Source organism: Saccharopolyspora antibiotica, from assembly GCF_047200635.1.
Lineage (GTDB): Bacteria > Actinomycetota > Actinomycetes > Mycobacteriales > Pseudonocardiaceae > Saccharopolyspora_C.
In genome coordinates, this window is record NZ_JBJZOI010000003.1 from 172,340 (window position 1) to 287,682 (window position 115,343).

At 73.2% G+C, this 115,343-nt stretch carries 95 protein-coding genes (2 of these 95 running past the window's edge); 54 read left to right on the forward strand and 41 right to left on the reverse strand.

What is annotated here, in order from left to right; translation table 11 throughout:
* From ACL03H_RS02960 to ACL03H_RS02975, 4 genes are all read left to right on the forward strand, one after another.
* Positions 1-492, forward strand: partial view of a flavin-containing monooxygenase gene (locus ACL03H_RS02960; RefSeq protein ID WP_412809477.1) — the final stretch only. 984 nt of this gene lie to the left of the window's left edge; only the last 492 of its 1,476 coding nucleotides appear in the window; its start codon lies off the left edge, out of view; its stop codon occupies positions 490-492.
* A 65-nt stretch (positions 493-557) separates the two neighbouring features.
* A complete protein-coding gene (locus tag ACL03H_RS02965) occupies positions 558-2,246 on the forward strand; it encodes a GMC family oxidoreductase N-terminal domain-containing protein (protein WP_412809478.1) in 1,689 nt (562 codons plus the stop codon).
* A gap of 59 nt (positions 2,247-2,305) precedes the next feature.
* Entirely contained in the window at positions 2,306-2,926 is a 621-nt protein-coding gene (locus ACL03H_RS02970; RefSeq protein WP_412809479.1) for an acetoacetate decarboxylase family protein, read from the forward strand.
* Between the two features lie 111 nt (positions 2,927-3,037).
* Positions 3,038-3,697, forward strand: coding sequence for a thiaminase II/PqqC family protein (locus ACL03H_RS02975; protein ID WP_412809480.1), 660 nt, complete (start codon positions 3,038-3,040; stop codon positions 3,695-3,697).
* Between the two features lie 2 nt (positions 3,698-3,699).
* Here ACL03H_RS02975 and ACL03H_RS02980 read toward each other — a convergent pair whose 3' ends face one another.
* From ACL03H_RS02980 to ACL03H_RS03005, 6 genes are all read right to left on the reverse strand, one after another.
* On the reverse strand, positions 3,700-5,793 hold the full coding sequence (locus ACL03H_RS02980) for a bifunctional diguanylate cyclase/phosphohydrolase (RefSeq protein WP_412809481.1): 2,094 nt from the start codon (positions 5,791-5,793) through the stop codon (positions 3,700-3,702).
* A gap of 274 nt (positions 5,794-6,067) precedes the next feature.
* Positions 6,068-6,670: a TetR/AcrR family transcriptional regulator gene (locus ACL03H_RS02985; protein WP_412809482.1), complete on the reverse strand. Its 603-nt coding sequence runs from the start codon at positions 6,668-6,670 to the stop codon at positions 6,068-6,070.
* A gap of 83 nt (positions 6,671-6,753) precedes the next feature.
* A complete protein-coding gene (locus ACL03H_RS02990; protein WP_412809483.1) occupies positions 6,754-7,146 on the reverse strand; it encodes a DUF2237 family protein in 393 nt (130 codons plus the stop codon).
* Between the two features lie 114 nt (positions 7,147-7,260).
* Positions 7,261-8,004 (reverse strand): SDR family NAD(P)-dependent oxidoreductase, encoded by a 744-nt coding sequence (locus ACL03H_RS02995; RefSeq protein WP_412809484.1) that lies wholly within the window; start codon positions 8,002-8,004, stop codon positions 7,261-7,263.
* 24 nt (positions 8,005-8,028) lie between these two features.
* On the reverse strand, positions 8,029-9,753 hold the full coding sequence (locus tag ACL03H_RS03000) for an alpha/beta hydrolase family protein (protein WP_412809485.1): 1,725 nt from the start codon (positions 9,751-9,753) through the stop codon (positions 8,029-8,031).
* Between the two features lie 111 nt (positions 9,754-9,864).
* The gene (locus tag ACL03H_RS03005; protein ID WP_412809486.1) at positions 9,865-13,014 is read right to left on the reverse strand and encodes a tetratricopeptide repeat protein; all 3,150 of its coding nucleotides are present in this window, start codon (positions 13,012-13,014) and stop codon (positions 9,865-9,867) included.
* A gap of 841 nt (positions 13,015-13,855) precedes the next feature.
* On the opposite strand from ACL03H_RS03005, the gene ACL03H_RS03010 reads away from it, so the two are divergent.
* Positions 13,856-15,040: a 4-hydroxybenzoate 3-monooxygenase gene (locus tag ACL03H_RS03010; protein ID WP_412809487.1), complete on the forward strand. Its 1,185-nt coding sequence runs from the start codon at positions 13,856-13,858 to the stop codon at positions 15,038-15,040.
* Between the two features lie 634 nt (positions 15,041-15,674).
* Here the strand turns inward: ACL03H_RS03010 and metX are convergent.
* The 5 genes from metX to ACL03H_RS03035 all read right to left on the reverse strand — a co-directional run bounded on the left by metX (position 15,675) and on the right by ACL03H_RS03035 (position 19,621).
* Positions 15,675-16,802: a homoserine O-acetyltransferase MetX gene (gene metX / locus ACL03H_RS03015; RefSeq protein ID WP_412809488.1), complete on the reverse strand. Its 1,128-nt coding sequence runs from the start codon at positions 16,800-16,802 to the stop codon at positions 15,675-15,677.
* Positions 16,803-16,805: 3 nt separating this feature from the next.
* A complete protein-coding gene (locus tag ACL03H_RS03020; RefSeq protein ID WP_412809489.1) occupies positions 16,806-18,131 on the reverse strand; it encodes a bifunctional o-acetylhomoserine/o-acetylserine sulfhydrylase in 1,326 nt (441 codons plus the stop codon).
* Between the two features lie 165 nt (positions 18,132-18,296).
* A complete protein-coding gene (locus ACL03H_RS03025) occupies positions 18,297-18,368 on the reverse strand; it encodes a putative leader peptide (RefSeq protein WP_412809585.1) in 72 nt (23 codons plus the stop codon).
* Between the two features lie 58 nt (positions 18,369-18,426).
* The gene (locus ACL03H_RS03030; protein WP_412809490.1) at positions 18,427-19,386 is read right to left on the reverse strand and encodes a formylglycine-generating enzyme family protein; all 960 of its coding nucleotides are present in this window, start codon (positions 19,384-19,386) and stop codon (positions 18,427-18,429) included.
* A gap of 97 nt (positions 19,387-19,483) precedes the next feature.
* Complete coding sequence (locus ACL03H_RS03035; protein ID WP_412809491.1) at positions 19,484-19,621, reverse strand: hypothetical protein; 138 nt, start codon at positions 19,619-19,621, stop codon at positions 19,484-19,486.
* 104 nt (positions 19,622-19,725) lie between these two features.
* On the opposite strand from ACL03H_RS03035, the gene ACL03H_RS03040 reads away from it, so the two are divergent.
* The 7 genes from ACL03H_RS03040 to ACL03H_RS03070 all read left to right on the forward strand — a co-directional run bounded on the left by ACL03H_RS03040 (position 19,726) and on the right by ACL03H_RS03070 (position 27,776).
* Positions 19,726-20,139, forward strand: coding sequence for a DUF5313 family protein (locus ACL03H_RS03040; RefSeq protein ID WP_412809492.1), 414 nt, complete (start codon positions 19,726-19,728; stop codon positions 20,137-20,139).
* Complete coding sequence (locus tag ACL03H_RS03045) at positions 20,127-21,530, forward strand: NAD(P)/FAD-dependent oxidoreductase (protein ID WP_412809493.1); 1,404 nt, start codon at positions 20,127-20,129, stop codon at positions 21,528-21,530. The genes ACL03H_RS03040 and ACL03H_RS03045 overlap by 13 nt, the downstream gene beginning before the upstream one ends.
* A gap of 239 nt (positions 21,531-21,769) precedes the next feature.
* Positions 21,770-22,612, forward strand: a complete 843-nt coding sequence (locus ACL03H_RS03050) for a nitrilase-related carbon-nitrogen hydrolase (protein WP_412809494.1) — start codon at positions 21,770-21,772, stop codon at positions 22,610-22,612.
* A gap of 38 nt (positions 22,613-22,650) precedes the next feature.
* Entirely contained in the window at positions 22,651-23,961 is a 1,311-nt protein-coding gene (locus tag ACL03H_RS03055; protein ID WP_412809495.1) for an aspartate aminotransferase family protein, read from the forward strand.
* Positions 23,958-25,358 carry a dihydropyrimidinase gene (gene hydA / locus ACL03H_RS03060; RefSeq protein WP_412809496.1) on the forward strand — a complete coding sequence of 467 codons (1,401 nt, stop codon included), beginning with the start codon at positions 23,958-23,960 and terminating at the stop codon, positions 25,356-25,358. The genes ACL03H_RS03055 and hydA overlap by 4 nt, the downstream gene beginning before the upstream one ends.
* A gap of 23 nt (positions 25,359-25,381) precedes the next feature.
* Positions 25,382-26,377, forward strand: coding sequence for a TIGR03842 family LLM class F420-dependent oxidoreductase (locus ACL03H_RS03065; RefSeq protein ID WP_412809497.1), 996 nt, complete (start codon positions 25,382-25,384; stop codon positions 26,375-26,377).
* Between the two features lie 55 nt (positions 26,378-26,432).
* Complete coding sequence (locus ACL03H_RS03070; RefSeq protein WP_412809498.1) at positions 26,433-27,776, forward strand: uracil-xanthine permease family protein; 1,344 nt, start codon at positions 26,433-26,435, stop codon at positions 27,774-27,776.
* On the opposite strand, the gene ACL03H_RS03075 is transcribed toward ACL03H_RS03070, so the two are convergent.
* Positions 27,763-28,830 (reverse strand): NAD(P)-binding domain-containing protein, encoded by a 1,068-nt coding sequence (locus ACL03H_RS03075; protein WP_412809499.1) that lies wholly within the window; start codon positions 28,828-28,830, stop codon positions 27,763-27,765. The two genes, ACL03H_RS03070 and ACL03H_RS03075, sit on opposite strands and share 14 nt — an antisense overlap.
* A 270-nt stretch (positions 28,831-29,100) precedes the next feature.
* Between ACL03H_RS03075 and ACL03H_RS03080 the strand changes: the two genes are divergently transcribed.
* From ACL03H_RS03080 to ACL03H_RS03090, 3 genes are all read left to right on the forward strand, one after another.
* Complete coding sequence (locus ACL03H_RS03080) at positions 29,101-29,241, forward strand: hypothetical protein (RefSeq protein WP_412809500.1); 141 nt, start codon at positions 29,101-29,103, stop codon at positions 29,239-29,241.
* Between the two features lie 321 nt (positions 29,242-29,562).
* A complete protein-coding gene (locus ACL03H_RS03085) occupies positions 29,563-30,165 on the forward strand; it encodes a class I SAM-dependent methyltransferase (RefSeq protein ID WP_412809586.1) in 603 nt (200 codons plus the stop codon).
* Positions 30,166-30,233: 68 nt separating this feature from the next.
* Positions 30,234-30,764: a GNAT family N-acetyltransferase gene (locus tag ACL03H_RS03090; RefSeq protein ID WP_412809501.1), complete on the forward strand. Its 531-nt coding sequence runs from the start codon at positions 30,234-30,236 to the stop codon at positions 30,762-30,764.
* On the opposite strand, the gene ACL03H_RS03095 is transcribed toward ACL03H_RS03090, so the two are convergent.
* The 4 genes from ACL03H_RS03095 to ACL03H_RS03110 are packed head-to-tail and all read right to left on the reverse strand — an operon-like array spanning position 30,765 to position 34,256.
* Positions 30,765-32,108, reverse strand: a complete 1,344-nt coding sequence (locus tag ACL03H_RS03095; protein ID WP_412809502.1) for an acetyl-CoA carboxylase biotin carboxylase subunit — start codon at positions 32,106-32,108, stop codon at positions 30,765-30,767.
* Positions 32,105-32,344 carry an acetyl-CoA carboxylase gene (locus ACL03H_RS03100; RefSeq protein WP_412809503.1) on the reverse strand — a complete coding sequence of 80 codons (240 nt, stop codon included), beginning with the start codon at positions 32,342-32,344 and terminating at the stop codon, positions 32,105-32,107. The genes ACL03H_RS03095 and ACL03H_RS03100 overlap by 4 nt, the downstream gene beginning before the upstream one ends.
* 47 nt (positions 32,345-32,391) lie before the next feature.
* A complete protein-coding gene (locus ACL03H_RS03105; RefSeq protein WP_412809504.1) occupies positions 32,392-33,369 on the reverse strand; it encodes a 5-oxoprolinase subunit C family protein in 978 nt (325 codons plus the stop codon).
* Positions 33,366-34,256: a 5-oxoprolinase subunit B family protein gene (locus tag ACL03H_RS03110; RefSeq protein WP_412809505.1), complete on the reverse strand. Its 891-nt coding sequence runs from the start codon at positions 34,254-34,256 to the stop codon at positions 33,366-33,368. The genes ACL03H_RS03105 and ACL03H_RS03110 overlap by 4 nt, the downstream gene beginning before the upstream one ends.
* A 352-nt stretch (positions 34,257-34,608) precedes the next feature.
* On the opposite strand from ACL03H_RS03110, the gene ACL03H_RS03115 reads away from it, so the two are divergent.
* On the forward strand, positions 34,609-35,472 hold the full coding sequence (locus ACL03H_RS03115; protein WP_412809506.1) for a LamB/YcsF family protein: 864 nt from the start codon (positions 34,609-34,611) through the stop codon (positions 35,470-35,472).
* A 50-nt stretch (positions 35,473-35,522) separates the two neighbouring features.
* Here the strand turns inward: ACL03H_RS03115 and ACL03H_RS03120 are convergent, their stop codons facing one another.
* Positions 35,523-36,458, reverse strand: a complete 936-nt coding sequence (locus ACL03H_RS03120; RefSeq protein ID WP_412809507.1) for a nitrilase-related carbon-nitrogen hydrolase — start codon at positions 36,456-36,458, stop codon at positions 35,523-35,525.
* 29 nt (positions 36,459-36,487) lie between these two features.
* Entirely contained in the window at positions 36,488-37,729 is a 1,242-nt protein-coding gene (locus ACL03H_RS03125; RefSeq protein WP_412809508.1) for a glutamate decarboxylase, read from the reverse strand.
* Between the two features lie 562 nt (positions 37,730-38,291).
* Here ACL03H_RS03125 and ACL03H_RS03130 point away from each other — a divergent pair.
* Both ACL03H_RS03130 and ACL03H_RS03135 read left to right on the forward strand, forming a co-directional pair.
* Complete coding sequence (locus tag ACL03H_RS03130; RefSeq protein ID WP_412809509.1) at positions 38,292-38,783, forward strand: helix-turn-helix transcriptional regulator; 492 nt, start codon at positions 38,292-38,294, stop codon at positions 38,781-38,783.
* Between the two features lie 71 nt (positions 38,784-38,854).
* Positions 38,855-40,309 carry a PrsW family intramembrane metalloprotease gene (locus ACL03H_RS03135; protein WP_412809510.1) on the forward strand — a complete coding sequence of 485 codons (1,455 nt, stop codon included), beginning with the start codon at positions 38,855-38,857 and terminating at the stop codon, positions 40,307-40,309.
* Between the two features lie 4 nt (positions 40,310-40,313).
* On the opposite strand, the gene ACL03H_RS03140 is transcribed toward ACL03H_RS03135, so the two are convergent.
* From ACL03H_RS03140 to ACL03H_RS03150, 3 genes are all read right to left on the reverse strand, one after another.
* Complete coding sequence (locus ACL03H_RS03140; RefSeq protein ID WP_412809511.1) at positions 40,314-41,798, reverse strand: glycosyltransferase family 39 protein; 1,485 nt, start codon at positions 41,796-41,798, stop codon at positions 40,314-40,316.
* A gap of 98 nt (positions 41,799-41,896) precedes the next feature.
* Positions 41,897-42,433 (reverse strand): flavoprotein, encoded by a 537-nt coding sequence (locus ACL03H_RS03145; protein WP_412809512.1) that lies wholly within the window; start codon positions 42,431-42,433, stop codon positions 41,897-41,899.
* 26 nt (positions 42,434-42,459) lie between these two features.
* Entirely contained in the window at positions 42,460-43,710 is a 1,251-nt protein-coding gene (locus ACL03H_RS03150; protein WP_412809513.1) for a helix-turn-helix domain-containing protein, read from the reverse strand.
* 220 nt (positions 43,711-43,930) lie between these two features.
* Between ACL03H_RS03150 and ACL03H_RS03155 the strand changes: the two genes are divergently transcribed.
* The 3 genes from ACL03H_RS03155 (at position 43,931) to ACL03H_RS03165 (ending at position 48,130) form a co-directional block, all read left to right on the forward strand.
* Positions 43,931-44,206 (forward strand): hypothetical protein, encoded by a 276-nt coding sequence (locus tag ACL03H_RS03155; RefSeq protein ID WP_412809514.1) that lies wholly within the window; start codon positions 43,931-43,933, stop codon positions 44,204-44,206.
* Between the two features lie 925 nt (positions 44,207-45,131).
* Positions 45,132-47,069, forward strand: coding sequence for a 2-oxoacid:acceptor oxidoreductase subunit alpha (locus tag ACL03H_RS03160; protein ID WP_412809515.1), 1,938 nt, complete (start codon positions 45,132-45,134; stop codon positions 47,067-47,069).
* Positions 47,066-48,130 (forward strand): 2-oxoacid:ferredoxin oxidoreductase subunit beta, encoded by a 1,065-nt coding sequence (locus tag ACL03H_RS03165; protein ID WP_412809516.1) that lies wholly within the window; start codon positions 47,066-47,068, stop codon positions 48,128-48,130. The genes ACL03H_RS03160 and ACL03H_RS03165 overlap by 4 nt, the downstream gene beginning before the upstream one ends.
* A gap of 55 nt (positions 48,131-48,185) precedes the next feature.
* Here the strand turns inward: ACL03H_RS03165 and ACL03H_RS03170 are convergent, their stop codons facing one another.
* Positions 48,186-48,962 (reverse strand): phosphatase PAP2 family protein, encoded by a 777-nt coding sequence (locus ACL03H_RS03170; RefSeq protein ID WP_412809517.1) that lies wholly within the window; start codon positions 48,960-48,962, stop codon positions 48,186-48,188.
* 188 nt (positions 48,963-49,150) lie between these two features.
* On the opposite strand from ACL03H_RS03170, the gene ACL03H_RS03175 reads away from it, so the two are divergent.
* The 13 genes from ACL03H_RS03175 to ACL03H_RS03235 all read left to right on the forward strand — a co-directional run bounded on the left by ACL03H_RS03175 (position 49,151) and on the right by ACL03H_RS03235 (position 63,543).
* Positions 49,151-49,930, forward strand: a complete 780-nt coding sequence (locus ACL03H_RS03175; protein ID WP_412809518.1) for a polysaccharide deacetylase family protein — start codon at positions 49,151-49,153, stop codon at positions 49,928-49,930.
* A gap of 123 nt (positions 49,931-50,053) precedes the next feature.
* The gene (locus ACL03H_RS03180) at positions 50,054-51,448 is read left to right on the forward strand and encodes a nucleotide sugar dehydrogenase (protein WP_412809519.1); all 1,395 of its coding nucleotides are present in this window, start codon (positions 50,054-50,056) and stop codon (positions 51,446-51,448) included.
* Positions 51,449-51,455: 7 nt separating this feature from the next.
* Positions 51,456-52,790 (forward strand): carboxylate--amine ligase, encoded by a 1,335-nt coding sequence (locus tag ACL03H_RS03185; protein ID WP_412809520.1) that lies wholly within the window; start codon positions 51,456-51,458, stop codon positions 52,788-52,790.
* On the forward strand, positions 52,790-54,013 hold the full coding sequence (locus ACL03H_RS03190) for an NAD(P)-binding domain-containing protein (RefSeq protein ID WP_412809521.1): 1,224 nt from the start codon (positions 52,790-52,792) through the stop codon (positions 54,011-54,013). The genes ACL03H_RS03185 and ACL03H_RS03190 overlap by 1 nt, the downstream gene beginning before the upstream one ends.
* Positions 54,010-55,368, forward strand: coding sequence for a sugar transferase (locus tag ACL03H_RS03195; RefSeq protein ID WP_412809522.1), 1,359 nt, complete (start codon positions 54,010-54,012; stop codon positions 55,366-55,368). The genes ACL03H_RS03190 and ACL03H_RS03195 overlap by 4 nt, the downstream gene beginning before the upstream one ends.
* Positions 55,365-56,498 (forward strand): glycosyltransferase, encoded by a 1,134-nt coding sequence (locus ACL03H_RS03200; protein WP_412809523.1) that lies wholly within the window; start codon positions 55,365-55,367, stop codon positions 56,496-56,498. The genes ACL03H_RS03195 and ACL03H_RS03200 overlap by 4 nt, the downstream gene beginning before the upstream one ends.
* Positions 56,495-57,469 (forward strand): NAD-dependent epimerase/dehydratase family protein, encoded by a 975-nt coding sequence (locus ACL03H_RS03205; protein ID WP_412809524.1) that lies wholly within the window; start codon positions 56,495-56,497, stop codon positions 57,467-57,469. The genes ACL03H_RS03200 and ACL03H_RS03205 overlap by 4 nt, the downstream gene beginning before the upstream one ends.
* Positions 57,470-57,481: 12 nt before the next feature.
* Positions 57,482-58,759 carry a glycosyl hydrolase family 18 protein gene (locus ACL03H_RS03210; RefSeq protein ID WP_412809525.1) on the forward strand — a complete coding sequence of 426 codons (1,278 nt, stop codon included), beginning with the start codon at positions 57,482-57,484 and terminating at the stop codon, positions 58,757-58,759.
* A 13-nt stretch (positions 58,760-58,772) separates the two neighbouring features.
* Entirely contained in the window at positions 58,773-60,155 is a 1,383-nt protein-coding gene (locus ACL03H_RS03215) for a glycosyltransferase family 2 protein (RefSeq protein ID WP_412809526.1), read from the forward strand.
* On the forward strand, positions 60,152-60,934 hold the full coding sequence (locus ACL03H_RS03220; protein ID WP_412809527.1) for a LuxR C-terminal-related transcriptional regulator: 783 nt from the start codon (positions 60,152-60,154) through the stop codon (positions 60,932-60,934). Before ACL03H_RS03215 ends, ACL03H_RS03220 begins: the two co-directional genes overlap by 4 nt.
* A complete protein-coding gene (locus ACL03H_RS03225; RefSeq protein ID WP_412809528.1) occupies positions 60,931-62,124 on the forward strand; it encodes a glycosyltransferase in 1,194 nt (397 codons plus the stop codon). The genes ACL03H_RS03220 and ACL03H_RS03225 overlap by 4 nt, the downstream gene beginning before the upstream one ends.
* A gap of 93 nt (positions 62,125-62,217) precedes the next feature.
* The gene (locus ACL03H_RS03230) at positions 62,218-62,844 is read left to right on the forward strand and encodes a sensor histidine kinase (protein WP_412809529.1); all 627 of its coding nucleotides are present in this window, start codon (positions 62,218-62,220) and stop codon (positions 62,842-62,844) included.
* A 39-nt stretch (positions 62,845-62,883) separates the two neighbouring features.
* Positions 62,884-63,543 carry a LuxR C-terminal-related transcriptional regulator gene (locus tag ACL03H_RS03235; protein WP_412809530.1) on the forward strand — a complete coding sequence of 220 codons (660 nt, stop codon included), beginning with the start codon at positions 62,884-62,886 and terminating at the stop codon, positions 63,541-63,543.
* Positions 63,544-63,599: 56 nt separating this feature from the next.
* On the opposite strand, the gene ACL03H_RS03240 is transcribed toward ACL03H_RS03235, so the two are convergent.
* Complete coding sequence (locus ACL03H_RS03240; protein WP_412809531.1) at positions 63,600-65,141, reverse strand: acetolactate synthase large subunit; 1,542 nt, start codon at positions 65,139-65,141, stop codon at positions 63,600-63,602.
* 116 nt (positions 65,142-65,257) lie between these two features.
* Between ACL03H_RS03240 and ACL03H_RS03245 the strand changes: the two genes are divergently transcribed.
* Positions 65,258-66,157, forward strand: a complete 900-nt coding sequence (locus tag ACL03H_RS03245) for an alpha/beta hydrolase-fold protein (RefSeq protein WP_412809532.1) — start codon at positions 65,258-65,260, stop codon at positions 66,155-66,157.
* Between the two features lie 39 nt (positions 66,158-66,196).
* On the opposite strand, the gene ACL03H_RS03250 is transcribed toward ACL03H_RS03245, so the two are convergent.
* The 3 genes from ACL03H_RS03250 to ACL03H_RS03260 all read right to left on the reverse strand — a co-directional run bounded on the left by ACL03H_RS03250 (position 66,197) and on the right by ACL03H_RS03260 (position 69,995).
* Complete coding sequence (locus ACL03H_RS03250) at positions 66,197-67,036, reverse strand: alpha/beta fold hydrolase (protein ID WP_412809533.1); 840 nt, start codon at positions 67,034-67,036, stop codon at positions 66,197-66,199.
* A 91-nt stretch (positions 67,037-67,127) separates the two neighbouring features.
* Positions 67,128-68,180 carry an aldose 1-epimerase family protein gene (locus ACL03H_RS03255; protein ID WP_412809534.1) on the reverse strand — a complete coding sequence of 351 codons (1,053 nt, stop codon included), beginning with the start codon at positions 68,178-68,180 and terminating at the stop codon, positions 67,128-67,130.
* 75 nt (positions 68,181-68,255) lie between these two features.
* Positions 68,256-69,995 (reverse strand): glycoside hydrolase family 2 protein, encoded by a 1,740-nt coding sequence (locus tag ACL03H_RS03260; RefSeq protein ID WP_412809535.1) that lies wholly within the window; start codon positions 69,993-69,995, stop codon positions 68,256-68,258.
* A gap of 400 nt (positions 69,996-70,395) precedes the next feature.
* On the opposite strand from ACL03H_RS03260, the gene ACL03H_RS03265 reads away from it, so the two are divergent.
* The 7 genes from ACL03H_RS03265 (at position 70,396) to ACL03H_RS03295 (ending at position 83,924) form a co-directional block, all read left to right on the forward strand.
* Positions 70,396-72,108 carry an AMP-binding protein gene (locus ACL03H_RS03265; protein WP_412809536.1) on the forward strand — a complete coding sequence of 571 codons (1,713 nt, stop codon included), beginning with the start codon at positions 70,396-70,398 and terminating at the stop codon, positions 72,106-72,108.
* A 1,324-nt stretch (positions 72,109-73,432) separates the two neighbouring features.
* The gene (locus ACL03H_RS03270; RefSeq protein WP_412809537.1) at positions 73,433-75,142 is read left to right on the forward strand and encodes a glycine/sarcosine N-methyltransferase; all 1,710 of its coding nucleotides are present in this window, start codon (positions 73,433-73,435) and stop codon (positions 75,140-75,142) included.
* Between the two features lie 132 nt (positions 75,143-75,274).
* A complete protein-coding gene (gene metK / locus ACL03H_RS03275) occupies positions 75,275-76,477 on the forward strand; it encodes a methionine adenosyltransferase (RefSeq protein WP_412809538.1) in 1,203 nt (400 codons plus the stop codon).
* 142 nt (positions 76,478-76,619) lie between these two features.
* Entirely contained in the window at positions 76,620-77,594 is a 975-nt protein-coding gene (locus ACL03H_RS03280) for a carbohydrate kinase family protein (protein WP_412809539.1), read from the forward strand.
* Between the two features lie 96 nt (positions 77,595-77,690).
* Complete coding sequence (metH, locus tag ACL03H_RS03285; RefSeq protein ID WP_412809540.1) at positions 77,691-81,284, forward strand: methionine synthase; 3,594 nt, start codon at positions 77,691-77,693, stop codon at positions 81,282-81,284.
* Between the two features lie 122 nt (positions 81,285-81,406).
* Positions 81,407-82,867 carry an adenosylhomocysteinase gene (gene ahcY / locus ACL03H_RS03290; RefSeq protein ID WP_412809541.1) on the forward strand — a complete coding sequence of 487 codons (1,461 nt, stop codon included), beginning with the start codon at positions 81,407-81,409 and terminating at the stop codon, positions 82,865-82,867.
* 172 nt (positions 82,868-83,039) lie between these two features.
* Positions 83,040-83,924, forward strand: a complete 885-nt coding sequence (locus ACL03H_RS03295; RefSeq protein ID WP_412809542.1) for a mycobacterial-type methylenetetrahydrofolate reductase — start codon at positions 83,040-83,042, stop codon at positions 83,922-83,924.
* Between the two features lie 217 nt (positions 83,925-84,141).
* Here ACL03H_RS03295 and mmuM read toward each other — a convergent pair whose 3' ends face one another.
* Positions 84,142-85,074 carry a homocysteine S-methyltransferase gene (mmuM, locus tag ACL03H_RS03300; protein WP_412809543.1) on the reverse strand — a complete coding sequence of 311 codons (933 nt, stop codon included), beginning with the start codon at positions 85,072-85,074 and terminating at the stop codon, positions 84,142-84,144.
* 366 nt (positions 85,075-85,440) lie between these two features.
* Between mmuM and ACL03H_RS03305 the strand changes: the two genes are divergently transcribed.
* From ACL03H_RS03305 to ACL03H_RS03320, 4 genes are all read left to right on the forward strand, one after another.
* Complete coding sequence (locus tag ACL03H_RS03305; RefSeq protein ID WP_412809544.1) at positions 85,441-86,430, forward strand: phosphatidylinositol-specific phospholipase C; 990 nt, start codon at positions 85,441-85,443, stop codon at positions 86,428-86,430.
* 229 nt (positions 86,431-86,659) lie between these two features.
* Entirely contained in the window at positions 86,660-87,097 is a 438-nt protein-coding gene (locus tag ACL03H_RS03310; RefSeq protein ID WP_412809545.1) for a PPOX class F420-dependent oxidoreductase, read from the forward strand.
* A gap of 131 nt (positions 87,098-87,228) precedes the next feature.
* The gene (locus ACL03H_RS03315; protein WP_412809546.1) at positions 87,229-87,417 is read left to right on the forward strand and encodes a DUF397 domain-containing protein; all 189 of its coding nucleotides are present in this window, start codon (positions 87,229-87,231) and stop codon (positions 87,415-87,417) included.
* A gap of 85 nt (positions 87,418-87,502) precedes the next feature.
* A complete protein-coding gene (locus ACL03H_RS03320; RefSeq protein ID WP_412809547.1) occupies positions 87,503-88,897 on the forward strand; it encodes an FAD-binding oxidoreductase in 1,395 nt (464 codons plus the stop codon).
* A 129-nt stretch (positions 88,898-89,026) separates the two neighbouring features.
* On the opposite strand, the gene ACL03H_RS03325 is transcribed toward ACL03H_RS03320, so the two are convergent.
* The 5 genes from ACL03H_RS03325 to ACL03H_RS03345 all read right to left on the reverse strand — a co-directional run bounded on the left by ACL03H_RS03325 (position 89,027) and on the right by ACL03H_RS03345 (position 96,308).
* Positions 89,027-91,234, reverse strand: a complete 2,208-nt coding sequence (locus ACL03H_RS03325; protein ID WP_412809548.1) for a thiamine pyrophosphate-dependent enzyme — start codon at positions 91,232-91,234, stop codon at positions 89,027-89,029.
* Complete coding sequence (locus ACL03H_RS03330; protein WP_412809549.1) at positions 91,231-92,235, reverse strand: LysR family transcriptional regulator; 1,005 nt, start codon at positions 92,233-92,235, stop codon at positions 91,231-91,233. The genes ACL03H_RS03325 and ACL03H_RS03330 overlap by 4 nt, the downstream gene beginning before the upstream one ends.
* A 6-nt stretch (positions 92,236-92,241) precedes the next feature.
* Positions 92,242-93,417 (reverse strand): Glu/Leu/Phe/Val family dehydrogenase, encoded by a 1,176-nt coding sequence (locus tag ACL03H_RS03335; RefSeq protein WP_412809550.1) that lies wholly within the window; start codon positions 93,415-93,417, stop codon positions 92,242-92,244.
* 168 nt (positions 93,418-93,585) lie between these two features.
* Positions 93,586-94,728, reverse strand: a complete 1,143-nt coding sequence (locus tag ACL03H_RS03340) for an NAD(P)/FAD-dependent oxidoreductase (protein ID WP_412809551.1) — start codon at positions 94,726-94,728, stop codon at positions 93,586-93,588.
* Entirely contained in the window at positions 94,725-96,308 is a 1,584-nt protein-coding gene (locus ACL03H_RS03345; protein WP_412809552.1) for an aldehyde dehydrogenase family protein, read from the reverse strand. The genes ACL03H_RS03340 and ACL03H_RS03345 overlap by 4 nt, the downstream gene beginning before the upstream one ends.
* A gap of 343 nt (positions 96,309-96,651) precedes the next feature.
* Between ACL03H_RS03345 and ACL03H_RS03350 the strand changes: the two genes are divergently transcribed.
* Both ACL03H_RS03350 and ACL03H_RS03355 read left to right on the forward strand, forming a co-directional pair.
* Positions 96,652-97,587 carry an ornithine cyclodeaminase family protein gene (locus ACL03H_RS03350; protein WP_412809553.1) on the forward strand — a complete coding sequence of 312 codons (936 nt, stop codon included), beginning with the start codon at positions 96,652-96,654 and terminating at the stop codon, positions 97,585-97,587.
* 17 nt (positions 97,588-97,604) lie between these two features.
* Positions 97,605-98,378 carry a serine hydrolase gene (locus tag ACL03H_RS03355; RefSeq protein WP_412809554.1) on the forward strand — a complete coding sequence of 258 codons (774 nt, stop codon included), beginning with the start codon at positions 97,605-97,607 and terminating at the stop codon, positions 98,376-98,378.
* A gap of 1 nt (position 98,379) precedes the next feature.
* Here the strand turns inward: ACL03H_RS03355 and ACL03H_RS03360 are convergent, their stop codons facing one another.
* Together ACL03H_RS03360 and ACL03H_RS03365 are read right to left on the reverse strand one after the other, a co-directional pair.
* A complete protein-coding gene (locus tag ACL03H_RS03360) occupies positions 98,380-99,924 on the reverse strand; it encodes an amidohydrolase (protein ID WP_412809555.1) in 1,545 nt (514 codons plus the stop codon).
* 32 nt (positions 99,925-99,956) lie between these two features.
* Entirely contained in the window at positions 99,957-100,814 is an 858-nt protein-coding gene (locus ACL03H_RS03365; RefSeq protein ID WP_412809556.1) for a hypothetical protein, read from the reverse strand.
* A gap of 563 nt (positions 100,815-101,377) precedes the next feature.
* Here ACL03H_RS03365 and ACL03H_RS03370 point away from each other — a divergent pair.
* The 3 genes from ACL03H_RS03370 to ACL03H_RS03380 all read left to right on the forward strand — a co-directional run bounded on the left by ACL03H_RS03370 (position 101,378) and on the right by ACL03H_RS03380 (position 104,211).
* Entirely contained in the window at positions 101,378-102,601 is a 1,224-nt protein-coding gene (locus ACL03H_RS03370; RefSeq protein WP_412809557.1) for a Glu/Leu/Phe/Val dehydrogenase dimerization domain-containing protein, read from the forward strand.
* Positions 102,602-102,935: 334 nt separating this feature from the next.
* Positions 102,936-103,142 (forward strand): cold-shock protein, encoded by a 207-nt coding sequence (locus tag ACL03H_RS03375; RefSeq protein WP_412809558.1) that lies wholly within the window; start codon positions 102,936-102,938, stop codon positions 103,140-103,142.
* A gap of 139 nt (positions 103,143-103,281) precedes the next feature.
* Complete coding sequence (locus tag ACL03H_RS03380; protein WP_412809587.1) at positions 103,282-104,211, forward strand: NAD-dependent epimerase/dehydratase family protein; 930 nt, start codon at positions 103,282-103,284, stop codon at positions 104,209-104,211.
* Between the two features lie 306 nt (positions 104,212-104,517).
* Here the strand turns inward: ACL03H_RS03380 and ACL03H_RS03385 are convergent, their stop codons facing one another.
* The 3 genes from ACL03H_RS03385 to ACL03H_RS03395 form a co-directional block, all read right to left on the reverse strand.
* Positions 104,518-104,685, reverse strand: coding sequence for a hypothetical protein (locus ACL03H_RS03385; RefSeq protein ID WP_412809559.1), 168 nt, complete (start codon positions 104,683-104,685; stop codon positions 104,518-104,520).
* 56 nt (positions 104,686-104,741) lie between these two features.
* Entirely contained in the window at positions 104,742-105,515 is a 774-nt protein-coding gene (locus tag ACL03H_RS03390; protein ID WP_412809560.1) for an enoyl-CoA hydratase-related protein, read from the reverse strand.
* Positions 105,516-105,608: 93 nt separating this feature from the next.
* Positions 105,609-106,523 (reverse strand): TetR family transcriptional regulator C-terminal domain-containing protein, encoded by a 915-nt coding sequence (locus tag ACL03H_RS03395; protein ID WP_412809561.1) that lies wholly within the window; start codon positions 106,521-106,523, stop codon positions 105,609-105,611.
* Positions 106,524-106,688: 165 nt separating this feature from the next.
* Here ACL03H_RS03395 and ACL03H_RS03400 point away from each other — a divergent pair, with 165 nt between their 5' ends.
* On the forward strand, positions 106,689-108,110 hold the full coding sequence (locus tag ACL03H_RS03400) for an MFS transporter (RefSeq protein WP_412809562.1): 1,422 nt from the start codon (positions 106,689-106,691) through the stop codon (positions 108,108-108,110).
* Between the two features lie 10 nt (positions 108,111-108,120).
* On the opposite strand, the gene ACL03H_RS03405 is transcribed toward ACL03H_RS03400, so the two are convergent.
* The 4 genes from ACL03H_RS03405 to ACL03H_RS03420 all read right to left on the reverse strand — a co-directional run bounded on the left by ACL03H_RS03405 (position 108,121) and on the right by ACL03H_RS03420 (position 113,211).
* Positions 108,121-109,563 (reverse strand): amino acid permease, encoded by a 1,443-nt coding sequence (locus ACL03H_RS03405; protein ID WP_412809563.1) that lies wholly within the window; start codon positions 109,561-109,563, stop codon positions 108,121-108,123.
* A 109-nt stretch (positions 109,564-109,672) separates the two neighbouring features.
* Positions 109,673-111,787 (reverse strand): catalase, encoded by a 2,115-nt coding sequence (locus ACL03H_RS03410; protein ID WP_412809564.1) that lies wholly within the window; start codon positions 111,785-111,787, stop codon positions 109,673-109,675.
* A gap of 64 nt (positions 111,788-111,851) precedes the next feature.
* Positions 111,852-112,340: a hypothetical protein gene (locus ACL03H_RS03415; protein WP_412809565.1), complete on the reverse strand. Its 489-nt coding sequence runs from the start codon at positions 112,338-112,340 to the stop codon at positions 111,852-111,854.
* Positions 112,341-112,509: 169 nt separating this feature from the next.
* Entirely contained in the window at positions 112,510-113,211 is a 702-nt protein-coding gene (locus tag ACL03H_RS03420; protein WP_412809566.1) for a FadR/GntR family transcriptional regulator, read from the reverse strand.
* Positions 113,212-113,400: 189 nt separating this feature from the next.
* On the opposite strand from ACL03H_RS03420, the gene ACL03H_RS03425 reads away from it, so the two are divergent.
* Positions 113,401-114,651 carry an SLC13 family permease gene (locus tag ACL03H_RS03425; protein WP_412809567.1) on the forward strand — a complete coding sequence of 417 codons (1,251 nt, stop codon included), beginning with the start codon at positions 113,401-113,403 and terminating at the stop codon, positions 114,649-114,651.
* A gap of 25 nt (positions 114,652-114,676) precedes the next feature.
* A protein-coding gene (locus ACL03H_RS03430) for an acyl-CoA synthetase (RefSeq protein WP_412809568.1) crosses the window boundary here: on the forward strand, positions 114,677-115,343 show its beginning. 785 nt of this gene lie beyond the right edge of the window; the window shows 667 of its 1,452 coding nt (coding positions 1-667); it begins with the start codon at positions 114,677-114,679; its stop codon lies beyond the right edge, outside the window.

Sequence of the window (115,343 nt, forward strand, 5' to 3'; positions counted from 1 at the left end):
CCCGCCGACGTGCTGATCTTCGGCACCGGGTTCGACGCGGGCAACTTCCTGTCCTCGCTGCGGGTGCGCGGCGTCGGCGGGCTGCGGCTCGACGAGGTGTGGTCGCGCGGCGCCCGCGCCTACCTCGGGATGGCGGTGCCGGGCTTCCCGAACATGTTCGTGATGTACGGCCCGAACACCAACCTCGGTTCCGGCTCCGTGGTGCACGTGCTGGAGAGCCAGGCCCGGTACGTGGTGGGACTGGTGCGACGGCTCGCCCAGCGGCCCGGGGTGGCGCTGGACGTGCTGCCGGAGGCCGCGGAGCGCTTCGACCGCGAGATCCAGCAGCGGCTGCGCACGAGCGTGTGGACCGCCTGCCGCAGCTGGTACCGGGACGACGACGGGCGGATCAGCACGAACTGGCCCGGCTCGATGACCGAGTACCGCAGGCGCACCCGCTGCCCGGACCTGCGCGACTTCCGGCTGCTGTCCCCGGCCGCGGCACCCGGCTGAACCCGTCGCGCGAGAACCCCGTCCGCTCCCGGGTCGACGGCGACCCGAACTCCTGCGAGGTGCGCATGACCGACCACGACTACGACGTGCTCGTCATCGGGTCCGGGTTCGGCGGCGGGGTCTCCGCGCTGCGGCTCACCGAGCGCGGTTACCGGGTCGGCGTGCTGGAGGCGGGCAGGCGGTTCGCCGACGCGGACTTCCCGAAGACCTCCTGGCGGCTGCGCGACTACCTGTGGATGCCCGCGCTGGGCTGCTACGGGATCTTCCGGATGAACCTGCTCAGGGACGTGCTGATCCTCAGCGGCGCCGGTGTCGGCGGCGGTTCCCTGGTGTACGCGAACACCCTGTACGAGCCGCCCGCCGAGTTCTACGCGCACCCGCAGTGGGCCGGGATCACCGACTGGCGCGGAGAGCTCGCCCCCTACTACGACCAGGCGAAGCGGATGCTCGGCGTCGCGGAGAACCCGCGGGACACCCCCTCGGACCGGGCGATGCGCGCCGCCGCGGAGGAGCTGGGGATCGGCGGGACCTACCACCGCGCGCAGGTCGGGGTGTTCTTCGGCGAGCCGGGGCGTTCCGAGCCCGACCCGTACTTCGGCGGCGCGGGGCCGCGGCGGCGGGGCTGCCTGCACTGCGGTGAGTGCATGACGGGATGCCGGCACGGCGCGAAGAACACGGTGGCGAAGAACTACCTGCACCTGGCGGAGAGCGCGGGCGCCGAGGTGCACCCGCTGACCACGGTGACGGCGGTACGACCGCTGCCCGGCGGCGGCTACGCCGTGGACACCGCGCGGACCGGTCGCGCGTGGCGCCGGGACCGCCGGGTGCTCACCGCCGGGCAGGTGGTGTTCGCGGCCTCGGCGCTCGGGACGCAGAAGCTGCTGCACCGGATGCGCGACGACGGGGTGCTGCCGCGGATCTCCTCCCGGCTGGGCCTGCTGAGCCGCACCAACTCCGAGCAGATCCTCGCCGCCCGCGCCCGCGGCACCGAGCAGGACTTCAGCGAGGGCGTCACGATCACCTCCTCGGTGCACCCGGACGCGAACACCCACATCGAACCGGTGCGCTACGGCAAGGGCAGCAACCTGCTGGCGCTGCTGCAGTCCGCGCTGGTCGACCCGCAACCGGGCCGCAACCGCCTGCTGCTCGGGCTGCGGCACATGCTGCGCCGCTGGCGGGACCTGCCGGTGCTGCACCGGCCGCGCCACTGGTCGGAGCAGACGATCGTGCTGCTGGTGATGCAGGCGGTGGACAACTCGCTGACCCTGCGCACCCGGCGCGGGCCGTTCGGCCGCCGGCTGCGCAGCGAGCAGGGGGAAGGGGAACCGAACCCGACCTGGATCCCGGCCGGGCACGCGGCGGCCCGCGCGCTCGCCGCGCAGATCGGCGGGGTGCCCGCGGGAAGCTGGGCCGACCTGATGAACGTGCCGATCACCGGGCACTTCATCGGCGGCTGCGCGATCGGGCCGGACGCCGAGCGCGGCGTGGTCGACGCCTACCACCGCCTCTACGGGCACCCCGGGCTGCACGTGGTGGACGGCTCCACGATCTCGGCGAACCTCGGGGTGAACCCATCGCTGACCATCACCGCGCAGGCCGAGCGGGCGATGGCGATGTGGCCGAACAAGGGCGAGGCGGACCGCCGTCCCGAGCTCGGCGAACCGTACCGGCCGGTCGAGCCGAGCCCCCCGGCTCGACCGGTCGTCCCCGCGGCCGCCCCCGGCGCGCTGCGCCTGCCCATCACCCCGGTCTGATGGGCTGCACCTGGCCGCCACCGCGCTCGCGGCCGAGCCGACTACTCCGAGGAGGAGCGATGTCCTACCCGCCGGAACCGTGGCGGTTGCGGGGAAGCCTGCACCTGACGCTGTGGCGGATCCCCGAAGGGGACCTGCCCGCCACCCCGGTGCGCACGCCGCCGCTGCTGGTCGGCGGCTCCGGGTTCGTCGGCACCGCGTGGGTCGTCTACGGGCCCGGCAGCGTGCTGGAGTACGAGGAGCTGCTCGCGGCCGTGCTCGTCCGGGACCGCCGCTCGCCCCGGGCGCACATCAGCCACATCTGGGTCAACAGCGCCCCCTCCCAGCGCGGCGGCCGCGAGCTGTGGGGGATCCCCAAGGAACGCGCGGAGTTCCAGGTGCGCTCGGACACCGGCGACACCAGGACCGCCCGCGCCGCGGGTTTCGGGGCCGCGGGCATCGCCGCCGCCGGGTTCGCCAGGACCGCCCGGTTGCCCGGGTCGGCTCCGTTCGCCTTCCGCATCGCCCAAGACCTCAACGGGTTCCAGCAGACCGGGGTGCGCGGGGCCTCGCCGGTGTCCTGGTGCGCCTCGGACTGGCGGTTCGACCCGGACGGCCCGCTGGGCTGGCTGGGCGGGCGGCGCCCGGTGGCGAGCCTGGCGATGGCGGGCTTCGACATGAACTTCGGCACCGCCCGCTGAGCGAGTTCTGCCGGGAAGGTCCGGATTCCCGCGGCACGGCCGGAAGTTGGCGAGCGTGATGTTTCTCGATCATGACCGTCCCCGCCGCCCGGATCGTGCGACCATCGGGACATGACCGATTCCGCGCGCGCCCTGCTGGACTCCGTACACCGGGAACTCGCTCCCCGCGAGGACGAGAACCGGCTGCTCCCGCTGCTGCGGGAGGGGTCGGCACCGGCCTGGGTGCTCGGGGCGCTGGCAGCCGAGGAATCCCGCATCGTGCCGTGCGACTGGCGCAGCTTCCTCACCCTCTCGGCGCGCGCCGCCGACCGGCCGACCCGGGAGTTCTTCGCCGGGCTCGCCGAGGGCGAGGGCGCCGCGCTGGGGGCGCTGCCGAAGCTCTCCGCGGCGCTGGGCTGGAGCGAGCAGGACGTGGCCGACTACCGCCCGAAGGCGGGTTGCCAGGCCTACCCGGCCTACATGTCCTGGCTGGCCCTGCACGCCGATCCGGGCGACGCGGCCGTCGCCATCGTGTCCAACTTCGCCGCCTTCGGCTCCTACTGCGCGGAGGTGGCGAGCGCCCTGCGCGCCCACTACGGGCTCACCGACGAGGACTGCGAGTTCTTCGACCTGTTCGGGACGCCGCAGCCCGGCGCTGCCGAGCGGGCCGAGGCCGCCGTGCAGGCCGGCCTCGACGCGGGCACCCTCACCGAGGGCCTGGCCCGGCGGTACGCCCACCTCTTCCAGGACTACGAGCTGATGTTCTGGAACACCCTGCCCGACAGCCTCTGAGCTCAGTCCGCGGCGGGCATCGTCGCGGACAGCGGGGGGAGGCGGTGGACGCGGCCCTCGGCGTGCAGCCGGAGGAAGGCGTCCACCACCTCGGGATCGAACTGGGTGCCCCGGCAGTCGCGCAGCTCCCGCAGCGCCTCCTCGACGGTGCGGGGGCGGCGGTAGGGGCGGTCGGCGAGCATGGTCGCCCAGGCATCGCAGACCGCGATGATCCGCGCCTCCCACCGGATCTGGTCGCCGCGCAACCCCAGCGGGTAGCCCTCGCCGTCCCAGCGCTCGTGGTGCTGGCGGACCACCTCGGCGATCTCGGCCAGTCCGCGCACCGGGCGCAGCAGCCGGTAGCCGTGATCCGGGTGGCTGCGCAGCAGCGCCCACTCGGACTCGTCGAGGGGAGCCGGCTTGGCCAGCACCTCCGGCGGGATCACGATCTTGCCCACGTCGTGCAGGCGGCCCGCGAGCTCGGCGCGGTGCACCGCCGCGGCGTCCCCGCCCATCGCCAGGCACACCACCCTCGCGTAGGCGCCGACCGCGCGCCCGTGCGAGTGCGAGGACAGCTCGCGGTCCACCTGGTCGCTCAGCGAGTGCAGGTAGTTCAGGGCCGCCGCGTCGTCCGTCGCGGGCACCGCCACGGGCCGCTCGCCGACCGAGACGCGGTCCCGGCCCTCGGCCTTCGCCGCGTACAGCGCCCGGTCGGCGGCGGCCACCGTCTCCTCGGGATCGTCCTGCTGCCCGATCGCCGGCGCCGCGCCGACCGAGGTGGTGACCGGCAGCCACGAGTCGTCGTCGATCCGCACCGGTTCGCGGGACACCGCCGTCCGCAACCGCTCGGCGATGACCGGCAGGTCGTCGAGGGCGACGTCGGCGGCCAGCAGCGCGAACTCCTCGCCGCCGTAACGGGCCAGCACGTCGCCCTCCCGCACGACCTCGCGCAACCGCGCGGCGATCTCCACCAGGACCCGGTCACCTGCCGGGTGGCCGTAGCGGTCGTTGATGGACTTGAAGTGGTCGATGTCCACGATGAACACCGCGACCCGCGTCCGCGCCCTGCTGGCGCGGGCCAGCGCCTTCGGCAGTTCGAGCTCGAAGTACCGGCGGGTGTGCAGCCCCGTGAGCGAGTCGGTCACCGCGAGCCTGCGCTGCTCGCGGACCATCACGACCAGCCTGCCGAGGGTGAGCAGGAACAGCACCGCGCAGGCCACCGCGATCGCCTTCACGTGACCGGTGGACCCCCGCACGTTCTCCAGCAGCAGGATCCCGGGCGCGATCAGCGAGGCCGCCGCGAGGACGGCCACTCGCGACGGGCTCAGGTTCAGCTCCCGCTCGGGTCCGGGCTGGGTGAGCGCGGCCATCGTCGGGTGCAGCCCGGCGGTGCCCAGCGCGATGTTGCCCGCCAACCACAGCGCGTCCAGGAAGTTGCCCGCGAAGTAGCTGTTGTCGATCCGCTGCAGCACGTAGATCGAGTCCGCGCCGAGGAACGCCAGCAGGTTCGCCACCAGCAGGAAGAACGACGGTGGCCGGGGCCCGGGATCCAGCAGCAGCCGCAGGCCCACCGCCAGCAGCGCCAGGTCCAGCACCGGGTAGGCGACGTAGGCGGCGGTCGCCAGCGCGGACTCCTCGGCGCTGATCAGCGGTTGCAGCAGGTAGAGCCAGGACAGCAGCGCCGCGGCCACCCCCAGCACCGTCGCGTCGATGAGGCTCAGCAGGTCGCGGCGCGGGGTGCGGGCCCGGATCAGCAGCAGGATCCCGGTGACGATGAGCGGGTAGTGCGCGAGGTACAGCACGTCGGCGACGAAGGGGAAGCGCGTGATGCCCAGCAGGTAGTGCGCGGTGTAGAAGCTCACGTCGGCGAGCGCGTACACGGCCTGACTGCCCGCGATGAGCAGCCACGGCAGCCGCTGCCGGGGCCGGTGCCTGCGCAGGCCGTACAGCAGCGCGGGCACGGCGGAGGCGCTGATCGCGCAGTAGAGCGCGATCCGCAGCGGGTTCGTCGCGCCGTTCTCCGGGATGGCGAAGTAGGCGGTGCCCACCACCGCGCAGATGACCAGGTAGACCGGCCACACGGGATCACCGAACGTCCGCCGCACCGTACTGGTCATCGGAGCCTTTCCGCCGGGGACACGACCGTAACGGCCGAGCGGCGGCCGCTGCCACGCCGTCGCGACCGGGCGCGGCGCGGATCCGCCGAAGATCGCCACCACCCTAGTGCGCTAGTACCGGGATGTCCGGCTGGTTGATCAGCTCGCACGCGGATCCGGAGCGCGGATCGGCCGGGGAGCCAGCGCCGCCCGACATTGATCCACAGTGGACCGTTGGGCGCAGCGGTGGGGAAACTCCTCACGAGGCCGCGGCGCCGGGTCCGCCGGGCCCGGATCACCCGGCCAGCGCGGTCACCAGCTCGTCCAGGCCGGCACTGATCCGATCGAGGGACAGGCCGGCCACCTCCCGCTGGTAGCTCACCGCCACCGCGCTCAGCGGGGCCAGCAGCGCGTCCGCGAGCACCTGCGGATCACCGTGCGGCCGCACCTGGCGCAGCAGCTCCACCAGGTGCGCGCGGTGGGTCAGGTACGCGCCGCTCGCGTAACGGGCGTGCGGACCGCTGGTCTCGGCGACCAGCAGCAGCCCCGACTGCTCGTCGACCCGCTCCAGCAGGGCCCGCAGGAACGCCCGGATCCGGGCCGCGGGTTCGGCGCCGGGCCCCAGCGGGGGAGGACCGGACAGGAACGCCTCCTGGAACTCCCGCTCCCGCTCGTCCAGCAGGGCGTAGGCGAGCCCGGCGCGATCGCCGAACCGCCGGTAGACGGTGCCGACGCCGACGCCCGCGGACTGGGCGACGTCCTCCATCGACAGCGACTCCACCCCGCGGGCCCGCACCATGCCCCGGGCCGCGTCCACGATCCGCCTGCGGTTGCGCGCGGCGTCGGAACGCTCGGCCTGCGCCCGCGGCACCGCGCACTCGGGTCGCCCCTCGCGCATCGCCAGTCCCTCCCTCGATCGGCTCCGGCCAGTCTTGCCGATGAGCGCGGGCCGGCCCAACCGCCCCGAGCGGAGCGGAGTGATCAGGCGAGGGCGCTGGGGTCGGCGGGCACGTCCACCGCGTGCTCCCGCAGCGCGCTGAGCGGGACGACCTCGATCGCCTTCGCGTGGGTGGCGGCCAGCAGCACCGGGGGCGCCGCGCCGGCCGAGTAGGCCTCCAGCCAGCGCGACGCGCACACGCACCAGCGGTCGCCGGGTTGCAACCCCGCGAAGTCGTGCTCGGGGCGGGGCGTCACCAGGTCGTTGCCCGTCTCCTGCTGGTGCACGAGGAACTCCGTGGAGACCACGGCGCACACCGTGTGCCCGCCCACGTCCTCCGGGCCGGTCGTGCAGCAGCCGTCGCGGTGGAAACCGGTGAGCGGGTCGGTGCCGCAGGGCTCCAGCTCGCCACCGAGAACGTTGCGATCGGTCGTCATGAGGGCACCTTCACTCGCACCTGTACGCGTGTGCGGTCCGGCGGCCCGAGGTCTCAGGCCCCGGATCCGGCGCGGCTCCAGTGTGGCGAGAACGGCCCGCGCCGTCCAGTGCGCTCACCGGGGCATCCGCCGCCAGACCGAGCGCGGCGCGTAGCGCAGCACCCCGAACAGCACGCGCAGCGCGAACGGGACCCAGACCTCGACCCGGCCGCGCCGCAGCGCTCGCGCCGCCGCGTCCGCGACCTGACCGGGGGTGCTGGAGAACGGGGCGGGCGACATGCCCTCGGTCATCCGGCCGATCACGAAGCCCGGCCGCACGATCAGCAGCCGCACCCCGGTGCCCGCGAGGGAGTCGGCGAGACCGGAGGCGAACCCGTCCAGCCCGGCCTTGGCCGAGCCGTACACGTAGTTGGCCCGCCGCACCCGCACCCCCGCCACCGAGGAGAAGACCACCAGCCGGCCGTGCCCTTGCGCGCGCAGCGACCGCGCGAGGTGGGTGAGCACCGCGACGTGCGCGACGTAGTCGGTGTGCACGATTGCCACCGCGTGCTCCGCGTCGCGCTCGGCGAGCTCCTGGTCGCCGAGCATCCCGAAGGACACGATCACGTCGTCCAGCGCGCCGTGGCGCGCGATCACCTCGTCGAGCACCGCGCGGTGCGAACCGAGGTCGTCGGCGTCGAACTCGACCCGGTCCACGTCCGCCGCGCCGGCTTCCCGCAGCCGCTGCTCCTGCTCGTCGAGGTCGTGGCAGCGCCGGGCGGCCAGCACCACCGTGCGGCGGCCCGCACCCACCAGGCGGGCGGCCAGTTCGACACCGATCTCGCTGCGGCCGCCGAGGACCAGCACCGTTGAGCTCATGGGCGACCAGTCTGCCCGAGGCGGTCAGCGAACCCCCGGCGAGGGGGCCAGCCTGCCGAGGCAGAACGCCACGACCTTCTCCCGCAGCGCGCGGCGGCCCACCGAGGCCACCGGCTCGTGCTCCGCGTCGAACTCGACGTAGTGCAACCAGGGGTTCGCGGCCTCCGGCCCGTCCAGCGCGCGGCGCAGCGCCCGCGCCCGCTCGACGGGAACGACCTCGTCCCGAGTTCCGTGCGCCAGCAGCACCGGGGCGGTGTTGGCCGGTGCGGTCAGGCCGAGTTCGTCGGCGTCGCCCAGCAGCGGGGCCAGCGCCGCGCAGCCCGACCACAACCCCGGTGTGCTGCCCGCGGCCTGCAGGCCGAGCAGGCCACCGTGCCCACCGCCGAGCAGCACCGGCCCCGGCAGGCTCGGCCGCTGCGACCGGAGGTGGTGGCCCAGGGAGATCACCCCGGCCAGGTCGGGCCCGCCCCAGCGCCCGTCCTCCCCGCGCCGGTTCGGCGCGATGACCGCGACGCCCACCGCTGCGAGGTCCTGGAACAACGGGTGGAACTCCCAGCGCCACAGCTCGCCCGCGACGTGGTGCAGGGCGAGCACCACGTGCTCGCAGGACCGCCACTGCGCGCCGCCGTAGACGATGGCTTCGACGCCACCGCCGAGGCGCAGCAGATCGGCCGAGGCCCACGGCGGCAGCTCCGGGCGGGTGTCCTCGGGCAGCGGGGAGCAGGACCCGTTCGGCGCGACCGTCACCAGCGTCGACGGCCGCGCGGGCGAGGAGAACGGCACCCGCGCGGTGCGGCCGTGCAGGTGCGCCCGGTCTCCGATTCGCCCCGGGGGCAGCGTCAGCGCGGCGAGCCGGTCCTCGCGCGGCGAGTACAGGTCCAGCGCCGACAGGGCGCCCGACTCCCGCCGCAGCAGCACCCGCTGCCCGCTCTCGTCCACGGTCAGCGGCACGTGGGTGGAGCACAGCCGCTCCGGGAACCGCACGCTGCCCGCGCCGTCGAGCAGCACCCAGCCCACCCGGTCGGCCCCGGGCGAGGTGGAGCGCACCAGCAGCAGCTTGGACCGCTGGTGGTGCAGCAGGATCCGGTCGTCGCTGGCGGGCGACATGGAGAACAGCGGCTGCCAGGAACCGCGCCGCAGATCGGCCAGCACCCCTTCCACGGCGTGTCCCGGCCGGGAGAGGTTGAGCGCCAGCAGATCCGCGTCGGTGTCGAGCCACACACCCCCCGTGGCGGCGCCGGGCAGCCGCACGAGTGGCTCGACACCGGGCGGGCCGTCGGTGAGACGCCAGACGGCCGTCCGCTCCTGGTCCTCGCGGGCGACCAGGAAGCCCAGTTGCGCCACCGAGGGGCTCGGCAGCAGGTACCCGTCCGCGGCGCGCACCTGTCCGACGAGGTGGCCGCGCGGCGCGGACGGGTCGATCAGTTCCAGTTCGGCGAGACCGCCCCGGTCGGTGAGCACCAGCACCCGGCCGTCACCGAGCGGCAGCAGCCGCGCGCCCGGGTCGACCACCGCGTTCTGGTGGATGAGCTCCGGCCCGGAGGCGCGGACCTTGCCCGGCAGCTGGCCGAAGCGTCGGGCGCGCAGCGCGTGCGGCCGCGTCCCGCGCGGCGCGAAGGACCACAGCTCCAAGGTGGAGACCTCGGCGCTGGTGCGGATGCAGGCGACCTCCCGGCCATCCGGGCAGAAGCCGAAGTTCGACCGGGTCACGGCCGAGGTGGCCGGCCTGATCGGTGCGGGCGCGCTCATGGGCGCCCCGGAAGGGCGGGATGCACCCCACGAGCCTAGGAATGCGCAGTTCAGGGTGCTTTAGCGTTGCCTTAGAGACAGGCCCAGACTCCCCCGTACCGGGGAAATTCCTCACTCGGCGGTGTCGTCGCAGCGGCGCAGCGCGGGGACCTCGGGAAACGGGCGGGGGCTGACCGAGATCTCCCGCATCCGCTCGCGGTAGAGCTCGTAACGGCGGCGGGCCTCGCCGAACCGCTCGGCTCGCAGCAGGGTGCCCACCAGGTCCAGGTGGGCCTCCTCGTCGTAGCGGTCGTCGCGCAGCAGGCGGAGCGCGAACCGGGCGACCCGGTCCACGTCGCCCGCTGCCCGCAGCCGCCGCAGCAGGGCCCGCAGCACCGCGGCGTGCGTGGTGCGCAGCTCGTCGGCCAGCGCGTCCGCCCACCCGTGGTACGGGTCGTCCTCCAGGAGGTCTCCGGTGTAGGCGGCCGCGGCGTCCAGCAGCCCGTCGAGAGCGCCGGGCAGCTCCCCGCGGTCGGCCGCCAGCGCCCGGTCCGCCTGGGCCAGGAAGGACTCGACGTCCACCCGCACGTGCCTCGGGTCGAGACCGATGGTGCCCGCCTCGCTGGTGAGCAGCACCGAGCCCGGTACCGGGCCGGGGAGGGCGAGCACGTCGCGCACCGTGGACAGCAGCACCGAGAGCCGGTTGCCCGCGCGCGTCGGATCGGTCTCGGGCCACAGCAGTTCCATCAGCTCCTCGCGGCGCACCGGGCGGCGCTTGACCACGAGGATCTTGAGCAGCTCGCGGGCCTTGCGGGACTGCCAGGCCGCGCGCGGCACCGGTACTCCGGCGTGCTCGATGCGGAACACGCCCAGCGCCCGCAGGGTGACCGGGGGCGCCAGCCGCGCCACGGCGGCCAGCGGTCCGGCCGCGGCGCGCGCGTCGGGGGAGGTGCCGTGTTCGCGCAGGGTGCGTTCGGCGAGCTCGGCGCTCGCCGAGGAACCGCGCACCGGACCGAGGCGGTGCCGCAGCAGCACGGCCTGGGCCTCCTCGATGGCGAAGCCGCCGTCCCGCCAGATCTGCACCGCCTCGTCGAGCGCCGGGCCGTGGTCCAGCGGATCCGGGGAGGTGACCGCCCCGAGCGCGAGCGCCTCCGCCAAGCCGGGCTCGTCGCCCCGGGAACGAGCCTGCCCGGCAGCCAGCGCCGCGTCGGCCGCGGCGCCTTCCCGGTCGCCGGACTCCCAGGCGATCCAGCCCCGGGTGAGCAGCGCCCGCACCTCGTGCAGGCGTTCGCCGAGGTCCACCGCGCGCTGCGCGAGCGACCGTGCCTGCTCCGGGTCGTCCACGGCGCGCACCCGGGCGAGACCGATCAGCGCGGCCCCGGTGCCCAGCACCTCGCAGCCCGACTCGGACAGCGCCAGCGCCTCCTCGTAGGCCGATCGGGCGCGTTCGAGCCGACCGCGCCGCCGGTGCACGTCGCCGCGCACGCACAGCGGCCAGGCCAGGAAGCCGGTGCCGAAGCGGCCGAAGGTCTCGCAGGCGCCGTCGACCGCGACCGAGGCCTCGTCGAAGCGTCCGAGCCGGGTCAGGGCGTCGCCGCGCTGGGTGAGGGCGTGCGCGCGCAGCAGCGAATCGCCGTGCTGCTCCGCGATCCGCAGCGCCGCGTCGGCCTGCCCCAGCGCCGAGGCCGGATCGCCCGCCGCCGTGCGGTGCAGGGCGCGCAGCGCGTGCGACCTGCCGAGTTGCCCGGCAGGGGCGTCCTCGACGGCGGCGAACCAGGCGGACCGGGCCTCCCGCTGATCACCCAGCGCCTCGGCGAGCACCGCGCGGGCGAGACGGGCCGCGGCCGTGGCGGCCGACCCGGGCGGGCAGTCCGCGGCGCACTCCTCGGAGCGCCGTGCCGCCGACCGGCCCGCCGCGAGGTCGCCGAGCAGCCGGTGCGCGAGCGCGGCGGCGGCGAACAACCGGGCCCGCTCGGCCGCGTCGCCGGGGCCGTCCTCGGCGGTGGCGCAGGCGGCGAGCGCCGCCTCGAGCTCGGCCCTGGCCAGCGCGTCCTCGGCGATCCTCCAGCCGAGGCCGGGATCGGACCGCGAGCCGGCCCGCCGCCAGCACGCGGCGGCTTCCGGCCAGCGCCCCCGCAGCCGGTGCGCCCGGCCGAGCACGCGGGCGACGCGCTCCCCGCCGGCGGAGCCGAGCACGGTGGCCGCGTCGAGCACCACGTCCACGTGCCCCTCGTCGAGCAGCCGGTCGCCCGCCTCGGCGAGCAGGTCCGCGCAGCGGCCGGCTTCGCGGGCCGCGACCAGGTGCCGCAGCGCCCGCTCCGGCCTGCCCGCTCGCCGCTGCTCCTCGGCGGCCTGCCGGTGCAGCCCGGTGCGGAGCTCCGGGGTGACGGCCCGGGGCGCCGCGAAGAACTCGGCCAGCGGCGGCACCAGCGCCCACCGGCCGGTGTCCCCGGGCCGCAGCAGACCGCGGCGGGCGAGGTCGAGGAAGGTGCTCCCGGTGTCCTCCTCCGGGGCGGTCTCCCCGAGCACCGCCAGCCGGTGCAGCGCGTGCCGGGAGGGCTCCGGTTCCCGGTCGAGGACCTCTTCGGCCAGGTAGGGGTGGAAGCGGGCCGCGGGCGGGATCCCGCTGCGGCGCTGCTCGGGCACCGAGCGCAGCGAGTCGATCGCCCGGCAGACCGCCGCGGGCCAGCCGCCGGTGTGCGCGCTGAGCTCCTGGGCGAGGGTGCGGTCGGCCTCGCCGAGCAGCAGCCCGGCCAGCTCGGCGATCTCCTCGGCGCTGAACGCCAGCATCCCGGCGTCGATCTCGCTGACCTTGCCCTGCCCGCGCAGCCGCTCCAGGGAGAACGGGGGTTCCTGCCGGGACAGCAGGACCAGCCGCAGCCGGGGTGGCGCGGTGCGGCAGAGGTCGGCCAGCAGCGCGGTCGCGTGCTCCCCGCACTCGTGCAGATCGTCGACGACGAGGTGCAGGTCCAGCGGCAGCCCCCGCAACCAGGAGCAGAGCGCGTCGCGATCCGCTGCTGGCGCGGGATCGGACAGGTGGGGAGCGGCGGCCTCGCGCAAGGCCGTCAGCAGGCGGCCCGCGTCATCCCCGGAGCCCTCCGGGGCCCACCAGGTCGTGACGGTGCCGGCACCGGCCGCCCACTCGCGGACCGCGGTCGTCTTGCCCCAACCGGCCGCCGCGATCACCAGGCACACCCGGTTCCGGGCGGCCGCGTGCAGCGCGTCGTCCAGCACCGGGCGTGCGACGACGGTGCCCGTGCCGCGCTGGTCCCGACCTGTCATCACGTCTCCCACCTGCGTTGATCCGTCCCATGGTGAGATCGCGCGGAACGCGGCGCTGGGTGCGGGCCGGGGACGGCGAGGACGTCGGGGACGCTGGGTGCCGGAGCGTGCCGCAGGTTCGCCACAACGAGCGGGCGCGTCGGCGAGCCGGTGGTCTCCCGGACCTGGACTTCGATCGGTGCGTGGTCGTTCCGGAGGCGGAGTCCCGCGCATCGGGTGAAGTCAGAACTGCGCGGTCACCTGGCCGGGTGGGAACCGGCACGAGGTCTTGACCGATCGCGGCGGGCAGGGCCGCCCGGGGACTCGGGCCTCCGATCCGCCGGGATCGCGGCTCGGCTCCCCGTCCCCGCGCGAGCCGGTCGAGCGGGCCGAGCAGCTGTTCGCGCTCCGCGCCGTCCAGCGGCGTCAACAGGATCTCGATCGACAGCTCGGTGCGCCGGAGGTGCGCGCGTCGAGTCCGCGCTCGGTCAGCAGCGGCGCGTTGGGCCTGCGGTCGGTGCGGTACCGGGGCCGTTCGGCGAGCCCGCGGACGTCGGCCGCGCGGCGGTCCAGCGCGGTCCGCGCGGCGACCGCGCGCTGGTCGAGCCCGCCCCGTCGGCGAGGCGTCGAGCGCCGCGAACCGCGGCGGCGAGATCTACCCCGAGACCGCGTCCGCGCACGGCACCCGCTGCGCCCGGCGGGCCGTCGCGCTCGCCGCGCTGCCCGCCCGAATCGCTCCGCGCGCGCAGCGGTGGTGGTTCGAGCGAGCGGCGCCCAGTCCGTTGACAACGCCGCTCGCGTGGCGGACCTTGAACGAGTTTGATCCGCACACGGAGCGAGCAGGCATCCGGAGGGGGCGCCGATGCGCACCAGCGTGGCGATCATCGGAGCGGGCCCGGCGGGGCTGCTGCTGGCGCGGCTGCTGCAGCGGAGCGGGATCGAGTCGGTCGTGCTCGAATCCCGTTCGCGCGAGCACGTCGAGCACCGCCAGCGGGCCGGGATCCTGGAGCACGGCACCGTCGAGGTGCTGCGCGCCTGCGGGGCGGGGGACCGGCTGGACCGCGAGGGGCTGGTGCACGAGGGGATCGAGCTGCGCTTCGGCGGGACCGGGCACCGCATCGATCTCGCCGCGCTCACCGGCGGGCGCCGCGTCGTGGTCTACGCGCAGACCGAGGTGGTGCGCGACCTGGTGGCGCTGCGGGTGGAATCCGGGGCGCCGCTGCTGTTCGAAGCGGAGGCGCTGGCGGTCGAGGACGTCGACTCCGAACGACCCCGGGTCCGCTACCGGCACGACGGTGCCGAACGCCTGCTGGAAGCCGACTACGTCGTCGGGGCCGACGGCTTCCACGGCATCGCCCGCCGCTGCGTCCCCGCGGGCCGGATCCGCACCCGCGAGCGGACCTACCCGTTCGCGTGGCTCGGCGTCCTCGCCGACGTGGCCCCCTCCACCGACGAACTGATCTACGCCCAGCACGAGCGCGGATTCGCGCTGCACAGCATGCGCGGCCCGGAGGTGAGCAGGCTCTACCTGCAGGTCCCGCCGGAGACCGACCTGGCCGACTGGCCCGACGCGCGGATCTGGGAGGAACTGGACCTGCGGCTCGCCGTGGACGGGGGCTGGCGGTTGCGGCGCGGGCCGATCACCGACCGGTCGGTCACGCCGATGCGCAGCTTCGTGGCCGAACCGCTGCGCTGCGGCAGGCTGCTGCTGGCCGGGGACGCCGCGCACATCGTGCCGCCCACCGGGGCCAAGGGGCTCAACCTCGCCGTCGCCGACGTGGCGCTGCTGGCCCGGGCGCTGGACGCGGCGCTGCTGCGCGGGGACCCCGGTGCGCTGGAGTCCTATTCGGACACCGCGTTGCGCCGGGTGTGGCGAGCCGAGGACTTCTCCTGCGCCATGACCGCGATGCTGCACGCCGACCCGGACGGCGACGAGTTCTCCCGCCGGTTGCAGCGCTCGCGGCTGGACTACGCGGTGAGCTCGACCGCGGCGGCCACGGCCCTGGCGGAGAACTACGCGGGGCTGCCCTCGGACGCGGTGCCCTGATCCCGGTCGCCCTGGTCCCGCCGCTCGCGTTCTGGTCCCGGCCGCGGAGTTCGCGGCGCAGCGATGCGCTCGGTGCTGGTCCTGGGCGGTTTCGGCAGCACCTCGATCCGGCGCGGTGCTGGTAGGCCGCCAGCCGTTCGCGGCAGAAGGCCGCCAGGCCCGCCGGGTCGGCCGCCCGCCCGGGGTGCGGGATCGAGCGGGCGAGCACCGTCTCGCCCCGGTAGGCGTCGGGCGCCCCGACCACGGCCGCCTCGCGGGCGGTCGGGTCGTGGAGCACGGGATCCACCCCGCCCGGCCACACCTGGTGGCCCGGCGTTGGTGTTGTCCTCATCAGGGCCCGCCGGGTGGGACCAACCCGCGTGGGCGCGGCGGAGGTCTCCTCCGGCCCAGCAGCCCGGGCGCCGCCCGCGGACCGGAGATGACCAGTTCGCCGATCTCTGCCGGCGGGAGTTCCCGCCCGTCCTCGCCCGGGATCCCCGGGCGCCGGGACGCCCGTCGACAGCGCCCCGCCGGACTGCCGCAACGGTGCCGCCGGGCCACGGCGCCGGGCGAACGCCGCCGAGGTCGTCTCGGTGAGCTCGCGGACGAGGTGGCTCCGGCGCCCGAGCCCCCGCCTCGGCCGCCGAGGCGGCGGTCACGGCGTCGCGAGCACGGCGCGCACCGCCGCCGAGACCTGATCGATCTCGACCAGGAACCCGTCGTGCCCGTGCGGGGAGCGCAGGACCCGAGCGGTGGTGCCGAGCCCCGCGGCCAGCGCGCGCTGTTCGGCGGGCGGGAACAGCCGGTCGCTGTCCACCCCGGCCACCAGCACCCGCCCCCGCACCCGCCGCAGCGCCGCGGCCACCCCGCCGCGCCCGCGGCCGACGTCGTGACCCGACATGGCCTGGGTGAGGCGCACGTAGCTGGCCGCGTCGAAGCGGCGCACCAGCTTCGCCGCGTGGTGGTCGAGGTAGGACTCCACCGCGTAGCGCCCGCCCGCGGCCGGGTCCTCCCCGTCCTGCGCGGCCGCGCCGAACCGGTCCTGCAGCTCCTGCGGGCTGCGGTAGGTCAGGTGCGCGATGCGCCGCGCCAGGCCGAGTCCGGCGTGCGGGCCACGTCCCGGAGGCAGGTGGTGGTAGTCCCCGCCGAGCCAGTCCGGGTCGGCGCGGATCGCGTGCAGCTGCGTGGAGGACCAGGCGATCTGCTCAGCGGTCGCGGCAGCACCGCAGCACAGCAGCAGCGCCGAGGCGACCCGCTCCGGCTGGTCCACCGCCCACTCCAGGGCGCGCATCCCGCCGAGCGAGCCGCCGATCACCGCGGCCCACCGGTCCACGCCCAGCTCGGCGGCCAGCGCGAGCTCCGCGCGCACCAGGTCCCGCACGCCCAGCGCGGGGAACCGCCCGCCCCAGGCCCGGCCGTCCGGTGCCGGATCCGCCGGGCCGGTGCTGCCCTGGCAGCCGCCGAGCGCGTTCGGGGCCACCACGAACCAGCGGTCGGTGTCCAGCGCCAGCCCCGGGCCGACCACGCCCTCCCACCAGCCCGCGCTGGGATGCCCCGGCCCGGCTGGACCGCGCACGTGCGCGTCCCCGGTGAGCGCGTGCAGCACCAGCACCGCGTTCGAGCCGTCCGGCGCGGGCTCGCCCCAGGTCTCGTAGGCCAGCCGCGCCCCGGTGAGCCGCGCCCCCGACTCCAGGTCGAGCGGGGGCAGCGCGACCCACCGGCGGCGGCCGGGCGGATGCCCCGCCCGCCAGGCGCCGGTGGCGGGCGAGGGCGGCGCGGTCATCGCTCAGACCTCCAGCTCCGCCTTCGCCGCGCGGAACGCCTGCTCCAGGTCCGCCTTGAGGTCGTCGAGGTGCTCGATGCCCACCGACAGCCGCACCAGGCCCGGGGTGACGCCCGCCGCGAGCTGCTCCTGCTCGCCGAGCTGGCTGTGCGTGGTGCTCGCCGGGTGCGCGATGAGGCTGCGCACGTCGCCGATGTTGACCAGGTGGCTGAACAGCGAGACGCCCTCGACGAACCGGCGGCCCGCCGCCACGCCGCCGCGCAGCTCGAAGGAGACGATCGCGCCGAACCCGCCGGTGAGGTAGCGCCTGCCGAGCTCGTGCCAGGGGCTCGACGGAAGGCCCGCGAAGTGCACCGCCGCCACCTCGTCGCGCTCCTCCAGCCACCGGGCCAGTCCGAGGGCGTTGGCGTTGTGCCGCTCGATGCGCAGCGACAACGTCTCCAGGCCCTGCAGCAGCAGGAAGGCGTTGAACGGCGAGATCGCCGGGCCCAGGTCGCGCAGCCCCTGCACCCGCAGCTTCGCGGCGAAGGCGCCGTGGCCGAGCGCCGGCCAGTAGCGCAGCCCGTGGTAGCTCGGGTCGGGCTCGTTGAAACCGGGGAACCGCTCCGGCTCGGCTCCGAAGTCGAAACCGCCACCGTCCACGACGATCCCGCCGACGGCGGTGCCGTGACCCCCGAGGTACTTGGTGGCCGAGTGCACGACGATGTCGGCGCCGTGCTCCAGCGGGCGCAGCACGTACGGGGTGGTGACGGTGTTGTCCACGACCAGTGGCACCCCGGCCTCGTGCGCGAGGTCGGCCACCAGGCGCACGTCGAGCACGTTGCTGCGCGGGTTGCCCAGCGACTCCGCGAACAGCAGCTTGGTGTTCGGGCGGATCGCGGCGCGCCAGGCCTCGGGGTCGTCGAACTCCTCGACGAAGGTCACCTCGATGCCCAGCTTCGGCAACGTGTGGTGGAACAGGTTGTAGGTCCCGCCGTAGAGCGAGGAGCTGGCGACCAGGTGGTCCCCCGCCTGGGCGAGGGTGAGCACGGTGAGCGTTTCGGCGGCCTGCCCGGAGGCCACCGCGACCGCCGCGACCCCGCCCTCCAGGGCGGCGACCCGCTGCTCCAGCACGTCCTGGGTGGGGTTGTTGATGCGGGTGTAGATGTTGCCGGGCTCGGCGAGGCTGAACAGGTCCTGGGCGTGCTGGGTGTCGCGGAAGACGTAGGAGGTGGTCTGGTAGATCGGCGTGGCGCGGGCGCCGGTCGCCGGGTCGGGTTGCGCCCCGGCGTGCACCTGCAGGGTGTCGAAGGACCAGTTGGCCTCGGGGGCGGAAGCGTCAGCGGACATGGCGACTCCACGGTCAGCGGTGGCGCGCGGTGGCGCCACGGAGGGGGAAGCCCGGCGCGGGAGCGGCGCCGGGTGTGGTGCGGGGGAGCGGCGCGGCCGCGAGCGGCACCGGAGGTGCCGGGTGCGCTCGTCGGTCAGCGCCGGGGCGGTCGCCCCGGGAGTGGATCAGCGGGCGCGACAGGCGGCCGTGGTCACGCGCACGAGGTCGACGTGCCTGCGCTCCACCAAGCGGATCATGTCGCGGAGCCTAGCGCCGCGACGGCCGGAGCGACACCGCGTTCACCATTCGGGAGGATCAGCGCGCCCGGACGCAGCGGAAACCGAGGTTGCCGACCGAGCTGTCGGGGGTGTTCGAGGTGCGCGCCGCGACCCGGTAGCGATTGCAGTACGACTCGTGGCACAGGTACGAGCCGCCCCGCATCACCCGGTTCTCGCCCTCCGCCGGGCCCCGCGGGTCGAGCGTCCCGGCCGGGGCGTGCTCGGTCCCCCAGCGGTCGGCGCACCACTCCCAGACGTTGCCCGCGGTGTTGTGCAGGCCGAAACCGTTGGGCGGGAAGGCGTCCGCGGGCGCGGTGCCCCGATAGCCGTCCTCGGCGAGGTTCTTGGTGGGGAACGCGCCCTGCCAGATGTTGCAGCGGTGCTCGCCGCCGGGGGTGAGCTCGTCGCCCCACGGGTAGCGGCGCTGCTCCAGGCCACCGCGCGCGGCGTACTCCCACTCCGCCTCGGTCGGCAGCCGCCCGCCCGCCCAGCGGCAGTAGGCGGCGGCGTCGTGCCAGGACACGTGCACCACGGGGTGATCGGCGCGGTCCTCGGCGCTGGAACCCGGGCCCTCCGGGGCCCGCCACGTCGCGCCTCGCACCCCGCACCACCACGGGGTCTGCTCCGGGCGCGGAGCGGCGCGACGCAGCGAGCCCGGCAGGAAGGCGGCGAAGACGTAGGACCAGCCGAAGCGCTCGGCGTCGGTGACGAAGCCCGTGTCGTCGACGAACTCGGCGAACTCGGCGTTGGTGACGGCCAGCGGGCCGATCTCGAACGGGCTCACCCGCACCTCGCGCACCGGGCCCTCCCCGTCCTGGGGGAAGCCGTCCGCGTCGGCGGTGCCCATCAGGAACGCGCCGCCGTCGAGGGCGATCCAGCTCCGCTCGGGCGCGGTCGAGGCGGGTGCGGCGGACGGGGCGGAAGTGCCCTCGGGCCGGGTGCGCCCGGGGGCGCAGCAGCCGTGTTCCTCCTGGACTTCCCGTTCCGCGTCGCTCACGGCGTCCACTCTAGGAGCGCGGCCGACGGGTGCGCTCAGGCGGGGGCCGGACCGATCCGGCGGCACCCGCCTGCCGGACCAGTCCACATCGGACGGCTCAGGGCCGGTCGCGGGACTCCCGCACCAGCTGGGCCATCGCGGCACCGGCTCCCCGGAACCCGTCGTCCAGGAGATCCGTGAACATCACCGCGCCCACCACGAGCACGAACAGCATCACCACAACGAGAATGAACATCAGCGCTACCCCTTTCACCTTGATCATCGGCCTGCTGGGGAGATCGTTACCTCGCGTCCGAGTGATCCGCGCGACTCCGCGGGGGCGGCCACTAACCTGGAGGGGTGCGCGCTCCCGATCCCGATCGACCCCGGCCGGTTCCCGGCCGCCCCGGGCCGCTGCGGTGGGTCTGGTACGCCTTCGGCGGGCGGCTGCCCGACCGCTGCGCGGAGTGGGTGCTGCACGACGTGACCTGCCGGACCTGGGTGCTGCGCCACCTGGCGCGGGCGCTGACGCAGCTCGCGCCGTGCTTCCTGCTGTTGCTGCTGCCGGGGCCGTGGTCGATCAGGTTGACCGCGGTCGGGATGGGGTTGTTCGTGGGTCTGTTCTACTCGGTGTGCCTGATGGGTGAGGCCTGCGAGCACCGCGTGATCAAGCACGGGTATCCGCCGGGGCTCGGCCGCGAGACCCGGCGGATCCGCCAGGACGCGGAACGGGCGGGCGGGCGCGGCGCGGGTTTCCGGCCGTGGCGGGGCTGACCCGCGCGCTGGCCGACGCCGAGCCCGCCGCGTTCTGGCCGCAGCGCAGCCCGATCCCCCCGCGCGGGGAGCTGCCGGGCGCGGACTCGGCGGACCTGGTCGTGATCGGCGCGGGATTCACCGGGTTGTGGACGGCGGTGCTGGCCAAGCAGCGCGAGCCCGGGCTCGACGTGCTCGTGCTGGAGGCGGCGCGGGTCGGTTCGGGCGCCAGCGCGCGCAGCGGTGGTTTCGTCTCCGAATCACTCACCCACGGTCTCGCCCACGGGGCGCGGCTGTGGCCGGGAGAGCTGGCCGGCTCCGACGGCCTGGTGGCGCTGGGCAGGAGCAACCTGCGCGAGCTGGACGAGTTCGTGCGCGCCGAGGGGATCGAAGCCGACCTCAGCTGGTGCGGCAAGACCGCCGTGGCCACCGAACCGCACCAGGTGGGGGAGCTGCGCGACGAGGCCGACCTCTACCGCGAGCACGGCATCCGGGCGGTCTTCCAGGGCGCGGGCGGGGTGCGGGCCGACCTGCGCTCGGAGTCCTTCCGGGCGGGCCTGCGACTGCCCGACGCGGGAGGTCTGGTGGACCCGGCGCGGTTGCTGGGCGGCCTGCTCACCGCCGCCGCGCGGCTCGGGGTGCGGGTGCACGAGCGCAGCCCGGTGCGCGGGCTGCGCCGCGAGCGCGGCGGACTCCGCCTCCGGTGTCCACAAGGGACGGTTCGGGCGGGGCGGGCGGTGCTCGCCACCAACGCGTTCCCCGCCCCGCTGCGCCGGGTGCGCCACCGGGTGCTGCCGGTCTGGGACCACGTGCTGGTGACCGAGCCGCTGTCGTCGGCCGCCTGGGAATCGCTCGGCTGGCGCGAGCGGCAGGGAGTCACCGACTCGCACCACCTGTTCCACTACTTCCGGCCGACTCCCGACGGCCGGGTGCTGTGGGGCGGTGGTGCCGTCGGATACCGCTTCGGCGGGGGCACCGACGACCGGTTCGCCGCCCGGGCCGAGCCGCACCGCGCGCTCGCCGCGCGGTTCTTCGCGACCTTCCCGCAGCTGGAGGGCGTCCGGTTCAGCCATCGCTGGGGCGGGCCGATCGACGCCACGACCCGCGCCACACCCGTGTTCGGCACCGCCTGCGGCGGGCGGATCGCCTGCGCCGTCGGGTTCACCGGGCTCGGCATCGCCGCCGCCCGGTTCGGCGGACAGGTGGCGCTGGACCTGCTCGACGGCCTGGTCACCGAGCGCACCCGCAGCGCGCTGGTGCGCACCCGGCCGCTGCCGTACCCGCCGGAACCGCTGCGCTGGCCGCTCGTGCGGTTCACCCACCGGGCGCTGGAGCGCGCCGACGCCTCCGGCGGCCGGCTCGGCCCCTGGCTGCGACTGCTCGACCGCCACGGCCTCGGCCTCGGCAGCTGACCACCGCAGGAGGTCGCGGACGCACTCGGACCGGCCAGGCCCGACACACCAGCGCTTCCTCCGTTCGAGCGAACCGCGGCGGGTTGGCCGCGCGCGTTCCCGCTGCGCGCGGCCGGGTACGGGGGCGCGGCGGTGCTCAGCGGAACGGATCCTGGGCGCAGCGGTGATTGGCAGGCGCCGGGGGAGCCCCATATGTTCGAGGGCGTCTCCCACCCGCCACGCGCTCCAGGGGGTCTCCGATGACGAACCTCGTTCGCGCCGCACTGGTCCAGGCGAAGTGGACCGGCGACGCCGCCTCCATGGTCGACGCGCACGAACGGCACGCCCGCACGGCCGCGGCCCGGGGCGCGCAGGTGATCGGTTTCCAGGAGGTGTTCAACGCGCCCTACTTCTGCCAGGTGCAGGACAACGAGCACCTCCGCTGGGCCGAGTCCGTCCCGGACGGGCCCACCACCGAGCGGATGCGGGCGCTGGCCCGCGAGCTCGGCATGGTGCTGGTGCTGCCCGTGTTCGAGCGGGACGGCCCGGGATTCTGCTACAACACCGCCGCCGTGATCGACGCGGACGGCTCCTACCTCGGCAAGTACCGCAAGCACCACCTGCCGCACCTGCCCGGTTTCTGGGAGAAGTTCTACTTCCGGCCCGGCAACCTCGGCTGGCCGGTGTTCCGCACCGCGGTGGGCCGCATCGGCGTCTACATCTGCTACGACCGGCACTTCCCGGAGGGGTGGCGGGCGCTCGGGCTCGGCGGAGCCCAGCTCGTCTACAACCCCTCCGCCACCAGCCGCGGTCTGAGCTCGCACCTGTGGAAGCTGGAACAGCCCGCCGCCGCGGTCGCCAACCAGTACTTCGTCGCCGCGATCAACCGGGTCGGCGTGGAGGAGTACGGCGACGACGACTTCTACGGCAGCAGCTACTTCGTCGACCCGCGCGGGCGGTTCGTCGGGGAGGTCGCCGACGACCAGGAGGAGCAGTTGCTGGTGCGGGACCTGGACTTCGACCTCGTCGACGAGGTCCGAGCCGAGTGGGCGTTCTACCGGGACCGCCGACCGGACGCCTACGACCCGTTGACCAGCCCGTGACGGGCTCAGCGGGCACCACCACCAAGGGGAGGACGGGGATGGCCGACGTGAGCGGGCACGCCGAGCTGGCCGAGCGGCGCGCGGCGGTGCTGCCGGACTGGCTGACGACCTACTACCAGGATCCGATCGACCTGGAGCGCGGCGCGGGCCGCCACGTCTGGGACGCCGAGGGGAACCGCTACCTGGACTTCTTCGGCGGCATCCTCACCACGATGACCGCGCACGCGCTGCCCGAGGTCACCGCCGCCGTCAGCGAGCAGGCCGGGCGCATCCTGCACTCCTCGACGTTGTACCTGAACCGCCCGATGATCGAACTCGCCGAGCGGGTCGCGGAGCTCTCCGGCGTGCCCGACCCCCGGGTGTTCTTCACCGCCAGCGGGACCGAGGCCAACGACACCGCGTTGCTGCTGGCCACCGGGTACCGGGGATCGAACCAGGTGCTCGCCCTGCGCAACAGCTACCACGGCCGGTCCTTCTCCGCGCTGTCCATCACCGGCAACCGCGCCTGGTCGCCGACCAGCCTCTCCCCGGTGCAGACCCACTACGTGCACGGCAGCAGGCGGCGCGGGACTCCCTTCGCCGACCTGCCCGACGAGGAGTTCCGCGCGGCCTGCACGAGCGATCTGGAGGACGTGCTCGGCCAGCTGCACGGAACCGTGGCCTGCTTGATCGCCGAACCGATCCAGGGCGTCGGGGGCTTCGCCGTGCCGCCGGACGGGCTGTTCGCCCGGTTCAAGGAGGTGCTCGACCAGCACGGCATCCTCTGGATCAGCGATGAGGTGCAGACGGGTTGGGGGCGCACCGGCGAGCACTTCTGGGGCTGGCAGGCCCACGCCGACTCCGGGCCGCCCGATCTCGTCACCTTCGCGAAGGGCCTCGGCAACGGGCTGTCCATCGGCGGAGTGGTCGCCAGGGCCGAGGTGATGAACAGCCTCCGCGCGAGCTCGCTGTCCACCTTCGGCGGCAGCCCGGTCACCACCGCCGGGGCGTTGGCGAACCTCGAACACCTGCTGGCGCACGACCTGCAGGGCAACGCGCGGAAGGTCGGCGCTGTGCTGCGGGCCGAGCTGGAGCAGGTGCGGGAGCGCTCCCCGCACGTCGCCGACGTGCGCGGCAAGGGGCTCATGATCGGCGTGGAGCTGGTGCGCCCGGACAGCGGCGAACCCGACCCGGCCGCGGCCACCGAGGTTCTGGAGCGCACCAGGCGCGACGGGCTGCTCATCGGCAAGGGCGGGCTGGACGGCAACGTGCTGCGCATCGCGCCCCCGCTGAGCCTCACCGAGCGGGAAGCGCGCGAGGGCGCGGCGATCGTGGCGGACGCCCTGGCCGCGACGGGGCCGCGGTCATGACCCGCACGGTGATCCGGGGCGGGCTCGTGATCACGGCGACCGAGGAGGTGGCGGCGGACGTGCTCGTGCTCGACGAGCGGATCGCCGCGCTGGGCACCCCCGAGGTCGCCGAGGGCTGGCTGCCGGACGCCGACGTCGTGCTCGACGCCACCGGCCGCTACGTGATCCCCGGCGGCGTGGACGGGCACACCCACATGGAGATGCCGTTCGGCGGCACCTTCTCCTCCGACACCTTCGAGACCGGTACCCGCGCCGCGGCCTGGGGCGGCACCACGACGATCATCGACTTCGCCATCCAGAGCATCGGACGCTCCGCGCGGGAGGGCCTGGACACCTGGCACGCCAAGGCCGAGGGGCGGTGCGCGGTGGACTACGGCTTCCACCTCATCCTCTCCGACGTCCGCACCGACTCGCTGGCGGAGCTCGACGGGCTGGTGGACGAGGGCGTCACCAGCTTCAAGCTGTTCATGGCCTACCCCGGGGTGTTCTACAGCGACGACGGACAGGTCCTGCGCGCGATGCAGTCCGCCGCGGGCAACGGGGCGTTGACCATGCTGCACGCGGAGAACGGCATCGCCATCGACGTGCTCGTGCGGCAGGCGCTGGCCGAGGGGCGCACCGATCCACGTCACCACGGGGCCGTGCGGCACCCGCTGCTGGAAGCCGAGGCGACGCACCGGGCGATCCAGCTGGCCCGCGTCGCGGGCGCCCCGCTCTACGTCGTGCACGTCTCGGCGGCCGAGGCGCTCGACGAGATCACGGCCGCCCGCGACTCCGGGCTCGACGTGTTCGGCGAGACCTGCCCGCAGTACCTGTTCCTCACCGTCGACGAGCTGGCCCGCCCAGGGTTCGAGGGCGCGAAGTTCGTCTGCTCCACCCCGCTGCGGCCCGAGCAGCACCGCGAGCGGCTGTGGCGCGGCCTGCGCACCGGTGACCTGTCGGTGGTCGCCACCGACCACTGCCCGTTCTGCTTCGCCTCGCAGAAGGAGCTCGGCCGGGGCGACTTCTCCAAGATCCCGAACGGGATGCCCGGCGTCGAGCACCGGTTGGACCTGCTGCACCAGGGCGTCGTCGAGGGCCGGATCAGCCGCCGCCGCTGGGTCGAGCTGGCCAGCACCACCCCGGCGCGGATGTTCGGGCTGCACCCGCGCAAGGGCGCCCTCACCCCGGGATCCGACGCGGACGTCGTGCTCTACGACCCGGTCGCCACCCAGGTGATCTCGGCGGCGACGCACCACATGAACGTCGACTACAGCGCCTACGAGGGACGCGAGATCACCGGCCGGGTGCGCACCGTGCTCTCCCGCGGCGAGGTGATCCTCGACGAGGACCGGTACCTGGGGCGCCCCGGGCGCGGCCGGTTCCTGCCCCGCGACACCTGCCAGTACCTGACCTAGCGACCTAGCAGCGAGGGGGCGCGATGCGCTTCGGGATCGTGTTGCAGACCGATCCGCCGGCCTGGGAGGTGGTGGACCGGATGCGGCGTGCCGAGGAGCTCGGCTTCGACCACGGCTGGACCTTCGACTCCTGCGTGCTCTGGCAGGAACCATTCGTGATCCACAGCCAGATCCTCGCCGCCACCGAGCGGATGGTGGTCGGCCCGATGGTCACCAACCCGCGCACCCGGGACTGGACGGTGACCGCCTCCACCTTCGCCACCCTCAACGAGATGTTCGGGGACCGCACGGTCTGCGGCATCGGGCGCGGCGACTCGGCGCTGCGCGTCACCGGTGGCGAGCCGACCACCCTCGCCTCGCTCGGTCGGGCCGTCGCGGTGATCCGCGACCTCGCCGAGGGCAGGGAGGTCGACCTCGACGGCACCGCCGTCCGTCTCCCGTGGGTGCGCGGCGGCAGGCTGCCGGTGTGGATGGGCGCCTACGGGCCCAAGGCGCTGGAGCTCGCGGGCCGGGTCGCCGACGGCGTCATCCTGCAGCTCGCCGACCCGCTGCTGGTGCGCTGGATGGTCGAGCACGTCCGCGACGCCGCCCGGGCCGCCGGGCGCGATCCCGCTTCGATCACGGTCTGCGCCGCCGCCCCCGCCTACGTCGGCACCGACCTCGCGCACGCGCGCGAGCAGTGTCGCTGGTTCGGCGGTATGGTCGGCAACCACGTCGCCGATCTGGTCCGCCGCTACGGGGACCGCTCCGAGGCCGTGCCTGCCGCGCTCACCGACTACATCCGGGGCCGGGAGGGCTACGACTACTCCCACCACGGTCGGGCGGGCAACCCCAGCACTGAGTTCGTGCCCGACGACGTCGTGGACCGCTTCTGCCTGCTGGGCCCGCCCGGAGCGCACCGCGACCGGCTGGCCGAGCTCGCCGACGCGGGGGTGGACCAGTTCGCCGCGTACGCGATGCACGACGCCGTCGAGCACGCGATGCGCGAGTACGGGAGCTCGATCATCCCCCGGTCCTGAGCGGACGCCGACCTGCCTGCGGAGCCCAGCGGGCCGCCGGGGCAGACTGAGCGCCATGCGAGGGCTGACGGGTTTCGGTTGGACGCTGCACGGCGACGGCACCACGCCGCGCCCAGGGGAATCGGTGGCCCCGCACGAGCGGCTCACCTGGGGCCGCACGGTCGGGATCGGCGCCCAGCACGTGGTGGCGATGTTCGGTGCGACCTTCGTCTTCCCGGTCCTGATGGGGCTGGACCCGAACCTCGCGATCATGGTCTCGGGCGGGGCGACGATCCTGTTCCTGCTCGTGGTGCAGGGACGGATCCCCAGCTACCTGGGCAGCAGCGCCTCCTTCGTCGGAGCGGTCGCCGCGATTCGCGCGGGAGGCGGGGACAGCGCCACGGTCACCGGCGCGATCCTGGTGTCCGGGGTGGTGCTCGCGGTCATCGGCGCGGTGGTGCACTACGCGGGTCCGGCGGTGGTGCAGCGGCTGCTGCCCCCGGTGCTGTCCGGAGCCGTGGTGCTGCTGATCGGGTTCAACCTGGCACCCGTGGTCGCCGAGACGTACTGGCCGCAGGACCAGTGGACCGCGCTGCTCACGATGATCATCGTGCTGGCCGGCAGCGTGCTGCTGCCCGGGTTCTGGGGGCGCATCGCGGTGTTCCTCGGGCTCGTCGGCGGGTACCTGCTGTCCTGGTTGTTCGACGTGCTGCTGGGGCCGATCACCGCACCGGACGCGAACGGCGTGGTCAGCACCCACCCGAGGGTGGATCTCGGCGGGGTCGCCGACGCGGCCTGGTTCGGCCTGCCCGAGGTGCACGCTCCGTCCTTCTCGGCCTCGGCCATCATCGTGGTGCTGCCAGCGGTGATCGCCCTGCTCGCCGAGAACACCGGGCACGTCAAGGCGGTGGAGGAGATGACCGGCTCGGACCTGCAGGGCAGCCTGGGCCGGGCGGTGTTCGCGGACGGTCTCGCCACCACGGTCTCCAGCGCCCTCGGCGGTCCGCCCACCACGACCTACGCGGAGAACATCGGCGTCATGGCCGCGACCCGGGTGTACTCCACCGCCGCCTACTGGGTCGCCGCTGTCGTCGCGGTCTGCTTCGGGCTGTGCCCCAAGTTCGGCGCGGTGGTGGCAGCCGTGCCCGGCGGTGTGCTGGGCGGGATCACCGTGGTGCTCTACGGCATGGTGGGGTTGCTCGGCGTGAAGATCTGGGTGCAGCACCGGGTGGACTTCGCCGATCCGGTGAACCTGCTGCCGGTGGCGGCCGGGGTCATCGCGGGCATCGGCGGGGTGTCGCTCACCTTCACCCCGAGCCTCAGCCTGAGCGGCATCGCACTGGGCACCTTGATCACGGTCCTGGGATATCACCTGCTGCGCGCCTTCGCGCCCGGTCGCGACCGGATCACGCCTCCGTGACCGGCGCGAGCAGCTCGCGGACCTCGCGGGCCGCCGCGCGCCCCGCCCTGCTCGCCCCGACGGTGCTGGCCGAGGGGCCGTAGCCGACCAGGTGCAGCCTCGGTTCCGCGAGCACCCGGGTGCCCTCCACCCGGATCCCGCCGCCGCGCTCGCGCAGCTTCAGCGGGGCGAGGTGGTCCAGGGCGGCGCGGAACCCCGTCGCCCAGAGGATCACGTCCACCTCCACCTCGCGGCCGTCCGCCCAGCGCAGCCCGGCCGGGGTGATGCGCTCGAACATGGGGAGCCGGTCGAGCACGCCGCGCTCGCGCGCCCGCAGCACCGCCGGTGTCGGGGGCAGCCCCGTCGCGCTCACCACGCTGCCCGGCGGCAGCCCGTCCCGCACGCGGCGCTCCACTTCGGCCACCGCGCGTCGTCCGAGCTCGGGCGTGAACTCGCGATCCCCGAACACCGGCGGCCGCCGGGTCACCCAGGTGGTCGCACCGACCTCCGCGATCTCGGTGAGCAGTTCGACGGCCGAGATGCCGCCGCCGACCACGGCGACCCGCGACCCCCGGAACTCCGCGGCGCCCCGGTAGCCGGCCACGTGCAACTGCCTGCCCGCGAACTCCTCCTGGCCCGGGTAGCGCGGCACGAACGGCTTGCTCCAGGTCCCGGTCGCGTTGATCACGGCGCGGGCCGACCAGGTCTCGTCCCCGGACTCCACCAGGAGTCGTCCCCCGGGCCCGCGCCGCACCGCGCGGACCCGCACCGGCCGCCGCACGTCGAGGCCGAACTCCCGCTCGTAGCGGTCGAAGTACTCGGACAGCACCGCGGAGGCGGGACGCGAGCCGTCCCGCTCGGTCAGCGCGAACCCCGGCAGGTCGTGGATGCCGTGCACCTCGCCCAGCCGCAGCGACGGCCAGCGGTGCCGCCAGGCACCGCCCGGCCCGGCGTCCGCGTCCAGCACCGCGAAACCCGGTCCTGGCTCGAAGCCCGCGCGTCGCAGGTGGTGGGCGCTGCTGAGCCCGGCCTGCCCGGCCCCGACCACCACGATCTCCACCTCGTGCACCGACACGTCCGGGTAACGTCGGGGGAGCCCTCGGTCGTCCCTCACCCGCTGTGGTGCCCGACACCGCGCAATTCATCCGGAGGGGTGCGACGCACGCCACTGCCACCCCTCTTTTACGCGCCCGAAACAACGCCCTAGTATCGAGGTGCAAGTGGGTTTTCAACCCCGAACCTCTTCCGAACGGAACACAGCGCGGGCACCAGTGCGCGCCCGTTAGCGCGCTCGGGAGACGGGGAGGTCGGCAGAAAGGAGGCAGGGAAAGTGGCAACGGTGTGGGTGGCTCTGGTGATTGAGGCGAGCGTGCTGCTGACGGCGGCGGGCGCGGCGGTCAGGTGGGTCAACAAGCCCGCCCAGCGCACCGCTGAGCAGGTCCCGGCCGCGGAGCCGACCGGTCCGCTCCTCGAGCAACCTGCCTGAGCGAGCCGCCGAGGGCTTGTCCGGATCGGACGAGCCCCTGGCGCGATCCCAGAACATCGCAGAACATTCTTTCGGCGTTACACGCTATTCGAGTGAATTGCGGCGCGATTTCCGCGCCGCTTCCTCGGTGCAGCGCTCTCCGGCCCGCGCTCGGCGGGCGAGAATCCGAATTCCTTTCGCGTGATGGTGGTGCGCCGCCGACTCGGGCGCCGTCGACGGCGCCCCCGCGACCGATAGGGTGACCCGGACCTCGCCCGACGACCGCGGAAGGCCACCGTGACCACATCCCAGCAACGGCCCGAGTCCGGCAAGTCCGGATCGATGTTCGCGGACTACCGGCGGTTCGCCGCGCGCGCGGCGCGCAGACCGGGCCTCGTCGGAGCGGTGGCGCCGAGCTCGCCCTACCTGGCCAGGGAGATGGCCGCGATCGTCCCGCGCTCCCGCCCCGAGGGGGACGGGCCGGTGGTCGTGGAACTCGGCCCCGGTACCGGTGCGCTCAGCCGCGCGGTGCGCGAGCGGCTGCCCGAGGGCGGACGGCACCTCGCGATCGAGATCGACGACGGCATGGTCGAGCACCTGCGCGCCGAGCTGCCCTGGCTCGAGGTGGTGCAGGGCGACGCCGCGAAGCTCCGCTCCCTGCTGGAGGAGGTGGGCATCGACTCGGTGGACGCGGTGATCAGCGGGCTGCCGTGGTCGATCTTCCCCGGCGAGCTGCAGCGGAACATCCTCGGCGAGGTCGGCCGGGTGCTCGCTCCCGGTGGCGCGTTCACGACCTTCGCCTACGTGCACGCGCTCGGCATGTCGGGTGCGCGGGCGTTCCGCCGCCGCCTCGACGGCGCCTTCGACGAGGTGCTCACCAGCCGCACGGTGTGGCGCAACGTGCCGCCCGCGCGGATCTACACCTGCCGCCGCCCGCTCTCCTGACCGATCCGGTGCCGCGACCACCGGAACAGAGCATGTCCAGCGGAGCGTGAGCGGTCTACGGTCGCGATGTGGGGACCACAGTGCTGCTGAGGCCGGTGCTCGAAGGCGATCTGAGCGAGCTCGACCGGATGCTCAACACACCCGGGGCAGCCCAGCCCTACAACTGGTTCGGCTACCAGGGCGCCGGGCACTTCCAGCGCCGCTGGGGCGAATCCGGGCTGCTCTCCGCCGAGGAGGGCGTGCTGCTGGTCGTCGCGGAGCAGGACCCGCAGCACCGGCTGGGCTTCGTCTCCTGGGCGAAGAACCCCACCGGGCAGACCTCGTACTGCTGGAACATCGGGATCACCCTGTTGCCGGAGGCGCGCGGGCGCGGTCACGGCACCGACGCCCAGCGCCAGCTCGCCGCCTACCTGTTCGCCCACACCCAGGTGAACCGGGTGGAAGCGGGCACCGAGATCGACAACCTCGCCGAGCAGCGCGCCCTCCACAAGGCCGGGTTCACCCGGGAGGGCGTGCTGCGCGGCTGGCTGTTCCGGGACGGGCGGTGGCGCGACTGCGTGCGCTACAGCGTGCTGCGCGAGGAGGTCGTGCCGCGCTGATCAGTCCAGCTGCTCCTCGAGCCAGGTGGTGTGCACCGGCCCGCTGCGCAGCTTGTCGCTGCCCACCAGCTGCACGTGCAGCGGGATCGTGCTGGCGACCCCCTCGATCCGGAACTCCCTCAGCGCCTGCTCGGCCCGGGAGAAGGCCTGTTCGCGGTCCGCTCCCCAGCAGATCAGCTTCGCGATCATGGAGTCGTAGAACGGGCTGATCCGGTCGCCCCGGACCAGTCCGGTGTCCACCCGCACCCCCGGGCCGCCCGGCAGGTCGAAGGCGGTCACCTCGCCGGGGCAGGGCGCGAAGCCCCGGGCGGGATCCTCGGCGTTGATCCGCAGCTCCAGCGCGGCCCCGGTGCGGACCAGGTCCTCCTGGGCGAACGACAGCGGCTTGCCCGCCGCGATCCGCAGTTGCTCGGCGACCAGGTCCACCCCGCTGATCGCCTCGCTGATGGGGTGTTCGACCTGGATGCGGGTGTTCATCTCCATGAAGTAGAAGTTCTGGTCCTCGTCGACCAAGAACTCCACCGTGCCCGCGTTGCGGTAACCGACGTGCCGGGCGAGCCGGACCGCCGCTTCGCAGAGCCGGCGCCGGGTCTCCTCGTGCAACCCCGGTGCCGGTGCCTCCTCCAGCAACTTCTGCCTGCGGCGCTGCACCGAGCAGTCCCGCTCGAACAGGTGCACCGCGCCGCCGTGGTCGTCGGCGAGCAGCTGCACCTCGACGTGCCGCGGCCGGGGCAGCGCCCGTTCCAGGTACGACGTGCCGTCGCCGAAGGCCGACCGCGCCTCGGCCTGGGCCGCGGGCAGCACGTCGGCGAGCTCGGCGGCCGAGGACACCGGCCGGATCCCGCGCCCGCCGCCGCCGGCGGCCGCCTTCACCAGCACCGGGTAGCCGAGCTCGTCGGCCGCGGCCTGGGCGGCGGCGAGGTCGGTGATCGGCGCGCTGCCCGGCACCACCGGCACGCCCGCCGCCTGGGCGGTGGCCCGCGCGGTCGCCTTGTCACCCATCAGCTCGATCGCGGACGCGGGCGGGCCGACCAGCACCAGGCCCGCGTCGTGCACGGCGCGGGCGAAGCGCGCGTTCTCGGACAGGAAGCCGTAACCGGGGTGCACGGCGTCCGCGTGCGCGCTGCGCGCCGCCGCCAGCACCGCCTCGGCGTTCAGGTAGGACTTCGCCGCGGGGGAGCCGCCGAGGTGCACCGCGTGGTCGGCTTGGCGCACCCACTGGGAGTGCGCGTCGGCGTCGGAGTACACCGCCACCGCCTCGACCCCCGCCGCGTGGCACGCGCGGATGACGCGCACGGCGATCTCGCCCCGGTTGGCCACGAGAACTCGTCCCGGGCCGGTCATGGTCCCACGACCTCGACGACGCCCTGACCCGCCTCGACCTCGTCCCCCTCGTCGAGGAGGAAGCGACCGATGGTCCCGGCGTGGTCCGCCTTCACCTCGCTGAAGGTCTTCATCACCTCGATGAGCGCGATGGTCTGGCCCTCGTGGACCGCGGCGCCGACTTCGACGAACGGGTCCTGCTCGGGAGAGGGGCGGCGGTAGAACACGCCGGGAAGCGCGGCGTTGACGGTCGACATGGTGGCCTCCTCGGTGGCTGTCGGCTGCGGGTGCTGGGGGTGGGGGACTAGCTCACTGCGGCGCGGATCTTCTCCAACCGGATGCCGCGGTCTCGGCGGGCGGCGATCGCGGCGTCCACGTCGACCGGGACGAACGAGATCGTGTCGCCGGTGCGGGCCTGCGCGATGCGGTCCCGGTCGACGGAGATGACGGTGCCGATGGTGGCGTAGCCGCCGCCGGTCACGGCATCCCCGAGCAGCACGATCGGCTCGTTCCCGCCGGGTACCTGCACCGAGCCGATGGGGTAGCCGAGGTCGACGACGTTGGCCGGATCGCTCCCCGCGCCGAAGGGCGGCTCGCGATCGACGAAGTCGAGGGTGCCGCCGCGCAGCCGGTAGCCGACGCGATCCGCGTCCTTGGTGACCCGCCACTGGGTGTCCACGAAGGACTCCAGCGCCGTCGCGGTCAGCCGGTAGGAGCACAGGCCGACCACCAGCCGCAGCTCGGCGACCCCGCCCAGGGCGGCCCGCAGCCCGGTCGGCACCGCGGTCCCCGCCGACGGCCGGACGGCTGGCGGGGGGCCCAGCGGCAGCCGGTCCTCGGCGCGCAGCGACCGGCCGTGGAAGCCGCCGATGCCGGTCAGCGTGTAGGTGGAGCGCGAGCCCAGGTACTCCGGGACGGCGATGCCGCCGCTGATCGCCACGTACGGGCGGGCCCCAGCGCTGATCATCTCGAAGGAGAGCACGTCCCCGGACCGCACGGCCAGCGCCTCCCACGGGGCGACCGGCTCGCCGTTGATCCGGGCCGGGGCCTCGGCCCCGGTGATCGCGATCAGCCGCTCGTCGGTGAACTCCAGCTCCGGTCCGATGTAGGTGGCCTCCAGCGCGGCGGCGCCCTCCGGATTGCCCACGAGCAGGTTCGCCGCGCGGAAGGAGTACTGGTCCAGCGCTCCGGAGGGTGGCATCCCGATGGCGTACTGCCCGTCCCGGCCCGCGTCCTGCACCGTCGTGTGAAGACCGCCGTTGCGCACGATGACCTCGCTCATGGCAGCACCTCCAGCAGCGTCCGGTTGAAGCCGTCGGGCTCGGCGAGGAAGGTCGCCGGGCAGAACTCCACCTCGGCGGTGCGATAGCGGAAGGTGCCCGCGTCGACCTCGGCGCGGATCCGGTCGTACTCGGCGCGGTCGATCGCGCGGTAGCGCAGCAGATCGCTCGGTCTCGGAAAGGCGATGTGCTCGGTGAAGTCAGGCAGCGACTGGGCGAGGTCGAACACGGGAGCGGGGGCGATCCCGAACAGCTGATAACCGCCGGCTCCGCGCACGGGGTAGATCACCGAGAACGCACCGCCGTACCCGAAAGCGCGTTCGGGGGTGTCGGTGCGCGGCCGCACGTACTTCGGGACCTCGATCTGCCGCTCGCGGGGAACCATCTGGTAGCAGAACGGCAATCCGGGCACGAATCCGAGCATGGTCACGATGTAGGGCGCGCTCGTGATCGCCTCGATCAGTTCGGGAACTCCGCGAAAGCCGTTGATGCGGGCGGCGTATTCGAGGTCCGTGCCGGAGGGGTCCTGGTGGTTTTCCCGGAACCGCAGCAGGGTCTCCCGGGTCCACGGGTCGTCGAACAGGATCGGGACGTCGACCAGGCGGGTCGGCACGACCAGGTCCTCCGCTCGCCGTCCCGCCGCGGCCTCCAGCCTGCGCAGCTCCGCGGCGAGCTCGGCCGGGTGCAGCCGGTCGGGGTCGAGCCGGACCATGTAGGAGGCGTTCGACGGACAGATGTCCACGACACCGTCGATGGCCAGATCCCGGAGCGCACTCGTGATCGCCATCGCCTTGAAATTCGCTTCCAGGCTCATCTCCTGATCGAGCTCGACGAAGATGAATTCATCGCCGCCGTGCTCGTAGCGAGCGGGTGGCAGAGTCGCTGTCATGTCGACCTCCTCGACCCGTTGCGGAGGTGATCTGCCGTGCACAGAGCATGCGCCGAAGTGATTCCCGGCGCAGAACTGGAGAAGGCGAAGTGCTTGGCCCGCCCGGGAAAAATCGCACGTTCGGGTCACCATAGCCCGCGATCCCGATGATCGGTACGCGGTGCCGGAGGACGGGGAATGGGCGGAATGGACGCTGCGAGATCGGCTGCTCCGCACGTGGGACGACTGAAAGGAGCACTGCGCGAGGCGGTGGGGTGCGGGAACATGGCGCCTACCATCGGCGCGCGGCCGGGGATCCCCGCAGGACACCACCCATCGGGTCGCGGCCAGCAGCTGCGGGAGGTGGTTTCCGGTGCAGGAACTCGTGGATCTGAACGCCGACGCGGGGGAGAGCTTCGGCCGTTGGCGGCTCGGTGACGACGAACGGGTGATCCCGTTGGTCACATCGGTGAACATCGCCTGCGGCTGGCACGCGGGCGATCCCGCGACGATGCGCGCTGCCCTGGGCATCGCCCGGGACGCGGGGGTGGCGGCGGGTGCTCACCCCGGGTTCCCGGACCTGGCGGGCTTCGGCAGGAGGGCGCTGGCGCTGAGCCCGCGCGAGGCCGCAGACGCCTGCCTCTACCAGTTCGGCGCCCTGCGGGCGCTGGGCGACGAGCTGGGCGTCCCGATCACCCACGTGAAACCGCACGGCGCGCTCTACGGGCTCGCCGCGCGGGAACCGGACGTGGCCGCGGCCATCGGCTCGGCCATCGCCGCCGCCGCGCCCGGGGTCCCGGTGGTGCTGCTGGCCGGCCCGACCGCGGACCGGGTCGCGGCGCTCGGCGTGCCGGTCGTGCGGGAGGCCTTCGCGGACCTCGACTACGACGACTCCGGCCGGATCATCATCGAGCCCGACCCGGTCGCCAAGGACCCGGCGGCCTGCGCCGCGCAGGCGATCGCCGTCCTGCGCGGGACGGTGACCTCGGTCAGCGGGGCCGAAGTGCCCGTGCGGGCCGACTCGATCTGCCTGCACGGCGACCGTCCGAACGCGGTGGAGATCGCCCGAGCGGTGCGGGACGCCTTCGCCGCCGCGGGGGTGGAGCTCGCGGCGATGCGCGAGGTGCTGCGGCACCGCGATACCGGGCAGCGCGGCACCGGGGACGGGGACGGCGCCCCGCGCGGGGGCACCGGCGCGGCCGCCGCGGCGGGGGAGGCGGCGACCGCACCGGCGTGACCCGGCGGGCGGGACCGGCCCCGTGGCACGGCCCGGCCCCGCCGTCCGGATCAGGTCGTCGGCAGCAGCTCCTCCCGCAGCGCCACCCGGTTGTCGGAGAAGTGGTCGCCCTCCGGGCTGAACGGCGCCACGTCGTCGGGCACGCAGTCGGCGATGAGCAGCGTGTCGTCGCTGCGCTCGTCGGGCCCGGCCGCGATCATCGGCCGGCCGTCCGGCGCCCAGACGCCGGAATTGCCGCGGTACTGCCACTGCCCGCGTTCCGAGGTCTCCCAGCCGCGCCGGTTCACGTACGCCACGAACACCCGCCACACCGAGGCCATCGCCGGGATGATGTGCTCGGTGGCGTCCGGGTAGGGAACCTGGGTGGGGTTGCCGTCGTGCAGCGTGAAGTGGTGGTCGGCGGCGGTCGGACCGACCACGAGCCGCGCGCCCCGGCCGACCAGGCTCTGGTAGAGCGGCGGGAACTCGCACTCGTAGCAGTTGAGCAGGCCGACCGGGAACTGGTTGACCTTCACCACCGGCGGCAGCTCGGAGCCCGCGGTGAAGTTGATCCGCTCCGCCGCTCCGTACAGGTGCGTCTTGCGGTAGTTCGCCGCCAGTTCGCCGTCGACCACCAGCGCGATGGAGTCGTGGACGGTGCCCGCCGCCTCGTCGAGCTCGACGTAGGGCACCACGATGCCGAGCCCGTGCGTCGCCGAGACCGCCTCGGCGGCCCGGATGGCGGGTCCGTCCTGCGGCTGGGCCAGCGCCCGCGCCTCCTGGGCGCCCAGCGAGTAGCCCGTCGTGTAGCACTCGGGGAAGGCGCACAGCTGGACCTGGTAGCGGGCGGCGACTTCGACGACCTCCCGCATCCGGTTCAGGTTCGTCGTCACCGCCTCCGGGGTGCCGACCGGGTTCTCGCCCTGGAACAGCGCGAGCCGGACGCCGGCGCCGGGCTGCGGGGGTTCGGTCCGGGTGAGCCTGCTTGCGATGCGGATGGGGCGCAAGGGTTCGTCCTCTCTGCTGGATCTGCGCGTCATGCCGGGGTGGCCATGGCGCCGGACAGGTAGCCGCGGACGGCGTCGAGCAGCTGCTTGGCGTGCGGGGCGGTGAGCTCGTTGCGCACGACGATGCGCAGCACCTCGGTCTGCTGCCGGTCCGGTGGCAGCGCGTAGACCGGGACCGACCAGTTGTGCGTGCCCAGGTGCGCCGAGAGCTCGCGCAGGGACCACCGCCGCTCGCCCTCGCGCAGCGCGACCACCACCACCGGCAGGTCCCGGCCGTCGCCGAGGACGTCGAACGGCCCCAAGCCCGCCAGTGCGTCGGCCAGTGCGATGGCGGTGACGCGGCTGCGCTCGTGCATGGCCCGGAACCCCTCGAAGCCGAGCCGGAGGAAGTTGTAGTACTGCAGCACCACCGGTGCGGCGGAGCGGGAGAAGCTCAGCTCGTGGTTGGCCCGGGTGCTGCCGAGGTAGTTGGTGTCGAAGCTGAGCCAGTTGGTGCGCGCTTCCGGGTCCCGCCACACGATCCAGCCGAGACCGGCCGGGACCATGCCGTACTTGTGCCCCGAGGCGTTGATCGAGCGCACCCTCGGCAACCGGAAGTCCCACACGCGCTCCGGGTCCAGGAACGGCGCGACGAACCCCCCGGAGGCCGCGTCGACGTGGATCGGAACGTCCAGCCCGGACTCGGCGGCGAGCGCGTCGAGCTCCGCGGCGATCTCGGCGACCGGCTCGTAGCTGCCGTCGATGGTCGAGCCGAACACGCTGACCACTCCGATGGTGTCCGCGTCGCAGCGCTCCCGGGCCTGCTGGGCGGTGAGGTGCAGCCGGTCCTGCTGGGCGGGGGCGATGCGCGGCTCGACGTCCCAGTAGCGGCAGAACTTGTGCCAGCAGACGTGCGCGTTCGCCCCGATCACCAGGTTCGGCTTGTGCCCGGCGGTGTCGCCGCGGTGTCGCCACCGGCGCAGCAGCGAGGTGCCCGCCAGCAGCGCGGCCTCGCTGGAGCCGGTGGTGGCCGCTCCGACCGCGGCGGAGAGGTCGGCGTTCCACAACCCCGCGAGGGTCTGCACGCAGTGGCGCTCCAGCTCCGTCGCGCCGGGGTACTGGTCGCGGTCGATGATGTTGTAAGGCAGGTAGTCGCTGAAGAGGCGCTCGGCCTCCGGTTCGATCGAGCTGGTCAGGAAGGTGGCCAGGTTCGTCTCCGGGGCGATGTCGTCGCGGAGTTTGATCCGGACCGCGTTCGCCGCGGCCGAGGCCGTCCAGCCCTTGCTGGGCATCGCTCCCGGTGCTCGCGCGGTCGTCGTGGGTGGTGCGCTCGCCCGGCTTTCCGCCTGCGGACACGACATGGCGAAGACCTCCTAGAAGAAGACTGCGACGTGATTGCACGGATGGCTGCGGGCCCAGGTGGCTTCGCGGCCGGGTGCAGCGGGAGGGATCGGGACGTGCGACGTCTCGAAACCTAGGCGGCGATCGGCGGGGGCCGACATGGTCACAAAGGCCTGCTGCGCCCGGCCTGGTCCTCCGCGCGACCCCGGAGAACTGACCCGTTCGTGTCCTTGATTGCGGCATCCGGGCGAAATCGGTGGCCGGTCGGTCACTTCGGGCGGGGCTGCTGACGACATAGCCAGTGGAGGCAGCGACCGGTCCGGTGCGGGTGGGAAGGCCTAGCCCGGTGGTGAAGCGTCGGCCTGCGAACGGTGCTCGAAGCGACCTGGACACGGCGGGAGGTGCGTCGTGGTGCCCAGGTCCGGCGCCGGACACAACATGCGCCGCACCGGGCATCCCCGTGCCCGGGGACCCGGCGCGGCCGATCGTCATCGAACCTCTGGGAGTCACCTCATGGCCAGTTCGTACCGGCGCGCTCTGGACACCGCGATCACCGCGATGATGCGCGAAGCGATCGAGCACTCCGCGGCGCTGGAGCAGGTCCTCGGCCAGGTCAACCAGCTGGTGACCCTGCGGGTGCGGCTGGGCAGCACCGGGCTGGTGGCCGGCGAGGTCTACCGGGATGCGCTGCACCGGGCGGCGGTGGCCGGCGGTGCCGCCCCCGGCGCGCAGGCGGCGCCGCTGCTGCAGCGGCTCACCCCGCGCGAGCGCGAGGTGCTGGGGCACCTGGTGCGCGGCAACTCGAACCGGCAGATCGCGCGCTCGCTGGGCATCTCCGAGCGAACGGTGAAGAACCACCTGCGCGCGGTGTTCACCAAGCTGGAGGTGGCCGACCGCACCTCCGCCGCGGTCAAGGCGCTCACGGCGGGCGGGGGTCCGGGGGAGGCTGTCGGGGTCGCCGTCCCGGCGCAGGTCGACGTGCGCGGTGCGGCGCGGCGGAACTGAGGCCCTGGTGGTCTCGCTCGGCTTCGGTGGTCCCGGCCCGCCGCGTGGTCCCGGTCGCCTAGTCTCGCCGGATGCCCGCGCTCAGCCCCAAGTCGGTCCTCGAAGGCCGAAGCACCGACCGGATCCCGCTCCCGTTCATCCTCGGGTTGATCGTGTGCGGTGTGTGCAGCTTGCTCGCCCTGACCTACTACGTGCTCGTCGGCGGGGTGCACACCACGGTGGTCAGCGGGTTGCTGGCGCTGCCCACCGTGGTGGTGCTGGTCGCGCTCGTGCTGCTGATCGACCGGCTGGAGCCGGAACCCCGCGTGCTGCTGGTGCTGGCCTTCGCCTGGGGCGCCGGAGTGGCGATCGTGGGTTCGTTCATCGTGAACACGCTCAGCGGGTCGATGCTGCTGCCGCTCTACGGCGAGCGGCTCGCGGGAGTGCTCACCGCGTCGGTGGTGGCGCCGGTCGTGGAGGAGAGCTTCAAGGGCTTCTTCCTGCTGCTGATGCTGTGGTTCCGGCGGTTCGAGATCGACGGGCCGACCGACGGGCTGGTGTACGCGGCGCTGTGCGCGCTGGGCTTCGCGTTCGTGGAGAACGTCCTGTACTACCAGAACGGCCTGCTCGACGACGGTGGCGGCGTCGCGGCCATCGTGCTGGTGCGGGGGGTGATCGCGCCGCTCGGTCATCCGATCTACACGGCGATGACGGGCCTGGCGGTCGCGCACGCGGCGCGCAGCCGGGGTGCGGGGCGCGGGCTGGTGGTGGTGCTGGGCTGGTTCGCGGCGGTGCTGCTGCACGCGCTGTGGAACTTCGCCTCCGTCTTCGGCTACGGCGGGCTGGCGATCGCCTACCTGATCCAGCTCGGGGTGTTGGCGGGGCTGATCGCGATCGTGCTGCGGGACCGCAGGCGGTTGGTCGGGCTGATCGCGACGCACCTGCCGCCCTACATCCCCAGCGGACTGGTGCACGCCGACGACGTCCGGATGCTCGCCACGATGGCCGGTCGCAAGCAGGCGAGGCAGTGGGCGGTGGCGCAGGCCGGGCTGCCCGGGATGCGGGCGATGTCGGACTACCAGCTGGCCGCCACCGAGCTGGCGCTGCTGCACGACCACGCGATGCGGGCGACGATCCCGGTGCCGATGTTCCACGCGCGGCGGGACGCGATCCTCTGGTTGATGCGGGTGGCGCGGGACGCGTTCTTCCGCCGCCGGCCGCAGCCCCAGGTGGCGCCGCCGCCGTGGGCGGGGGCGGAGCAGTCCGGGTTCTTCCGGACCGCCGAGCTCCGGACCACGCGGATGCCGGTGTACCGGCCGGTGCCACCCGCGCCGGGCGCGGGCCCGCCGGGGCGCGGGGTGCCGCGGCCGGCCGGGATGCCCCCGACCCCGCCGCCCGGGACGCCGCGGCCCGGCCAGCAGCCGCAGGACCAGATGACGCGGCGGTTGCGGCGGCCTCCGGAGGGAAGCCGGGGGCAGCCCGGGCCGCAGCAGCAGGGCTTCCCGCCCGGCCAGCAACCCCCGCCCAACCAGCAACCCCCGCGCTGACCGGCTAGCCGGTGCGCAGCAGCGGCCACAACCGGGACCACGGCAGCCGCGGGGTCTCGTAGCGGCGGACCGACACGCCCTGGGCCAGGTTCACCAGGTCCAGTTCGGTGCGCACGGTCGCCACCCGCCGCCCGCTCGCGAAGTGTGGCCGCAGCGGTTCCGCCGCCCCCACGTACAGCGCGCCCGTGGCGTCATCCGGGGGAGCGCCGAAGAACCAGTACCCGCGGTCCGGGCTGTGCACCTCGGGCAGGCCGAGCTCCGGCCCGAGCACGTCCAGCGCCGCCGCGAGGTGGTAGCTCTCGGCCACGATCGCCGTGCGCGCCCGCTGCGGGGGCGGCACCGCCCGGTAGGCGTCGGCTACGGTCCGGGCGAGCTCCGGCCAGCCCGTCTCGTACAGCCTGCTGTAGGAGGCGAGCTGCGGGTGCCGGGCCACCAGCGGCAGGGGAGCGATCGGCAGCAGCACCAGCGGCAGCACCGCCGACAGCGCGCAGGCGGGCCACACCACCCACGCGCGGTTCCAGCGGCGGTGCTGGAGGCCGACCGCTCCGGCGGCGAACAGCACCCCGCCGAGACCGGCCAGGTAGTTCGGCCGGCCGCCGGTGATCAGGTAGGTCAGCACGACGAGCGCGGCGGTCCAGCCGAGGAACCGCACCGGCCGCAGCCGCTCGTCGCGCAGCAGGCACCAGAGCCCGAAGCAGCACAGCAGCCCGCCCACGGGCCCGGCGTAGAGCAGCGCGCCCGGCAGCAGCAGGAGCCTGCTGGTCTCGGAACCCACCACGGCGGCCATGTCGCGGGCGGGCCAGCCGTGCGCCACCTGCCAGCCCGCAGCCGGGATCGAGGCCATCGCCGGGAGGGCGAGGCCCGCCCACTGCCGCGGTCCGCGCGGCACCTCGCGCGGACCGGCGATGAGCAGGCCGGCCAGCAGCGCGGCGCACAACACCCCGATCTGCAGCTTCGTCTGCACTCCGGCGGCGGCCACCAGCCCGGCGAGCAGCAGCAGCCGGTCCCGGCGCACGCCCTCACCGCGCAACCGGTTCCAGCGCGCCACCAGTCCGAGCACGCCGAGCCACTGCACCGGTTCCAGCGTCGCCGCCGCGAACCAGTGCCCGCTCAGCAACAGCCACGGCGAGAGGGCCCAGGCCGCGGCGGCGAGGACCTGGGCCCGCCGGTCCCCGCCGAGTTCGCGGGCCACGAGCGCGGTGCCGAGGATCCCGGTGGCGGTGATCAGCGCGGCGGGCAGCCGCAGCGCGAACAGCGAGCCGGGCGCGGCGGTGTCGATCGCGGCGGCCAGCAGCGGGACCAGCGGCTGCTGGTCCATGTAGCCCCAGTCCGGGTGCCGCCCGGCGGCGATGAAGTACAGCTCGTCGGACAGCGGCCCGTACCGGTGGCTGAGCAGCACCAGCAGCAGGGCGGTGAGCCCGGCGATCAGCAGCACCGGCCGCAGGGCGAGCTCCCGCCCGGCGGTGCGCTGCGCGCTCGGTGCTGCCATGCCCACCCCCTGAACAGCTCCTCCGCGGCGGCGAGTCTAGGCCCGCGGTCGCGCGGGGTGGGCGAATTCGACCGACGACGGCCGGGTCGGCGCGGCGGTCAGCTCGGTTGCCGGGGGTGGGTCAGGAAGGTCCGCCAGGCGAGCTCCCAGGGGAAGCGGTGCAGGTGCCGGTCTCCGGTGCCGGGTTCGTGCTGTTCGTAGACCTCGGGGCCGGACAGCACCGCCACGCCCCACTCGGAGAGCCGTCGCATCGCTTCGCGCACGGCCGGGAACGCGATCTGCGCGCGGTTGGAGAACGGCATCGCCACCACGGGCTGCCCCTTGCCGACCGCCTCGACCAGCAGGCCCAGCGGCAGCGTGTCGGAGATGCCCGCCGCCCACTTCGCGAGGCTGTTGCAGGTGATCGGCGCGGCGATCATGCCGTCGGCCGGGGGCAGGGCGTCGGGAGCGGCCGGTGCCTTGTAGGTGCTGCGGACCGGGTGCCCGGTCTTCTCCGCGAGCGCCTCGACGTCCAGGAACCGCGCGCCGTCGGGAGAGGCGACCACGCACACCTCCCAGCCGTCGGCGTGGGCGAGTTCCACGAGCTTGCCGATGTCCCGGGCGGCGGGGGATCCCATCGCGAGCGCGTAGAGCACACGCCCTCCGCGCGCGCCGCGCCCCGTCAACGTCGCATGCCGCACCAGGCGGCGAAGTGGGACAGGCTGTTGGTCGAGCGCGCGTCGGAGGCGGCCAGCGACTGCACGGTCTCGTGCACCTGCGGGTGGAAGCGGGTGAGCTGCGGCGCGATCCGGCGCGCGGTCTGCAAGCACTCCAGCGAGCGGCGCCGGTCGCCGTGCAGCAGCCAGCCCCGGGAGAGGTCGATCCAGTAGTGCCCGCTGCGGCTGGGCGCGGTGTGCTCCGGCAGCGCGACGGTCGCCGCGCGGGTGACGGCGGTGGTGCCATCGGCGAGCTCCACCGGTACCGCGACGCCGTGGATGTCCACGTTGGTGGCGCCGAACTTGGTGCCGTAGTGGTTGGCCTCGTCCTGCCCGTCCCGCACCATCGCGCGGGCCTCCCGCAGGTGCGTTTCGGCGAGATCGGCGTCGGTGGTGCGGGCGGCGAGGATCGCCGCGCGCAGGTGCACCGCACCGCGCACGGCCGCGGTCGCGGAGGTGTCGGACCCGGATCGCAGCAGGTCCAGGGAGCGGTCCAGGGAGCGCAGCCCGGCGGTGTAGGAGCCGTCGAACAGCAGCACCAGCGCGTGATTCCACTCGGTGACCGAGCCGCGCACCGGATCGGCGCCGCGCGCGGCGGCGGCGCGGGCCCGCTCGTCGGCGAGGTGGCACAGGTCGAGGTGGCCGAGCCGGTAGAGCGCGATCACGGTGTAGGAGTAGGCGGTCGCGAGCAGTTCGTGCACCGAGGCGTCATCCGGGTGCTCGCTGGCCGCGCGGTGCAGGTGCCGGAGCAGGTCGGGCAGCGCCTGGACGGATTCGGCATGTCGGGTGCGGCGGTCCTGCTCCTTGAGCCGGGCCACCTCCGCGCGCAGGTCCTCGACGTCGCGGGGTTCGGTGTCGAGCTGCGGGTCGTCGCCCTCGACCAGCGCCTGCCGCAGCGCGGGCACCCCGGCCTGCTCGGAGGACGGAGCGGCCATCCGGGTGTGCAGCGGCTGGTCGGTGAGATCGGTGATGTTGATCGACAGCGCCCGGGCGACGGCGGCGACGAAGGAGTGGCTGGCCGCTCGCTCCCCGCGTTCGACCTTGCGCAGCAGGGAATAGGAAACGGCGGCCCGCACGGACAGCGCGCGCTGCGTGACCCCGTGGATCTTGCGCAGTTCGGCGATGCGGGATCCGATCCGAGTCGGATCGCCCGCCTCGGTGCCGTCCCCGGGACCCTCCGGGGCGATGTCGGTTTCCGCGTCGTCGTCGTGCGTCATGCTGCATTCCCCCTCGTGCGCTCGGACCACGAAACCGCACGGGTCCACCTCCGGGCAATCAGAAGCCCTCGGCTGTGGCGATTGTGTGGCACTCCGCTATCCGATTCCGGGCCACTGTCAGCGTATGCGATCAGCAGCTGAGAATCGGCGCGCATTCCTCCATTCCCGCCCGGGCGGAGCGGCGGAGGAGACGGGAGGAGGAGGTGTCGCGGACTCCGCCGTGCGGGCCTACCCGGAACTGGCGGGGCTGCACGACCTGCGCGCGGCCGGGTGGAGCTTCCGGGCGTTCGCGGACGACGACGGGGAGATCGGCGGCCTGGTCGGCTGGCGCGAGACCGCGGCGTGCCTGGACGTGCTCTGGATCTTCGACCAGCACGATTGCCGCGCGGCGCGATTCCTGCGCGCGGCCGCGGCGGACCCCGGCGACGTGTTGTGGGACCGCGCCGGGGACCTGACGACCTGCGTCGCGGCCCTGCTCGGCCTGCCCGGCGCCTGACCGGACGGCCAGGACCAGCGACGCGCGCGGGACGACCCGGCCGAGGGGGTGGGCCGGGTCGTCCGCGTTTTCCGGGCGGGATGGCCGCCCGGTCTCGCTCGTTCGGCCCAGCGCGAGCGACTCCCGAATGCGCGCGCGAACTAATATGATGGAAATCACATGATCGAATTTGATGAATTCGCGGCGCCCTCCTCGCTGGATTGATCGGCCGGGTTCGGATGTTGCCCCGGTGGTCCTGGTGGTGTTGTTCGGAAAGTGCTTTCCGGGTTGGGTGATCTGATTCCCGGGCCGCCCGGAATTGTCGTTCCGCGGCTCCGCGGCGGATCCCGGATGGACCCGGAGGGCGAATTCCGGTGAGCCGGTGGGGGTGTCGGGAATCGCGGCCGCGGAAGTGCCGGTGGGTCTGGCGCCGGGATGCGACCGCGCATTCCGGTCGGGGTCTTCCCGGCGTCCGGACCGGACGGTCGTGCGCGAGGTCCGAGCAGGTCGGACGCGCTCCGGTGCGGTCGTTCGGGCGAATGCCGCCTGCTCCGCCGGGCGGGCGCCCGCGAGGCCGCTGCGGGGTAGGCTCGAACTGGCTCCCGCGATCACTCCTGGTGTCGGTCCGGTGACTCCGCGGCGATCGGGCCGGGCGATTCGCCCGCGACGGGGAAACGGAGCCGGGAAAGCGAGGCCGCTGCCCGTCGGCCCGCCCGCGTCCCGTTCTCGGTCCCGGGGGCCGTTGCTTTACGCGGCAGTAGGCGAACGCCGGGCCGGAACGCTCCGGGAATGTCGCGAAAATGGGTGTTGCCCGAGCCCCGGTGTCCGTCCGCCCCTTGAGACGTGTTGGCGCTCGGCGTAGGAACGCCGCAGCGAGCTGTATCGTGCGTCACAGGGCTGAGCACGGGCTCGCGGACGCCCGCGAGCTGAAAGGGGAACGGGTCCATTGGCGACTACGAACGGGCACCAGCCGCCGGAGACCGGGACGGCCACCTCGCGCGGGGGCGGCCCGGGCCACGGCGTCGGCTCGGGCGGCGAACCGCGCAAGCTCAACCGCGTGGTGATCCGCTTCGCCGGTGACTCCGGCGACGGGATGCAGCTCACCGGGGACCGCTTCACCTCGGAGGCCGCGGCCTTCGGCAACGACCTCGCGACGCTGCCGAACTTCCCGGCCGAGATCCGCGCCCCCGCCGGCACCCTGCCGGGAGTGTCGAGCTTCCAGCTGCACTTCGCCGACTACGACATCCTCACTCCCGGCGACCGGCCGGACGTGCTGGTCGTGATGAACCCGGCGGCGTTGAAGGCGAACCTCGCGGACCTTCCGCACGGCGGAACGCTCATCGTCAACACCGACGAGTTCACCAAGCGCAACCTGACCAAGGTCGGCTACGCGGCCGATCCGCTGCACACCGGCGAACTCGACCCGTACGCGGTGCACCGCGTCCCGATGGCCGAGCTGACCAGGGCCGCGGCCGAACCCGCGGGCGTCGGGCGCAAGGACGCCGAGCGCGCGAAGAACATGTTCGCGCTCGGCCTGCTGTCCTGGATGTACCACCGCCCCACCGAGGGCACCGAGCGGTTCCTGCGCGAGAAGTTCGCCAAGAAGCCCGAGATCGCCGAGGCCAACGTGCTGGCCTTCCGCGCGGGCTGGAACTACGGCGAGACCACCGAGGCGTTCGCGGTGACCTACGAGGTCGCCCCCGCCACGCTGCCGAAGGGCACCTACCGCCAGATCACCGGCAACGTCGCGCTGGCCTACGGCCTGGTCGCCGCGGCCCGCCGCAGCGGGCTGCCGATGTTCCTGGGCACCTACCCGATCACCCCGGCCTCCGACGTGCTGCACGAGCTGGCCAAGCACAAGAACTTCGGCGTCACCACCTTCCAGGCGGAGGACGAGATCGCCGGGGTCGGCGCGGCCCTCGGCGCCGCGTTCGGCGGCTCGCTGGGCGTCACCACGACCTCCGGTCCGGGGCTGGCGCTGAAGTCGGAGACGATCGGGCTGGCGGTGACCCTGGAGCTGCCGCTGCTGATCTGCGACATCCAGCGCGGCGGCCCGTCCACCGGCCTGCCCACCAAGACCGAGCAGGCCGACCTGCTGCAGGCCCTGCACGGGCGCAACGGCGAGTCCCCGGTCCCGGTGCTCGCGCCGCGCTCCCCGGCGGACTGCTTCGACGTGGCGCTGGAGGCGGCGCGGATCGCGCTGCGCTACCGCACCCCGGTGCTGCTGCTCTCGGACGGCGCCATCGCCAACGGTTCCGAGCCGTGGCTGATCCCGGACGTCACGCGGCTGCCGGACCTGCGGACCACCTTCGCCACCGAACCCAACGCGCCCGACGGCTCCGGCGAGTTCTGGCCGTACGTGCGGGATCCGGAGACCCTCGCCCGGGACTGGGCGGTGCCGGGGACCCCGGGCACCGAGCACCGGATCGGCGGGTTGGAGAAGGCGGACGGCTCCGGCGGCATCTCCTACGACCCGGCCAACCACGACGCGATGGTTCGGCTGCGCCAGGCCAAGGTCGACGGCGTCGAGGTCCCCGACCTGGAGGTCGACGACCCGTCCGGGAACGCGCGGGTGCTGGCACTGGGCTGGGGTTCGTCCTACGGCCCGATCGGCGCCGCCTGCCGCCGGGTGCGCGGGCAGGGCCTCCCGATCGCGCAGGCGCACCTGCGCAACCTCAACCCGATGCCGGGGAACCTCGGCGAGGTGCTGCGGCGGTACGACGAGGTGATCGTGCCGGAGATGAACCTGGGGCAGCTGGCGATGCTGCTGCGGGCGCGCTACCTCGTGGACGTGCGCAGCCACACGAAGGTGGCGGGGCTGCCCTTCCAGGCGGAAGAACTCCAGAACGTGCTCACCGATGTGGTGCAAGGAGTGTCGGCGTGACGACCACGGACCTCGGACTGCCGGAGGTGGGCGGCCTGCACGGCGTGCCCACCAGCGACCAGAAGCAGACCGCGAAGGACTACAAGTCCGACCAGGAGGTGCGCTGGTGCCCCGGGTGCGGGGACTACATCGTGCTCAACGCGGTCCAGAGCTTCCTGCCGACGCTCGGGCTGCGCCGGGAGAACATCGTGTTCATCTCCGGCATCGGCTGCTCCAGCCGGTTCCCGTACTACATGAACACCTACGGGATGCACTCCATCCACGGCCGAGCCCCGGCCATCGCCACCGGCCTGGCCACCCAGCGGTCGGACCTGTCGGTGTGGGTGGTCACCGGGGACGGGGACGCGCTGTCGATCGGCGGCAACCACCTGATCCACGCGCTGCGGCGCAACGTGAACTTGAAGATCCTGCTGTTCAACAACCGGATCTACGGTCTCACCAAGGGCCAGTACTCGCCGACCTCCGAGGTCGGCAAGGTCACCAAGTCGACCCCGGCCGGCTCGCTGGACACCCCGTTCAACCCGGTGTCGCTCGCGCTGGGCGCGGAGGCGAGCTTCGTGGCCCGCACCCTCGACTCCGACCGGGCGCACGTGACCGAGACCCTGCGGGCCGCCGCCGAGCACCGGGGCAGCGCGCTGGTGGAGATCTACCAGAACTGCCCGATCTTCAACGACGGCGCGTTCGACGTGCTCAAGGACGCCGAGGAGAAGCAGCGCCGGATCATCCCGCTGCGGCACGGCAAGCCGATCGTGTTCGGGCCGGAGGACGCGCAGCAGGCGGTCGTGCGCGGGGCGGAGGGCGAGCTGGAGATCGCCGAGCTCGGCTCGGTGGACTCCTCGCGGATCGTGGTGCACGACGCCGAGCGGGTGGACAGCTCCTTCGCCTACGCGCTCTCGCGGCTCGGCGGGGTGAGCCTGGATCCCACGGTGACCGGGGTGTTCCGCTCGGTGTCCCGCCCGACCTACGACGACGCGGCCCGCGCGCAGACCACCCGGGCCGCCGAGGTCAACCCGCCCGACCTGCAAGCCCTGCTGGCCGGTCACGACACCTGGACGATCTGACCGTTCCCGCCGCGGCTCGGCACCGGCGACCGGACGTGAGCGGCGCTCGCGCCGATCAGCCGGGCCGCTTGCGGGCGACCAGGGTGTTGATCACGCGCGGGAGGTGCTCGCCGGAGAGCCAGAGGCTCAGCAGCAGCACCGACCAGGAGGCGCCGAGCGTCCAGCCCGCGAGCACGTCGGTGGGGGAGTGCACCCCCAGCATCACCCGGCTGAACCCGGTGAGGACCACGGCCAGCACCGCCGCCGTCACGGCGGCGGTGCGCGCCCACCGGGTGCTCAGCAGCCGGAGCCCGAACGCGCCGAGCATCAGGTACAGCGCGGCGGCGTGCGCGGAATGCCCCGAGGGGAAGCCGAAGCCGTCCTCGAGCACGAGCGCGTCCACCACCCGCGGACGCGGCCGAGCGATCATGATCTTGAACAGGTACACCGCGAGACCGGTGCCCGCCGAGGACAGCGCGAGCAGCAGCAGCGGCCCCCAGCGATGCCGCAGCACGCCGATGAGCACGCCCAGCACCAGGCTCACCGGCAGCACCACCAGCACATCTCCCAGCCAGGTCAGCACCGACAGCGCCCCCACCAGCGCCCCGGACCGCAGCTCCAGCGAGACGCGCAGCAGGTGCTCGTCGACCCGGATCACCGGACCGCCCCGGTAGACCTCCTCGGCCAGCTCGGCGAAGGCCCAGACGCCGAGCGCGCTCAGCAGCAACCCGAACGCCACCGGCAGCCAGGGATAGGCGGCCACGAGCTCGCGCAATCCCGCCGGTTCCGGTTCTCCGCCGTCCGTCGGCCGTCCGTCCTGCTCCGGTGGTTCCTGGTGGGAGACCGCGGCCACTGCTCAACTCCTAGGTGGGGGCGTGGATCCGACCGATCCTACCGATCCGCGCGAAACGGGCGGGCCGCTCACCCGGCGCGCGGCCTCCCGCATCGGGGGTAGCGGTGCTCACCCGCGCGCACGGTCCGGGGGGGCGACCCGGCGTGCGACGGTCCGCCGGAGGGCGTGACCAGGAGGGCGGGACGGCGATGACCCGGACAGAGCAGCGGCCGACCCGGCAGCGGGTGCCGCAGTCGCATCCGTACGTGCTGATGTACCACTCGGTGTCCGAGTACACCGACGACCCGTACCTGGTGACGGTGGACCCGTCCCGCTTCGAGCGGCAGCTGCGGTGGTTGCGGTCGCGCGGCCAGGTCGGGGTGTCGATGCGGGACCTGATCGCCGCCCGCCGCGCCGGGCGCGGCCGAGGCCTGGTGGGGTTGACGTTCGACGACGGCTACGCCGACTTCGCCGACACGGTGTTCCCGCTGCTGCGCCGGTTCGGCTGGACGGCGACGGTGTTCGTCATCGCCGGGATGCTCGGCGGGCAGAACGACTGGGATCCGGCCGGGCCGCGCAAACCGCTCATGACCGAGCACGAGGTCGCCCGGGTCGCCGCCGGCGGCATGGAGATCGGCTCGCACAGCGTCCGGCACCGCAGGCTCACCGAGCTCGGAACGGCGGAGCTGGCGGCCGAGGTGGGCAAGAGCCGCCCGCTGCTGCAATCGCTGTCCGGGCAACCGGTCGACGGGTTCTGCTACCCCTACGGAGCCGTCGATCCGGCGGTCGTGGCCGCGGTCCGCGAGGCCGGGTACGGCTACGGCTGCGCGATCTGGCGCTCCCCGCTGTCCGGCCCGCACGCGCTGCCGCGCACCTACGTCGGCGACCGCGACGGCACGCTGCGGCTGGACGCCAAGCGCGTCCGGCACGGCCTGACCGCGACCCGCGCGGCCGAGATCCCCGGACCGCGATTCCTGCGGTTTCGGTAGGGGCGCTACCGCCGTTGGAGGAGCAGTCCACCCCCGCTGCGCTGCGACTCTGGTTCCCGCGACGACACGGCCCGCGCGGCGGAGCGCGGCCACCGCAGGGAAGGCGCTACCGGGGGAGGAAACGTGACCCAGCACCACCTCGCGCTGGCGGTCAACGGCCGGGAACGGCTGCTGTCCGACCGGCTCGTGGCCTACCAGGACCGCACGGAGGAGGACGCGGTGCGGCAGGCGGCCGGGCTCAGCGCTCCCGTCCCGAGGGCCCGCCAGGAGGCGGTGGTGATCCTCGGTCTCGGCTACGTGGGCCTTCCGACCGCCTGCGAGCTCGCGGCCCGGCGCTCCAGCGTCGTCGGCGTGGACGTCAGCGCGCCCCGGCTGCGCGCGGTCGCCGACGGCGACGTGGACCTGCCCCCGGCCGAGCGCGGGGTGCTTCGGGAGGCGCTGGCCGACGGATCGCTGCGGCTCACGGCCGACCCCGGTGCGCTGGAGGAGGCCGACACCGTGGTGGTGTGCGTGCCCACTCCGGTCGACGAGGACCGGGTGCCGGACCTGGCGGCGATGCGCGACGCCTGCGCGACCGTGGTCGCGCGCGCCAGGGCGGGACAGACGATCATCCTCACCTCCACGACCTTCGTCGGCACCACCCGCGAGCTGCTGGTCGAACCGCTGAACCGGCGCGGCCTCGTGGTCGGCAGCCAGGTGCACGTGGCGTTCAGCCCGGAGCGCATCGACCCCGGCAACCACGACCACGTGCAGCGCGACACCCCGCGCATCGTCGGCGGCGTCACCCCGGAGTGCTCCGCCCGGGCGGCGCGGGTGATCGGCGACCTGACCGACTCCGTGTTCCTGGTCGGCTCCCCGGAGGCCGCGGAGCTCACGAAGCTCTACGAGAACATCTTCCGCGCGGTGAACCTGGCGCTGGCCAACGAGATGGCCGACGTCTGCGGCGTGCTGGCCCTGGATCCGATCGAGGTCACCCTCGCGGCGGGCACCAAGCCCTACGGCTTCCTCGGCAGCTTCCCCGGGCCGGGCGTGGGCGGGCACTGCATCCCCTGCGACCCGTACTACCTGCTGTGGCAGCTGCGGGAGCGGGGAGTGGCCGCGCCCATGATCGACCAGGCGATGCGCTGCATCGAGCGGCGCCCGGAGCAGGTCGTGCACCGCGCCGGTCAGCTGCTGGAGGCCGCGGGCGTCGCGGCGGCCGGGGCGCGAGTGCTGGTGGCCGGGGTGAGCTACAAGGCCGGGGTGCGGGACCTGCGGGAGTCCCCGGCGCTGCCGATCATCGCGGGGCTGGCCGCGCGCGGGGTGGACGTGCGCTACCACGATCCGCTCATCGACGAGCTCGTGCTGCCGGACGGGACCCGGCTGGCCGCGGAACCGGAGCCGCGCGGTGCCGACTGGGACCTCGTCGTGGTGCACACGGTGCACCCGGGTTTCGACTACTCCTGGGCCGGGGACTGCCCGCAGGTGCTGGACGCGACGTTCCAGTTCGACCTGGCCCCGCACCGGCAGGTCGTGTGAGGCGGGGATGCGCGCTCCGGAACAGGACGGGATGGACACCGCGACGCCCGCGGTGGTGTTCAAGCTGGATCCGAACGTCTTGCACCACGGCGGGCTCGGGCTGATCCGCAGCCTCGGGCGCGCGGGCGTGCCGGTGTACGCGGTGCACGAGGACCCGCTGGCTCCGGCCGCGCACTCCCGCCACCTGCGCGGGCGCTGGTGGTGGCGGCCCGATCCCGGGGACGCGGAGCGGATCAACCTGGGCCTGGCGACGCTGGCGGAGCGGCTGGGCAGACCGGCCGTGCTGTTCCCCACCGACGACGCCGCCGCGATCCACCTCGCCGAGCACGGCGCGGAGTTGCGGCACTGGTTCCGGTTCCCGGACCCGCCGCCGGAGCTGCCGCGCGAGGTCGCCGGGAAGTTCACGCTGCAGGACATCTGCCGCGAGCTCGGCGTTCCGACGCCGCGGGCCGAGCTGGTGCGCACCAGGGCCGAGGCCGCGGAGTTCGCCGCCGAGACCGGTTTCCCGCTGGTGGCCAAGCTCGCGACGCCGTGGACCTCGGGCGGCCGCGCGAAGGTGCGCAGCACCTCGATCCTGCGCGATCGCGCGGACCTGCGAGCGCTCGGGCAGGCGTGGGAGGAGCAGCGGTCGGGGCTGCTGATGCTGCAGGAGTACGTGCCCGGAGGCAGCGGCAACGACTGGTTCGTGCACGCCTACCGGGGTTCCGGCGGCTGCCGGCCCGCGTTCACCGGGGTGAAGCTGCGCTCCTACCCGGCGCACGCCGGGTTGACCACGCTGGGCCGGTGCGCCTCGAACACGGTGTTGCGCACCCAGGCGGTCGAGTTGTTGCGGCGCTTGGACTTCCGGGGCATCGCGGACCTCGACTTCCGCTTCGACCGGCGGGACGGCAGCTACCGGCTGCTGGACTTCAACCCCCGGCTCGGCGCGCAGTTCCGGTTGTTCCGGGATTCCGCGGGCGTGGACGTGGTGCTGGCCGCGTACCTGGACCTCACCGGGCAGCCGGTGCCGGAGGGACTGCCACCGGTGGGCCGCCGGTTCCTGGTCGAGAACTACGACCCGATCGGCGCGCTCGGTTACCGGCGGCGCGGGGAACTCGGGCTGCGCCAGTGGATCCGGTCGGTGTGGCGGGTGGAGGAGACGGCCTGGTTCGCCCGCGACGACCTCGCGCCGTTCGCGCTGATGTGCGGGTGGATGGGCGCGCGCGCCCTCACGCGGCGGATCGCCCCCCGGCCCGCCCGGGTCGTGGAACCCCCGCGCTACCGAGCCCGCGCGGAGCGGGTCGCGGGGTCCGGAGTTCGGCAGCGGCGACGGTCGCCGTATGCGGTCAAGGAGGGTCACTGATGAACGACACCGTCGACGTCGCCGTCGTGGGCGCCGGTCCGTACGGGCTGTCGCTGGCGGCGCACCTGCGCTCGGCCGGGGTGAGCTACCGGCAGTTCGGCGTTCCGATGGACCTGTGGCGCAGCAGGATGCCGCGGGGCATGTACCTGAAGTCGCAGGGCTTCGCGTCGAACCTGTCCGATCCGGACCGGTCGCACACGCTGCGGAACTTCTGCCGGGAGACCGGACGCGGCTACGCGGACTACGGCGTGCCCGTCTCGCTGGACACGTTCACCGCCTACGCGGACTGGTTCCGCGAGCAGCGCGGGCTCGAAGTGGAGGAGCTGCTGGTCACCGAGGTGGACCAGCGCGACGGTCGGTTCGAGCTGGAGCTCTCCGACGGCACCACCGCGCGGGCCCGCTCGGTGGTGGTGGCCGCCGGGGTGCAGCACTTCAGCCGGGTCCCGGAGGTCTTCGCCGACCTGCCGCCCGAGCTGTGCACGCACAGCTCGGAGCACACCGACCTCGCCCGCTTCGAGGGCTCCTCGGTGCTGGTGATCGGCGCCGGGCAGTCCGGGCTGGAGTCCGCGGCGCTGCTGCACGAGCAGGGCGCTTCCGTGCGCCTGATCGCCCGCGCCAGGGACGTGGCGTGGAACGGCAGGCCGCTGCTGCCGGACCGGCCGCTGCTGCGGCGGATGCGGGAGCCGGAGGCGGGTCTCGGTTCGGGCCTGTCCACGTGGTTCTACTCCGAGCACCCCGACCTGTTCCGGCGCCTGCCCGAGCGGCAGCGGATCTTCCGGGCTCGCACCGCGCTGGGCCCGGCCGGCGCCTGGTGGCTGCGCAGCCGGGTGGAGGGCGTGCTCCCGGTGCACGTCGGGCACACCGTCGACTGGGCGAAGACGGTGGGCGAGCAGGTCAGGTTGGGGGTGCGGACCTTCGGCGGAGGTGGCCGCGAGTTCACCGCGGACCACGTCCTGTGCGCCACCGGGTACCCGCCGGACCTGGAGCGCTTCGGCTTCCTGAACCCCAGGCTGCGCAGCCGGCTGCGGACGGTGGGCCGGACTCCCCGGGTGGACGGCCACTTCGAGTCCTCGCTGCCGGGGCTGTTCTTCGTGGGCGCGGCCGTCGCACCGAGCCACGGCCCGGTGATGCGGTTCGTCTACGGCGCCGATCACGCGGTCCGGCGGGTCGCCGCGCGGATGTCCGGCGCGCGCACCAGGTCGCTCGCCGGGGCGGCCGGATGAGCGTCGCCGACCTGCGGTCCGGCCCCGGCCCGGCCTCGTGCGCCGTGCGTTCCCCCGCGCTGACGGGCGAACGCGCGGTCCCGAGGTCGCTGCTGGTGCTGCTGTGGCCGCTGGTCGACGCGGCCGCGCTGCTCGCGGCCGCGATCGCGGCGGGCGCCCCCGGTGCCCTCGCCGCGCCCTACGCGGTGGTCGTGCTCGGTTCGGTGGCGGCGGGCGGCGGGCACCGGACGCGGCTGTGCCTGCGCTTCGGGGACCAGGTCCCCTGGCTGGCGTTGACGGCCGCGGTGCCCGCCGCGCTGCTGCTGCCCTGGACGGGAGCCGGGTGGCTGGCGCCCGCCGGAGCCGCGGCGCTGGTGCTGGGCCGCTGCACCGGAACGGCGGTGCTGCGCGGGGCGCACCGGCGGGGACTGCTGGTCGAGCGGGTGCTCGTCGTCGGTTCCGGGCCGGTCGCCCAGCGACTGTGCCGCGCCGCGCGGGAGCACCCGGAGCTCGGGCTGCGCGCCGGCCTGCTCACCGACGGCGCTCCGGGAGCGGGCGCGCTGGGGCGACCGGCGCAGCTCGCCGAGCTGGTCGACCGGCACCGGGCCACCCGCGTGCTGCTCTGCCCGGGGGAGACCGCCGCCGATCTGGTCTCGATCGTGCGCGCCAGCCGCCCGCTGCCCGCCGACGTGCTGCTGGTGCCCGGAACTCCCGAGCTGGGGGTCGCGGTGCCGCAGCGGCTGCTCGACGAGGTCTGGGGAGTTCCGCTGGTGCCGTTGCGCCGCTTCGCGCACACCGCGGTGGCGGCCGGGGTGAAGCGGACCTGCGACGTGCTGCTGGCCGGGGTGCTGCTGGTGCTGCTGGCCCCGCTGCTGCTGGTGCTGGCGGCGGCGGTGCGCCTCAGCGGGGGCGGGGCGGCGCTGTTCCGGCAGCGCCGCGTCACCGGGCCCGGCCGCTCGGCCACCGTGGTCAAGCTGCGCACCCTGCCCGGCGGCACCGAGCAGTGCTGGTCGGTCCGCGGCCGGGACAGCACCCCGCTGGGCCGCTGGCTGCGCGGTACCCACTTCGACGAGCTGCCGCAGCTGGGCAACGTGCTGCGCGGCGAGATGTCCGTGGTGGGCCCGCGCCCGGAGCGGCCCTGCTACGCCGAGCGCTTCGCCCGCGAGATCCCGCGCTACCGCGACCGGCACCGGGTTCGGGGCGGGATGACCGGGTGGGCGCAGGTGCACGGCCTGCACGGGGACACCTCGATCCCAGACCGGGCCGAGTTCGACAACCGCTACATCGAGAACTGGACGCCGTGGCTGGACGTCGTCGTCGTGGCCAGGACGGTCGGCATCGTGCTGGCCACCGCGATGGGGGGAGGACAGGAATGAAGGTTCTGCACGTGATCACCGGCCTGGGGGTCGGTGGGGCCGAGCTGCAACTGCGCTCGATCCTGCAGCACACCCGGCACGACTCGGAGGTGCTCTCGCTCTACAACCCGGGCGACGTCGCAGGCATGATCCTCGGGGACGGGGTGCGGGTGCGCGACCTCGGCATGACCAGCAACACGCAGGTGGGCGCCGTGCTGCGGCTGCGCGCGCTGATCCGCGGCGGGGGCTACGACGTGGTGCACACCCACCTGTACCGGGCGTGCGTGTACGGCAAGGTCGCCGCGCGGCTGGCGGGCACGCCGGTGGTGGTCGGCACCGAGCACTCCATCGGCGAGACGCATCTGGAGCGCAGGCGGATGACCGCCGGGGTGCGCGGGCTCTACCTCGGCACCGACGTCTTCGCGCAGCGCACCATCGCGGTGTCCGAGACGGTGGCGGGTCGGCTGGCCGGCTGGGGGATGCGCCCCGAGAAGATCACCGTGATCCCGAACGGCGTGGACTTCGGCCGGGTCGCCTTCGACCCCGACGCGCGTTCGCGGGTGCGCGCCGAGCACGGCATCGACGAGCGGGCGCACGTGGTCGGCGTGCTCGGCAGGCTGGACCCGAACAAGCGCTTCGACCTCGTCATCGAGGCCGCGGCCCCGCTGCTGGGCGAGGGCGCGAAGCTGCTCGTCGTCGGCGGCGGCGCCGAGCGGGAGAACCTGGAGGCGCTGGCCGCGAACCTCGGCGTCGCCGAGCACGTGGTCTTCACCGGGGAGCGCCACGACGTCTCGGCGATGCTGTCGGCGCTGGACCTGTTCGTCGCCTCCTCCAAGCAGGAGACCTTCGGCCTGTCGGTGCTGGAGGCGCTGGCCAACGGGATGCCGGTGCTCTACACGACCTGCCCCGCGCTGGAGGGCGTGCACACCGACCGGGCCCGGCAGGTGCCCGGGGACGTGGACGGGATGCGCGAGGCGCTGGCCGCCGAGGTGACCGACCGGAGGCCGCGCGGCGACGTGCCCGCGATCCGGGAGCTCTACGGCATCGAAGCGGTGACCGCGCGGATCGACGACCTCTACGAGCGGCTGCGCACCGGCGGCGGGCGCACCGCCCGGCCGCTGGCGGCCGAGCAGGGCGGAAAATCGCGATGAGGGCGCTGGTCACGGGAGCCGCCGGGTTCATCGGCTCGCACCTGGTGGAGCGGCTGCTGGCCGACGGGCACGCGGTGATCGGGGTGGACGACCTCAGCACCGGCGGCCGGGCGAACCTGCCCGGGCACGCGGCCGAATTCCGCTTCGTGCAGGGCACCGTCCTCGACGCGTCGCTGATCGACGACCTGGTGTCCGAAGTGGACGTGGTCTTCCACCTGGCCGCCGCGGTCGGCGCGTTCGTCATCCAGGAGCGCACCCTGCGCAGCCTGCTCACCAACGTGCACGGCACGGAGAACGTGCTCGATTCGGCGCACCGCAACGGGGTCCGGGTGTTGGTGGCCTCCACCAGCGAGATCTACGGCAAGAACACCAAGGTCGGCCTCACCGAGTCCGACGACCGGTTGGTCGGCTCGCCGCTGAAGACCCGCTGGACCTACTCCGAGGCGAAGGCGATCGACGAGAGCCTCACCTGCTCCTACGTCCGCGAGCTCGGACTGGACGCGGTGATCGTGCGGCTGTTCAACACGGTCGGCCCTCGCCAGAGCGGGCGCTACGGGATGGTCATCCCGAGGCTGGTGAACCAGGCCCTGCACGAGCGGCCGCTGACCGTGTTCGGCACCGGGCGCCAGGTCCGCTGCTTCTGCCACGTGCAGGACGTGGTCCCCGCGCTGGTGCGGCTCGCGCAGGCGCGGGAGGTGAACGGGATCGCGGTCAACCTCGGCAGCACCGAACAGGTCTCCATCCTGGAGCTGGCCACCCGGGTGCTGGAGCTGACCGGCTCGGGATCCGGAATCGTGAAGATGTCCTACGAGGAGGCCTACGGCGCCGGTTACGAGGACCTGCAGCGCCGCGTGCCGGACTGCACCCGGGCGCGGGAGCTCATCGGCTTCCGCCCCGAGCGCACGCTCGACGACATCATCCGGGCGGTCATCGACGAGCAGACGCGCACCGCGCAGGTCGTGACCGCCTAGCCCGGGAGAGCCATGCAGGACGACGGAGTGCGGGAGGGACAGCGGGATGCGACGACGGGAGTGGAGCCCGGCGGGGGCCGCCCCGGGCTGGGGGCGAAGGTGGCGGCCTGGTGGCGGGGTCTGCGCCCCGGGGCCGGCGCGGGGCGATCGGATCCGGGACCGGTGGGGCCGTGGCTGCTGGACTCCGAGCCCAGCCCCCGGGCGCGCCGGGTCCGCAACTTCGGCGGCTCCCTCTGGTTCCTCGCGCTCATCGCGCTCGCCGCGCTGCTGGTGGTGGTGATGGCCGTGCCGCGCATGATGGCGCCGTCCAAACCGGACACCCTGGTGGTGGCCTCGTTGCCGTTCTGGAACCTCGGCAACGGCGTGCAGACCGTGGTGGCCAACCGGGACTCGGTCAACGAGGTCTCGCCGTGGATCTACGGGCTCGGACCGGACGGCCGGATCATCCACCAGTTCCCGCCGGAGCGCGCCGCCGAGGTCACCGAGCAGGTCGGCTCGCTGCGCGACGCGGGAGTGCCGATCGTGGCCTCGCTGGCCAACATCACCGACGGCCGGTGGGCCTACGAGCCGGTGGCGCAGGTCCTGCACGATCCGCGGCTGCGGCACCGCCACGTGCGCGAGATCGTCGCGCTGGTCGAGCGGGAGGACTACGAGGGGATCGACATCGACTACGAGAACCTGCGCGGCGCGGACCGCGAGGTCTTCAGCGCCTTCGTCACCGAACTCGGCGCCGCGCTGCACGAGCGGGGCAAGACGCTGTCGGTGGCGGTGTTCGCGAAGGCGAGCGACGCGGGTTACGACGAGCGCAACCAGGCGCAGGACTACGTCGCGATCGGTCGGTCCGCCGACCAGGTCCGGCTGATGGGCTACGACTACCACTGGGGGACCTCCGGGCCCGGGCCGGTGGCCCCGATCGGCTGGGTGCGGGAGGTCGTGCAGTACGCGAAGTCCACGATCCCGGCGGAGCGGATCGTGCTCGGCGTCCCGCTCTACGGCTACGACTGGGTCGACGAGCGGGGCTCGAACGTCACCTGGCTGCAGGCGTTCCAGCTCGCCACCCAGCACCGCGCCGAGACCCACTACGACCCGCGGAGCCAGACGCCGTGGTTCCGCTACACCGACGAGCGGGGCCGCGAGCACGAGGTGTGGTTCGAGAACTCGGTGAGCTCCAAGGCGAAGTTCGAGGTGGCCCGCGGCGCGGGGATCCGCGGGGTCTACCTGTGGATGTACGGCTACGAGGACACCGCCACCTGGAACCGGCTGGCCGAGAGCCTGCCGGTCGGCGAGTGAGGGGGAGCGGGCGATGATCCCGTGGTGGGTGCTGGCGATCGTGGTCTTCGGCGCGAACTTCACGCTCTGGGGACTGATCGGGTTGCTGCGGGTGCTCGACGGGCGGATCGGCGCGCTGGCCGGCCGGCTGCGGCCGCACCGGGCGACGGTGGCGGATCTGCAGGCGCACCGGGAGAAGATGGATCTGCCGGGGAGGCACCGGCTGCGGCGGGCGACCAACCTGAAGATCACCGACGTGGCGGTGCTCATCGCCGCCCACGACGAGGAGCTGGTGATCCGGGACAGCCTGCGCGCGATCACCGCGCTGGTGCCGGTCAAGCAGGTGCACGTGGTCTCCGACGGGTCCGCTGACCGCACCGTCGAGTACGCCCGCCGCGCCGGGGTGAACGTGATCAGCACGGAGCGGAACGTGGGCAAGGCGGGGGCGCTGCAGGTCGGCATCCAGCGCTTCCGCCTGGTCCGCCGGTACCGGCTGGTGATGCTGCTCGACGCCGACACGCGGGTGGAACCGGGCTACTTCGGCGCCGCGCTGCCGCTGTTCGACGACCAGCGGGTCGTGGCCGTCGCCGGGTGCGTGCGCACCTCGTGGCGGGACCGCTCGCTGTCCTTCGCGGGCCGGGTGGTGGCCTTCCACCGCCAGCGGATCTACTCGATGACCCAGTACCTGCTCAAGTTCGGGCAGACCTGGCGGCACGTCAACGCCACCCACATCGTCCCCGGCTTCGCCAGCATCTACCGCACCGACGTGCTGCCCAGCATCGAGGTGAACCCGCCGGGCCTGGTCATCGAGGACTTCAACATGACCTTCGAGGTCTACCAGAAGCGGCTCGGCAAGGTCGGCTTCACGCCCTCCGCGGTGGCCGCGACGCAGGACCCCGGCACCCTGCGGGACTACGTGCGGCAGTCGAAGCGGTGGTCGCTGGGCCTGTGGCAGACGGTCCGCAGGCATCCGCCGAAGTGGAACCTGTTCACCGCGATGCTCACGCTGCTGCTCCTGGAGCTGCTCACCAGCGGGATCATGCTGGTGCTGCTCCCGCTGGTGCTGCTGGTGCTGCTGGTGCCGGAGCTCGCGGGCGGGGTGCTGGCGGTGCCGTGGTTCGCCGCGGTGCACGAGGCCGTGTCGGGTTACCTGACGGTGCCCGCCCTGGTGCTCGGGATCGTGCTGCCGGACCTGCTGCTGACCTGCGTGGTGTCGCTGATCCAGCGGCAGCCGAGATTCCTGCTCTACGCCTGGATCTTCCTGCCGATGCGGGTGCTCGACTCCGCGATCGCGCTCTCGGCGCTGCCGCTGGCCTGGTGGTCGCGCTCCAGCGGCCGCTGGAGCAGCCCGCGCCGGCACCGCCTCGATCCGGCCGTCGAACCCGCCCCGGCGGACCCCGGCGCGCGGGCCGGATGATCCCGCGCCCGCGTCCGGGTTCCCCGGACGAGCTCGTGCAGCTGGACGAGGACTTCTCCGGCGCCGCGCACCACGCTGAGGGGGTGACCGTGCTGCGGCTGTTGATGGTGGACGACCACCTCATGCTCACCGAAGCGCTGAGCGCCCGGCTCTCCGAGGCCGGGGACCTGTGGGTCGTCGGCCGGTGCGCCACCGACGACCCGCGCCTGCCGGCGATGGTGGACCGGCTGCGCCCGGACGTCGTCACGCTCGACGTCGCGCCCGTGGGCAACACCGGCGATCTGGTGCACGAGGTGCTGGCGCGCAGGCCCGCGACGCGGGTCGTGGTGCTCACCGGCGGCCTGGACGCGCAGCGGGCGGCGGACGCGGCCCGCGCGGGCGCGACCGGGTGGGTGCCCAAGGAGTGCGGGGTGGAGGAGCTCACCACCGTGCTGCGCGGGGTGTCCCGCGGGCACGCCTGGTTCCCGCCGGAGCTGCTCGGCGAGGTGCTGCTGCGGCTGCGCGAGGACGTGGCGCGGGCCGGGCGGCGGGACGGGCCGCTGGACGTGCTCAGCGACCGGGAGCGCGACGTGCTGCGCGGCATGGTCGAGGGCAAGCGCGGCTCGCTCATCGCCGAGGAGCTGCGGATCTCCGCGGAGACCGTGCGCACCCACACCCGCAGCATCCTCGGCAAGCTGCGGGTGCACTCGCAGCTGGAGGCGGTGAGCGTGGCGGCCGCGGCGGGCCTGCGGACCGGTCCCGCCGGACAGCTCCCGCCCGCCGCGCCGGACCAGCGATGAGCGGCCCGCTGCGCGTCGCCGCGGTGATCACCCGGCTGGAGGGCGGGGCGGGCGCGATGGCGTTGCGCGGGGCGCGGGCGCTGGATCCGCGCGAGTTCGCGGTCACCGTGATCACCGGCAGCGGGCGCCGGTTGTGCGCGGAGGCCGCCGACTCGGGGCTCGACGTGGTGCTGGAGTCCGCGCTGCGCGCCCCCGTCTCGCCCGCCGCGGACCTGCGCGCGCTGCGCCGCCTCACCGCGCTGCTGCGGGGCGGCGCCTTCGACGTCGTGCACACGCACTGCGCGAAAGCCGGGGCGCTGGGCCGGCTCGCGGCGCACCGCGCCGGGACCGACCGGATCGTGCACTCCTACCACGGTTTCCCGTTCCACGAGTTCCAGCGCGCTCCGCTCCGCCGCGCCTACCTGGCGGTGGAGCGGGCGCTGGGGCGGATCACCGACGTGGCGCTGTGCGTCGGCACCGGAGTGGCGGTGGAGGCGGTGCGGCGCGGCCTGATCGCCCCGGAGCGGGTGCGCACCACCGGCGTGGCGGTGCCACCGGTGCCGCTGCGCCCGGGACGCGCCCGTCGCCTGCTCGGCCTGCCACCGGCGGCGGTGGTGGTCGGCTCGGTGGGCAGGCTCGTCCCGCAGAAGGCCCCCGAGGACTGGGTGCTCGCACTGGCCCGGCTGCGCACCCCCGGGGTGCGGGGGGTGTGGGTCGGGGACGGGGACCTGGCCGAGCGGGCGCGGGCGGCTGCCGACCGGCTCGGCGTGCCCGTCGATTTCGCCGGAGATCGCCCGGACGCGGCGGAGCTGGTGCAGGCCTTCGACGTGTTCGCCCAGTCCAGCCGGTACGAGGGCCTGCCCCTGGCGGTGGTCGAGGCGATGCGCTGCGGGGTGCCCGTGGTGGCGACGGCGGTCAACGCCGTGGGCGACGTGGTGGTGCCGGGTGTGACCGGTCTGCTGGTGCCGCCGGCCCGGCCGGAGCTGCTGGCCGGGGCGGTGGACGCGCTGCTGGCCGACCCGGCCGGGGCCGCGCGGTTGGCCGCGCGCGCCCGCGAGCGGGTGCGCGCCGCGCACACCGAAGCCGGGCTGGCCGACGAGATCGCGGCCGCCTACCGCCCCGTCACGCCCGCCACCGCCGGGTCCGCGCTGATGGGTGCGGCGGGAGGAACCCCTGTGACCTGTGGTGACCGTCATCCCCTGAACGAATGAGTCTGCAACGAGCCGGTGCCGCCGCCGCGACTCCCCGGTTAGCACGGCGGGCCCGAGCCCGGCCGTGACGACTCGGAGCGGAGGGGAGCGGTGGTGCGAACCGGATCCTTGCCCGCGCCCGCGCCGCGGGGAGCGGACGTCGGGCTGCGGGGCCTGCTGCACGACCTGGGGCACGGCCTGACCACCGTGTCCTACCTGGCCGAGGGGCTGCACGCCGAGGACGAGCTGCCACGGGCGGCGCGGGAGCGGCTGGAGGTGGTGCGCCGGGAGCTGGCGCGGCTGCTGGACCTGGTCGCCACCGGAGCCGCGCCGGGCGACCCGGTACCGGTGGAGCTGCGCGGGCTGCTCACCCAGCTCGCCGACGCGCACCGCCGCGAAGGGGCGCCGCAGGTGCGGTTGCGCCCCGGCGGGCCGGTGACCGTCCTCGCGGACGCGACGGCGGTGTGGCGGATGCTGGCGAACCTGGTGCAGAACGCGGTGCGCGCGGCCGGGGCGGGCGGCGCGGTGGAGCTGGGGATCGTCCGAGACCGCCCGGATTCGGGCACCGCGACGGTCGAGGTCCTCGACGACGGACCCGGCCTCGGACGCGGCCCGGCCGGCAGCGACGGGCTCGGACTCGGCATCGTGACCCGCCTCGCGCGGGCCTGCGGGGCGCGGCTGCGGCTGGACCCGGCGCCGAGCGGGGGGACGCGGGCGCGGCTGGTGTTCCCGGCGGCGTGAGGCCGCGCGGCGGGACCGACGGACGGATGGGGGACTGCGATGGGGGACGGTTCGACGCGGGTGCTGCTCGGCGACGACCACGCGATCTTCGTGGACGCGCTGGTCTCTGCGCTGTCGGTGCGCGGGTTCCCGGTGGTCGGCACCGCCGGGTCGCTCGCCGCCACGGTCGCGGCGGTCGGCAGGCTCGCGCCGGACATCTGCCTGCTGGACCGGTTCTTCGGCGACGGCGACGGCGTCGAACGCCTCGGCGAGGTGCGCGCGGCCGGGCCCGGGACCAAGGTCGTGGTGCTCACCGCCGACGGCGACGCCCGGGGAGTGCGCGGTGCGCTGGCCGCCGGGGCGGCCGGCTACGTGAACAAGATGTGCGGCCTGGAGGTCCTGCTCGACGCGCTCACCGCCGTCACCGCCGGGGAAACCGTGGTCTCGCTGGCCGCCACCCGCGTCCCGGCCCAGCAGCAGCGCGGCGAGGCCCTCGACGCCCGCAGGCTCGCCTCCTACCTCACCGCCCGCGAGCGCGAATGCCTCGGGATGCTCACCGAGGGCGCCCAGACCGCGAAGATGGCGAGGTCCCTCGGCGTCTCCCCGGCCACCGTTCGCACCCACGTGCAGGCGGTCCTCACCAAGCTCGGCGTCCACTCCCGCCTGGAAGCGGCCTCCCTCGCCCTCCGCCACGACCTCCTCGCCCCCGCCGACGGCTGACTGGCGCGATCGGTCTCGCGGCCGGAGGCGCGAACGTGCGGGGCACCGGTGCGCCGTCAGGTCAGGGTCGCTTCGACCAGGTGGGGTCCGGGGGTGGTGCGGGCGCGGTGCAGGGCGGCCACGAGCTCTCCGGCGGTGCTGGCGCGGGTGGCCGGGACGCCGAAACCGGTGGCCAGCGCCACCCAGTCGACGCCCGGGGCGCCGAGGTCGGTCATGCCGGTGGCCGACCGGCCGGGTTCGCGCACGCCCGCGCGGTGGAGCTCGGCCTCCAGGATGCGGTACCGGGAGTTCGCGCAGAGCACCGTCGTCACGTTCAGGCCCTCCCTGGCCTGCGTCCACAGCCCCTGCGGCGAGTAGGCGGCGCTGCCGTCGGCCTGCAGGCCGATCACCGGGCGGTCCGGGCAGGCCAGCGCGGCCCCGGTGGCCACCGGGATGCCCATGCCGATGGCCCCGCCGGTGAGGCCGAGCTCGGTGTGGGCGGGCGCGGCGGCGGCCAGCTCGGGGTAGGCCGCGGAGGAGGTGATGCCCTCGTTCACGACGATCGCGCCCTCGGGTTGGGCGAGCGCGACGGCGGCCGCGAGCGACTCGGCGGTCAGCGCTCCCTCCGGCCGCACCGGCTCGGGCCGCTCCCGGGCGGGTGGCCCGGCGGCGGCGCCGACGGCCTCGGCCAGCGCCGCGAGTGCGCCGAGGGCGTCCTCCTCGGCCGTCGCCAGCGGGTGAACCTGGACGTGCCCGGGGACCGGGACGCTCGAACCGCCCGGGTAGCCGAAGAACGACACCGGCACACCGGTGCCGACCAGCACGAGGTGGGTGAACTCCGCGAGCACCGCGGAGACGTCCTCCGGGAAGTAGGGCAGCGAGCGCGCGACGGGCACGTCCGGGCCGCGCTCGATCCGCGCCGGGCTGCCCTCGGCGAACACCTCCCCGCCGACGGCGGCCGCGACGCGGGCCGCGTCGCGCAGCCCGGCCGCCCCCAGCGCGTCTCCGCCGAGCAGCAGTGCGGGCCGCGCCGCTCCCGACAGCAGCCGCGCGGTCCCCTCGATCCGCTCGTCGTCCACCCCGGCCGGGCGCGGATCCGGCAGCGGGCCGGGGGCACCCGCCGCCCGCTCCCACTGGTGGTCGGCGGCGACGACGAGGGTCGCGGGCATCCGCTCGCGCAGCGCGGCCTGGTGGGCCACCAGGAAGTCGGCCCCGGTCGTGGCGGCGCTGGTGGTGCGCCCGACCCAGCCGGAGACCGGTCGGGCCAGGGATTCGATGTCGGAAGCCAGCGGGGCGTCGGCGGCCTGGTGCCAGGTGGCGTGCTCGCCGACCACGTTGACCACCGGGGTTCGGGCGCGGCGGGCGTTGTGCAGGTTCGCGATGCCGTTGGCCAAGCCCGGTCCGAGGTGCAGCAGCGTCATCGCGGGGCGTCCGCTCATCCGCGCGTAACCGTCGGCGGCGCCGGTCACCACGCCCTCGGCCAGGCAGAGCGCCGTCCGGATGCCGCCCACCGAGTCGAACGCCGCGACCAGCGGCAACTCTGTGGTGCCGGGATTCGCGAAGCACACCTCGACCCCGGCTCGCCCCGCCGCCGCCAGCAGTCCCTCCGCACCGTTCACCCGGTTCTCCTCTCCTCGGCCGCCCCGATCATGCTCCAGGTGGTCGGCCTCGCGAACAAGCACCGGGGCCGCCGGTAGGGTGTCCCCGGACCGTGAAGGAACGTGATGGCAGGCGAATGCGGAACGTGAGACTGGGGCGGCGGAGCCTGCTGTCCTTGATGGGTGCGGCGGCGGTGGGCGCGGCCGCGAGCGCGTGCGGGCGGGCGGACTCCGGCGCCACGGCGGAGGTGCCGTTGCGCAGGCCGGTGCCGCGCACCCCGGCGCCGACCGGGCCCGCGCTGGTCGTCGAGACCGAGCGGTCCTACTACCGCGATACCGACGTGCAGCTCATGTTCGCCTTCCCGAACGGGATGGAGCGGACCGAGAACCTGCCCATCGTGCTGTACCTGCACGGCCGGGACGGGATGAACCCGACGCCGATCCCGTACGGCACGCTGAGCTCCCTGGAGACCGAGTACGCGGGCGGCTCCATCCCGCCGTTCGGCCTGCTCGCCGTGGACGGCGGGTTCAACTCGTACTGGACCGACGGCTCCGCCAACGGCGATCTGCAGAGCATGTTGCTGGAAGAGGTGCCGGCCTGGCTGCGCGCCCGCGGGCTCGGCGACCGGGACGGGTTGCCGTTCGCGGTCGCGGGGATCTCCACCGGTGGGTTCGGCGCGCTGAACTACGCCGCGGAGCGCAACGAGGTCGGGCTGCCGGTGGAGGCGGCGGCGCTGCTGGCGCCCGCGCTGCCGGTGACCTGGGAGATGATGCAGGAGAAGGGCGTGTTCGCCACCGAGCAGGAGTGGCACGCCGCGGACCCGCTGCGCCACACCGACCGGCTCGGCGAGACCCCGGTCGGCATCTGGATCGGTGACGTCGACGTCTACCTGGAGGGCTCCGAGCAACTGGTCCAGGAGTACGCCAACACCCCGGTGATGTCGGTGGTGCCCGGCGGCCACGACGGTGGCGTCTTCGACGTCGTCGGCGGCGACATGCTCCGCTTCCTGGGCACCGGGGTTTCCGCCGAGGGCTGAGCCGCTTCGCCCGAGCGGGAGACGCGCGGCCCCGGGCGGTCAGTCCGGGCGGTGCGCGATGAGGTGCTCCAGCAGGACGCGGGTGAGGCGTTCCGGGGCCTGCTCGGGCAACCAGTGCGAGACGTCCTCCACCATCTCGAAGCGGTAGTCGGCCTCGACGTGGTGCTCGGTGGCCAGCGCGGCCGCCGAGCCGAGCGCGGCGTCCTCGGTGCTCCAGACGTACAGCGTGGGCACCCGGACCGGTCCCGGCGATTCGCTGAACTTCGCCGCCCGGTACCAGTTCAGCGCCGCGTCGAGCGCCCCCGGTTCGCTGAAGCGCTGCACGTACTCCTCGACGTGGCTCTCGGGGACGCAGCGGTCGAACATCCGCCGCAGCCGCCGCGCACCGTCCTCCAGCAGCAGCCGGTCCGAACCGGGGCGGCGGAACACCTGCATGTACTCCGAGCGCCGCTGCTGGTCCTCGTCCTCGCGCAGCGCCCGCCCGAAGGCGTCCGGGTGCGGCACCGACACGGCGGTCAGCGTGGTGAGCCGGTCGGGGTGCGCGGCGGCGAACGTCCACGCCACGGCGGCGCCCCAGTCGTGCCCCACGAGGTCGAAGCGCTGCCAGCCGAGGCGGTCGGCGATGGCGAGCACGTCACCCACCAGCTCCTCCATCCGGTAGTCCGCGACCTCGGTCGGCCGGACGCGGGGGGAGTAACCGCGCTGGTCGGGGGCGACGGCGTGGCAGCCCGCGCCACCGAGCACCGCGAGCTGCTCCCGCCACTCGATCGCGGACTCCGGGAAGCCGTGCAGCAGCAGCACCGGCCGGTCGCCCTCCGAGCCCGCGCTGAGCGCGTCGAAGGTGCCGGCCTCGGTGGGAATCTCGATGTAGTCGGCCACGTCCCGCACTGTAGGGGACCGGCCCGACGCGCCGCGCGAGCCGGACGCGCGAACGGCCCGCCGGTGGTCGGCGGGCCGTTCGGTGGCGTGCTCATTCGGCGAGCCGGTAGCCCCAGCTGCCCTCGTGCACGTCGCCTGGACGCAGCACGATCAATCCGTCACCGGTGACGAAAGCGTTGGGCGCGCACGTCATCGGCTCCACGGTGATCCCGGAGCGGGGTGGGCGGTCGGCCTCCGGGGAGTCGTCGGTGTAGACCTGCAGGTAGTCGTGCGCGCGGTCCACCCACAGGTGCACCTCGCCGTCCGCCCGTCCGAATCGGACGGTCGCGTTGCCCGCCGCGTCCCGGGCCAGGCCGGTGAAAGCGGTGTCCATGACGGTGGCGCCGATCGGTCGCGCGGTCCGGTAGTCGAATTCGCTCCCAGCGACGGGCGCGGTGCCCGTCGGGATGAGCCGGTCGTCGGTCACGTAGCGGGTGTCGGCGGGCAGTTCGAGGACGACGTCGTCGAGGGCGCCGGTGCCCGCCGCCAGGTAGGTGTGGTTGGCGGTGGCGAACGGCGCGTTGCGCGGCCCGGTGTTGCGCGCGGTGAGCGTGCTGCGGATGCCGCCGGACTCCAAGGCGAACTCGATGCGGAACGCCAGCTGGAAGGGGTAGCCGTAGTGCGGGTGCAGGACGTGCTCCAGCACCACCGAGTCCCGGCCGTGGTGCGCCGGGGTCCACTCGGTGAAGCCCATCAGCCCGTGCAGCGCCGCTTCCCGCGCGGGCTCGTTGATCGGCACCTGCAGCCGCTCGCCCTCGAACTCGTAGCTGCCCCGATCGATCCGGTTCGCCCACGGCAGCAGCGTCTTGCCCTGCCAGCCCTCGCCGAGTTCGTCGGCCGGGTGGGTCAGCAGCATCTCGGTGCCGTCGACCTGCCAGGACAGCAGGGTCGCGGCGACCCCGGCCACCACGGCGCGGTGGCGGCCGGAGCGCAGCTCGTAGAGCCTGCCGTGCAGCGAGTCCCCCGCGGGGGTGGCCGAGGCCCGGCCGGATCCCCCGAAGGACGTCCCGGCGGCCGCGAGCCCGGCCGTTCCCGCCGCGGCCAGCGCCGCTCCGCCCAGTGATCGCCTGCTCCACGCGCGGGGCGTGCCGTGCTCCTGGGACATCGCCGTCCTCCTCGTTGCGGAATGCCCTCCGGCGAGGGGATCCCCGGCCGGCCGGGGGACCGGCCGGGGATCGGGTCACCGCGGCGTGCCCGCGTCGATCACGGCCCGGTTGGCCGCGCGCACCGCGTCCAGATCGGGCTTGAGGATCGCGCGGTCGTAGGTGAAGAAGCCGTTGACCTCGTTCTCCACGTCGGTGGTCTGGGTGTAGACCGAGGCCGACAGCCCCTTCTCGCCGATGATGCGCACCAGGTCGTCGTGCACCTCCTGGTAGCGGCGGGTCAGGTCCTCGCGGGTCTCGACGATCTCGTACGAGGAGGGCTCGCCGGGCCACAGGTGGCCCTCCTCGACGAGCCCGAGCCCGCCGTACTCGCCATCGACCGACGCGCGGTCACCGGTGACGTCCGGGGCGCCGGGGCCGACGTAGGTGTGGTCGTCGTAGATGTGCCCGGCGCCGGTGTCGGGCAGCGAGTCGCAGCAGTTGACGCCGCTGGCGGGGTTCACCAGGCGGGTCGGGTCCTGGGCCTGGACCCGCTCGGCGACGCGAGCGGTGTCGAACTCGCCCCAGCCCTCGTTGAACGGCACCCAGGTCACCACGGACGGCGCGTTGCCCAGCTGGTCGATGATCTCGGCGGCCTCGGCCTCGAAGTTCGCCTTCGCCTCCTCGTCCGGGGTCTGGCCGTTGACCAGTGCCGGGATGTCCTGCCAGACCAGCAGCCCGAGCCGGTCGGCGTGGGCGTACCAGCGCGCGGGCTCGACCTTGATGTGCTTGCGGACCATGTTGAAGCCGAGCTCCTTGGTCCGCTCCAGGTCGAAGCGCAGCGCTTCGTCGGTGGGCGCGGTGAAGATGCCGTCCGGCCAGTAGCCCTGGTCCAGCGGGCCGTGCTGGAACAGGATCTCCCCGTTCAGCGCGAGCCGCGGCCTGCCCCGCTCGTCCTCGACGAGCCCGATCGAGCGCATCCCGGCGTAGCTGCCGACCTCGTCCACCGGCTGCCCGTCGTCGCCGAGCAGCCGCACGGTGAGGTCGTAGAGGAACGGGTCGTCCGGCGACCACAGGTGCGGATCGGTCACGTCGAGCCGCACGTCCTGCCCGGACTCGCCGGTGGCGCGGGTGACCTCACCGCCGCCGGGCTCGCTGAGCACGACCTCGACCTGCCCGCCCCGCGAGCCCTCGGCGCGCACGAGGAGGCCGTTCGACGACAGCTCCGGGGTGATGGCGAGATCGGTGATGTGCGCGTCCGGGACCGGTTCGAGCCACACGGTCTGCCAGATGCCGGAGGCGCCGGTGTAGAAGATGCCGCCCGGCTCGTTGCGCTGCTTGCCGACCGGGAAGGGGTTCGCGTCGTTGCGGTCCTCGACCGAGACGCTCAACCGCTGCGGGCCGGAGCCGGTGACGGCGTCGGTGATGTCCGCGCTGAACCCGGTGAAGCCGCCCTGGTGGCTGGCGACCTCGCGACCGTTGACGCGGACGGTGGCCTTCTGGTCCACGGCGCCGAAGTGCAGCAGCAGCCGCTGCCCGGCCCAGTCGGCGGGCACCTCGAAGTCCCGCTCGTAGAGCATGTGGTCGTCGTGGCGCTGAACGCCGGACAGCCCGGACTCCGGCGGGTACGGGACGAGGATCTCCTCGGATGTCTCGGACGGCGGAGCGGCGGCACCGGCGAACTCCCACACCCCGTTGAGGTTCTGCCAGCGCTCGCGGGTCAGCTGCGGACGCGGGTACTCGGGCAGGGCGTTGCCGGGGCCGACCTCGTCGGTCCAGCGGGTCGCCAGCGGTGGTTCCTTCGGTTCCCATGCGGCGGGGGACGCCTGAGCGGGCATACCGGTCACGGTAGCGAGCACGGCGGCGCCGATCGCGGCTCCGACGCGGAACCGGACAGGTGATCGGCGGGTCAACGCGCGACGGTGCACGTGGCCTCCTGGTGGATTCGAACCGGCGGGAGGGGGACGACCTCGGGCGGCCTCGCGTCGATCGGTGCTGGCCCCCGGTGTCGCGGAGTCGGAATTCCGGGATGCGCCGGAAAAACCGGACGAAAGCGAAACCACAACAAGCAACAAGAATGACCACGAGCGCACGTGAAGTCAACGGCACCAGCCGAATGCCCGCGCATCGGAGCAACCCCGTGGATCTGAACGGTGGTGCCGGTTAGGTTGGGCGGCGAGCAGTGGATCGTCCGAACCGGACGGTGCGCGGCGGCCCCGAGTCGAGGAGGACGCGGACATGCCCCAGCCTGCCGGACCCACCACCCCCGGTGGCGTCGAGTTCCTCGCCGCGCGAGACCTGCTGCTGCGCCACCGCGAGGACTACGCGGCGGCCCGCGCGGAGTTCAACTGGCCGCGACCCGCCGAGTTCAACTGGGCGCTGGACTGGTTCGACACCATCGCCGACCGGCAGGACCGGGTGGCGCTCTGGATCGTCGAGGAGGACGGCGCCGAGCGGAAGCTGTCCTTCGGGGACCTGGCGCGGCGCTCGAACCAGGTCGCGAACTGGCTGCGCGAACGCGGCGTCGGCCGCGGCGACCGGCTGATCCTGATGCTGGGAAACCAGGTGGAGCTGTGGGAGACCATCCTCGCGGCGATGAAGCTCGGCGCGGTCATCATCCCCGCCACCCCGCTGCTGGGACCGGCCGACCTGCGCGACCGGGTGGACCGCGGCGCCGCCCGGCACGTGGTGACCACCACCGAGCACGCCGCGAAGTTCGCCGAGGTCCCCGGGGGCTACACCCGCATCGCGGTCGGCGGTGCCGAGGGCTGGCACCGCTACGCCGACAGCGACTCCGCTCCGGTGGAGTTCACCCCGGACGGCCCCACCCGCGCCGACGACCCGCTGCTGCTCTACTTCACCTCCGGCACCACCGCCCAGCCGAAGCTGGTCGAGCACACCCACGTCTCCTACCCGGTCGGGCACCTGTCCACGATGTACTGGATCGGGCTGGAACCGGGCGACGTGCACCTCAACATCTCCTCGCCGGGCTGGGCGAAGCACGCCTGGAGCAACGTGTTCGCGCCGTGGAACGCCGAGGCGACGGTGTTCATCCACAACTACGCCCGGTTCGACGCGGCCGCGCTGCTGCGCGAGATGCGGCGCTGCGGGGTGACGAGCTTCTGCGCGCCACCAACGGTGTGGCGGATGCTCATCCAGTCCGACCTCACCGCGCTGGCGACCCCGCCGCGCAAGGTGCTCGGCGCCGGTGAGCCGCTGAACCCCGAGGTGATCGAGCAGGTCCGCCGCGCGTGGGGCGTGACGATCCGGGACGGTTACGGTCAGACCGAGAGCAGCGTGCAGGTCGCCAACACCCCGGGGCAGGAGCTCAAGCCGGGCTCGATGGGGCGGCCGCTGCCGGGTTTCGAGGTGGCGCTGCTCGACCCGGCGACCGGGCAGGAGGCGGCCGAGGGCGAGATCTGCCTGCGGCTGGACCCGCGTCCGGTGGGACTGATGACCGGGTACGCCGACGACGCCGAGCGCAACGCGGAGGTGCTGCGCGGCGGTCACTACCACACCGGGGACGTCGGCTCCCGCGACGAGGACGGCTACATCACCTACGTCGGGCGCACCGACGACGTGTTCAAGGCCTCGGACTACCGCATCTCCCCGTTCGAGCTGGAGAGCGTGCTGCTCGAACACGAGGCGGTGGCGGAGGCCGCGGTCGTGCCCTCGCCGGATCCGATCCGGCTCGCGGTGCCGAAGGCGCACGTGGTGCTCGCCGCGGGGTGGGAGCCCGGCGCGGAGACCGCCCGTTCGATCCTGGCGTTCGCCCGGGAGCACCTGGCCCCCTACAAGCGGGTGCGGCGCCTGGAGTTCACCGAACTGCCGAAGACGATCTCCGGCAAGATCCGTCGCGTCGAGCTGCGGCGGCACGAGGAGGAGATCCACGGGAGCACGGAACCCGCCGGGGAGTACCGGGAGGAGGACTTCCCGGACCTCAGGTCCTGACCCGGGGGACGCGTGCGGCTGCCTGATCAGCGCGTGCGGCGGCCCCAGGAGCGGAGAACCTGAGCCGACCTGGTCCGGCGGCGGAGTCCGCGCGGTCCACGAGCCCGGGCCGCGCGAGGTGACCCTCCGCCGAGGCCCCGGAGCGTGAACGTCGACGAATCCGGCTCGGTCGGTGGCCGGCGGGCGCGGGCGCCCGACCCCGCCCAGCCGCGTCCCGGCGTCGCGCCCGGCGACTCGGGGGTGTCTTCCGACACGGGCTCGGAGGCCGCGCCGCGATCCGGCGGCGGCAGGAGCCGCGTTCCGAAATCCGGGTCCGGTCGCGAGCGGGGGAGGGCGGCGAATCGACGCCGGATCCCATGACTCGCCTTTCTCCCGATCGTCAATTCCGCGCCGGATCCTCCCCGAAAGAGCAGTTCCCGAAAAGCGCGGATGAGTCGGATCACCGCACTGGATCGATCGCGCGGGCCGTGCGATGACCGCTCTCTCCGCATTCGCGAGGACGCACCGCGGGGTTCCGGGTCCCGGCCCGGTCCGCGGGAGCAGGCGGGGGCCGCTCGCGCGGGCGCGTTCCGGCGGTGGTGCCGCCGTTCGAGTGGGTGGGGCGGCGGAGGATCGGACCAGTGGGGCCGTGCGCTGCGGTGACCGTGGGCGACGAGGGCGCGGCCGGCTGGATCGGAGCGGTGCCGGCGAGGCGCCCAGGGCGGCCCGGGCCTGGGGAAGTCCCCGGAAAAGTCCACCCAGGTCTGGTCTCGCAGCGGTGAGGCTCGTAACATCCGGAGCCCCCGGACCGATTCCACCGGCGCAAAAAGGGAAATCAGTCCCTCCCGCGAGCCCCCTCCTCGGAGTTTTGTGGGCATTCGCGGTTGCGCTATTCGATGTGGTCGTGGTAAGTGCTGCGGTCGCGATCATACACACGTCACCGCCGCCGCGCACTTATGCGATCGTGACATGCTCGCAAAAAGCCCGGAAAAGGCGCTGGTGGCAGCGCATTTTTTCACCCAGGGTGACGGCGCGAATCACGCTTATATCCCATTGCTGTGATCAGCGTCACTTCTCGATGAGCTTGCTTCGGCAACTCATTCGCATAGGTTGGTGACTCGACGCACGAATTCGCGTCGAAGCCGGTCGGCAATGGAGCCGGCTGAGTGCGAGGAACCGGCGCAGGTGCGCGGCCTGATTTTCTTCGGCCGCCCACGCCGGTGTGGAACTGCCGCCTTATTCGAGTGGCGGCCCCGCACGACCGCGAGTTGATCTCGGGGCGGATTCGCGCGGACCTGATGTGGTGCATGAGGCGCATGACCAACGCGAGCGGTGGGAGTGAAGCATGGCCAAGAGCGTGGACGACCTGGCGCGACACGGTGCACGCAATGGCGCGGTCGAGGACGCGGCCGAACTGGTGGCCCGCGAGGAGCAGGTCTTCGGCGACAATCCGTTGGAAGTGCGCGAATCCGATCACTACACGCACGAGTACGTGGGCGGGTTCGTCGACAAGTGGGACGACCTGATCGACTGGAAGAAGCGCTACGAGAGCGAGGGGCGCTTCTTCGTCGACCAGCTCAAGGCGCGCGGCGTGGAGTCCGTGCTGGACGTGGCGACCGGGACCGGTTTCCACTCGGTGCGCCTGCTGGAGGAGGGCTTCGAGACGGTCAGCGCTGATGGCAGCCCGCAGATGCTGGCCAAGGCCTTCCGCAACGGCCTGGACTACGGCGGGCACATCCTGCGCGTGGTGCACGCCGACTGGCGCTGGCTCAACCGCGACGTGCACGGTGAGTACGACGCGATCATCTGCCTGGGCAACTCGTTCACGCACCTGTTCTCCGAGCGCGACCGGCGCAAGGCGCTCGCGGAGTTCTACGCGATGCTCAAGCACGACGGCGTCCTGATCATCGATCAGCGCAACTACGACTCCATCCTGGACGACGGGTTCTCCAGCAAGCACACCTACTACTACGCCGGTGACGACGTATCCGCCGAGCCGGATTACGTCGACGAGGGGCTCGCTCGGTTCAAGTACACGTTCCCGGACAAGAGCGAGTTCTTCCTCAACATGTACCCGTTGCGGAAGAATTACGTCCGGCGTTTGCTTCGCGAGGTCGGATTCCAGCGAATCGACACCTACGGCGATTTTCAGGAAACCTACGCCGACGGGGACCCGGACTTCTTCATCCACGTCGCGGAGAAGAACTACCGCACCGAGGACGATCTCTCCGACATGTATTCCACGGCGGTGCACACCGCTCGGGACTACTACAACTCCGAGGACGCGGACAACTTCTACTACCACGTGTGGGGAGGCAACGACATCCACGTCGGCCTCTACAGCTCCCCGGACGAGGACATCGACGCCGCCTCCCGGCGCACCGTGGAGCGCATGACGAGCAAGGTCGAGATCACACCGCGGACGCGGATCCTCGACATCGGCTCCGGGTACGGTGGTGCGGCGCGCTACCTCGCCCAGACCTACGGCTGCAAGGTGGCCTGCCTCAACCTCAGCGAGGTGGAGAACGCCCGCAACGTCGAGTTCAACCGCGCGGCGGGCCTCGACCACCTCATCGAGGTCAAGGACGGCTCCTTCGAGGACATTCCGTTCCAGGACAACGCCTTCGACCTGGTGTGGTCGCAGGACGCGATCCTGCACAGCGGGGACCGGGAGCGGGTCCTGGAGGAGGTGACCCGGGTGCTGGGCAAGGGCGGTTCGTTCGTGTTCACCGACCCGATGGCCGCCGACGGCGCTCGCAAGCAGGACCTCGGCCCGATCCTTGATCGGCTGAACCTGGACACTATGGGTTCGCCCGGGTTCTACCGGCGCGAGCTGGCCCGCCTGGGCCTGCAGACGATCGACTTCGAGGACCTCAGCTCGTACCTGCCGGTGCACTACCAGCGGGTGCTGGATGTCCTCGAGGCACGCGAGTCCGAGCTGGCCGACCGGATCGGTGAGGAATATCGCACCAAGATGAAGCGAGGCCTGCGTGCCTGGGTGGAGTCCGGTAACGCCGGAAGCCTGGCATGGGGCATCATTCACGCCCGTGCATGATCATAAATGGTGCGCACGGCCGGTCCCGCTGGGCCGGTCGGCGGGATGCCAGTGAGTGGACACTCATGACATTCCTGCTGCCAGTGCGCAAGGATCGAAGCCGCCAAAGAAGCTGAGAGGTGAGGTTGAGCCGTGAGTGAGATCAACCGCAGGTTGTTCACCAGCGAGTCGGTGACCGAGGGTCACCCCGACAAGATCTGCGACGCGATCAGCGACTCCGTGCTGGACGCGATGCTGGCGCAGGACCCGCGCTCCCGGGTGGCGGTGGAGACGCTGGTGACCACCGGTCAGGTGCACGTGGCCGGTGAGGTCACCACCGACGCCTACGTCGACATCCCGACCATCGTCCGGGAGAAGATCCTGGAGATCGGGTACGACTCGTCGGCCAAGGGCTTCGACGGGAACTCCTGCGGCGTGAACATCGCCATCGGCGCGCAGTCCCCCGACATCGGGCAGGGCGTCGACACCGCCCACGAGAACCGCGTCGAGGGCGTCATCGACGAGATCGCCAAGCAGGGCGCCGGTGACCAGGGCCTCATGTTCGGCTACGCCTGCAACGACACCGACGAACTCGCGCCGCTGCCCATCACGCTCGCGCACCGGCTCTCCCGCAGGCTCACCGAGGTCCGCAAGGACGGCACGCTGCCCTACCTGCGCGCCGACGGCAAGACCCAGGTCACCATCGAGTACGCCGGTGACCAGCCGGTGCGCCTGGACACCGTGGTGCTGTCCACCCAGCACGCCGAGGAGATCGACCTCGACACCACGCTGTCCAAGGACATCAACGAGAAGGTCATCGCCCCCGAGCTGGAGCGCGTCGGCCTCGACACCACCGACCTGCGGCTGCTGATCAACCCGACCGGCCGCTTCGTCGTCGGTGGCCCGATGGGCGACGCCGGCCTGACCGGACGCAAGATCATCGTGGACACCTACGGCGGCATGGCCCGCCACGGCGGCGGCGCGTTCTCCGGCAAGGACCCGTCGAAGGTGGACCGCTCCGCGGCCTACGCGACCCGCTGGGTGGCGAAGAACGCGGTGGCCGCCGGGCTGGCCGGCCGCATCGAGGTCCAGGTGGCCTACGCCATCGGCAAGGCCGCACCGGTCGGGCTGTTCGTGGAGACCTTCGGGACCGAGAACGTGGACCCGGTCAAGATCCAGGCCGCGATCAACGAGGTCTTCGACCTCCGTCCGGCCGCGATCATCCGGGACCTGGACCTGCTGCGCCCGATCTACGCGCAGACCGCGGCCTACGGCCACTTCGGCCGCAGCGACGTCCAGCTGCCGTGGGAGAACACCGACCGTGCCGACGCGCTCAAGAGCGCGGCCGGCCTCTGATCAGGAACATGCGGCCGCGCGCACGGGCCGCCGCGGGGCGTGGCACGGCCGCGCCCCGCGGCCCGGTGCGGGGCAGGTTCCGAGAAGTTCGCGAGACCGGTGACCGACGATGTCACCGGTCGTCCGAGAGGGAGTTGTTGCAGTGCGGATTGCGGTGACCGGGTCGATCGCGACCGACCACCTGATGTCCTTCCCGGGCAGGATCGCCGAGCAGCTGATCGCCGATCAGCTCGAACAGGTGTCCCTGTCCTTCCTGGTCGACGAGCTGGAGGTGCGCCGCGGCGGGGTCGCGGCCAACATCACCTTCGGCCTGGGCAAGCTCGGGGTCACCTCGCTGCTGGTCGGTGCCGTCGGGCAGGACTTCGAGGAGTACCGCGCCTGGCTGGAGCGCCACGGCGTCGACACCGCCTCGGTGCACGTCTCGGAGACCAAGCACACGTCCCGGTTCCTGTGCACCACCGACCAGGACTTCAACCAGATCGCCTCGTTCTACCCGGGTGCCATGTCCGAGGCGGCGGAGATCCGGCTCCAGAGCATCGCCGAGCGCGTCGGCGGCCTGGACCTGGTGGTGATCTCCGCGAACGACCCGGACGCGATGGTGCAGTACACCCGGGAGTGCCGCGACCGGGGTTACCGGTTCCTCGCCGACCCGGGCCAGCAGCTCGCCCGGATGGACGGCGAGGCGGTGCGCGAGCTCGTCTCCGGTGCCGAGTACCTGTTCACCAACGAGTACGAGCACGGCCTGCTGCTGCAGAGCACCGGCTGGAGCCACTCCGAGGTGCTCGCCGAGGTCGGCAGCTGGGTCACCTCGCTCGGGGCCAAGGGCGTGAAGGTGGAGTCGGCCACCGCGGCCACCTTCGAGATCGCGCCCCCGAAGGAGAAGCAGAAGGGCGACCCGACCGGCGTCGGCGACGCCCTGCGCGCCGGGTTCCTCGCGGGCCTGTCCGGCGGGCTGGGCGTGGAGCGGGCGCTGCAGCTCGGCTGCACGCTGGCGACCGTCTCGCTGGAGACGGACGGCCCGCAGGAGTACGACGTCGAGCGCGAGTCCTTCCTCGCGCGCATCGGTGAGGCCTACGGCGACACGGCCGCTGCCGAGATCGGTTCGAAGCTGCGCTGAGCCGCGGGGCGGTACCGGGGTGCTCCCCGGTACCGCCCAGGCGAGCACACTGGAGGTTCGGGCGTGGCGCAGGCAAGCGTGGGAAGAGGCAACGGCATGAATGGGGTCAACACGAACGGCGACACCGGCTCGGGCCGGGATCCGAGCGGATTCCTGACCGCGCTCGGCGAGCGCGTGCTCGTCGCGGACGGCGGCATGGGCACCGCGCTGCAGGGTTACGACCTGTCGCTGGACGACTTCGCGAACCTCGAGGGTTGCAACGAGATCCTCAACGAGACCCGGCCCGACGTGGTCTCGGGGGTCTACCGCGGCTTCCTGGAGGCCGGATCGGACGCGATCGAGACCAACACGTTCGGCACCAACCTCGCCAACCTCGGCGAGTACGGCATCCCGGAGCGCATCCGGGACCTCGCGGAGAAGGGCGCCCGGCTGGCCAGGGAGGCCGCCGACGAGTACGCCACGAAGGACAAGCCGCGCTTCGTGCTCGGCTCGATGGGGCCCGGTACCAAGCTGCCCACGCTCGGCCACGCGCCCTACGCGGACCTGCGCGACGCGTACGTGGAGAACGTGCTGGGGATGCTCGACGGCGGCATCGACGTCGTGCTCGTCGAGACCTCGCAGGACCTGCTGCAGACGAAGGCCGCGATCGTGGCGGCCAAGCGGGCGATGGCGCGGACCGGCCGCTGGCTCCCGATCATCGCCCAGGTGACCGTGGAGCAGACCGGCACCATGCTGGTCGGTTCCGAGATCGGTGCCGCGCTGACCGCGCTGGAGCCGCTGGGCATCGACCTGATCGGCATGAACTGCGCCACCGGCCCCGCCGAGATGAGCGAGCACCTGCGGGTGCTGGCGCAGCACGCCCAGATCCCGATCTCGGTGATGCCCAACGCGGGCCTGCCCGAGCTCGGCCCGAACGGCGCGGTGTACCCGCTCCAGCCCGACGAGCTCGCCCAGTCGCTCGCCGGGTTCGTCACCGACTTCGGCGCGCGCCTGGTCGGCGGCTGCTGCGGCACCACCGGCGAGCACGTGCGCGCGGTGTCGGAGGCGGTGGCCGAGCTGACCCCGCGGCCGCGCACCGCCGAGGTGATCCCCGCGGTCTCCTCGGTGTACCAGTCGGTGCCCTTCGAGCAGGACGCCAGCATCCTCAACGTCGGCGAGCGCACCAACACCAACGGCTCCAAGAAGTTCCGCGAGGCCATGCTCGACGGCCGCTACGAGGACTGCGTCGAGATCGCCAAGGCGCAGACCCGCGAGGGCGCGCACATGCTCGACCTGTGCGTGGACTACGTGGGCCGCGACGGCGCCGACGACATGCGCGAGCTGGCGAGCAGGCTCGCCACCGCCTCCACGCTGCCGATCATGGTGGACTCGACCGAGGCCGCCGTGATCCAGGCCGGGCTGGAGCACCTCGGCGGGCGCTGCGCGGTGAACTCGGTGAACTACGAGGACGGCGACGGTCCGGATTCGCGGTTCCAGAAGGTCATGGCGATGGTGCGCGAGCACGGCGCCACCGTCGTGGCGCTGTGCATCGACGAGGAGGGCCAGGCCCGCACCGCGGAGTGGAAGCTGCGGATCGCCGAGCGGCTGATCGCGGACATCACCGGGAACTGGGGCCTGGACGAATCGGCGATCATCATCGACTGCCTGGTCTTCCCGATCACCACCGGCCAGGAGGAGGTCCGCCGGGACGGCATCGAGACCATCGAGGCCATCCGGGAGCTCAAGCGCCGCCACCCCCGGGTGCAGACCACCCTGGGCCTGTCCAACGTGTCGTTCGGCCTGAACCCGGCCGCGCGCCAGGTGCTCAACTCGGTGTTCCTCAACGAGTGCCGCGAGGCCGGCCTGGACTCGGCGATCCTCAACGCCTCCAAGATCCTGCCGATGAGCAAGATCGAGGACGAGCAGCGCCAGGTCGCCCTCGACCTCGTCTACGACCGGCGTGCCGAGGACTACGACCCGCTGCAGAAGCTCATGCAGCTGTTCGAGGGCAAGACCGCCTCCTCCACCGGTGCTTCCCGCGCGGAGGAGCTGGCGAAGCTGCCCCTGTTCGAGCGGCTGGAGAAGCGGATCGTCGACGGCGAGCGCAACGGCCTGGAGGCCGACCTCGACGCGGCGATGCGGGAGAAGGCGCCGCTGCAGATCGTCAACGAGAACCTGCTCGCCGGCATGAAGGTCGTCGGCGACCTGTTCGGCTCCGGTCAGATGCAGCTGCCGTTCGTGCTCCAGTCCGCGGAGACCATGAAGTCGGCGGTGGCCTACCTGGAGCCGCACATGGAGAAGGACGACTCCGGCGGCAAGGGCAAGCTGCTGCTCGCGACCGTCAAGGGCGACGTGCACGACATCGGCAAGAACCTCGTCGACATCATCGTGTCCAACAACGGCTACGACGTCGTCAACATCGGCATCAAGCAGCCGGTGAACGCCATCCTGGACGCCGCGGACGAGAACCAGGTCGACGTGATCGGCATGTCCGGCCTGCTGGTGAAGTCCACCGTGATCATGAAGGACAACCTGCGGGAGATGAACGAGCGCGGCATCGCCGCGAAGTACCCGGTCATGCTGGGTGGCGCGGCGCTGACCCGCTCCTTCGTGGAGAACGACCTCGACGAGCTCTACCAGGGCGACGTCCGCTACGCGAAGGACGCCTTCGAGGGCCTCAACCTGATGGACCGGCTGATGTCCATCAAGCGCGGTGACGCCCCGGAGATCAACGAGGCCGAGGAGGCGAAGAAGGCCGAGCGCAAGGAGCGCCACGAGCGCTCCAAGCGGATCGCCGAGAAGCGCAAGGCCGAGCAGGGCCCGGTTCCGGACCTCTACGACGACTCGGTCCGGTCCGACGTGGACACCGACGCGCCGGTGCCCACGCCGCCCTTCTGGGGGTCGCGGGTCGTCAAGGGCGTGCCCACCGCCGACTACCTGGCGCTGCTCGACGAGCGCGCCACGTTCTTCGGCCAGTGGGGCCTGCGCGGCGCCCGGAAGGGCGAGGGGCCCTCCTACGAGGAGCTCGTCGAGTCCGAGGGCCGCCCCCGGCTGCGCTACTGGATGGACGAGCTGGCCACGGCCGGCATCCTGCAGCACGCCGCGGTGGTCTACGGCTACTTCCCGGTGGTCACCGAGGGAAACTCGGTGATCGTGCTGGACAAGGAGGAGCCCGACGCCGCCGAGCGGACCCGGTTCACCTTCCCGCGCCAGCAGCGCGACCGCAGGCTCAGCCTCGCCGACTTCTTCCGCAGCAGGGAGAAGGCCGAGGAGACCGGTCAGGTCGACGTGCTGCCGATGCAGCTGGTGACGATGGGCCAGCCCATCGCCGACTACGCCAACGAGCTGTTCGCCAAGAACTCCTACCGGGACTACCTCGAGGTGCACGGCATGGGCGTGCAGCTGACCGAGGCGCTCGCCGAGTACTGGCACCGCAGGGTGCGCCGGGAGCTGCTGTGGTCCAGCGGCCGCTCGGTGTCCGACGAGGACCCCCGCGAGGTGACCGAGTTCTTCAAGCTCGGCTACCGCGGCGCCCGCTACTCCTTCGGCTACGGTGCCTGCCCGGAGATCGAGGACCGAGCCAAGATCGTCGAGCTGCTGGAGAGCGAGCGGATCGGCGTGCAGCTCTCCGAGGAGTACCAGCTGCACCCCGAGCAGTCCACGGACGCGATCGTGGCGCACCACCCCGAGGCGAAGTACTTCAACACGTGAGGCCGGGGGCGCGGACCAGCGGATTGATCATCGGCGGTCCGCGCCCGAAGCCGCCCGAACCCGAGCAGGGAAAACGCCCTGGCAGGGATGGAACCCCAGCGGGGAACTCTAGAAAGGAAATCATGAGCGCGAAGCTGCAGAAGGCCAACGGCATCGAGTTCGCCGTCGCCGACCTGGGTCTGGCCGAGGCCGGCAGGCACCAGATCCGGCTGGCCGAGCACGAGATGCCCGGTCTGATGGCGACTCGCCGGGAGTACGCGGACGCCAAGCCGCTCAAGGGCGCGCGGATCGCAGGTTCGCTGCACATGACGGTGCAGACCGCGGTGCTCATCGAGACGCTGGTGGAGCTCGGCGCCGAGGTCCGCTGGGTGTCCTGCAACATCTTCTCCACCCAGGACGAGGCCGCCGCGGCCGTCGTCGTCGGCAAGAACGGCACCGCCGACAAGCCCGAGGGCGTCCCGGTCTTCGCCTGGAAGGGCGAGACCCTCGAGGACTACTGGTGGTGCACCGACCAGCTGTGGGAGTTCGGCGACGGCAAGGTCGCCAACATGATCCTCGACGACGGCGGGGACGCGACCCTGCTCGTGCACAAGGGCGTCGAGTTCGAGGCGGCCGGCGCGGTGCCGCAGGCCACCGACGACGACCCGGAGGAGTTCAAGGTCGTCCTGTCGACCCTGCGCGCGAGCCTGGAGCGGAGCAAGGACCGCTTCACCAAGCTCGCCGCCGAGATCAAGGGCGTCACCGAGGAGACCACCACCGGCGTGCACAAGCTCTACGAGCTGGTGAAGTCCGACGGGCTGCTGTTCCCGGCGATCAACGTGAACGACTCGGTCACCAAGTCGAAGTTCGACAACAAGTACGGCTGCCGCCACTCGCTCGTCGACGGCATCAACCGCGCCACCGACACCCTCATCGGCGGCAAGGTCGCCGTGGTCTGCGGCTACGGCGACGTCGGCAAGGGCTCGGCGGACTCGCTGCGCGGCCAGGGCGCCCGGGTGATCGTCACCGAGATCGACCCGATCTGCGCGCTGCAGGCGGCGATGGAGGGCTACGAGGTCAAGACCCTCGACGACGTCGTCGAGATCGCCGACATCTTCATCACCACCACCGGCAACTTCGACATCATCACCGCCGACCACATGGCGAAGATGAAGCACCAGGCCATCGTCGGCAACATCGGCCACTTCGACAACGAGATCGACATGGCCGGCCTGGAGAAGACCCCCGGCATCAAGAAGGTCGAGATCAAGCCGCAGGTGCACGAGTTCACCTTCGCCGACGGGCACTCCATCCTGGTGCTGTCCGAGGGACGGCTGCTGAACCTGGGCAACGCGACCGGGCACCCGAGCTTCGTGATGTCGAACTCGTTCACCAACCAGACCCTCGCGCAGATCGAGCTGTGGACGAAGCCCGGCGAGTACGCCAAGGACGTCTACGTGCTGCCCAAGCACCTCGACGAGAAGGTCGCCCGGCTGCACCTGGACGCCCTCGGCGTGAAGCTCACCAAGATGACCAAGGCGCAGGCCGAGTACATCGGGGTGGACGTGGACGGCCCGTACAAGCCGGACCACTACCGCTACTGATCGCTGCCCCGCCGACCGCCGCCGCCCCGCCCGGGGCGGCGGCGGTCCCCGGCAGTCACGCAACTCCCGTCGAGCGGCGGCCGCGCCGCGCTCGAATCCCGATTTCCGGCAGCGCGGCGCCCCGAGCGGCCGACGTGCGGTGACCGGCGAGGAAGGAAGACCTGAGGCCGAGATGAACACGATCGCACTCGAAATGGCACCGCCCGATCTCGACGGTGGACACGAGAAGGCCGTGGAGGAAGGCCGCAAGGTGGCCGCGAACAGCCGCGCCGCCGGGCTCGCCGACCGCATCGGGCACCTCATGATCCCGGGCATCATCGCCGAGGACGACGACCGTCCGATCGAGATGAAGCCGAAGATGGACGTCATCGACTTCTGGAACGCGGTTCGCCCCGAGATCGGCGACGTGAAGGGCCTGTGCACCCAGGTCACCGCGTTCCTCGACAAGCAGCAGCTGGGGGAGCGACTGGTCCGCCTGCGCGACGCGGGCATGGAGGGCATCGCGTTCGTCGGCGTCCCCCGCACCATGGCCGACGGCGAGGGCGGCGGGGTGCCGCCCACCGACGCGCTCACCCAGTTCCAGGACGTCGTCCCGAACCGCGGCTCGATCCTGATCCCCACCCGCGAGGGCGAGCACGGCCGGTTCAACTTCAAGTGCGAGCGCGGCGCGACCTACGGCATGACGCAGCTGCTGTACTCGGACGCGATCGTCGGGTTCCTCCAGGACTTCGCGGCGAAGACCCCGCACCGGCCGGAGATCCTGCTGTCCTTCGGCTTCGTGCCCGGCGTCGAGGGCCGTCGCAAGCTGATCGACTGGCTCATCCAGGACCCGGGCAACCCGCTGGTCGAGGCCGAGCAGCGCTTCATCGCCTCCATCACCGACCTCAGCTTCGAGCAGCGCAAGCAGAAGCTGCTCGACGTCTACAAGCGCGTGCTCGACGGCGTGGCGGAGCTCGGCTTCCCGCTCAGCGTTCACTTCGAGGCGCCCTACGGGTACTCCAAGCCCGCGTTCGAGGTCTTCGCGGCGATGTTGGAGCACTGGTCCCCGGAAGACTGATCTCCGGCTGCTGGACGAGCTGCCACCGCGGTGCCGCGGCGGAACCTCAGCTGCTTCCTCGCGCGGCTCCTCGCGTGGACAGCCATTTCCTCGCGGGGCATCCACCAGAAGCGGATCCCGCGGCGAGGTAGCGGCTGAGGGCTCGCGGCGGTGCTGGGCGCCCCATCATCGGCTTCAGCCGCTGGTGGGGCCAGGGCACCGGCGTGCCGCCCCCAGCTCAGCGGCCCAGGTGGGCGGCGACGTCGGCGATGTCGGCGGGGGTGACCCGGCAGCAGCCGCCGACCAGCATCGCGCCGTCGTCGATCCACCCGGCCACCAGCGCCGCGTCGAAGCCGGACGGCCCCGTCCACACCTGGTGGACGGCGTCCCAGCGCTCGCCGCTGTTCGGGTAGACCACCACCGGCTTTCCCGTCACCTCCCGGGCGATCGGCACCGCGCGGGTCGCGTCGGCGGGGGAGCAGCAGTTCACCCCGACCGCGAGCACGTCGTCCCGGTCCGCCGCGACGGCGAACGCCTCCTCCAGCGGCTGACCGGCCCGGGTGCGGTCCCCGGCGATCGTGTAGGACAGCCAGGCCGGGACGCCGATCCCGTCGAGCGCGTCGAGCAGCGCCGCGCCCTCCGCCACGTCCGGCACCGTCTCCAGCGCGAACAGGTCCGGTCCGGCCTCGGCGAAGATCCGCATTCGGGCCCGGTGGAACGCGACCAGCTCGCGGTGGCCCAGGCCGTAGCGCCCCCGGTACTCCGAGCCGTCGGCGAGCATCGCCCCGTACGGCCCGACCGAGGCCGCCACGAAGCGGCCGGTGCGCTGCGGCGCGGTCTTGTCGACCCGCTGCGGCACCGGCGCCAGGTGCGCCGCCTCCTGGGCGAGCTCCACGCTGCGCCGCATCAGCTCCGCCGCCTGCTCCCGGCCGATCCCGTGCGCCGCGAACCCCTCGAAGCTCGCCTGGTACCCGGCGGACTTGGCGACCTCCGCCCCGGCCGCGAAGAAGTCCTCGTGCGTGGCCACGATCTTGTCCGGCGCGTCGACCAGGTACCGGGCCGACCACAGCCCGCCGGAGAGGTCCGCGCCCCGAGCCTCCAGCGCGGTCGCCAGCCCGCCGTCCAGGATCCGCGGCCCGTCCTGGAACAGCTCCTGCACCCCGATGCCCATCCCCGCACGGTAATCCCTCGCCGCCCCGCGCTCCCGCCCGCGAGCGCGTGATCCACCTCGCGCCGCGCGGCGCGCACCAGGTGCGCCACCGCCCCTCGGCGATGGGGCGGGGCGCAACCCGTCGGCCCGCGCGGAGCCCCGGCCACCACCCCGGAACCACGCCGGGGAGCGGTGCGGTAGCGGGGTGGGAGCGGTGGTCCGAGCGGGGGAGTCCGCGCGGGGCTGGAGCGGGCCGTGGCGGGAGACCCCCGCGCGACGGTGGCCTCGCTGGAACCCGTGCGGGCGGAGGCCGCGAAGGGCTCGAACCGGTGGCGGGATGTCGCCAGGGTGCTCCTGGAGCCGTGCCGGCGGCGCGATCATCGCCGCATGACCGCCTCGACCACCGCCAGGATCGCCGTCACCTTCGCCGCCGCGCTCGCGGCAACCCTCGCGCCCGCGGGGACCGCGCAGGCCGCCACCGCCTACTGCGAGAGCCTCACCGAGACCTCCCACCCGGACTGGATGGCCGAGTTGTCCGATGACACCAGCCTCGCCGCGCTGTCCGTCCCCGGCACCCACGACACGCTCTCCCTGCACGGCGGGGCCATCACCCAGACCCAGGAGGACCACGGCGACAGCGCGGAAACGCTCACCGCGCAGCTCGACGCCGGGGTCCGCGCCGTCGACATCCGGGTGCGCCGCGTGGACGACCTGTTCACCATCCACCACGGGACCTTCTACCAGAACGCCAACTTCGCCGACGTGCTGGCGAAAGCCGGGGACTTCCTCGCCGACCACCCCGGCGAGACGATCCTGATGCGGCTCAAGGCCGAGTGCACCGGTGAACTCGGATCCTGCACCGACGAGAACAGCGACAAGGACACCGCCGAGATCCTCGACTGGTACCGGGACAACGACCCGAACGGCGGACTGCTGCACAACCCCGCCGAGGACGGGATGCCCGAACTCGGCTCGGTGCGGGGCAAGATCGTGCTCGGCTCGTTGCAGGAGGCCCAGGGCGGGCTCGTCGACGGATACGGGCTGTCCCAGTTCACCGACGACAACTGGGGCGAGTACGTGCAGGACGAGTACGAGGTGCCCACCATCGGCGACATCGACGACAAGTGGAACCACGTGCGCGACCACTGGGACAAGACCAACGACGCCGACTCCGGCGAGATGTTCTGGAACTTCAGCAGCGGCTCCAGCCTCGGTGCCGTCCCGAAGACCGTCGCCTGCGGCACCGGTGACGTCCGCGGCGTCAACGATCACGCCCTCGACCACCTCGGCGGCAACGACGTCCCCCGCACCGGCGTCGTGCTGATGGACTTCCCCGGCGCCGAGCTGATCGACGAGATCATCGCCCGCAACTCCTGACCCGGCCGAGATCTCGCGCGACATCGCCCCCGCCGCGTCCGAGGCAGCCGCCGCGCTGACGTGCCGCGGCGGGAGCGCGATCTCGCGCGAGACCCTCCCGGCTCCGGATCGGACTCGGGGCGCGAGGTCGGACGAGGCGACAGGAGGCGGTCACGGGGCCGCGCGGGTTGGAGGAACGGCGGCCCGGGTACTCGGCGGTCAACGCACACCGAGCCTCCGGAGGACCGCGATGCCGGCGAAGACCGCCAACGGACCGACCCTGATGCCCGAGACGGAGCGGCTCGCGACCGGCAAGAACTTCGCCTCCGTCGCCACGATGCTGCCCAGCGGGCGGATCCAGAACCAGGTGATCTGGGTGGACGTCGAGGACGACCAGCTGGTGCTCAACACCGAGACCCACCGGGCCAAGCACCTCAACGTCGAGCGCGATCCGCACATCACCGTGCTCATCCGCGACGAGCAGGATCCCTACCGCTACGCGGAAGTGCGCGGGCGCGTCACCCGGACCACCGCCGACGAGCGGGCCCGCAACCAGGTCGACGAGCTCGCGCGCAAGTACCTGGGCAGGGACTACCCGCCGGAGGCGATCAAGTCCGAGCGGGTGACCTTGTGGATCACTCCGGAGCGGCAGACGTTCATCGATCAGAGCAACGGCGTCGCGGACTGAGAGACCCCCCCCTCGGCGATCGGCCGCCGCGGTCTTCGCGGCCGGGTGAGGGCGTTGCGACGGCTGCCCACTGGATCCCCCCGGTCGAGCAACGATGATGGATGTGATTCCGGTGCCATTGGGGGGACTGCATGTCCGAGAAGTGGCACCGAAGCTCCCGCAGCGGGTCCGTGGGCAACTGCGTCGAAGTGGCGAGCCGCGCGGGGATGATCCTGATCCGCGACTCCAAGCAGCCGCACGGGGCTCGGCTGCGGGTGCCGCCCGAGCGGTGGCGGAGGTTCCTCCTCGTGGTCGGCTCCGAACGGTGGCGCCGTCCCTGACCGTCCGCGCGCCACCGACCCGGCGCTGGGGCCCTGTTCGTCCACCGGGTTAACGTGGGGTCCGGTCGGGTGAACGGAGGCGCGGATGGACACGGAGAGCACGCTCGCGGCGCTGCGAGCGCGGTTGCCGGAGCAGCGGTTGGTGACCGACCCGGAGTCCCTCGGCCGCTACGCGCACGACGAGGCGGAGTGGGCACCGCACGGCACCCCGGCCGCCGTGGTCCGCCCCACCAGCACCGAAGACGTCGTGGCCGCCGTGCGGGTCTGCGCGGAGCTGGGGGTGCCGGTGGTTCCGCGCGGCGCGGGCACCGGGCTCTCCGGCGGCGCGAACGCCCTGGACGGTTGCGTGCTGATCTCGTTCGAACAGCTGAACTCCGTACTGGAGATCAACCCGCGCGAGCAGCTCGCCGTCACCCAGCCAGGCGTGATCAACGACGACTTCCGTGCCGCCTGCCGCGAGCACGGCGCCTGGTACCCGCCGGATCCGGCGAGCTCCCCGTGGTCGACCATCGGCGGCAACGTGGCCACCAACGCGGGCGGCGTGTGCTGCGTCAAGTACGGCGTGACCCGGGACTACGTCCTGGGCCTGGAGGCCGTCGTGGGCTCGGGCGAGGTGGTCCGGCTCGGGCGCCGCACCGCCAAGGGCGTCACCGGGTACGACCTCTGCGGGCTGTTCGTCGGCTCGGAGGGCACCCTCGGCGTCATCACCGAGATCACCGTCAAGCTGTTGTCCGGCGTGCGCGCCCCGGAGCGCACCGTGGTCGGCTACTTCGACTCGCTCATCGACGCGGGGGAGGCCGTCGCGGCCGTCGCCGCCTCCGGGGTGGTCCCGTCGGCGCTGGAGCTGCTGGACCGGCACTGCCTGCGCGCCGTGGACGAGTGGAAGAACATGGGACTCAGCGCGGAGGCGGAGGTGCTGCTGCTCGGGCGCTCCGACACCCCCGGTGCGGCCGGGGAGCAGGAAGTCGCGACGCTCGTCGAGTGCTTCGAGAAGGCCGGCGCCACCTTCAGCGCCGCCTCGACCGATCAGCACGAGGCCGACGCCCTGTTCGCCGCGCGCAGGCTGGCCTACCCGGCGCTGGAACGCCTCGGCCCGCTGCTGACCGAGGACGTGTGCGTGCCGCGTGCGCTCGTGCCGGACATGCTCGCGAAGGTCGAGGCCGCCGCCAGGCGGCACGACACCCGCATCGCCAACATCGCGCACGCGGGGGACGGCAACCTGCACCCGCTGATCATCACTCCTGCCGGCGACGACGCGGCGAAGCACCGGGCGCAGCGCGCGTTCGACGACCTCGTCGCCGACGCGATCTCGCTCGGCGGCACCGTCAGCGGCGAGCACGGGATCGGGCTGCTCAAGCGGGCCGGGTTGCACGACGAGTTGGGCCCCACCGTGGTCGGCATGCACCACGCGGTGAAGAACGCCCTGGACCCGGCCGGGATCTTCAATCCGGGCAAGGTCTTCGGCGACCCCGGCCGGTGACCCGCCCGCGCTCTCCGCACCCATGAACGACGTGTTCCGGGGTGCGAGCCGACCTAGCATGGTGGGTGCCGGCGGTGCAGGGGAGTGCACCGTCGGCACCCCGCGGTCCGCGGGACCGGAGCCGCGCGATCACCCCGCGCCTCGGTCGCCGCGCAGCGCTCTGCGCGCTGCTTCGGCGATCGCGCTCTCGCCCAGCAGCACGTGCGATGCGGCCCCGCCGAGCGGGATGAAGCTGTCCGCGCTGGTGACCCGGCTGATCGATCCGGTGAACCCGCCGTCGACGAGCGCGGTCACCACCGACTCCGAGACCCCGCCCGAGCGGCGCGTCTCGTCTGCCACCAGCACCCGGCCGCTGGCCCGCGCCGCGCCGAGCAGGTCCTCGACCGGCAGCGGGTTCAACCAGCGCAGGTCCAGCACCCGCACCGCCGCGCCCTCGGCCTCCAACAGCCGGGCCACCCGCAGGCACCGCGGCAGGCCGTTCCCGAAGGTGACCAGCGTCAGGTCCTCTCCCGCGCCGTAGGAGCGGGCGCGCCCGATCGGCACGTGCCCGTTCCCCGGAGCCGGGTAGGGCGCCGTCCAGGCGTTGTCGCCCGGTTCGTGCAGATCCCGTTCGTGGTACAGCGCGATGGGTTCGAGGAACACGCACACCCGGCCGTCCACCCGGGCCGCGGCGACGCAGGTGCGCAGCATCGCGGCGGCGTCGTCCGGGCGGGAGGGCGAGGCCACCACGACCCCGGGGATGTCCCGCAGCGCGGCCACCGAGTTGTCGTTGTGGAAGTGCCCGCCGAACCCCTTCTGGTACCCGTAGCCGGCGATGCGCAGGACCATCGGATTGCGGTACCGGCCGTTGGAGAAGAAGCTCAGCGTCGCGGCCTCGCCGCGCAGCTGGTCCGCCGCGTTGTGCACGTAGGCCAGGTACTGCACCTCCGGGATCGGCACCATCCCCGCCAGGCCGGCCCCCAGCGCGGTGCCGAGGACGCTCTGCTCGTCGAGCAGGGTGTCGAAGACCCGCAGGCCGCCGAAGGCGCGGCGCAACCCGCGGGTGACCCCGTACACCCCGCCCTTGCCCGCGACGTCCTCGCCGAACACGAGCGTCCCCGGATCGGTGGCCAGCGCGTCCGCCAGCGCCCGGTTGATCGACTCGGCGAGCGTGAGCGGGCCCTCGGATTCCGGCGGTTCGGAGCCGAAGTGCCGCGACCGGCCGGCCGGGACCCGCGCCGCCCGCTCGCGCACCGCGTCGGGATCGGACCGGGCGAGGGACGCCATCACCGCTGCGCGGTCGGCGAGCTTCGGCCGCTCCAGCACCTCCTCGGCGATCCGCCCGACCTCCGCGCGGGCGCTCTCGTAGCGGTCCAGCACCTCGCCGGGGGACAGCGCGCCGCCGCGGACCAGCGCGGTGGCGGTGGCCAGCAGGGGGTCCCGGCCGTGATCGGCGAGGATCTCCGACCGCGAGCGGTACCCGGACTCCACGTCGGAGCCCGCGTGTCCCATCAACCGGACCGTGCGCAGGTGCAGCAACGCGGGCCGCTGCCGGGAGCGCACCCACTCCGCGAGCTCGGCGGCGAGCTCCAGGCAGCGGACCGGATCGTCCCCGTCCACCGCCGCGTACCCGATCGCCGGGTGGTGGGCGTGCGCCGTGCTGATCCAATCGGGCGGGGTGCGCACGCTGATGCCGATCCCGTTGTCCTCGCACACCATCAGCAGCGGCATCGGGATCCCCCGGTGCGCGCAGTGCCCGGCCGCGTTGATCGCGCCGAGCGCGGTCGAGTGGTTCGCCGAGGCGTCCCCGAAGCTGGTCACCACCACCGGGTCCGCCGGCCACTCGTGTTCGATGCCGAGCCGCTCGGCGCGGCCCAGCGAGAAGGCCAGGCCCATCGCCCGCGGCAGGTGCGAGGCGATCGTCGAGGTCTGCGGGATGATGCCGAGCTCACCGTGCCCGAACACCTTGTGCCTGCCCGCCGAGATCGGTTCCTCGGCCGAGGCGACCACGCCCAGCAGCACGTCCCGCAGCGGGTCCTGGTGCGGGACCTGCCCCGCTCGGCGCAGGTAGAACGCTCCCGACCGGTAGTGCAGCAGGGCGGGGTCCGTCGGGCGCAGCGCCGCGGCCACCGCCGCGTTGGACTCGTGCCCCGAGGAGCCGATGCTGTAGTAGCCGAGCCCGCGGCGGCCCAGCGATCTGGCGGCGAAGTCCAGGTGCCTGCTCCCCGCCTGGGCGTCGAACAGCGCCAGCAGCTCGTCCACCGGAACCCGGGCCGGGGCGGTGGCGGCCGGGTCCAGCGCCCCGACCGCGGAGCGGAAGTGCTCGTCGATCTCGATCCGGTCGTGGGACTGGTTCATGACCGCTCCACCTGCTCGTCGTGCCACCGCACGTCCACCCGGCCGTTCGGCGGGGACGTGCGCAGCGGGATCGGTTCCGGATCAGCACCGCCCCCGGCCCACAGCGCCGCCAGCTCGGCACCGGCCCGGTGCAGGCACTCCAGCGCGATCGGCAGCAGCGGATTGGTGTTCTCCTTGCGGTACAGGGTGCGCACCCGGCGTTGCGGTTGCCGTCCGGCGATCCGGGTGACGCGGACCGCGCCGCGGTCGAGCACGAGCCCCGGCAGCACGGCCACGCCCATGCCCCGTGCGACCAGGTCCCGGATCACCGAGTAGTCGTTGCTGCGGAAGGTGATCCGCGGGACGAACCCGCTCGCCGCCGCCAACCGCACCAGCGACCGGGCTCCCGACGTCTCCCGCCGGGTGCAGATCCAGTGCTCCGCGGCGAGCTCCTGCAACGGGATCTCCGGCAGTCCCGCGAGCCGGTGCGACGGCGGGAGCACGAGCCGCAGCGGTTCGGCGACCACGTCGTCCACCCGCAGGTCGGCCGGCCACTGCCGGGGATCCAGGTCGTACTCGAAGACCACCGCGGCGTCGAGCACCCCGTCGAGGACGCTGTCCACGACCTCGTCCGGTTCGCCCTCGTCGAGCTGGAGCTCCGCGTGCGGGCGCTGCTCGATCACCGAGGCCAGCACCCCGGGCAGGATGCGCGCGTTCGCGGTGGCGAACCCGGCCAGCCGCAGGCTGCCCTCCTCACCGCTGACCATGGCCCGCACCTCCCGCTCCAGCGATTCGAGCGCGCCGAGGGCGTCCCGGCTGCGCTCCGCCAGGCGGGTCGCCAGGGCGGTCCTGCGGGCGCTGCGCGCGGAACGCTCGAACAGCGGTGCGCCGACGGCGCGCTCCAGCAGTGCCATCTGCTGCGAGACCGCCGAGGCGGTGTAACCGAGGACGCGCCCGGCTTCGGCGAAGGAACCGGTGCGCACGCACTCCTGCAGGGTTCGCAGGTGGATCGGGTTGAGCACCGGTGATCACCCTCCCGCGCGGGCAGGTTCGGGTTCCGGACGAGCCACCCGGCCGCGCAGTTCCATCGCGGCGCGCACCCGCTCCTGAGCGATCGCCAGCGCGGCGGCGCGCGGGTCGACGCCCCGCTCCTGCGCGGAGCGCAGCACCAGCAGCGTGTTGGCGTGGCAGCGCTCCGCGACCTCCTCCAGGATCCGCCCGGGGGCCGGGCGGAACGCCGAACGCCGCGAGTCCATGGCGAATCCGGCCGCGATCGCGCCCCCGGCGTTGGCGATGAAGTCCGGCACCACCGTGACGCCCCGGGCGGCCAGGGCGGCGCGCGCCCCCGGCGTCGTCGGCAGGTTCGCACCCTCCACCACGAAGTCGGCGCGCACCCCGGCTGCGACGCGCTCACCGAGCACGTCCTGCCCGGCGGCGGGGATCAGGACGTCGCAGTCCACCAGCAGCTCCTCGCCGCGCTCCAGGCGCGTGACCCCCGGTGCGCCGAGCACGCAGCGATCGCCGATCTCGGCCCGGCGGTCCAGCCACCACGGGACGTCCAGCCCACCGGGATCGTGCACACCGCCATCCACGGTGGACAGGGCGACGACGCGGGCGCCGAGCTCGTGCAACCGGCGGGCGGCGGCGGCACCGACCGCGCCGAAGCCCTGGATCGCGATCCGCACCCCGGCCACCGAGCGGCCCCGCAGCTCCAACGCGGCCCGCAGCGCGGCGGCGACGCCGTGCCCGGTCACGCCGAGCTCGTCGTAGGGCACCCCGCCGAGCACCTCCGGCACGCCCACCGCGGCACCGCGGTCCCCGAGCTCGTCCTGGATGATCGCCGCGTCCCGCTCGGTCATGCCCATGTCCAGCCCCGCCACGTAGCTGGCCGGGATCTGGTCGGCGAGACCGCGGGCGAAGGCGCGCACGATCCGCTCCTTGTCGGGAGCGGCGGGGTCGGCCGCGATGCCCGCCTTGGCGCCGCCGTGGAACAGGTCCGCGGCCGCCCACTTCCACGTCATGACCCGGGCCAGCCGGGCGACCTCGGCGACGTCGAGCGTCGGGCTCATCCGGATGCCGCCCTTGCCGGTGCCGCGCGCGGTGTTGTCGATCACCAGCACGCCGCGCATCCCGGTTCGGGAGTCGGACACGCAGACGATCTTCTCGGGGCCCCACTCGTCGATCGACTGCAACGGATCGTTCACGGCTGCCTCCAGCGTTGGTCCGGTGGGTCGGGTGCGAACCGGCCGGGGACGCGCGGGTCCTGGCCGGGGCGGCCGAGGTTCCGGCCGTGGCGCGCACGGAGCGCGCGTGCACCGGTGGGGGTGCACCAGGGGCCGACCGCCGCGGTGGGCGCTCGGGCGGGGACCGGGTCAGACGAGGTTGCGCTCCGGGCGCCGGGCCGCCCGCTCGAAGCGCCCCACCCCCAGTCCGCTCACGTCCACCGGTGGTGGCCGCTCCAGGACCAGGTCGCGCACCACTTCGCCGACCGCGGGGCTCTGCAGGAAACCGTGCCCGGAGAACCCGGTCGCGTACACGAAGCGGCGCAACCCCGCAGCGGTGCCGATGAGCGCGTTGTGGTCCGGGCTCAGCTCGTAGAACCCGGCCCAGCGGTGCGCAGCCCCGACCGAGTCCAGCGCCGGTGCCCGAGCCGAAACGGCGGCGGCGAGGGAGTCGAGCCACCCGTCGTCGACGTGCGGGTCCGTGCTCTCGACCGGGTCCGGCATCCCCATCAGCAGTCCGGGCCCCTCCTCGTGGAAGTAGAAGCCGGTGCCGAAGTCGATGGTGAACGGCAGCCGTTCCGGGAGGTCCGCGACCGGTTCGGTCACCAGGACCTGCCGACGCAGCGGGCGCACCGGGAGGTCGACCCCGGCCATCGCTCCCACCTCCGCCGACCAGGGGCCGGCCGCGCAGACCACCGTCGACGTCGCGATCCGACCGGAGCCGGTGCGCACCGCGGTGATCTCACCGCCGCTGACCTCGATGCCGGTGACCGCGCAGCGCCGTTGGATCGTCGCGCCCCGCCGGCGGGCCCCGGCGGCGAAGCCCTGCACCACCGACTCGGGGGTGCAGTGCCCGTCGGTCGGGGAGAACGCCGCCGCGAGGACGCCGTCCAGCGACACCAGCGGGCAGAGCTCACCCGCCTCCCGCGCGGTGAGCATCCGGCTCGGCACCCCGAGCCCGTTCTGCGTCCGCACGGACTCCTCGAAGGCCGCCACGTCCGCCGGGTCGGAGAGCAGGAAGAGGTAGCCGTTCCTGCGCAGGTCGATCTCCCATCCCGGGCGGTCGGCGAACTGCTCGAAGACGCGCAGGCTGCGGGCGCCCAGTTCGATGTTGACCGGGTCGGAGAACTGCGCCCGCACCCCGCCGGCCGCCTTGCTGGTGCTGCCCGATCCGAGTTCGTCGCGTTCGAGCAGGAGCACCTGGACTCCCGCTTCGGCCAGGTGGAAGGCGATGGAGGTGCCCACCGCCCCACCGCCGATCACGACGACCTCGGCCCGGTCCGGCGGGGTCACGTCGTCCCACCCAGCTCGGGCGGCAACCGGTAGCCCCGGTCCGGTTCGACGGTGGCCACGTCCATCTGCGCCTTCTGCAACTTGCCGGAGAAGTCCCAGTTCAGCGACTGCCAGCGGGTGAACTGGTCGAGCACCCAGATCCCGGACTGGCGGCTGCCGTTGCCGGAGCGGCCGTTGCCGCCGAAGGGCAGGTGCGCCTCCGCTCCGGAGGTCGAGTTGTTCACGCTGACCATGCCCGCCCTGGTGCCCTGCCGGAACCGGAAAGCGGTGGCGGGGTCCGTGGTGTAGACGGCCGCCGAGAGACCGTAGCCCGGCGCGTCGCCCAGCTCGATCGCCTCGTCCAAGTGCTCGAAGGTGCTCACCCCGACGATCGGCCCGAAGGTCTCCTGGGCGAACACGTGGTCCTCCGGACGCAGCCCGTCCAGCAGGACCGGGTGGTAGAACAGCCCGGCCTCCGGATCGCCCCGGAACCCGGCGCGGGGGGCCGCGGAGCTGATCCGGCCCACCGACTCCGAACCGAGCACGGTGTGGTGGTCGGCGATGGTGCCCAGCACGGCTTCGAAGCCGTCCGCGAACTTCTGGTCCAGCAGCGGCCCGTACAGCACGTCCCCGGTGGGGTCGCCGATGGCGGCGGACCGCAACGCCCGGTCCAGCCGGGCGACGAACTCGTCGTGCACGTCCCGGTGCACGATCAGGTTGCCCAACGAGGTGCACCGCTGCCCGGCCGTCCCCCAGCCCGAGAACAGCGCGCCCTCCACCGCGAGGTCGAGATCGGCGTCCGCGGCGACCACCATCGGGTTCTTCCCCCCGAGCTCCAGGCAGGGGCTCTGGGCGTACCGGCCGCACAGCTCGCCCACGCGGGAGCCCACCGCGCTGGAGCCGGTGAAACCGACCTTGTCGACCAGACCCTCCCGCAACGCCGCTTCCAGGCCGGTGAAGGTGTCTTCACCGTCGGCGTACACCAGGTTCAGCACGCCTTGCGGAACACCGGCGCGCCAGGCGAGCTCGGCGACCGCGCGAGCGGCCGCCGCCGCGTACTCGGCCGGCTTCCACACCACCGCGTTGCCGCACAGCAGCGCCGGCACCAGGTACCAGGACGGCACCGCCACCGGGAAGTTCCCCGCGGTGATCACCACCGCGACGCCCACGGGCACCCGGAAGGTGAACAGCTGCTTGTCCGGCATCTCCGACGGGACCGTCTGGCCGTAGAGCCTCCGACCCTCGCCGAGGAAGAAGTCGCAGGTGTCGACGATCTCCTGGACCTCGCCGAGCGCCTCGGCGTAGGGCTTGCCGATCTCACTGGTCACCAGCCGCGCCAGCGATTCCTTGTTCGCCTCCACGAGCCTGCCGAGCTCGGCGATCACCCGGCCGCGCACCGGCGCCGGCACCTGCGCCCACTCGCGCTGCGCGGTGCGGGCTGCGCGCGCCGCGTCCGGCACCGCCTCCGGACCGCCGAGCCGCACCCGCGCCACGACCTCGTCCAGCCGAGCGGGATTGCGCGACACGTACTCGCCGGATCCGGCTCCGGGGGCGGCCTCGCGGGAGCCTGCCCCGATCACCGAACTCACCGTCGTCGACACCGTGGTCCACCTCTTCCTCGTCCGTGCGGGCTGTTGCGACATCGGTTCTGCGGGATCGACCGTCCACCGGGCGTGCGACACCGCTGCGGCGCGGGGCGATGGTGCCCGGGGCCGCGGGTCAGGGGCTGCTTCGGAAGGATCGGCTGCACTGGCGCAACCGGAGTCGAGGCCCACGGTAACCGCGCAGCAGTTCGAACCGTGAGCATCAGAAGAGTGAAATCCTGGGGTTCTGTGCAACAGAGATGCTGTTGCTCGCCGAGGACCGGTTCCGCGATCCGCCGTTCCCGTGCCAGGTTGCTCGTGCACCGATCGCGGAGGCCGACGCCGGAGCGGGAGGACGAACATGATCTGGACCGATGCGGACGTGACCGCCGCGCTGGACCTGGACGCGGCGATCCGCTCGCAGCGGATGGCGTTCGAAGCGCTCGCCTCCGGCCGGGCCCGCCTCGCCCCGAAGGTCTCCGCGCCGAGCGGCACCGGCACCGCGCTGGGCTACCTCGGCACGCTCTCCGCCGAGCACGGCGCGGTGAGCAAGCTCGTCGCGGCGCACCCCGGCAACGCCGAGCTGGGTCTGCCCGCGATCTCGGCGACCGTGCTCGTGCTCGACCCGCGCGACGGTTCGCTGCGCGCCGTGCTCGAGGGCACGGCGCTGACCGAACTGCGCACCGCCGCGGGCAGCGCCGTCGCGATCGACGCGCTGGCCCCCGGCTCGGCCGCCGAACTCGCCGTGCTGGGCACCGGCGTGCAGGCCCGTGCGCACGTGCGCGCGATAGCCCGCGTGCGCGCACTGCGAGCGGTCCGGATCCACGGCCGGAACCCGCGGCGCGCCCGTGCGCTGGCCGCCGAGCTCGCGGCCGAGCTCGACCTCGACGTCCGCCCCGCCGGGACCGCGGAACGGGCGCTGCGCGGTGCCGAACTGGTCGCGGCCTGCACGCTCAGCGCCGAACCGGTCGTCCACGCCGAACTCCTCGAACCCGGCGCCACGGTCGTGACGGTGGGCAGCTACGAGCCGCACCGCCGGGAGGTCGACGACGAGCTCGTCCGGCGCGCCGACCTGCTGGTGGTGGACGATGTGGACACCGCCGCCGGGCACGCGGGCCCGCTCGTGCGGGCGATCGAGCGCGGCGAGCGGGAGCGCGGGCAGCTCCGGGCGCTCGGCGAGGTGCTGCTCGGCAGGGCGCCGGGGCGCACCCGCGCGGAGCAGCTCGTGCTCTACACCAGCGTCGGCATCGGCGTGCAGGACGCCGCGGCCGCGCACGCCGTGCTCGGGACCTTGTGAGGACCTGAGGGGGAGGGATGGGCTTCGCGCACCGGCTGGAGCACGCGATCGCGCCGCTGTGGGCGGAGTTCCCGGGGCGAGTCGGGTTCGCCGCGTGGGACCTGGACGAACGGGAGGCGCTGCTGCGCGGCGCCCGGCGCGAGGTCCGCGCCGCGAGCACGATCAAGGTGCTCGTGATGATCACGGCGTTGCGGGCGGTCCGGGACGGGGACCTCGATCTCGGCTCCGAGATCCCGCTGCCCGCCCAGCGCGCGGGCGGGGCCGGGGTGCTGCGCGAGCTGTCCGGGGTGGACCGGATGACCCTCGGCGATCTGATCACGCTGATGATCGTGATCAGCGACAACGCGGCGACCAACGCCGTGATCGACACCGTTGGTCTCCCGGCGATCGCCGGGTGCGCCGCCGACCTCGGCTGCACCGCGACCAAGGTCGAGCGCCGGTTGATGGACGTGCGCGCTCCCGGCCGCAACACCACCTGCGCGCTGGACCAGGCGCTGATCCTGGACCGGCTCGCGACCGGCCGGGCGCTGCCCGCAGGGCTCACCGCGCACGCGCTGGACGTGCTGTCCCGCCAGCAGATCCGGGACCGGCTGCCCGCGAAGCTGCCCGGGGAAGCCCGGTGCTGGAACAAGACCGGCGAGATCTCCGGCAGCCGCCACGACGTCGCGCTGATCGGCGACGAGCGGCCCCGAGCGGTGGTGGCGGTGCTGGTGGACGAGCTCACCGGGGCCGAACCCGTGCGCGACCGGATCGCGGCCCTCGGACTCGCGGTGTTCCGCGCCCTGGGCTGAGTCAGCCGCCGTGGACCGGGGCGCCGTCGACGAAGGTGGCCGCGACCCGAGCCTCCGCGATCTCCGATCGAGGCGCGGCGAACAGGTCCCGGTCGAGCAGCGCGAGGTCGGCGGCCATGCCGAGCTCCAACGACCCGGCCTCCCGCTCGAACCCGCAGGCCGCCGCGCTGCCGCTCGTGTGCGCCCGCAGCGCGGCGCGCAGGCTGATCGCCTGCTCCGGCAGCAGGGGCGGGCCCCCGTCCGGCTCGCACCGGTTCACCGCGGCGTGCACCGCGACGAGCGGCGCGGGATCGGACACGGGCCAGTCGCTGCCCCCCGCCAGCAGGGCTCCCGCCTCCTCCAGCGACCGGAACGGGTACTGCCGCGCGGCCCGCTCCGCGCCCAGCTCCGGGAGCGTCAGCTCCGTCATCGCGGCATCGTGCACCGCCCAGGCGGCCTGCACGTTGGCGATCACGCCGAGCTCCCGGAACCGGGGCAGGTCCGCGCGCCGGACCACCTGCGCGTGGGCGATCTGGTGGCGCAGCCCGCGAGCCGGGGCGGCCGCCACCGCGTCCAGCGCGTCGCGCACCGCCCGGTCGCCGACGGCGTGGAAGTGCACCGGGAACCCGGCCTCGGCGAGCGCGCCGACCGCCTCCCGAAGACCGGCGGGGGAGAAGTGGGCAAGACCCCCGGTCCGCCGCCCGAGGTAGGGATGCACCATCGCGGCCGTCCGGTTCTCGCACACGCCGTCCACCATGATCTTGACGTGCTCCGCGCGGAACCGCCGACCGCGCGTGCGCCGGTCCAGCAGCTCGGGCAGCTGTTCCGGACCCCGGTGGCGGTCCCACCAGAGGGCGGCCTGCACCCGGCCGCTCACCCGGCCCGCCGCGTCGAGCGAGCGGTAGACCTCCAGCAGGTCGGCGTGCCCGAGGTAGGGGCCGACGATCGCGTCCTGCCACCCCGTGACGCCGTGCGCGTGCAACGTCCGCTGGCCGGCCAGCAGCGCCGCGCGGTACTCCCCGGGATCCGGTGCGGCCAACACCCGCCCCACCAGATCGGCGGCGCCCTCGTGCAGCGTTCCCGTCGGGCGGCCGAGCGCGTCCCGCTCGATCCGGCCGTCCGGCGGGTCCGGCGTCGCCGCGTCGACCCCGGCCCGCCGCAGCGCGGCGGTGTTCACCCAGGCACCGTGGTGATCGCGGTTGAGCAGGTAGGCCGGGCGGGAACCGGTGACCTCGTCCAGCGCCGCGGCGCTGGGCGCGCCGCCGGGGAAGAGGGCGGAGTCCCAACCGCCGCCCAGCAGCCAGCCCTCGCCGCCGCGGTGCTCGCCGACCAGCCGCAGGCAGTCGGCCGCGTCGACGGCCCCGGTGAGATCGCAGCGCAGGCCCAGCAGCCCCCCGAAGACCGGATGCGCGTGGGCGTCGATGAAACCCGGCAGCAGCGTCCGGCCCCGCAGCCGCACCACCTCGGTGCGGCCCGTGATCAGCCGGCGCACCGCGGGCTCGCCGAGGGCGGCGATCCGGCCGTCCCGCACCGCGAGCGCGCCGGTGCTCGAAGCCCCGGTGAACACCGGGCCGTCGACGAACGCCAGATCGGCGCCGCTCAGCGGCGCTCCTCGCCCGTGATCACCGAGACGGCGAGCTCGCGGGCCCGCTCGTCGACCTCGGGCACCCGGAAGCCCGATCGGCGGATGTGCTCGACGAGTTCGCCGACCGGTGGCACCCCGTGCGCGCGCAGGTAGTAGGAGACCGCGCCGGGCCAGATCCAGCGCCCGTCGGTGTGGAAGGTCAGCGGGACCGCGCTGGGCGCGGCCGGGTCCAGCTGGTCCGCGTCGTAGCTGCGCGCCGCCAGCACCACCGGCGCGGCGTCGAGGTAGTCGGCGACCGCGACGGCCTCCTCGTCGGCCAGGGCGGGGCGTTCCACGTGCGGGCGCCCGTGCTCGTCGACGGCGTCGAAGACCTCGGCGGTGCGCAGCTCGGTCGCCGGGGCGCTGGTGTCGCCCTCGAGCCAGCCCGGGATGTTCGCCTCCGTGCGCGGGTAGGCGCTCAGCTCCGCCGCGAGGGCCGCCGCGGGCGGCGGTGTCCGCCAGACCGGTTCGTGATCACCGTCGAAGTCGACGCTGTAGCTGCTGGGTCGCTGCAGGCGGTAGAGCGCGCTGGTCCAGGTGCCGCGGTCCACCTGGTACATCCCGTGGCGGAGCCGGGCGAACAGCTCCGGGACGTCGGCCGCGACGGCGAGCGGGATGGTGGTGCCGTTGGGGGCGAGCAGCTGGGCGGAGAGCTCGGAGTGCTCGCCGACCGCGCGGTACTCGACGGTGACCTCCCGCCAGGACAGGGGCATCGACCGCAGCAGGGCCCGGCCCAGGTCCTGGATGAGGGTCTGCTGCGCCGTCTGGTCCAGCGCGCCCGCCGGTTCGTCCGGCCGGTGGGGTCCCTGCTCGGGGGGTCCCGGTTGGCTCATGCCTGCATCCTCCCAGTCGCGCGCGGGCGGGCGGAGCCGATTCCCTGATCTCGTGGCCGTGCCGCGTCCCGCTCGCGCGAAGTATGCCGCCGCCGCGGTGTTCCACTGCCGGGACCGAGCTTAAGACCCCGGTCGAGTGAGAGTCGGCGGCCAGTTGCCGGTATTCCGGTGATCTTTGATTAGCCTGGTCAGAGGCTTGTCGGCGAGTGACGGCCAGGTTTCCCCGTGAACTTCGGATGACGGCGCGAATGTCGGATACGACGATTGTTGACAATAAATCCAGCTCGGGTTTAGCTTCGATCCATCGCCAGCGAGACACGGAGGTGACCATGCGGGCCAACGAGTACGGCCTTCCCCGTCCCCTCCGCTGGCTGTCTTCTTCATCGCTCTGGTTGCGACATCGGAGCTGATCACCGCCTCCCGCGGTGATCGCCACTCGCAGCGCGTGCGGCCGGGCAGACCGGGTCTCGGGTTCGACTCCGAGCGGTGCCCGGGAGTCCTCCGGCCGGGACACGCCCCTTCTGTCGGTAACTCTGATGGGCGCCGGACCGAGCGCCCATTTCATGCACTGCACTTGGGAGGAGGTTCGGCCGGTGGCACTCGTCGACTGCGACCCGCTGATGAGGGTGACCTGGACAGACCCGGTGACGGGCAAGCGCGGCTATCTAGTCGTGCACAGCCTGGTGTCCGGCTTGGCGACCGGTGGGACCCGGATGCGCGCCGGATGCACGATGTCGGAGGTCGAGGACCTCGCCCGGGGGATGGCCCGCAAGACCGCCGTGTTCGACCTGCCGGTCGGTGGCGCCAAGGGCGGCATCGACTGCGACCCGAAGGATCCGCGAGCGCGCGGCGTGCTCGGGAGGTTCGTCGAGGCCATGCGCCCCTGGATCGACGCGCACTGGGTGACCGCCGAGGACCTGGGCGTGCCGCAGCACCTGATCGACGAGGTGTTCCTCGACGCCGGGCTGCAGCAGTCCTACCACGCGGCGATCCGGCGGGCGCCGGACGTCGAGCACACGCTGCGGCGGGTGCGCGCCGGGCTCAACGCCCCCGTTCCGGGCGGGCTGCTGCTCGGGGACGTGGTCGGCGGGTACGGCGTCGCGCAGTGCTGCCTGGGCGTGGTGCACGCCCGCTCCTGGGAGCACGCGAGCACCACGGTAGCGGTGCAGGGCGTCGGGACCATGGGCGGCGGCGCGGCCTGGTACTTGCACGAGGCCGGGCTCAAGGTCGTCGCGGTGGCCGACGCGGTCGGGTCGCTCTACCACCCGGACGGGCTCGACGTCCCCGCCCTGCTGGAGGCCAGGGACCGGTTCGGCGAGATCGATCGCGATCAGGTGCCCGCCGACGTGCGGCGGTTGCCGCGGGACGCGGTGCTCTCCATCGACGTCGACGTGCTCATCCCGGCGGCGGTGTCCTACGCGATCACTCCGGAGCGGGTGCCGGAGGTGGCCGCCAAGGTGATCATCGAGGCGGCCAACACGCCGATCACCCCGGAGGCGGAGGAGCAGCTGGCGCTGCGCGGGATTCCGGTGATCCCGGACTTCGTGGCGAACTCCGGGGCGGTCGCCTGGGCGTGGTGGCTGCTGCTGGGGCGCGTGGACGCGGACCCGGTGCTGTCGTTCAGCGTGCTCCGCGAGGAGATGCTGGCCAAGATCCCGCCGCTGCTGGCTGCCTGGGACGCGGAGGGGACGACCCCGCGCACGGCCGCGCTGCGGCTGGCGGACTGGCAGACCGAGCAGAACAAGGCTGCCGAGGCGGAGGGGCGGTTGCTGGTCAGCATTCCGTAGCCGCCGGGCCCTCGAAGGAGCCGGAACGTGCGCGCCATCCCCGCGGGGGTGGCGCGCACGGGCATTTCGGGGAAATCGCCGGATTGCGGATCGGCGTTACACCGGTCCCTTGCCACCACGACTTCGGGTGACAAGTGTGTGACAACCCGCGTTCGGGGTGCTAGCGTTGCCCTCGGTTGCAGTTTTGGTTCCCAGAAGTACTTGAAAGTGCCTGCGAGAAGAGTATGGCGCAGGCACTTTGTTGTGCCACAGGCCGTTCGGCTCGGGTGATCATCTCGGCGACTGGGGGTTGACGGAGTGTCGGCCCTGGCCATCTGAAGTAGGAGTAAAGAGAATGGCTACCGGTACCGTTAAGTGGTTCAACGCTGAAAAGGGCTTCGGTTTCATCACCCCCGACGGGGGAGGTTCCGACGTGTTCGCCCACTACAGTGCGATTGACGCCACCGGTTTCCGCACGCTGGACGAGAACCAGCGGGTGGAGTTCGAGATCGCCCAGGGCCCGAAGGGGCCGCAGGCTTCGCAGATCCGCGGCATCGCCTGAGTCCGGATCGACGCACGAGGGGCCCACGCCTGCCTGGCGTGGGCCCCTCGACGTTCGTCGAGGGGGCGCGCGCCCGCGCGGTAGGCTGCGCTCCCCGCTGAAATCGATCTGTGCGAGGTTGTCCCGGGTGTCCCTTCGTGTGTTCGTCGCCGGTGCTACCGGTGTGGTCGGGAGGAGCCTGTTGCCGAGGCTGCGGCAGCGGGGTCATCACGTGACGGCGTTGTTGCGCCCCGCTGGCCGCGCCCCTGGGGCGACCAGCGCGGACGAGATCGTGCCAGGTGACGTCCTGGATCTGCCGAGGCTGCGCCAGGTGGTGCGCGCCGCCGAGCCGGACGTGGTGGTCTGCCAGGTCTCCGGATTCCGCGACCCCGACTACGACGAGGCGCTGGCCCGCACCGCGCAGCTGTGGGAGCAGGGCACCCGCAACCTGGTCGCGGCCGCCGCCGAGGCCGGAGTGCGCCGGGTGGTCGCGCAGAGCCTCGTCGCCGCCTACTGCCCCAACGGGCACGACGTGCTCGACGAGGACTCCCCGCTGTGGACCGATGCCCCCGGCCGGTGGGGCGAGGTCGTGCGCGCTGTCGACGCGATGGAGCGCTCCGTGGTGGACCGCGCGGACCTGGAGGGCGTGGTGCTGCGCTACGGCTCGCTGTACGGGCCGGACACCTGGTACGCGCCGGGTGGCACCGTGCACGAGCAGGTCCGCGGCAGCGCGCTGCCGCTGGTCGTCGACGGGATCGGGCTGACCTCGTTCACGCACGTGGAGGACGCGGCCAGCGCGGTCGTGGAGGTGCTGGAGGCGGGGGAGACCGGCACCTACAACGTGGTGGACAACGAGCCGGCGGAATGCGCCGAGTGGTTACCGGCCTACGCCCGGATGATCGGCGGTCCGGCTCCGCTGTCGCTGACCCTGGACCAGGCCAGGGCCCAACTCGATTGGTTGACCGTGCACCGGCTCACCGAGCAGCGGGGCGCGACGAATTTCCGACTCCGGGAGACCCTCGGATGGCGTCCGGGGTGGCCGAGTTGGCGTGAGGGATTCGCGACGATGTTCGGTCTCTGGCCGGGCTGAGTCCGAGGTGAACTTCCTCTTGGAAATACCGGTTCCTTTTTCTCGTTCCAGGGCTTGCGGAGAGGGCGCGAGAGGTGCTCGGGTGTGTCGGCCCGGTGGATGAGGTGGGATCGGGGCTGAGCGGTACCCCCGAATTCGTGAATGTTTGTCCCGGAGCCGAAATCCGGGTGGTCCGGTGCGGTTCCAGAACGACATTTCCGAGGCGGGTTCCGGACAGCCCGGTGCCTTCGGCGCGGAATCGTGCTAAGCCCGTCCGACCGGCGGAGCGGAGCCCGGTGGAATCCGGGATCCGGACGCGGAACGGCCTCAGTCCCGTTCGCGTTCCTCGTCGTCGGGAACGACGCGCCGCTGTTCGGCGACGTCGGCGGGATCGGCCTCGACCGGCGGCTCGCCGGGGGGTTGCTCCTGCACGGCGGGTTCGTCTGCCGGGCTCTCCTGCTCGGCGGCGTCGGTTTCCGGGGTCTCGGGGTTCACGGCATTCCCTCCACGACTCGACGGCCTCGTCCGTCCCCGGCCACCGTAGCGCCGGTTCAGCTCCCGAGCGGCGGGAACTCGGGTCGCCGCCCATCGCGGAAGCTGCGCACACCCTCCCGCACGTCCGGGCGGTCGAAGGCGGCGATCATGCGGTTGTTCGCGTCCGCGCTGGCCGTCTCCAGCCCGCTGTCCAGACCCGCGTAGATCTGCTGCTTGATGTCGGCCATCGCGGCCGGGGAGCACTCGGTGGCCAGCACCCGCGCGTACTCCAGGGCCGCCGCCAGCACCTCGTCCGCGGGCAGCACCCGATCGACGAGACCGAGCGCGTGCGCCTCGGCCCCGAGCAGGGTGCGCGCGGAGAGCATCAGGTCCAACGCGGTGCCCGCGCCGACGAGCTTGGGCAGCAGCCAGGAGATGCCGTGCTCGGCGACGAGCCCGCGCCTGCTGAACGCGGTGGTGAACTTGGCGTCCGCGGCGGCGAAGCGCACGTCGGCGAACAGCGCGGCCACCAGGCCCACCCCCGCGACCGGACCGTTGATCGCCGCGATGATCGGCTTGCGGATCCGGGTGGACAGCGACAGCGCCCGGTCCTCCGGATCAGGCTCGGGGGTCGAATCCAGCGCGGACAGGTCCGTCCCGGCGCAGAAGCCGCGGCCGGCGCCCGTCACCACGATCGCCCGCACCGTCGGGTCGCCGTCGGCCTTCTCCAGCAGGTCGAAGTAGCGCCTCCGCATGGTCGGGGTCCACGCGTTGAGCCGGTCCGGGCGGTGGAAGGTCAGCAGCAAGACCGCGTCCTGGTGCTCGACCAGGATCTCGTCGTCCTCCGGCACTTGATCACCTCCGTGGTGAGCGCCCTCGGAAAGTACCGAGCGCGATCACCCGCTTCAACCGGGCGATCGAGCGATCGGGGGTGCGCGGGGTGATCACCGCCGGTGACCGTCGGCGGGCTCGTCGCCCGCCGCGCCGCCGGCATTACCGACGACGTCGTGGCTGATGAAATCGTGCAGCACCCGCCGCATCCGCTCCACGGAGCGGCCGGGGCGTCCGGTGAGGACACCGATGCCGAGTCCGTCGATCAAGGCGGTGAGGCGGACCGCGAGCTCCTCGGCGTCACCCTCCGCGAACACGCCCTGGCGCTGGCCCTGGCGCAGCGTTCGCGCGATCGTGTCGTGCCAGCGGGTGTAGGAGTCGCCGTGCAGCCCGCGCAGCTCGGGGCGCAGCGCGCTCTCGTTCCACACCTGCAGCCAGATCGACCACTCGCGGCGCAGCTCGGGGGAACCGGGGAGCTGGAGCTCGACCAGGCGCAGCAGGCGCTGGTGCGCGTCCTCGATGCTGTGCAGCTCGGCGACCTGGCGGTCGAACGCCTGGCGCACCGAGTGCCGCAGCGCCTCGGTGAGCAGGTCGTCGCGGCCGGGGAAGTGGTAGTGGATCGCCGCCGCGCTCATCCCGCAGGCCTCGGCGATGTCGGCCACCCGCACCGCGTGGTAGCCGCGCTCCGCGATGAGCTCCCAGGCCGCGTCGAGGATCTGCTGGTAGCGGTCGCCGCCCGAGCGCTGGGCGGGCCGGGCCGCGCGGCGCGGGGCCGCCGCGACCGTGTCGGCGTCGTCCCGCCCGTTGATCAGCCAGTTCACCGTGACCTGGCCGAGCTCCGCGATGCGGGTGAGCTCCGCGGGGGTGAACCGGCGCACCCCGTTGAGCGACTTGGAGAGCTTGGTGGCGTCCAGCCCGATCCGGTCGGCGAAGGCCCGGTGGCTGTGCGGATATCCGGCCACGACCTCGCGGACCCGCGCGCGCAGCGCGTCGGAGCCGGGGTCGGCGGAGGTGTGCTCGGCGGTCATCGCTCCGGGACTCGTGGGAACGGGGCGGGGGCGGTTGCCCGCGCAGGACGCTACCAGCGCGGTCCGCGCCGGCCCGCTGCGCTCCGTGATCCCATACCTCGTCGCCCTCCGCAGGCGGCCACCCTCACCTGCGCGCGCGAGAACCGCCCCTTGCAGGATGGGGGAGTGACGGGACCGGGGGCCGAGAAGGCCGAGCAGAGCACGACGCACCGCTGGCAGGCGTTGGTGGTGTGCTTGCTCGCCGGCTTCATGACCCTCCTCGACGTCAGCATCGTCAACGTCGCGCTGCCCTCGATGCAGGAGGGGTTGCAGGCGCCGCCGGTCGCGCTGGGCTGGGTGGTCTCCGGGTACGCGCTGACCTTCGGGCTGGTGCTGGTGCCGGCGGGGCGCCTCGGCGACGACCGCGGTCGCGGCCGGATGTTCATGCTCGCGCTGCTGCTGTTCACCCTGGCCAGCGCCGCCGCCGGGTTCGCCCAGTCGGCGACCTTCCTGGTGATCTCCCGGCTGGTGCAGGGCGCGGCGGGCGGGATGCTCAACCCGCAGGTCCTGGGCCTGATCCAGCAGCTGTTCCACGGCGGGGAGCGTGCGCGCGCGTTCGGCATGTTCGGCGCCGTCATCGGGCTGTCCACCGCGATCGGGCCGCTGCTGGGCGGGCTCATCATCGAACTGGCGGGCAGCGAGCAGGGCTGGCGCTGGGTGTTCTTCGTCAACGTGCCGATCGGGCTCGTGGGCCTGCTGTTCGCGGCGAAGGTGCTGCCCCGGGGCTCCTCGACGAAGGGAGCGCACAGCCTGGACCTGGTCGGGGTGCTGCTGCTCGGCGGAGCCCTGATGGCGTTGCTGCTGCCGTTGATCCAGCGGGAGAGCGGGAGCGGGGCGCCCTGGTACCTGGTGCCCGCGGCCCCGGTGCTGCTGGTGCTGTTCGTGCTCTGGGAGCGCCTGTACCGCAAGCGCGGGCGGGAGCCGCTGATCGACCTGAGCCTGTTCGGCATCCGCAGCTACAGCTTCGGCAGTGCGCTGGGGATGCTCTACTTCGCCGGGTTCACCAGCATCTTCTTCGTGCTGGCGCTGTACTTCCAGCGCGGGCTGGGCTACTCGCCGCTGGAGGCAGGCCTGGCGATGACGCCGTTCGCGATCGGTTCGGCGGTGTCCTCGGCGCTCAGCGGGAGGCTGGTGAACCGGTTCGGGCGGTCGCTGGTGGTGCTGGGCCTGGTGGGTGCGCTGGCCGGGTTGCTGGTGACGGACCTGCTGCTGTCCGCCCGGTTCGGCGCCTCCGCCGGGCTGGTGGTCGCCGGACCGCTGCTGCTGGCGGGGCTCGGCAGCGGGTTCGTGATCTCGCCGAACCAGACGGTGACGCTGGCCAAGGTGGACCCGGCGCGCGGCGGCACCGCCGCCGGGGTGCAGCAGACCGGGCAGCGGCTGGGCACGGCCATCGGCACCGCGACCGCCTCCGGGCTGTTCTTCAGCTCGTTGGCCGGTGGCGGGTGGGACGCGGCGATCTCGGCGGGGCTGCTGGTGGCGGTCGCGTTCGTCGCGCTCGCCCTCGTGCTGGCCGTGGTGGAGCAGCTCGTGCTCACCCGTCGTCGCTGAGATCCGCCCGTCAGCGGCCGCGCGCGGCCAGCCGGGACCTGCGGTAGCCGTACGCGAGGTAGATCGCCAGGCCGATGGCGAGCCAGACGGCGAACCGCAGCCAGGTGAGGACGCTCAGGTTCGACATCAGGTAGAGGCAGGCCACGGCGGTCAGCGCGGGCAGCACCGGGGACCAGGGCATCCGGAACGGCCTGGGCAGGTCGGGCTTGCGCTTGCGCAGCACCGGGATCGCGATGGCCACGATGACGAAGCCCGAGAGCGCGCCGATGCTCACCATGTCGGCGAGCTCGGAGATCGGCACGAAGCCGCCGAGCAGCATCACCAGCACGGCGCCGCCGATCGTCATCCGGTGCGGAGTTCCCCACTTCGGGTGGACTTGGGAGAGCTTGGGAGGCAGCAGCCCGTCCCGGCTCATCGCGAATCCGATCCGGCCGATGGTCACCAGCTCCACCATCATCACCGAGGTCAGGCCGGTCACCGCGCCCAGCGCGATGAGCGCGGCCACCCAGTGCGCGCCGACCGAGTGGAACGCGGCGGCCAGCGGCGCGGCCTCGTCGATCTGGGTGTAGTCGACCATCGCGCTGAGCACGAGCGCGACCAGCACGTACAGCACCGTGCACACCACGAGGCTGCCCAGCAGCCCCACCGGGAGGTCCCGGCGCGGACGCTTGGTCTCCTCGCCGAGGTTGGCCAGCGCCTCGAAACCGGTGTAGGCGAAGAAGACGACCGCTGCGGCCGTGAGCACGCCGCCGAAGCCGTACATCGACTGCTCCATGCCCAGCACCGCCGAGACCAGCGGTTGTTCGAGGACGGTCGCGCCCTGCCCGGCCGGTTGCGAGGGCGGCACGAACGGGGTCAGGTTGGCGCCGTTGACGAAGAACAGCCCCGCCACGATCACCAGCACGCACACCGACACCTTGACCACGACGAGCGCGTTGGTCAGCAGCGAGGACTCCCGGATGCCGAGCACCGCGACGGCCGTGAGCACGCCGATGATGAGCACCGCGCCGACGTTGACGGTGGCGTCCTCGCCGAACCACTCCGGAGGCAGCCCCAGCAGGCTGGAGACGTAGCCCGACCAGCTCCGCGACACCACCGCCGCACCGAGCGCGAACTCCAGCAGCAGGTCCCAGCCGATGATCCAGGCGAAGATCTCGCCGAGCGTGGTGTAACCGTAGGTGTAGGCGCTGCCCGCGGTGGGCACGGCCGAGGCCAGCTCGGCGTAGCACAGCGCGGCCAGCCCGGCGACCACGCCGCCGATGAGGAACGCCAGCACCACGGCGGGCCCGGCGTGTTCCTTGGCCTCGATGCCGGCGAGCGTGAACACGCCGGTGCCGATGATGATGCCGATGCCGAACCCGACCAGGTCGATCCCGGACAGCCGCCTGGCCAGGCCGCTGCGCTCGGTGCGGTCCAGCACGTCCTCGACGGGAAGGGTTCGCAGCACGCTCACGGGTCGGACGGTAGAAGCTTCCCGCGGCGAAAGCGAAATTTCAGCGGCGACGTGATGGTTCTGGTACCGGACCGCGTCCGAACGGTGCGGCGGGCCTGGCCGGGCCTGCTCAGGCGACGACCCGCGTGGTGTCCCGGTCCCACACGCGGTGCCCGGCGAGCACGGTGGCGAACTCCTCGACGAACCGCGGAGGCAGGCCGCTGCCGCCCGGTGCGGCGGTCACGACACCCTGGTCGACCACCACCTCCCCGCCCTCTTCGGCGTGCCGGAGACCGTCGAGCCCGGCTCGCCGCAGCAGCGCGATGCCCTCGTCGCTGGCTCCGACCGGCTTCGCGTGCTTGAAGGCCTCCGCCGCGAAGTGCGCCGCGTGGCCGTCCGCGGACAGCGCCTGGGCGCTCTCGGCGCCGCCCGGCACGATCACCCCGTCGTAGAGCGCGGAGGACACCGTCGCGATCGCGCGGTCCACCGCCACCCCGCTCCCGTCGGTGCCGCGCACCTCGCCGTCGCGGGTGCCGAGCACCTCCGCGACCGCACCACGCTCGGCGAAGCCGGCGCGCAGCTGCTCCACCTCGGACCGGTCCACTCCGTCCGAGACCAGCACGGCGATCGTGCGGGTCGCGATGGTGTCCCGGACGGTGTTGGCCTGGCTCAGCGCCGGGGAGCTGTTGTCGTGCGCCGGTCCGGCCGCCGCCTCGGGCGGGGTGACCCCGACCCCTTCGGCGACGGCGACGGCGAGGTCGTGGTCGATGTGGTTGATCTGCGCCACCGCGCCCTCGCGCACGTGGTGGTGCTCGACCTTGCCGAGCTCGAAGCGGAACGCGGCGACGATGTGCTGCTTCTCCCACCAGGCCATGCTGTTCCAGAACAGCCGGGCCTGGTCGTAGTGGTTCTGGAAGCTCGAGCTGCGGCGGCGGATCTTCACGCCCTCGACCTTCTCCTGGTAGTGCTGGAAGGCGCCGTTCTCCGCCCCGGCGATGACCGGGCAGCCGCCGCCCAGGCTGTTGTTCGAGTAGCTGGTGCGGCCGCGGTGGATGCGCTGCTGCTGGAACCCGTCGCGCTGGTTCGTGGAGACCTCCGCGACGGGGCGGTTGACCGGGATGTGCGCGAAGTTCGGCCCGCCGAGCCGGATGAGCTGGGTGTCCAGGTAGGAGAAGTTGCGCGCCTGCAGCAGCGGGTCGTTGGTGAAGTCGATGCCGGGCACCAGGTTGGCGGTGTGGAAGGCGACCTGCTCGGTCTCGGCGAAGAAGTTGTCCGGGTTGCGGTCGAGCACCATCCGGCCGACCGGGAGCACCGGGACCTCCTCCTCAGGGAGGAGCTTCGTCGCGTCCAGCAGGTCGAAGTCGAAGTCGTGCTCCCGGGACTCCTCCACGAGTTGCACGCCCAGTTCCCACTCGGGGTGGTTCCCGGCCTCGATGGCGTCCCACAAGTCCCGGCGGTTGTAGTCGGGGTCCTTGCCCTGCACCTGCTGGCACTCCTCCCACACCAGCGAGTGCGTGCCCAGCTTGGGCGTCCAGTGGAACTTCACGAACGTGCCGGTGCCCTCGGCGTCGACGAGCCGGAAGGTGTGCACCCCGAAGCCCTGCATCATGCGATAGCTGCGCGGCAGCGCCCGGTCCGACATCAGCCACATGATCATGTGCATGGTCTCGGGCTGCAGCTGCACGAAGTCCCACAGCGTGTCGTGCGCCGACTGCGCCTGCGGGATCTCGTTGTGCGGCTCCGGCTTCACCGCGTGCACGAAGTCCGGGAACTTGATGCCGTCCTGGATGAAGAACACCGGCATGTTGTTGCCGACGAGGTCGTAGTTGCCCTCGTCGGTGTAGAACTTCGTGGCGAAGCCGCGGACGTCGCGGACGGTGTCGGCCGAGCCGCGCGAGCCCGCCACCGTGGAGAACCGGACGAACACCGGGGTGCGGCGCTGCGGGTCGGTGAGGAACGGCGCGACCGTGTAGCGGGCGAGGCGGTCGTCGTAGACCTCGAAGTGCCCGTAGGCCCCCGCGCCCCGCGCGTGCACCACCCGTTCCGGGATGCGCTCGTGGTCGAAGTGGGTGATCTTCTCGCGGGCGTGGAAGTCCTCCAGCAAGGTCGGTCCGCGGTCTCCCGCCGTGAGCGAGTCGTCGGTGTGGTCGACCCGGACGCCCTGCTGCGTGGTCAGGTAGGTCCCCTCCGGATCGGCGCGGACCGCATCGAGCTGTTCCTGCTTGTCACCGTGCTGAGCCGCCATGCCAACCTCCGGAGCGGGAATCGTCTGCCCGCACCGGGTTCCCGGACCGGGAGCCGCTTACGCCTCAGCCGAAGAACGGGAGCTGGTGGATGAGCTCGGGGGCGGCGGCGATGATGAGGAAGTGGATCGCGCGGCCCGCCAGGCCGACGCCGAGGAAGCCCAGCAGCGGCAGTCCGGCCGCGCCGGAGAGGAAGCACAGCACGGTGAACGGCGGGAAGCTGAGCACGGCGCTGATGAACAGCACCCCGAGGCCCCACCGCGGGTGGCTGCTGGTGCGCTCGTGGAACTTCTCCAGCCAGGCCGCCCACCGGCCGCCGCGCTTCGCCTCCGTCATCCGGCCCAGCCGGGAGCCGAGGCTGAACCCGCCGCGCCCGGCGAGGTAGAACAGCGTCTTGCCGGTCAGCTGCCCCACCGCGGCGGCGAGCGCCAGCGCCCACCAGCTCAGCCCGTCCACGGCGCTGAGCACGCCGACCAGGTAGAGCTCGATGTTGGCCAGGGGGAAGACGCTGCCCAGCAGCGCGGTGCCCGCGGTGGCCAGCAGCCACCCGATCACCCTGCGGTTCCCGGCCGGCGGGTGCGGGGGAGAGCGGGCATCAGGACGGACTCCACGGAACTCGAACGGGGGAACGCGGCGACCTTACCGGCCGGGTTCCCGGGCCCGGGCACGGGAAGGCCAACCGCGCGGGCAGGGGGCGGTGCGGAGACCGCGCCGACCCCGGTGGTCAGTCGTCCGGGTTCCAGCTGAGCAACCGGACCCGGCTGACCGTGCGCAGGTGGCGGCGCATCGCGGTGGCGGCGGCGCGGGGCTGCCCGGCGCGGACGGCCTCGGCGATGCGCTCGTGCTGGGCCAGCGACCGGGGCGGGCGCTTCGGCTGGCGCAGCGACTCCTGGCGGCTTTCGGCGATCTCCGCGGCGATGGTGCGCATGAACTCGGCGAGCATCGCGCTGTGCGCGGCGGCGGTGATCGCGGCGTGGAACCGGCGGTCTCCCTCGGCGCCCAGCTCGCCGCGCTCGACCTCCGCGCGCATGTCGGCCAGCGCCGCGTCGATCTCGGCGAGGTCGTCGTCGGTGCGGCGTTCCGCGGCGAGCTCGGCGAGCTTGGTCTCCAGGCCCTCGCGGGCGTCGAGCACGTCGGGCAGCCGGTTGCGGCGGGCGACCAGCTCCGCCACCGGCTCGCTGTCCAGGACGGCGCGCAGCAGGTAGGTCCCGCCGCCGTGGCGGACCTCGACCAGGCCCTGCACCTCGAGGACCACGATCGCCTGGCGCACCGAGGCGCGGCTGACGCCCAGCCGCTCGGCCAGCTCGCGTTCCGGGGGGAGGCGGTCCCCCGCGGCGAGACCGGAGGCCGCGACGTGTTCGCGCAGGCGCACCACGACCTGCTCGTAGAGCCTCGGCCGGGTCAGCGGCCGCAGCGCGTCCGACACCTGCTGCTCCCTGCTGCGAGGACGTCCGGGGAGGTCCGAGGCTAGCACCGGTCCGGAGGTCAGGTGGTCCGCGCACCGGACCACCGCGGACTCTTGACCACGTCCGGAGGGGGGCGCACAGTGGTCCAGCCAGTAAACCACTGCGCCCGGTCCCCGCACCTCCGGCGCAGGAGCGGTGAGGAGACAACGGTGTCGCCCGAGCTGATTTCCATCTACGCGCTGGTGGCCTGCTTCGTGCTGGCCACGACCATGTCGGTGAACATGGGGGTGCTCTCGTTCGCCGCCGCCTTCGCGGTCGGCAAGCTCGTCGGCGGGCTCTCCGAGGACGACATCCTCGCCGGATTCCCCGGGGACATCTTCGTGGTCCTCGTCGGCGTGACCTACCTGTTCGCGATCGCCCGCGCCAACGGAACGACCGACTGGCTGGTGCACTGGGCGGTGCGGCTGGTGGGCGGCCGGATCGCGGTGCTCCCCTGGGTGATGTTCGGGATCGCGGCCGTGCTCACCGCGATCGGCGCGGTCAGCCCCGCGGCCTGCGCGATCATCGCCCCGATCGCGCTGAACCTCGCGGCCCGGCACGGGATCAACCCGCTGCTCATGGGCGCCATGGTGGTGCACGGTGCGCAGGCGGGAGGGTTCTCGCCGATCAGCGTGTACGGGGTGATCGTGAACGGGGTGGTCGCCGACAACGGTCTGCCGGGCTCGCCGCTGGTGCTGTTCCTGGGCAGCTTCGCGCTGAACCTGGTGATCGCGGGCGTGGTGTTCGCGCTGTTCGGCGGGCTGCGGCTGGCCAGGGCGGAACCGGGACCCGAGGACGACGCCGAACCGGTGGAGCGGATGGGCCTCACCCGGGACCGGGTGCTGACGTTGGTGGGACTGCTCGCGCTGGTGCTGTGCACGCTGGTGTTCGAGCTGGACGCGGGTCTGGTCGCGATGACGGTCGCGGTGGTGCTCACCGTGCTCTCGCCGAAGGTCGCCAGGAACGCGCCCGCCGAGGTCACCTGGCCCACGGTGCTGCTGATCTGCGGGGTGCTGACCTACGTGGGCGTGCTGCAGGAGATGGGGACCATCGACTACGCGGGACGCGCCGTGGCCGGGGTGGGCCTGCCGCTGCTGGCCGCGCTGCTGCTGTGCTACATCGGCGGGGTGGTGTCGGCCTTCGCTTCTTCGGTGGGGCTGATGGGCGCGCTGATCCCGCTGGCGGTGCCGTTCCTGGCGACCGGCTCGATCGGACCGGTGGACGTGGTGACCGCGCTCGCGGTGTCGGCGACCCTCGTGGACGTCAGCCCGTTCTCCACCAACGGGGCGATCGTGCTGGCGAACGCCAAGGGCGTGGACCGCGAGGTGTTCTTCCGCCGCCTGATGGTCTACGGCGGCGTGGTCGTGGCGGTGGGGCCGCTGGCGGCCTGGCTGGTGTTCGTCGTCCCCGGACTGGGATGACCCGTGCTCGGACTCGGAGGTGTGCATGAATCGCGCAACGGAGCTGTTCCCCCGGCTGCACCGGCCGGAGGGCGGTGAGGCTCTGCGGTTCGGCGCTCGCGCGCTGAGCTACCGGGAGCTGGCCGCCGCCGCGGCCGGGGTCGCGGAGCGGATCGGCTCCGCCCGCCGCGTCGCGGTGTGGGCGACCTCGGAGCTGGAGACCTGCGTGGCGGTGTTCGGGGCGCTGGCCACCGGGGCGGCCGTGGTGCCGGTGAACCCGAAGATCGGGCAGCGGGAGCTCGCGCACGTGCTCGGCGACAGCGAACCCGAGCTGCTGCTGGCCGCGCCCGGCTTCGAGGCCCCCGGCGAGCTGGGCGAGGTCCCGGTGCACGAGGTCGACCTGGCACCCGGCGCCGGTCCGCTGCCCCCGGAACCGGACGAGGAGGCGCCCGCGCTCATCGTCTACACCTCCGGCACCACCGGGCCGCCCAAGGGCGTGGTGCTGCCCCGGCGCGCGATCCGGGCGAACCTCGACGCCCTGGCCGAGGCGTGGGAGTGGACCGAGCGGGACGTGCTGGTGCACGCGCTGCCGCTGTTCCACGTGCACGGGCTGATCCTCGGCACGCTCGGGCCGGTGCGGCTCGGCGGCACCGCGCACCACCTCGGCCGGTTCTCCTCGCGGGCGGTCGCCGAGGAACTGGCCGGATCCGCGA

Coding starts and splice junctions, on each gene's coding strand:
- ACL03H_RS03175 (WP_412809518.1), top strand. CDS start 49,151: ATGACCCGGACAGAGCAGCGGCCGACCCGGCAGCGGGTGCCGCAGTCG.
- ACL03H_RS03310 (WP_412809545.1), top strand. CDS start 86,660: ATGCCGGCGAAGACCGCCAACGGACCGACCCTGATGCCCGAGACGGAG.
- ACL03H_RS03305 (WP_412809544.1), top strand. CDS start 85,441: ATGACCGCCTCGACCACCGCCAGGATCGCCGTCACCTTCGCCGCCGCG.
- ACL03H_RS03070 (WP_412809498.1), top strand. CDS start 26,433: ATGCGAGGGCTGACGGGTTTCGGTTGGACGCTGCACGGCGACGGCACC.
- ACL03H_RS03325 (WP_412809548.1), bottom strand. CDS start 91,234: ATGAACCAGTCCCACGACCGGATCGAGATCGACGAGCACTTCCGCTCC.
- ACL03H_RS03395 (WP_412809561.1), bottom strand. CDS start 106,523: ATGACCGCCGAGCACACCTCCGCCGACCCCGGCTCCGACGCGCTGCGC.
- ACL03H_RS03365 (WP_412809556.1), bottom strand. CDS start 100,814: ATGAGCCAACCGGGACCCCCCGAGCAGGGACCCCACCGGCCGGACGAA.
- ACL03H_RS03100 (WP_412809503.1), bottom strand. CDS start 32,344: ATGTCGACCGTCAACGCCGCGCTTCCCGGCGTGTTCTACCGCCGCCCC.
- ACL03H_RS03150 (WP_412809513.1), bottom strand. CDS start 43,710: ATGACGCACGACGACGACGCGGAAACCGACATCGCCCCGGAGGGTCCC.
- ACL03H_RS03320 (WP_412809547.1), top strand. CDS start 87,503: ATGGACACGGAGAGCACGCTCGCGGCGCTGCGAGCGCGGTTGCCGGAG.
- ACL03H_RS03260 (WP_412809535.1), bottom strand. CDS start 69,995: ATGCCCGCTCAGGCGTCCCCCGCCGCATGGGAACCGAAGGAACCACCG.
- ACL03H_RS03065 (WP_412809497.1), top strand. CDS start 25,382: ATGCGCTTCGGGATCGTGTTGCAGACCGATCCGCCGGCCTGGGAGGTG.
- ACL03H_RS03190 (WP_412809521.1), top strand. CDS start 52,790: ATGAACGACACCGTCGACGTCGCCGTCGTGGGCGCCGGTCCGTACGGG.
- ACL03H_RS03245 (WP_412809532.1), top strand. CDS start 65,258: ATGCGGAACGTGAGACTGGGGCGGCGGAGCCTGCTGTCCTTGATGGGT.
- ACL03H_RS03035 (WP_412809491.1), bottom strand. CDS start 19,621: ATGTTCATTCTCGTTGTGGTGATGCTGTTCGTGCTCGTGGTGGGCGCG.
- ACL03H_RS03355 (WP_412809554.1), top strand. CDS start 97,605: ATGGGCTTCGCGCACCGGCTGGAGCACGCGATCGCGCCGCTGTGGGCG.
- ACL03H_RS03195 (WP_412809522.1), top strand. CDS start 54,010: ATGAGCGTCGCCGACCTGCGGTCCGGCCCCGGCCCGGCCTCGTGCGCC.
- ACL03H_RS03185 (WP_412809520.1), top strand. CDS start 51,456: ATGCGCGCTCCGGAACAGGACGGGATGGACACCGCGACGCCCGCGGTG.
- metX (WP_412809488.1), bottom strand. CDS start 16,802: ATGACCGCGCCGCCCTCGCCCGCCACCGGCGCCTGGCGGGCGGGGCAT.
- ACL03H_RS03410 (WP_412809564.1), bottom strand. CDS start 111,787: ATGGCGGCTCAGCACGGTGACAAGCAGGAACAGCTCGATGCGGTCCGC.
- ACL03H_RS03085 (WP_412809586.1), top strand. CDS start 29,563: ATGTTCGCGGACTACCGGCGGTTCGCCGCGCGCGCGGCGCGCAGACCG.
- ACL03H_RS03200 (WP_412809523.1), top strand. CDS start 55,365: ATGAAGGTTCTGCACGTGATCACCGGCCTGGGGGTCGGTGGGGCCGAG.
- ACL03H_RS03205 (WP_412809524.1), top strand. CDS start 56,495: ATGAGGGCGCTGGTCACGGGAGCCGCCGGGTTCATCGGCTCGCACCTG.
- ACL03H_RS03105 (WP_412809504.1), bottom strand. CDS start 33,369: ATGAGCGAGGTCATCGTGCGCAACGGCGGTCTTCACACGACGGTGCAG.
- mmuM (WP_412809543.1), bottom strand. CDS start 85,074: ATGGGCATCGGGGTGCAGGAGCTGTTCCAGGACGGGCCGCGGATCCTG.
- ACL03H_RS03255 (WP_412809534.1), bottom strand. CDS start 68,180: ATGTCCCAGGAGCACGGCACGCCCCGCGCGTGGAGCAGGCGATCACTG.
- ACL03H_RS02970 (WP_412809479.1), top strand. CDS start 2,306: ATGTCCTACCCGCCGGAACCGTGGCGGTTGCGGGGAAGCCTGCACCTG.
- ACL03H_RS03110 (WP_412809505.1), bottom strand. CDS start 34,256: ATGACAGCGACTCTGCCACCCGCTCGCTACGAGCACGGCGGCGATGAA.
- ACL03H_RS03220 (WP_412809527.1), top strand. CDS start 60,152: ATGATCCCGCGCCCGCGTCCGGGTTCCCCGGACGAGCTCGTGCAGCTG.
- hydA (WP_412809496.1), top strand. CDS start 23,958: ATGACCCGCACGGTGATCCGGGGCGGGCTCGTGATCACGGCGACCGAG.
- ACL03H_RS03020 (WP_412809489.1), bottom strand. CDS start 18,131: ATGTCCGCTGACGCTTCCGCCCCCGAGGCCAACTGGTCCTTCGACACC.
- ACL03H_RS02985 (WP_412809482.1), bottom strand. CDS start 6,670: ATGCGCGAGGGGCGACCCGAGTGCGCGGTGCCGCGGGCGCAGGCCGAG.
- ACL03H_RS02980 (WP_412809481.1), bottom strand. CDS start 5,793: ATGACCAGTACGGTGCGGCGGACGTTCGGTGATCCCGTGTGGCCGGTC.
- ACL03H_RS03210 (WP_412809525.1), top strand. CDS start 57,482: ATGCAGGACGACGGAGTGCGGGAGGGACAGCGGGATGCGACGACGGGA.
- ACL03H_RS03130 (WP_412809509.1), top strand. CDS start 38,292: ATGGCCAGTTCGTACCGGCGCGCTCTGGACACCGCGATCACCGCGATG.
- ACL03H_RS03370 (WP_412809557.1), top strand. CDS start 101,378: ATGCACTGCACTTGGGAGGAGGTTCGGCCGGTGGCACTCGTCGACTGC.
- ACL03H_RS03125 (WP_412809508.1), bottom strand. CDS start 37,729: ATGCCCAGCAAGGGCTGGACGGCCTCGGCCGCGGCGAACGCGGTCCGG.
- ACL03H_RS03375 (WP_412809558.1), top strand. CDS start 102,936: ATGGCTACCGGTACCGTTAAGTGGTTCAACGCTGAAAAGGGCTTCGGT.
- ACL03H_RS03270 (WP_412809537.1), top strand. CDS start 73,433: ATGGCCAAGAGCGTGGACGACCTGGCGCGACACGGTGCACGCAATGGC.
- ACL03H_RS03235 (WP_412809530.1), top strand. CDS start 62,884: ATGGGGGACGGTTCGACGCGGGTGCTGCTCGGCGACGACCACGCGATC.
- ACL03H_RS03350 (WP_412809553.1), top strand. CDS start 96,652: ATGATCTGGACCGATGCGGACGTGACCGCCGCGCTGGACCTGGACGCG.
- ACL03H_RS02990 (WP_412809483.1), bottom strand. CDS start 7,146: ATGACGACCGATCGCAACGTTCTCGGTGGCGAGCTGGAGCCCTGCGGC.
- ahcY (WP_412809541.1), top strand. CDS start 81,407: ATGAGCGCGAAGCTGCAGAAGGCCAACGGCATCGAGTTCGCCGTCGCC.
- ACL03H_RS02965 (WP_412809478.1), top strand. CDS start 558: ATGACCGACCACGACTACGACGTGCTCGTCATCGGGTCCGGGTTCGGC.
- ACL03H_RS03005 (WP_412809486.1), bottom strand. CDS start 13,014: ATGACAGGTCGGGACCAGCGCGGCACGGGCACCGTCGTCGCACGCCCG.
- ACL03H_RS03055 (WP_412809495.1), top strand. CDS start 22,651: ATGGCCGACGTGAGCGGGCACGCCGAGCTGGCCGAGCGGCGCGCGGCG.
- ACL03H_RS03135 (WP_412809510.1), top strand. CDS start 38,855: ATGCCCGCGCTCAGCCCCAAGTCGGTCCTCGAAGGCCGAAGCACCGAC.
- ACL03H_RS03225 (WP_412809528.1), top strand. CDS start 60,931: ATGAGCGGCCCGCTGCGCGTCGCCGCGGTGATCACCCGGCTGGAGGGC.
- ACL03H_RS03010 (WP_412809487.1), top strand. CDS start 13,856: ATGCGCACCAGCGTGGCGATCATCGGAGCGGGCCCGGCGGGGCTGCTG.
- ACL03H_RS03315 (WP_412809546.1), top strand. CDS start 87,229: ATGTCCGAGAAGTGGCACCGAAGCTCCCGCAGCGGGTCCGTGGGCAAC.
- ACL03H_RS03050 (WP_412809494.1), top strand. CDS start 21,770: ATGACGAACCTCGTTCGCGCCGCACTGGTCCAGGCGAAGTGGACCGGC.
- ACL03H_RS03140 (WP_412809511.1), bottom strand. CDS start 41,798: ATGGCAGCACCGAGCGCGCAGCGCACCGCCGGGCGGGAGCTCGCCCTG.
- ACL03H_RS03215 (WP_412809526.1), top strand. CDS start 58,773: ATGATCCCGTGGTGGGTGCTGGCGATCGTGGTCTTCGGCGCGAACTTC.
- ACL03H_RS03295 (WP_412809542.1), top strand. CDS start 83,040: ATGAACACGATCGCACTCGAAATGGCACCGCCCGATCTCGACGGTGGA.
- metH (WP_412809540.1), top strand. CDS start 77,691: ATGAATGGGGTCAACACGAACGGCGACACCGGCTCGGGCCGGGATCCG.
- ACL03H_RS03000 (WP_412809485.1), bottom strand. CDS start 9,753: ATGAGCGCGCCCGCACCGATCAGGCCGGCCACCTCGGCCGTGACCCGG.
- ACL03H_RS03095 (WP_412809502.1), bottom strand. CDS start 32,108: ATGACCGGCCCGGGACGAGTTCTCGTGGCCAACCGGGGCGAGATCGCC.
- ACL03H_RS02975 (WP_412809480.1), top strand. CDS start 3,038: ATGACCGATTCCGCGCGCGCCCTGCTGGACTCCGTACACCGGGAACTC.
- ACL03H_RS02995 (WP_412809484.1), bottom strand. CDS start 8,004: ATGAGCTCAACGGTGCTGGTCCTCGGCGGCCGCAGCGAGATCGGTGTC.
- ACL03H_RS03265 (WP_412809536.1), top strand. CDS start 70,396: ATGCCCCAGCCTGCCGGACCCACCACCCCCGGTGGCGTCGAGTTCCTC.